General features: G+C 70.0%; 118 protein-coding genes, 6 tRNA genes and 1 riboswitch (1 of these 125 cut by a window edge). Of the genes, 64 read left to right on the top strand and 60 right to left on the bottom strand.

Features of this window, described 5'->3' with window-relative positions:
• The 7 genes from RIF65_RS07110 to RIF65_RS07080 all read left to right on the top strand — a co-directional run.
• Positions 1–611, top strand: partial view of a 2-hydroxy-3-oxopropionate reductase gene (locus tag RIF65_RS07110; protein ID WP_309065518.1) — the 3' portion only. Its footprint begins 307 nt before the window's first position; 611 of the gene's 918 nt are visible here — the last part of the coding sequence; the start codon falls outside the window, past its left edge; the stop codon is at positions 609–611.
• Between the two features lie 119 nt (positions 612–730).
• Positions 731–2,518: a glyoxylate carboligase gene (gene gcl / locus RIF65_RS07105; RefSeq protein ID WP_309065417.1), complete on the top strand. Its 1,788-nt coding sequence runs from the start codon at positions 731–733 to the stop codon at positions 2,516–2,518.
• Positions 2,519–2,534: 16 nt separating this feature from the next.
• On the top strand, positions 2,535–3,668 hold the full coding sequence (locus RIF65_RS07100; RefSeq protein WP_309065416.1) for a glycerate kinase: 1,134 nt from the start codon (positions 2,535–2,537) through the stop codon (positions 3,666–3,668).
• A 26-nt stretch (positions 3,669–3,694) separates the two neighbouring features.
• Entirely contained in the window at positions 3,695–5,083 is a 1,389-nt protein-coding gene (gene allB / locus RIF65_RS07095; protein ID WP_309065415.1) for an allantoinase AllB, read from the top strand.
• 244 nt (positions 5,084–5,327) lie between these two features.
• Positions 5,328–5,990, top strand: coding sequence for a thymidine kinase (locus RIF65_RS07090; protein WP_309065414.1), 663 nt, complete (start codon positions 5,328–5,330; stop codon positions 5,988–5,990).
• A gap of 84 nt (positions 5,991–6,074) precedes the next feature.
• Complete coding sequence (locus RIF65_RS07085; RefSeq protein WP_309065413.1) at positions 6,075–6,818, top strand: FadR/GntR family transcriptional regulator; 744 nt, start codon at positions 6,075–6,077, stop codon at positions 6,816–6,818.
• 17 nt (positions 6,819–6,835) lie between these two features.
• Positions 6,836–8,095 (top strand): alpha-hydroxy acid oxidase, encoded by a 1,260-nt coding sequence (locus RIF65_RS07080; RefSeq protein WP_309065412.1) that lies wholly within the window; start codon positions 6,836–6,838, stop codon positions 8,093–8,095.
• A gap of 34 nt (positions 8,096–8,129) precedes the next feature.
• Here the strand turns inward: RIF65_RS07080 and RIF65_RS07075 are convergent, their stop codons facing one another.
• The 5 genes from RIF65_RS07075 to RIF65_RS07055 form a co-directional block, all read right to left on the bottom strand.
• The gene (locus tag RIF65_RS07075; protein ID WP_309065411.1) at positions 8,130–8,903 is read right to left on the bottom strand and encodes an HAD-IIB family hydrolase; all 774 of its coding nucleotides are present in this window, start codon (positions 8,901–8,903) and stop codon (positions 8,130–8,132) included.
• Between the two features lie 135 nt (positions 8,904–9,038).
• Positions 9,039–9,115: transfer RNA gene (locus RIF65_RS07070), tRNA-Pro, on the bottom strand.
• A 52-nt stretch (positions 9,116–9,167) separates the two neighbouring features.
• Positions 9,168–9,569, bottom strand: a complete 402-nt coding sequence (locus RIF65_RS07065) for a DUF1801 domain-containing protein (RefSeq protein ID WP_309065410.1) — start codon at positions 9,567–9,569, stop codon at positions 9,168–9,170.
• 9 nt (positions 9,570–9,578) lie between these two features.
• Complete coding sequence (locus tag RIF65_RS07060) at positions 9,579–10,523, bottom strand: metallophosphoesterase (protein ID WP_309065408.1); 945 nt, start codon at positions 10,521–10,523, stop codon at positions 9,579–9,581.
• The gene (locus RIF65_RS07055) at positions 10,520–13,114 is read right to left on the bottom strand and encodes a transglycosylase domain-containing protein (RefSeq protein ID WP_309065406.1); all 2,595 of its coding nucleotides are present in this window, start codon (positions 13,112–13,114) and stop codon (positions 10,520–10,522) included. The genes RIF65_RS07060 and RIF65_RS07055 overlap by 4 nt, the downstream gene beginning before the upstream one ends.
• A gap of 83 nt (positions 13,115–13,197) precedes the next feature.
• Between RIF65_RS07055 and RIF65_RS07050 the strand changes: the two genes are divergently transcribed.
• On the top strand, positions 13,198–13,422 hold the full coding sequence (locus tag RIF65_RS07050) for a hypothetical protein (RefSeq protein ID WP_309065405.1): 225 nt from the start codon (positions 13,198–13,200) through the stop codon (positions 13,420–13,422).
• Positions 13,419–13,877, top strand: coding sequence for a RidA family protein (locus RIF65_RS07045; protein ID WP_309065404.1), 459 nt, complete (start codon positions 13,419–13,421; stop codon positions 13,875–13,877). The genes RIF65_RS07050 and RIF65_RS07045 overlap by 4 nt, the downstream gene beginning before the upstream one ends.
• Positions 13,878–13,953: 76 nt before the next feature.
• On the opposite strand, the gene acs is transcribed toward RIF65_RS07045, so the two are convergent.
• On the bottom strand, positions 13,954–15,921 hold the full coding sequence (gene acs / locus RIF65_RS07040) for an acetate--CoA ligase (RefSeq protein ID WP_309065403.1): 1,968 nt from the start codon (positions 15,919–15,921) through the stop codon (positions 13,954–13,956).
• 361 nt (positions 15,922–16,282) lie between these two features.
• Here acs and RIF65_RS07035 point away from each other — a divergent pair, with 361 nt between their 5' ends.
• The 10 genes from RIF65_RS07035 to RIF65_RS06990 all read left to right on the top strand — a co-directional run bounded on the left by RIF65_RS07035 (position 16,283) and on the right by RIF65_RS06990 (position 25,939).
• Complete coding sequence (locus tag RIF65_RS07035; protein WP_309065402.1) at positions 16,283–17,281, top strand: TadA family conjugal transfer-associated ATPase; 999 nt, start codon at positions 16,283–16,285, stop codon at positions 17,279–17,281.
• A gap of 56 nt (positions 17,282–17,337) precedes the next feature.
• A complete protein-coding gene (locus tag RIF65_RS07030; protein WP_309065401.1) occupies positions 17,338–18,177 on the top strand; it encodes a type II secretion system F family protein in 840 nt (279 codons plus the stop codon).
• A gap of 75 nt (positions 18,178–18,252) precedes the next feature.
• On the top strand, positions 18,253–18,456 hold the full coding sequence (locus RIF65_RS07025) for a DUF4244 domain-containing protein (RefSeq protein ID WP_309065400.1): 204 nt from the start codon (positions 18,253–18,255) through the stop codon (positions 18,454–18,456).
• Entirely contained in the window at positions 18,456–18,836 is a 381-nt protein-coding gene (locus RIF65_RS07020) for a TadE family type IV pilus minor pilin (protein WP_309065399.1), read from the top strand. The genes RIF65_RS07025 and RIF65_RS07020 overlap by 1 nt, the downstream gene beginning before the upstream one ends.
• An 89-nt stretch (positions 18,837–18,925) precedes the next feature.
• Positions 18,926–19,252 (top strand): Rv3654c family TadE-like protein, encoded by a 327-nt coding sequence (locus tag RIF65_RS07015; protein ID WP_309065397.1) that lies wholly within the window; start codon positions 18,926–18,928, stop codon positions 19,250–19,252.
• A 116-nt stretch (positions 19,253–19,368) separates the two neighbouring features.
• A complete protein-coding gene (topA, locus tag RIF65_RS07010) occupies positions 19,369–22,242 on the top strand; it encodes a type I DNA topoisomerase (protein WP_309065396.1) in 2,874 nt (957 codons plus the stop codon).
• Between the two features lie 23 nt (positions 22,243–22,265).
• Positions 22,266–22,898 (top strand): dTMP kinase, encoded by a 633-nt coding sequence (gene tmk / locus RIF65_RS07005; protein ID WP_309065395.1) that lies wholly within the window; start codon positions 22,266–22,268, stop codon positions 22,896–22,898.
• A 181-nt stretch (positions 22,899–23,079) separates the two neighbouring features.
• Positions 23,080–24,237 carry a DNA polymerase III subunit delta' gene (locus RIF65_RS07000; RefSeq protein ID WP_309065394.1) on the top strand — a complete coding sequence of 386 codons (1,158 nt, stop codon included), beginning with the start codon at positions 23,080–23,082 and terminating at the stop codon, positions 24,235–24,237.
• Positions 24,234–25,781 carry an alpha/beta hydrolase gene (locus RIF65_RS06995; protein WP_309065393.1) on the top strand — a complete coding sequence of 516 codons (1,548 nt, stop codon included), beginning with the start codon at positions 24,234–24,236 and terminating at the stop codon, positions 25,779–25,781. The genes RIF65_RS07000 and RIF65_RS06995 overlap by 4 nt, the downstream gene beginning before the upstream one ends.
• 85 nt (positions 25,782–25,866) lie before the next feature.
• A tRNA-Thr gene (locus tag RIF65_RS06990) sits at positions 25,867–25,939 on the top strand.
• A 46-nt stretch (positions 25,940–25,985) separates the two neighbouring features.
• Here the strand turns inward: RIF65_RS06990 and RIF65_RS06985 are convergent.
• Positions 25,986–26,423, bottom strand: a complete 438-nt coding sequence (locus tag RIF65_RS06985) for a VOC family protein (RefSeq protein ID WP_309065392.1) — start codon at positions 26,421–26,423, stop codon at positions 25,986–25,988.
• 71 nt (positions 26,424–26,494) lie between these two features.
• On the opposite strand from RIF65_RS06985, the gene RIF65_RS06980 reads away from it, so the two are divergent.
• Positions 26,495–27,115: an isochorismatase family protein gene (locus RIF65_RS06980; RefSeq protein WP_309065391.1), complete on the top strand. Its 621-nt coding sequence runs from the start codon at positions 26,495–26,497 to the stop codon at positions 27,113–27,115.
• A complete protein-coding gene (locus RIF65_RS06975; RefSeq protein ID WP_309065390.1) occupies positions 27,112–27,645 on the top strand; it encodes a DUF1697 domain-containing protein in 534 nt (177 codons plus the stop codon). Before RIF65_RS06980 ends, RIF65_RS06975 begins: the two co-directional genes overlap by 4 nt.
• 57 nt (positions 27,646–27,702) lie before the next feature.
• Here the strand turns inward: RIF65_RS06975 and RIF65_RS06970 are convergent, their stop codons facing one another.
• The 3 genes from RIF65_RS06970 to RIF65_RS06960 form a co-directional block, all read right to left on the bottom strand.
• Positions 27,703–28,605 carry a hypothetical protein gene (locus tag RIF65_RS06970; protein ID WP_309065389.1) on the bottom strand — a complete coding sequence of 301 codons (903 nt, stop codon included), beginning with the start codon at positions 28,603–28,605 and terminating at the stop codon, positions 27,703–27,705.
• 73 nt (positions 28,606–28,678) lie between these two features.
• Entirely contained in the window at positions 28,679–29,977 is a 1,299-nt protein-coding gene (locus tag RIF65_RS06965) for a sensor histidine kinase (RefSeq protein ID WP_309065388.1), read from the bottom strand.
• Positions 29,977–30,654, bottom strand: coding sequence for a response regulator transcription factor (locus tag RIF65_RS06960; RefSeq protein ID WP_309065387.1), 678 nt, complete (start codon positions 30,652–30,654; stop codon positions 29,977–29,979). The genes RIF65_RS06965 and RIF65_RS06960 overlap by 1 nt, the downstream gene beginning before the upstream one ends.
• A 60-nt stretch (positions 30,655–30,714) precedes the next feature.
• Here RIF65_RS06960 and RIF65_RS06955 point away from each other — a divergent pair, with 60 nt between their 5' ends.
• The 5 genes from RIF65_RS06955 to RIF65_RS06935 all read left to right on the top strand — a co-directional run bounded on the left by RIF65_RS06955 (position 30,715) and on the right by RIF65_RS06935 (position 33,779).
• Positions 30,715–31,380 carry an IMPACT family protein gene (locus tag RIF65_RS06955; RefSeq protein WP_309065386.1) on the top strand — a complete coding sequence of 222 codons (666 nt, stop codon included), beginning with the start codon at positions 30,715–30,717 and terminating at the stop codon, positions 31,378–31,380.
• A gap of 145 nt (positions 31,381–31,525) precedes the next feature.
• On the top strand, positions 31,526–31,936 hold the full coding sequence (locus RIF65_RS06950; protein WP_309065385.1) for a hypothetical protein: 411 nt from the start codon (positions 31,526–31,528) through the stop codon (positions 31,934–31,936).
• Positions 31,927–31,998 (top strand) — tRNA-Lys (locus tag RIF65_RS06945). The genes RIF65_RS06950 and RIF65_RS06945 overlap by 10 nt, the downstream gene beginning before the upstream one ends.
• Before the next feature lie 99 nt (positions 31,999–32,097).
• A complete protein-coding gene (locus tag RIF65_RS06940) occupies positions 32,098–32,727 on the top strand; it encodes a DNA-directed RNA polymerase subunit beta (protein ID WP_309065384.1) in 630 nt (209 codons plus the stop codon).
• 170 nt (positions 32,728–32,897) lie between these two features.
• On the top strand, positions 32,898–33,779 hold the full coding sequence (locus RIF65_RS06935; protein WP_309065383.1) for an aminodeoxychorismate lyase: 882 nt from the start codon (positions 32,898–32,900) through the stop codon (positions 33,777–33,779).
• 90 nt (positions 33,780–33,869) lie between these two features.
• On the opposite strand, the gene RIF65_RS06930 is transcribed toward RIF65_RS06935, so the two are convergent.
• The 8 genes from RIF65_RS06930 to RIF65_RS06895 form a co-directional block, all read right to left on the bottom strand.
• Complete coding sequence (locus RIF65_RS06930) at positions 33,870–34,709, bottom strand: type IV toxin-antitoxin system AbiEi family antitoxin domain-containing protein (protein WP_309065382.1); 840 nt, start codon at positions 34,707–34,709, stop codon at positions 33,870–33,872.
• A gap of 205 nt (positions 34,710–34,914) precedes the next feature.
• On the bottom strand, positions 34,915–35,694 hold the full coding sequence (gene pstB / locus RIF65_RS06925) for a phosphate ABC transporter ATP-binding protein PstB (RefSeq protein ID WP_309065381.1): 780 nt from the start codon (positions 35,692–35,694) through the stop codon (positions 34,915–34,917).
• A 28-nt stretch (positions 35,695–35,722) separates the two neighbouring features.
• Positions 35,723–36,808: a phosphate ABC transporter permease PstA gene (pstA, locus tag RIF65_RS06920; RefSeq protein WP_309065380.1), complete on the bottom strand. Its 1,086-nt coding sequence runs from the start codon at positions 36,806–36,808 to the stop codon at positions 35,723–35,725.
• Between the two features lies 1 nt (position 36,809).
• Entirely contained in the window at positions 36,810–37,811 is a 1,002-nt protein-coding gene (gene pstC, locus RIF65_RS06915) for a phosphate ABC transporter permease subunit PstC (RefSeq protein WP_309065379.1), read from the bottom strand.
• Positions 37,812–37,910: 99 nt separating this feature from the next.
• On the bottom strand, positions 37,911–39,014 hold the full coding sequence (locus tag RIF65_RS06910) for a phosphate ABC transporter substrate-binding protein PstS (RefSeq protein WP_309065378.1): 1,104 nt from the start codon (positions 39,012–39,014) through the stop codon (positions 37,911–37,913).
• A 155-nt stretch (positions 39,015–39,169) separates the two neighbouring features.
• Positions 39,170–40,108, bottom strand: coding sequence for an NUDIX hydrolase (locus tag RIF65_RS06905; RefSeq protein ID WP_309065377.1), 939 nt, complete (start codon positions 40,106–40,108; stop codon positions 39,170–39,172).
• Complete coding sequence (locus tag RIF65_RS06900; RefSeq protein ID WP_309065376.1) at positions 40,105–42,270, bottom strand: RNA degradosome polyphosphate kinase; 2,166 nt, start codon at positions 42,268–42,270, stop codon at positions 40,105–40,107. The genes RIF65_RS06905 and RIF65_RS06900 overlap by 4 nt, the downstream gene beginning before the upstream one ends.
• A 51-nt stretch (positions 42,271–42,321) precedes the next feature.
• Positions 42,322–42,999, bottom strand: coding sequence for a winged helix-turn-helix transcriptional regulator (locus tag RIF65_RS06895; protein ID WP_309065375.1), 678 nt, complete (start codon positions 42,997–42,999; stop codon positions 42,322–42,324).
• A gap of 97 nt (positions 43,000–43,096) precedes the next feature.
• On the opposite strand from RIF65_RS06895, the gene RIF65_RS06890 reads away from it, so the two are divergent.
• The 3 genes from RIF65_RS06890 (at position 43,097) to ygfZ (ending at position 45,248) form a co-directional block, all read left to right on the top strand.
• On the top strand, positions 43,097–43,390 hold the full coding sequence (locus RIF65_RS06890) for a hypothetical protein (protein WP_309065374.1): 294 nt from the start codon (positions 43,097–43,099) through the stop codon (positions 43,388–43,390).
• 170 nt (positions 43,391–43,560) lie between these two features.
• Complete coding sequence (locus RIF65_RS06885; protein ID WP_309065373.1) at positions 43,561–44,163, top strand: FABP family protein; 603 nt, start codon at positions 43,561–43,563, stop codon at positions 44,161–44,163.
• Positions 44,163–45,248, top strand: coding sequence for a CAF17-like 4Fe-4S cluster assembly/insertion protein YgfZ (gene ygfZ, locus RIF65_RS06880; RefSeq protein ID WP_309065372.1), 1,086 nt, complete (start codon positions 44,163–44,165; stop codon positions 45,246–45,248). Before RIF65_RS06885 ends, ygfZ begins: the two co-directional genes overlap by 1 nt.
• Positions 45,249–45,377: 129 nt before the next feature.
• On the opposite strand, the gene RIF65_RS06875 is transcribed toward ygfZ, so the two are convergent.
• A complete protein-coding gene (locus RIF65_RS06875; RefSeq protein WP_309065371.1) occupies positions 45,378–46,205 on the bottom strand; it encodes a class I SAM-dependent methyltransferase in 828 nt (275 codons plus the stop codon).
• A gap of 199 nt (positions 46,206–46,404) precedes the next feature.
• On the opposite strand from RIF65_RS06875, the gene RIF65_RS06870 reads away from it, so the two are divergent.
• Positions 46,405–47,148, top strand: coding sequence for a phosphoglyceromutase (locus RIF65_RS06870; protein WP_309065370.1), 744 nt, complete (start codon positions 46,405–46,407; stop codon positions 47,146–47,148).
• A 46-nt stretch (positions 47,149–47,194) separates the two neighbouring features.
• Here RIF65_RS06870 and RIF65_RS06865 read toward each other — a convergent pair whose 3' ends face one another.
• Positions 47,195–48,067, bottom strand: a complete 873-nt coding sequence (locus RIF65_RS06865; RefSeq protein WP_309065369.1) for an NAD(P)H-binding protein — start codon at positions 48,065–48,067, stop codon at positions 47,195–47,197.
• A 72-nt stretch (positions 48,068–48,139) separates the two neighbouring features.
• On the opposite strand from RIF65_RS06865, the gene RIF65_RS06860 reads away from it, so the two are divergent.
• The gene (locus tag RIF65_RS06860; RefSeq protein WP_309065368.1) at positions 48,140–48,856 is read left to right on the top strand and encodes a helix-turn-helix transcriptional regulator; all 717 of its coding nucleotides are present in this window, start codon (positions 48,140–48,142) and stop codon (positions 48,854–48,856) included.
• A 4-nt stretch (positions 48,857–48,860) separates the two neighbouring features.
• Here RIF65_RS06860 and phoU read toward each other — a convergent pair whose 3' ends face one another.
• Positions 48,861–49,568: a phosphate signaling complex protein PhoU gene (gene phoU / locus RIF65_RS06855; RefSeq protein WP_309065367.1), complete on the bottom strand. Its 708-nt coding sequence runs from the start codon at positions 49,566–49,568 to the stop codon at positions 48,861–48,863.
• Positions 49,569–49,754: 186 nt separating this feature from the next.
• Here phoU and RIF65_RS06850 point away from each other — a divergent pair, with 186 nt between their 5' ends.
• Both RIF65_RS06850 and RIF65_RS06845 read left to right on the top strand, forming a co-directional pair.
• Positions 49,755–50,969, top strand: a complete 1,215-nt coding sequence (locus RIF65_RS06850; RefSeq protein WP_309065366.1) for a sensor histidine kinase — start codon at positions 49,755–49,757, stop codon at positions 50,967–50,969.
• Positions 50,966–51,649, top strand: a complete 684-nt coding sequence (locus RIF65_RS06845; protein ID WP_309065365.1) for a response regulator transcription factor — start codon at positions 50,966–50,968, stop codon at positions 51,647–51,649. The genes RIF65_RS06850 and RIF65_RS06845 overlap by 4 nt, the downstream gene beginning before the upstream one ends.
• A 77-nt stretch (positions 51,650–51,726) precedes the next feature.
• On the opposite strand, the gene RIF65_RS06840 is transcribed toward RIF65_RS06845, so the two are convergent.
• Positions 51,727–52,251: a DNA modification methylase gene (locus RIF65_RS06840; RefSeq protein ID WP_309065364.1), complete on the bottom strand. Its 525-nt coding sequence runs from the start codon at positions 52,249–52,251 to the stop codon at positions 51,727–51,729.
• A gap of 134 nt (positions 52,252–52,385) precedes the next feature.
• Between RIF65_RS06840 and RIF65_RS06835 the strand changes: the two genes are divergently transcribed.
• The 5 genes from RIF65_RS06835 (at position 52,386) to RIF65_RS06815 (ending at position 57,491) form a co-directional block, all read left to right on the top strand.
• The gene (locus RIF65_RS06835; RefSeq protein ID WP_309065363.1) at positions 52,386–52,868 is read left to right on the top strand and encodes a CarD family transcriptional regulator; all 483 of its coding nucleotides are present in this window, start codon (positions 52,386–52,388) and stop codon (positions 52,866–52,868) included.
• Between the two features lie 73 nt (positions 52,869–52,941).
• Positions 52,942–54,132 carry a 2-C-methyl-D-erythritol 4-phosphate cytidylyltransferase gene (gene ispD, locus RIF65_RS06830; RefSeq protein ID WP_309065362.1) on the top strand — a complete coding sequence of 397 codons (1,191 nt, stop codon included), beginning with the start codon at positions 52,942–52,944 and terminating at the stop codon, positions 54,130–54,132.
• A 238-nt stretch (positions 54,133–54,370) separates the two neighbouring features.
• Positions 54,371–55,780: a cysteine--tRNA ligase gene (gene cysS / locus RIF65_RS06825; protein WP_309065361.1), complete on the top strand. Its 1,410-nt coding sequence runs from the start codon at positions 54,371–54,373 to the stop codon at positions 55,778–55,780.
• Positions 55,773–56,780 (top strand): 23S rRNA (guanosine(2251)-2'-O)-methyltransferase RlmB, encoded by a 1,008-nt coding sequence (gene rlmB, locus RIF65_RS06820; RefSeq protein ID WP_309065360.1) that lies wholly within the window; start codon positions 55,773–55,775, stop codon positions 56,778–56,780. The genes cysS and rlmB overlap by 8 nt, the downstream gene beginning before the upstream one ends.
• A 69-nt stretch (positions 56,781–56,849) precedes the next feature.
• On the top strand, positions 56,850–57,491 hold the full coding sequence (locus RIF65_RS06815; RefSeq protein ID WP_309065359.1) for an NAD(P)-dependent oxidoreductase: 642 nt from the start codon (positions 56,850–56,852) through the stop codon (positions 57,489–57,491).
• A gap of 6 nt (positions 57,492–57,497) precedes the next feature.
• Here RIF65_RS06815 and RIF65_RS06810 read toward each other — a convergent pair whose 3' ends face one another.
• Complete coding sequence (locus tag RIF65_RS06810; protein WP_309065358.1) at positions 57,498–58,802, bottom strand: DUF4032 domain-containing protein; 1,305 nt, start codon at positions 58,800–58,802, stop codon at positions 57,498–57,500.
• A 71-nt stretch (positions 58,803–58,873) separates the two neighbouring features.
• Positions 58,874–59,977, bottom strand: a complete 1,104-nt coding sequence (locus RIF65_RS06805) for an ABC transporter ATP-binding protein (protein ID WP_309065357.1) — start codon at positions 59,975–59,977, stop codon at positions 58,874–58,876.
• A gap of 213 nt (positions 59,978–60,190) precedes the next feature.
• Here RIF65_RS06805 and RIF65_RS06800 point away from each other — a divergent pair, with 213 nt between their 5' ends.
• Positions 60,191–61,141, top strand: a complete 951-nt coding sequence (locus tag RIF65_RS06800; protein WP_309065356.1) for a DsbA family protein — start codon at positions 60,191–60,193, stop codon at positions 61,139–61,141.
• A gap of 234 nt (positions 61,142–61,375) precedes the next feature.
• Here RIF65_RS06800 and RIF65_RS06795 read toward each other — a convergent pair whose 3' ends face one another.
• The 13 genes from RIF65_RS06795 to RIF65_RS06735 form a co-directional block, all read right to left on the bottom strand.
• A complete protein-coding gene (locus RIF65_RS06795; protein WP_309065355.1) occupies positions 61,376–61,675 on the bottom strand; it encodes a hypothetical protein in 300 nt (99 codons plus the stop codon).
• A 103-nt stretch (positions 61,676–61,778) separates the two neighbouring features.
• Positions 61,779–62,324 (bottom strand): hypothetical protein, encoded by a 546-nt coding sequence (locus tag RIF65_RS06790; RefSeq protein WP_309065354.1) that lies wholly within the window; start codon positions 62,322–62,324, stop codon positions 61,779–61,781.
• A 19-nt stretch (positions 62,325–62,343) separates the two neighbouring features.
• Positions 62,344–62,970: a hypothetical protein gene (locus RIF65_RS06785; RefSeq protein ID WP_309065353.1), complete on the bottom strand. Its 627-nt coding sequence runs from the start codon at positions 62,968–62,970 to the stop codon at positions 62,344–62,346.
• A 466-nt stretch (positions 62,971–63,436) separates the two neighbouring features.
• Positions 63,437–64,297 (bottom strand): phage major capsid protein, encoded by an 861-nt coding sequence (locus RIF65_RS06780; protein WP_309065352.1) that lies wholly within the window; start codon positions 64,295–64,297, stop codon positions 63,437–63,439.
• A gap of 194 nt (positions 64,298–64,491) precedes the next feature.
• Positions 64,492–65,025 (bottom strand): hypothetical protein, encoded by a 534-nt coding sequence (locus RIF65_RS06775; protein ID WP_309065351.1) that lies wholly within the window; start codon positions 65,023–65,025, stop codon positions 64,492–64,494.
• Positions 65,022–65,255 carry a hypothetical protein gene (locus RIF65_RS06770; RefSeq protein WP_309065350.1) on the bottom strand — a complete coding sequence of 78 codons (234 nt, stop codon included), beginning with the start codon at positions 65,253–65,255 and terminating at the stop codon, positions 65,022–65,024. Before RIF65_RS06770 ends, RIF65_RS06775 begins: the two co-directional genes overlap by 4 nt.
• Entirely contained in the window at positions 65,255–65,506 is a 252-nt protein-coding gene (locus RIF65_RS06765; RefSeq protein ID WP_309065349.1) for a hypothetical protein, read from the bottom strand. Before RIF65_RS06765 ends, RIF65_RS06770 begins: the two co-directional genes overlap by 1 nt.
• A 166-nt stretch (positions 65,507–65,672) precedes the next feature.
• Positions 65,673–66,341 (bottom strand): hypothetical protein, encoded by a 669-nt coding sequence (locus tag RIF65_RS06760; protein WP_309065348.1) that lies wholly within the window; start codon positions 66,339–66,341, stop codon positions 65,673–65,675.
• On the bottom strand, positions 66,335–66,964 hold the full coding sequence (locus RIF65_RS06755; RefSeq protein ID WP_309065347.1) for an AAA family ATPase: 630 nt from the start codon (positions 66,962–66,964) through the stop codon (positions 66,335–66,337). The genes RIF65_RS06760 and RIF65_RS06755 overlap by 7 nt, the downstream gene beginning before the upstream one ends.
• A 20-nt stretch (positions 66,965–66,984) precedes the next feature.
• Positions 66,985–67,266, bottom strand: coding sequence for a hypothetical protein (locus tag RIF65_RS06750; protein WP_309065346.1), 282 nt, complete (start codon positions 67,264–67,266; stop codon positions 66,985–66,987).
• 140 nt (positions 67,267–67,406) lie between these two features.
• Positions 67,407–67,706 carry a hypothetical protein gene (locus RIF65_RS06745; protein ID WP_309065345.1) on the bottom strand — a complete coding sequence of 100 codons (300 nt, stop codon included), beginning with the start codon at positions 67,704–67,706 and terminating at the stop codon, positions 67,407–67,409.
• Positions 67,703–68,140 carry a hypothetical protein gene (locus RIF65_RS06740; protein ID WP_309065344.1) on the bottom strand — a complete coding sequence of 146 codons (438 nt, stop codon included), beginning with the start codon at positions 68,138–68,140 and terminating at the stop codon, positions 67,703–67,705. Before RIF65_RS06740 ends, RIF65_RS06745 begins: the two co-directional genes overlap by 4 nt.
• A gap of 92 nt (positions 68,141–68,232) precedes the next feature.
• Positions 68,233–68,436, bottom strand: coding sequence for a helix-turn-helix transcriptional regulator (locus RIF65_RS06735; protein ID WP_309065343.1), 204 nt, complete (start codon positions 68,434–68,436; stop codon positions 68,233–68,235).
• Positions 68,437–68,547: 111 nt separating this feature from the next.
• Between RIF65_RS06735 and RIF65_RS06730 the strand changes: the two genes are divergently transcribed.
• The 3 genes from RIF65_RS06730 to RIF65_RS06720 all read left to right on the top strand — a co-directional run bounded on the left by RIF65_RS06730 (position 68,548) and on the right by RIF65_RS06720 (position 70,387).
• Complete coding sequence (locus tag RIF65_RS06730; protein WP_309065342.1) at positions 68,548–69,159, top strand: helix-turn-helix domain-containing protein; 612 nt, start codon at positions 68,548–68,550, stop codon at positions 69,157–69,159.
• The gene (locus RIF65_RS06725; protein ID WP_309065341.1) at positions 69,131–70,237 is read left to right on the top strand and encodes a site-specific integrase; all 1,107 of its coding nucleotides are present in this window, start codon (positions 69,131–69,133) and stop codon (positions 70,235–70,237) included. Before RIF65_RS06730 ends, RIF65_RS06725 begins: the two co-directional genes overlap by 29 nt.
• A 77-nt stretch (positions 70,238–70,314) precedes the next feature.
• Positions 70,315–70,387: transfer RNA gene (locus tag RIF65_RS06720), tRNA-Thr, on the top strand.
• Positions 70,388–70,399: 12 nt separating this feature from the next.
• Here the strand turns inward: RIF65_RS06720 and RIF65_RS06715 are convergent.
• Positions 70,400–70,660, bottom strand: coding sequence for a hypothetical protein (locus RIF65_RS06715; RefSeq protein WP_309065340.1), 261 nt, complete (start codon positions 70,658–70,660; stop codon positions 70,400–70,402).
• Between the two features lie 115 nt (positions 70,661–70,775).
• Here RIF65_RS06715 and RIF65_RS06710 point away from each other — a divergent pair, with 115 nt between their 5' ends.
• Complete coding sequence (locus RIF65_RS06710; protein ID WP_309065339.1) at positions 70,776–71,102, top strand: DUF7882 family protein; 327 nt, start codon at positions 70,776–70,778, stop codon at positions 71,100–71,102.
• A gap of 128 nt (positions 71,103–71,230) precedes the next feature.
• The gene (locus tag RIF65_RS06705) at positions 71,231–71,740 is read left to right on the top strand and encodes an SRPBCC family protein (RefSeq protein WP_309065338.1); all 510 of its coding nucleotides are present in this window, start codon (positions 71,231–71,233) and stop codon (positions 71,738–71,740) included.
• On the opposite strand, the gene RIF65_RS06700 is transcribed toward RIF65_RS06705, so the two are convergent.
• Positions 71,725–72,378: an SOS response-associated peptidase family protein gene (locus tag RIF65_RS06700; RefSeq protein WP_309065337.1), complete on the bottom strand. Its 654-nt coding sequence runs from the start codon at positions 72,376–72,378 to the stop codon at positions 71,725–71,727. The two genes, RIF65_RS06705 and RIF65_RS06700, sit on opposite strands and share 16 nt — an antisense overlap.
• Before the next feature lie 97 nt (positions 72,379–72,475).
• On the opposite strand from RIF65_RS06700, the gene RIF65_RS06695 reads away from it, so the two are divergent.
• Positions 72,476–73,414, top strand: coding sequence for a DMT family transporter (locus tag RIF65_RS06695; RefSeq protein WP_309065336.1), 939 nt, complete (start codon positions 72,476–72,478; stop codon positions 73,412–73,414).
• A gap of 1 nt (position 73,415) precedes the next feature.
• Here the strand turns inward: RIF65_RS06695 and RIF65_RS06690 are convergent, their stop codons facing one another.
• Both RIF65_RS06690 and msrB read right to left on the bottom strand, forming a co-directional pair.
• Positions 73,416–73,961, bottom strand: a complete 546-nt coding sequence (locus RIF65_RS06690) for a nitroreductase family protein (RefSeq protein WP_309065335.1) — start codon at positions 73,959–73,961, stop codon at positions 73,416–73,418.
• Positions 73,958–74,362 (bottom strand): peptide-methionine (R)-S-oxide reductase MsrB, encoded by a 405-nt coding sequence (gene msrB / locus RIF65_RS06685; RefSeq protein ID WP_309065334.1) that lies wholly within the window; start codon positions 74,360–74,362, stop codon positions 73,958–73,960. The genes RIF65_RS06690 and msrB overlap by 4 nt, the downstream gene beginning before the upstream one ends.
• Between msrB and RIF65_RS06680 the strand changes: the two genes are divergently transcribed.
• From RIF65_RS06680 to groL, 4 genes are all read left to right on the top strand, one after another.
• Entirely contained in the window at positions 74,361–75,422 is a 1,062-nt protein-coding gene (locus RIF65_RS06680; RefSeq protein WP_309082500.1) for a DUF2332 domain-containing protein, read from the top strand. The genes msrB and RIF65_RS06680 overlap by 2 nt on opposite strands.
• Before the next feature lie 9 nt (positions 75,423–75,431).
• Positions 75,432–75,689 (top strand): DUF3263 domain-containing protein, encoded by a 258-nt coding sequence (locus RIF65_RS06675; protein WP_309065332.1) that lies wholly within the window; start codon positions 75,432–75,434, stop codon positions 75,687–75,689.
• A 56-nt stretch (positions 75,690–75,745) separates the two neighbouring features.
• Complete coding sequence (locus tag RIF65_RS06670) at positions 75,746–76,309, top strand: LytR C-terminal domain-containing protein (protein WP_309065331.1); 564 nt, start codon at positions 75,746–75,748, stop codon at positions 76,307–76,309.
• Between the two features lie 115 nt (positions 76,310–76,424).
• A complete protein-coding gene (groL, locus tag RIF65_RS06665) occupies positions 76,425–78,044 on the top strand; it encodes a chaperonin GroEL (RefSeq protein ID WP_309065330.1) in 1,620 nt (539 codons plus the stop codon).
• An 86-nt stretch (positions 78,045–78,130) separates the two neighbouring features.
• On the opposite strand, the gene RIF65_RS06660 is transcribed toward groL, so the two are convergent.
• From RIF65_RS06660 to RIF65_RS06645, 4 genes are all read right to left on the bottom strand, one after another.
• Positions 78,131–78,418, bottom strand: coding sequence for a WXG100 family type VII secretion target (locus RIF65_RS06660; protein ID WP_309065329.1), 288 nt, complete (start codon positions 78,416–78,418; stop codon positions 78,131–78,133).
• A gap of 135 nt (positions 78,419–78,553) precedes the next feature.
• Positions 78,554–80,263: a sensor histidine kinase gene (locus RIF65_RS06655; protein ID WP_309065328.1), complete on the bottom strand. Its 1,710-nt coding sequence runs from the start codon at positions 80,261–80,263 to the stop codon at positions 78,554–78,556.
• 17 nt (positions 80,264–80,280) lie between these two features.
• Positions 80,281–80,973, bottom strand: a complete 693-nt coding sequence (locus RIF65_RS06650) for a response regulator transcription factor (RefSeq protein ID WP_309065327.1) — start codon at positions 80,971–80,973, stop codon at positions 80,281–80,283.
• Between the two features lie 56 nt (positions 80,974–81,029).
• Complete coding sequence (locus RIF65_RS06645; RefSeq protein WP_309065326.1) at positions 81,030–81,581, bottom strand: TetR/AcrR family transcriptional regulator; 552 nt, start codon at positions 81,579–81,581, stop codon at positions 81,030–81,032.
• Positions 81,582–81,678: 97 nt separating this feature from the next.
• On the opposite strand from RIF65_RS06645, the gene RIF65_RS06640 reads away from it, so the two are divergent.
• The gene (locus tag RIF65_RS06640; RefSeq protein ID WP_309065325.1) at positions 81,679–82,578 is read left to right on the top strand and encodes an alpha/beta fold hydrolase; all 900 of its coding nucleotides are present in this window, start codon (positions 81,679–81,681) and stop codon (positions 82,576–82,578) included.
• Positions 82,579–82,601: 23 nt separating this feature from the next.
• On the top strand, positions 82,602–82,742 hold the full coding sequence (locus tag RIF65_RS06635; RefSeq protein WP_309065324.1) for a hypothetical protein: 141 nt from the start codon (positions 82,602–82,604) through the stop codon (positions 82,740–82,742).
• Positions 82,743–82,763: 21 nt separating this feature from the next.
• Here RIF65_RS06635 and RIF65_RS06630 read toward each other — a convergent pair whose 3' ends face one another.
• From RIF65_RS06630 to RIF65_RS06620, 3 genes are read right to left on the bottom strand one after another with little or no spacing between them, the layout of a single operon-like run.
• A complete protein-coding gene (locus tag RIF65_RS06630; RefSeq protein ID WP_309065323.1) occupies positions 82,764–84,410 on the bottom strand; it encodes a DNA repair helicase XPB in 1,647 nt (548 codons plus the stop codon).
• Between the two features lie 56 nt (positions 84,411–84,466).
• Complete coding sequence (locus RIF65_RS06625; RefSeq protein ID WP_309065322.1) at positions 84,467–86,164, bottom strand: helicase-associated domain-containing protein; 1,698 nt, start codon at positions 86,162–86,164, stop codon at positions 84,467–84,469.
• A 5-nt stretch (positions 86,165–86,169) separates the two neighbouring features.
• Positions 86,170–86,445 (bottom strand): multidrug ABC transporter ATPase, encoded by a 276-nt coding sequence (locus tag RIF65_RS06620; protein WP_309065321.1) that lies wholly within the window; start codon positions 86,443–86,445, stop codon positions 86,170–86,172.
• Between the two features lie 102 nt (positions 86,446–86,547).
• On the opposite strand from RIF65_RS06620, the gene RIF65_RS06615 reads away from it, so the two are divergent.
• Together RIF65_RS06615 and RIF65_RS06610 are read left to right on the top strand one after the other, a co-directional pair.
• Positions 86,548–86,928, top strand: coding sequence for a cold-shock protein (locus RIF65_RS06615; RefSeq protein ID WP_309065320.1), 381 nt, complete (start codon positions 86,548–86,550; stop codon positions 86,926–86,928).
• A complete protein-coding gene (locus RIF65_RS06610; RefSeq protein WP_309065319.1) occupies positions 86,912–87,451 on the top strand; it encodes a DUF3027 domain-containing protein in 540 nt (179 codons plus the stop codon). The genes RIF65_RS06615 and RIF65_RS06610 overlap by 17 nt, the downstream gene beginning before the upstream one ends.
• Before the next feature lie 81 nt (positions 87,452–87,532).
• On the opposite strand, the gene serC is transcribed toward RIF65_RS06610, so the two are convergent.
• Complete coding sequence (gene serC, locus RIF65_RS06605) at positions 87,533–88,645, bottom strand: phosphoserine transaminase (protein WP_309065318.1); 1,113 nt, start codon at positions 88,643–88,645, stop codon at positions 87,533–87,535.
• 101 nt (positions 88,646–88,746) lie between these two features.
• Between serC and RIF65_RS06600 the strand changes: the two genes are divergently transcribed.
• The 3 genes from RIF65_RS06600 to RIF65_RS06590 all read left to right on the top strand — a co-directional run bounded on the left by RIF65_RS06600 (position 88,747) and on the right by RIF65_RS06590 (position 91,330).
• Complete coding sequence (locus tag RIF65_RS06600; protein ID WP_309065317.1) at positions 88,747–89,451, top strand: metal-dependent transcriptional regulator; 705 nt, start codon at positions 88,747–88,749, stop codon at positions 89,449–89,451.
• A 347-nt stretch (positions 89,452–89,798) separates the two neighbouring features.
• The gene (locus RIF65_RS06595) at positions 89,799–90,524 is read left to right on the top strand and encodes a M23 family metallopeptidase (RefSeq protein ID WP_309065316.1); all 726 of its coding nucleotides are present in this window, start codon (positions 89,799–89,801) and stop codon (positions 90,522–90,524) included.
• A gap of 308 nt (positions 90,525–90,832) precedes the next feature.
• Entirely contained in the window at positions 90,833–91,330 is a 498-nt protein-coding gene (locus RIF65_RS06590) for an HNH endonuclease (protein ID WP_309065315.1), read from the top strand.
• A gap of 174 nt (positions 91,331–91,504) precedes the next feature.
• On the opposite strand, the gene RIF65_RS06585 is transcribed toward RIF65_RS06590, so the two are convergent.
• The 4 genes from RIF65_RS06585 to RIF65_RS06570 form a co-directional block, all read right to left on the bottom strand.
• A tRNA-Arg gene (locus RIF65_RS06585) sits at positions 91,505–91,578 on the bottom strand.
• Positions 91,579–91,645: 67 nt separating this feature from the next.
• The gene (locus tag RIF65_RS06580) at positions 91,646–91,990 is read right to left on the bottom strand and encodes a histone-like nucleoid-structuring protein Lsr2 (protein WP_309065314.1); all 345 of its coding nucleotides are present in this window, start codon (positions 91,988–91,990) and stop codon (positions 91,646–91,648) included.
• Positions 91,991–92,037: 47 nt separating this feature from the next.
• Positions 92,038–92,364, bottom strand: a complete 327-nt coding sequence (locus RIF65_RS06575; protein ID WP_309065313.1) for a DMT family transporter — start codon at positions 92,362–92,364, stop codon at positions 92,038–92,040.
• A gap of 12 nt (positions 92,365–92,376) precedes the next feature.
• Positions 92,377–92,444, bottom strand: a riboswitch (guanidine-III (ykkC-III) riboswitch).
• Positions 92,445–92,471: 27 nt separating this feature from the next.
• The gene (locus tag RIF65_RS06570) at positions 92,472–93,314 is read right to left on the bottom strand and encodes a LuxR C-terminal-related transcriptional regulator (RefSeq protein ID WP_309065312.1); all 843 of its coding nucleotides are present in this window, start codon (positions 93,312–93,314) and stop codon (positions 92,472–92,474) included.
• A 121-nt stretch (positions 93,315–93,435) separates the two neighbouring features.
• Here RIF65_RS06570 and RIF65_RS06565 point away from each other — a divergent pair, with 121 nt between their 5' ends.
• A complete protein-coding gene (locus RIF65_RS06565; protein ID WP_309065311.1) occupies positions 93,436–93,780 on the top strand; it encodes a DUF485 domain-containing protein in 345 nt (114 codons plus the stop codon).
• Positions 93,777–95,396, top strand: coding sequence for a solute symporter family protein (locus tag RIF65_RS06560; protein ID WP_309065310.1), 1,620 nt, complete (start codon positions 93,777–93,779; stop codon positions 95,394–95,396). Before RIF65_RS06565 ends, RIF65_RS06560 begins: the two co-directional genes overlap by 4 nt.
• Before the next feature lie 67 nt (positions 95,397–95,463).
• Here the strand turns inward: RIF65_RS06560 and RIF65_RS06555 are convergent, their stop codons facing one another.
• On the bottom strand, positions 95,464–95,991 hold the full coding sequence (locus RIF65_RS06555) for a methylated-DNA--[protein]-cysteine S-methyltransferase (protein ID WP_309065309.1): 528 nt from the start codon (positions 95,989–95,991) through the stop codon (positions 95,464–95,466).
• Between the two features lie 224 nt (positions 95,992–96,215).
• Here RIF65_RS06555 and RIF65_RS06550 point away from each other — a divergent pair, with 224 nt between their 5' ends.
• On the top strand, positions 96,216–99,872 hold the full coding sequence (locus RIF65_RS06550; RefSeq protein WP_309065308.1) for an AAA family ATPase: 3,657 nt from the start codon (positions 96,216–96,218) through the stop codon (positions 99,870–99,872).
• A gap of 274 nt (positions 99,873–100,146) precedes the next feature.
• Here RIF65_RS06550 and mscL read toward each other — a convergent pair whose 3' ends face one another.
• Genes mscL through RIF65_RS06535 form a run of 3 tightly spaced genes read right to left on the bottom strand, consistent with a single transcriptional unit; the run spans position 100,147 to position 101,466 of the window.
• Complete coding sequence (gene mscL, locus RIF65_RS06545; protein WP_309065307.1) at positions 100,147–100,554, bottom strand: large conductance mechanosensitive channel protein MscL; 408 nt, start codon at positions 100,552–100,554, stop codon at positions 100,147–100,149.
• 25 nt (positions 100,555–100,579) lie between these two features.
• The gene (locus RIF65_RS06540) at positions 100,580–100,852 is read right to left on the bottom strand and encodes an FmdB family zinc ribbon protein (RefSeq protein ID WP_309065306.1); all 273 of its coding nucleotides are present in this window, start codon (positions 100,850–100,852) and stop codon (positions 100,580–100,582) included.
• Between the two features lie 17 nt (positions 100,853–100,869).
• Positions 100,870–101,466: a 5-formyltetrahydrofolate cyclo-ligase gene (locus RIF65_RS06535; RefSeq protein ID WP_309065305.1), complete on the bottom strand. Its 597-nt coding sequence runs from the start codon at positions 101,464–101,466 to the stop codon at positions 100,870–100,872.
• A 77-nt stretch (positions 101,467–101,543) separates the two neighbouring features.
• Between RIF65_RS06535 and galU the strand changes: the two genes are divergently transcribed.
• From galU to RIF65_RS06515, 4 genes are all read left to right on the top strand, one after another.
• Complete coding sequence (gene galU / locus RIF65_RS06530) at positions 101,544–102,416, top strand: UTP--glucose-1-phosphate uridylyltransferase GalU (protein ID WP_309065517.1); 873 nt, start codon at positions 101,544–101,546, stop codon at positions 102,414–102,416.
• Positions 102,417–102,430: 14 nt separating this feature from the next.
• Complete coding sequence (locus RIF65_RS06525; protein ID WP_309065304.1) at positions 102,431–103,066, top strand: GNAT family N-acetyltransferase; 636 nt, start codon at positions 102,431–102,433, stop codon at positions 103,064–103,066.
• A gap of 85 nt (positions 103,067–103,151) precedes the next feature.
• Entirely contained in the window at positions 103,152–104,030 is an 879-nt protein-coding gene (locus RIF65_RS06520) for a hypothetical protein (RefSeq protein WP_309065303.1), read from the top strand.
• Between the two features lie 26 nt (positions 104,031–104,056).
• Positions 104,057–104,129, top strand: a tRNA-Ala gene (locus RIF65_RS06515).
• Between the two features lie 114 nt (positions 104,130–104,243).
• Here RIF65_RS06515 and RIF65_RS06510 read toward each other — a convergent pair.
• The 3 genes from RIF65_RS06510 to RIF65_RS06500 form a co-directional block, all read right to left on the bottom strand.
• Positions 104,244–105,428 (bottom strand): MarP family serine protease, encoded by a 1,185-nt coding sequence (locus RIF65_RS06510; protein WP_309065302.1) that lies wholly within the window; start codon positions 105,426–105,428, stop codon positions 104,244–104,246.
• An 87-nt stretch (positions 105,429–105,515) separates the two neighbouring features.
• Positions 105,516–107,243: an amidase gene (locus tag RIF65_RS06505; RefSeq protein WP_309065301.1), complete on the bottom strand. Its 1,728-nt coding sequence runs from the start codon at positions 107,241–107,243 to the stop codon at positions 105,516–105,518.
• Positions 107,244–107,254: 11 nt separating this feature from the next.
• Positions 107,255–108,298, bottom strand: a complete 1,044-nt coding sequence (locus RIF65_RS06500; RefSeq protein ID WP_309065300.1) for an agmatine deiminase family protein — start codon at positions 108,296–108,298, stop codon at positions 107,255–107,257.
• Positions 108,299–108,462: 164 nt separating this feature from the next.
• Here RIF65_RS06500 and RIF65_RS06495 point away from each other — a divergent pair, with 164 nt between their 5' ends.
• Positions 108,463–109,134 carry a TetR/AcrR family transcriptional regulator gene (locus RIF65_RS06495; protein ID WP_309065299.1) on the top strand — a complete coding sequence of 224 codons (672 nt, stop codon included), beginning with the start codon at positions 108,463–108,465 and terminating at the stop codon, positions 109,132–109,134.
• Positions 109,135–109,537: the final 403 nt, after the last annotated feature.

Here is a 109,537-nt window from a genome sequence, read left to right as displayed (position 1 = left end):
TGTGGATCGACAACTCGTCGATCCGCCCCGACGTCGCCAAGGAGCTCGCCGAGGAGGCCGTCGCGGCCGGTTTCGGCGCCGTGGACGCTCCCGTGTCCGGCGGCGAGCAGGGCGCCATCGACGGCGTCCTGTCGATCATGGTCGGCGGCAGCCCGGACGACTTCGCGAAGGCGGAGCCGGTGCTGAACGCCATCGGAAAGACCATCGTCCACGTCGGCCCCGCCGGTGCCGGGCAGACCGTCAAGGCGGCCAACCAGCTCATCGTCGCCGTGAACATCCAGGCCCTCAGCGAGGCGATCGTCTTCCTCGAGGCGTTCGGGGTCGACACCGCCGCAGCGCTCACCGTGCTCGGCGGAGGCCTCGCCGGGTCGAAGGTCCTCGACCAGAAGGGGCAGAAGATGCTCGACCGCAGCTTCGACCCCGGTTTCCGTCTCGCCCTCCACAACAAGGATCTGGGCATCGTCACCTCCGCCGCGCGCTCCGTCGGGGTCACCGTCCCCCTCGGCTCCGCTGTCGCTCAGCTCGTGAACGCCCTCGTCGCCCGCGGCGACGGCGGCCTCGACCACTCCGGGCTGTTCAAGCTCACCTCCGAACTCTCCGGCCGCGACTGACGCGGACCGGATCCCACCTCCCGGTCGTCGAGCGAGCGGAGCGAGACGAGACGGCGCCAGCGCGTTTCGTCTCGTCGCTCCGCTCCTCGCTCAACGACCGAAAGAACAAAGGACTTCCCATGACTCGCATGCGCGCAGTGGACGCCATCGTCCAGATCCTCGTGAAGGAGGGCGCCACGGAGGCGTTCGGCCTTCCCGGCGCCGCCATCAACCCGCTCTACGACGCGATGCGTCAGAACGGCGGCATCCGCCACACCCTCGCCCGTCACGTCGAGGGCGCCTCGCACATGGCCGACGGCTACAGCCGCACCGGCGACGGCCGCATCGGCGTGTGCATCGGCACCTCCGGCCCCGCCGGCACCGACATGATCACCGGCCTGTACGCCGCGATCGCCGACTCCATCCCGATGCTGTGCATCACCGGCCAGGCGCCGGTGGCCAAGCTCGACAAGGAGGACTTCCAGGCGGTCGACATCGCCTCGATCGCGAAGCCCGTGACGAAGTTCTCCAAGACGGTGCTCGAGGGCGCCCAGGTGCCCGGCGTCTTCCAGACCGCCTTCCAGATCATGCGTTCCGGCCGCCCCGGCCCGGTGCTGATCGACCTGCCGTTCGACGTGCAGATGACCGAGATCGAGTTCGACATCGACACGTACGAGCCGCTGCCGGTGGCCAAGCCCGTCGCCACGCGCGCGCAGGCCGAGAAGGTGCTCGACATGCTGATCGCCTCGAAGCACCCGGCGATCATCGCCGGTGGCGGCGTCGTGAACTCCGGTGCCTCCGCCAAGCTCGTCGAGCTTGCCGAGACGCTCGGCGTGCCCGTCTTCCCGACCCTGATGGGCTGGGGTGCGATCGCCGACGACCACCCGCTCGCCGCCGGCCTGGTCGGCATCCAGACCTCGCAGCGCTACGGCAACGCCAGCTTCCTGGAGTCGGACTTCGTGCTCGGCATCGGCAACCGCTGGGCGAACCGCCACACCGGGGGACTGGATACCTACCGCAACGGCCGCACCTTCGTGCACGTCGACATCGAGCCCACCCAGATCGGCCGCGTGTTCGCGCCCGACTACGGCGTGGTCTCCGACGCGGGCGCGTTCATCGACGCGCTGCTCGAGGTCGCCCGCGAGCGCGTGACGACCCTGCCCGACTACTTCGCCTGGGCCGAGGAATGCCGCGGGCGCAAGGCGCGCCTGCTGCGCAAGACCAACTTCGACAACGTCCCGATGAAGCCGCACCGCGTCTACCAGGAGATGCTGTCGGCGTTCGGCCACGACACCACCTACGTCACCACGATCGGCCTGTCGCAGATCGCCGGCGCGCAGCTGCTGCACGTGTACGGCCCTCGCCAGTGGATCAACGCCGGCCAGGCCGGCCCGCTGGGCTGGACGCTGCCGGCCGCGCTCGGTGTCGTCCGCGGCAAGCCGGGCGAGCAGGTCGTCGCGCTGAGCGGCGACTACGACTTCCAGTTCATGATCGAGGAGCTCGCCGTCGGCGCGCAGCACAAGCTGCCGTACATCCACGTCGTGGTGAACAACAGCTACCTCGGCCTGATCCGCCAGTCGCAGCGCGCCTTCGAGATGGACTACGAGGTCTCGCTGGCCTTCGACAACATCAACACCCCGCAGGACTCCTCCAGTGTTGCCACCGGCTACGGCGTCGACCACGTGAAGGTCGCCGAGGGCCTGGGCTGCAAGGCGCTACGGGTGGAGCGTCCCGAGGACCTCGCCGCCGGCTTCGCCGAGGCGGAGCGCCTGCGTGACGAGTACCAGGTGCCGGTGGTCGTCGAGGTCATCCTGGAGCGCGTCACCAACATCGCCATGGGTGCGGATCTCGACACCATGAACGAGTTCGAGGATCTCGCCGTGACGCCGGAGGACGCGCCCGAGGCCGTCTACGCGCTGCTCGACTGACGCGCGGAGGTCACTCGTGCGCATCGTCATCGCCCCCGACAAGTTCAAGGGGTCGCTGTCCGCCGAGGAGGTCGCGCAGGCCGTCGCCGACGGTCTGCGCGACGCCCTCCCGGATGCCGAGATCGAGCTCGCTCCCGCCGCCGACGGCGGAGAGGGCACGGTCGACGCGGCCGTCGCGAACGGGTTCGCCCGGCACGTCGCCATGGTCTCAGGGCCGCTGGGTGCGCCCGTGGCCGCCGCGTGGGCGCAGCGGGACGACGTCGCCGTCATCGAGATGGCGGCGGCATCCGGCCTGGAGCTGCTGCCACCGGCGGAGCGGGACGCGCTGCGCGCGTCGTCGCGCGGCACGGGCGAGCTGATCGCCGCCGCCCTCGCTCACGGCGCCCGGCGTATCGTGCTCGCCGTGGGCGGCTCTGCGAGCACCGACGGCGGCGCCGGGATGCTGGCGGCGCTGGGTGCACGTCTGCTCGACGCGCACGGCAACGACGTGCCGGATGGTGGGGGAGCGCTCGGCAGCGTGCGCCGAGTCGACCTGACCGGCCTCGACCCGCGGCTCGCGGATGCCGAGATCGTGCTCGCCAGCGACGTGGACCACCCGCTGCTGGGGGCGCACGGTGCCGCGCGAGTCTTCGGCCCGCAGAAGGGCGCCTCGCCGGAGGACGTCGAGCTGCTCGACGCCGCACTGGCCGTCTTCGCGGACGCGCTGGAGGCGGCATCCGGTGTCGCGGCGCGGGATCTCGCCGGTGCTGGGGCGGCGGGAGGCGTCGGTTTCGGTGCGCTGGCGGCGCTGGGCGCCAGCCGCCGAGCCGGCGTGGATGTCGTCCTCGAGCTCACCCGTCTCGCCGAGCGTCTGCGGGGGGCGGACCTCGTCGTGACAGGGGAGGGCTCGCTGGACGAACAGAGCCTCGGTGGGAAGACACCCATCGGGGTGGCGCGCACGGCGGCGACCGCGGGGGTGCGGGTCGTCGCCGTGTGCGGCCGCACTCTGCTCGATGAGCAGCGCTGGCGGCAGGCCGGCTTCGCCGACTGCCTCGCCACCAGCGACCGCGCCGTGGACACCGCATCCAGCATCCGCGACGCCGCGCTGCATCTCCGGGCCATCGGCCGCGACATCGCGGCGCGACATCTCGCGGTGAGTCCGCGACACTGATCAGAGACCATTCGAAAGGAGCGACCGTGTCGTCGCAGACCGAACAGGACCAGGACCGCGTCTCCGTCCTCCCCCAGGAGCGCTACGACCTCGTCATCCGCGGGCAGCGGGTGCTCACCACCTCCGGCATCCGCCCGCGCGAGGTCGGAGTGCGCGACGGCGTGATCGTCGCGCTGCAGCCGCTCGGCAACAACCTCGAGGGCGACGAGGTCGTCGAACTCGCCGACGACGAGACCCTCATCCCTGGCCTCGTCGACACCCACGTGCACGTGAACGAACCGGGCCGCACCGAGTGGGAGGGCTTCGCGTCCGCCACCCGCGCGGCCGCCGCCGGTGGCGTCACCACGATCGTGGACATGCCGCTGAACAGCATCCCGCCGACGATCGACGTCCCCGCGCTGGAGGAGAAGCGCGCCGTCGCCCGCGAGCAGGTGCACGTCGACGTCGGGTTCTGGGGCGGCGCGGTGCCCGGCAACACCGCCGAGCTGCGCAGCCTTCACGACGACGGCGTGTTCGGGTTCAAGTGCTTCCTGCTGCACTCGGGCGTCGACGAGTTCCCGCCGCTCGACGCGGACGAGATGGAGCACGACATGCGCGAGCTGGCGTCCTTCGACTCCGTCATGCTCGTGCACGCCGAGGACTCCAGGGCCATCGACCGCGCGCCGTCGCCGGAGGGCGACGACTACGCCAAGTTCCTCGCCTCCCGCCCGCGCGGCGCCGAGAACATCGCGATCGCCGAGGTCATCGAGCGCGCCCGCTGGACCGGTGCCAGGGCGCACATCCTGCACCTGTCGTCGTCCGACGCGCTGGCGATGATCCGCAGCGCGAAGAACGACGGCGTCCGCCTCACCGTGGAGACCTGCCCGCACTACCTCACGCTCACGGCGGAGGAGATCCCGGTCGGCGGCACGCAGTACAAGTGCTGCCCGCCGATCCGCGAGGCCGGCAACCGCGAGCTGCTGTGGGAAGGGCTCATCGACGGCACGATCGATTTCGTGGTGTCGGACCACTCGCCCTCCACGCTCGACCTCAAGGACCTCGAGAACGGCGACTTCGCCGTGGCCTGGGGTGGCGTCTCCTCGCTGCAGCTGGGGCTGTCGCTGATGTGGACCGAGGCGCGCCACCGCGGACTGGACCTCGAGACGGTCGTCTCGTGGATGAGCGAGCGGCCTGCCCAGTTCGCCGGGCTCACCGGCAAGGGGCGCATCGCGCCCGGCTACGACGCCGACCTGGCCGTGTTCGCCGCCGACGACGCGTTCGTCGTGGACGTGTCGAAGCTGCATCACCGCAACCCGATCACGCCCTACGCCGGGCGGGCACTCGCCGGTGTGGTCCGCCGCACGTACCTGCACGGCGAGGTCGTCGACGGCGTCACGCCCCGGGGCCGCCTGCTCCGTCGCGGCATGATCGACTGACCGGGGCACTCTCTCCCTCACTCCCTCCCCTTTTCAGGCCCGTTTGGGGCGGATTCTCGCGTTTGGGGCGGTTGACAACCGCCCCAAACGCGAAATCCCGCCCCAAACCCGTCGAGGTGGGCCCAAACCCGTCGAGGTGGCCCCAAACCCGTCGAGGTGGGCCCAAACCCGTCGAGGGGCCACGTCGAGGGGGCCACGTCGAGGGGCCGAAACTCCGACGCGAGGAGCGCACTACACTCGACCGGTGGCCAAACTGTACTTCCGCTACGGCGCGATGAACTCCGGCAAGTCGACCGCGCTGCTGCAGGCCGCCTACAACTACGAGGAGCGCGGTCAGCGGGTGCTGCTGGCGAAGCCCGCCATCGACACCAAGGGTGCCGGGCAGATCGAGAGCCGGCTGGGCGTCACCCGCCAGGTCGACTTCCTCATCGGCCCTGACGACGCCGCCCGCGGACTGTTCCAGGCCGAGCGCGACCGTGTCCTGCGCGAGGGGGAGAGCGCGCTGCTGCCCGGTGACCCGATCGACGTCGCCTGCCTGCTCGTCGACGAGGCGCAGTTCCTGACACCGGAGCAGATCGACGACCTGTTCCGCATCGCCGTGCTGGACGGCATCCCGGTGATGGCGTACGGCATCCGCAATGATTTCCGCACCCACGCGTTCCCCGGCTCGGCGCGGCTGCTGGCGATCGCGCACAGTCTCGAAGAGCTGAAGACGATCTGCCGCTGCGGGCGCAAAGCGGTGTTCAACGGCCGCATCGTGGGCGGCCGTTTCGTGTTCGCCGGCGACCAGGTCGCGATCGACGGAGCCGGGGAACCCGACGGCGTCGCCGGCACGCCCAGCGTGGTGACATACGAATCGCTGTGCGGTCACTGCTATCTCGACGAGTCCGGCGGTCGGCTCGGCTGATGCTCTCGCGTTCCGCACCGGGCCAGCGCGGTTGCGTGGTCTGACCACATCGCGCTACCCTGTGGTCGGACCACAGGAGGACGGATGCCGCAGAGCAGCCCCGCACGCGCGTCGCAGCGCGCCTGGCGCACTGTGCTGGAGCGGGTCGAACGCGACCTGCTCGACGGCGTGCTCGGCCCCGGCGACCGGCTGCCCTCGGAGCGCGACCTCGCCGCCGACCTCGGCGTCGGCCGCTCCAGCGTGCGCGAGGCGCTCCGGGTGCTCGAAGTGATGGGCCTGATCCGCACCGCCACCGGATCGGGGCCGCAGGCGGGCGCCATCGTCATCGCCACACCGACCGGCGGGATGTCGGCGCTGCTGCGCCTCCAGGTGGCCGCCCAGGGCTTCCCGCTCGGCGATGTGGTGCGGACCCGCCTCGTCCTCGAGGACGCCGTCGCGGCCGACCTCGCCGGGAACCCGCAGAGCGACCTCGCCGCGGCGCATGACGTCCTGCACGCCATGGATGACGCCGCCCTCACGGCCGCCGAGTTCCTCGCCCTCGACGCCCAGCTGCACCTGTCGCTGTCGGAGGCCACCGGCAACACCGTCATCGCCGCGATGATGGCGGGGCTGCGCACCTCCATCGAGTCGTACGTGCTGGAGGGTGCCGCGCGCATCGAGGATTGGGCCGCCATGGCCGACCGGCTGCGCGCCGAGCACCGCGCGATCGTGGACGCGATCGGCCAGGGCAGGGCGGACGCCGCCCGCGACCTGGTCCGCCGGCACATCACCGGCTATTACACCGCCGCAGGCCTCGTGCCGGACACCCGTCCGGTCCGCACCGACTGACACACTGAGAGGACGCCATGGTCCAGCGCCAGCTGCCCCGCCCCGCCGAGCTGTTCGAGCTGATGAAGTTCAAGACCCCTGAGCTGAACGGCCGCAAGCGCCGTCTGCAGTCGGCGCTGACAATCGCCGACCTTCGCGCCGTCGCCAAGCGCCGCACCCCGAAGGCGGCGTTCGACTACACCGACGGCGCCGCCGAGGGGGAGTTGTCGCTCGCCCGTGCGCGTCAGGCGTTCGAGGATGTCGAGTTCCACCCCGGCATCCTCGCGCCCGCTCCCTCCGTCGACACCAGCACCGAGATTCTGGGCGGGCCGGCGGCCCTGCCGTTCGGCATCGCCCCCACCGGGTTCACCCGGCTGATGCAGACCGAGGGCGAGGTGGCGGGTGCCGGGGCCGCCGGCGCCGCAGGCATCCCGTTCACCCTGTCCACGCTCGGCACGACCTCGATCGAGGGTGTGAAGGCGGCGAACCCGTACGGGCGGAACTGGTTCCAGCTGTACGTGATGCGCGACCGTGAGATCTCGTACGAACTCACCCGGCGCGCCGCCGACGCGGGCTTCGACACGCTCATGTTCACGGTCGACACGCCGGTGGCCGGCGCCCGGCTGCGGGACAAGCGCAACGGCTTCTCCATCCCGCCGCAGCTGACGCTGGGGACGATCATCAACGCGATCCCGCGGCCGTGGTGGTGGTTCGACTTCCTCACCACCCCGAAGCTCGAGTTCGCGTCGCTGAGCTCGACCGGCGGCACCGTGGGTGAGCTGCTGGATGCCGCCATGGACCCCACCATCAGCTTCGACGACCTGGACGTGATCCGCGACCTGTGGCCGGGCAAGCTGGTCGTCAAGGGCGTGCAGAACGTCGAGGACTCCGTACGCCTCAAGGACGCCGGCGTGGACGGCATCGTGCTGTCCAACCACGGCGGCCGTCAGCTCGACCGCGCACCGATCCCGTTCCACCTGCTGCCGCAGGTGCGTCGCGCCGTCGGCGACGACTTCACCGTGATGATCGACACCGGCATCATGAACGGTGCCGACATCGTGGCATCCGTCGCCCTCGGCGCCGACTTCACGCTGATCGGCCGTGCCTACCTGTACGGGTTGATGGCGGGCGGTCGTCAGGGCGTGGACCGGGCCATCGAGATCCTGCGCACCGAGATCGAGCGCACCATGCGCCTGCTCGGGGTGTCGTCGCTGGCGGAACTGCAGCCGAAGCACGTCACGCAACTGGCGCGGCTCGTGCCGGTGTCCGGCGAGGCCACCCGCGTCGCGGCGGGCTGACGGCGGCTCACCGGTCGCCCGCCCCGGATGCCGGTCAGCGGGTGACCGGCTCCGGCAGCGTCTCGAGCAGCGCGTCGAGCTTGTCGGCGGTGTCCTCCCAGCCGTCGACGGCCACGCAGGGCACGCCGATCGCCAGCACCGGGTAGTCGTTGCCGCCTTCGTCGAGCCGGTCGCCGAAGAACAGCATCTCGGTGAGCGGAATGCCGGTGTGTGTCGCCAGCTGCTGCATGCCGTAGGCCTTGTCGATGCCGGCACGGGTGATGTCGATCGATGTCGAGCCGCCGGAGCGCACCTCGAGCCCAGGGAGGCGTGCGGCGACGGCATCCCGCAGCGCGGCGCGCTTCGCGCCGTCGGGGTCCCAGGCGTGCTTGGCCTCACGCGGCGCGCGCTGCCCCAGCGCCGAGAACGTCACCTGCGAACCGCGATCCTCGAGGATGTCGCCCCAGGGCTCCGCTTCCCACAGGCCGAGCCGGTTCGCTTCCTCGCGGAGCGCCGTCATGGCGGCCGTCTTCTCGTCGTCGGTGAGGTCGTGCGCGTAGACGGCGGTGAACCCTGTTCCGTCGTGGCGCAGGTAGCGGGTGCCGCACGTCGGCAGCAGGTGCAGGCGCCCGAGTTCGGCTGCCGGGGCGTCGGCGAGCCGGGCGACCACCTGCGTGCGGAACTGTTCCTCGTTGCCGCCGGAGATCACAGCCACCTCGACGCGCCGCAACAGGGCGCGCAGCAGGCCGGCGATGCGGGGGTCGATCTGCCCCTTCGAGGGGGCGAGCGTGTCATCCAGGTCGAAGGCGACGAGACGAGGAGAGGTCATGATCCTTCCAGACTAGACGGCGCGTCGAGGTCGGTGTGCGACGCGGGAGACCAGCGCGAGGAGCACGGGCCAGGGCTGTGGTGGCGCTGGGTGAACGACTGAGAGCCGATCCAAAGGATCGGCTCTCAGTCATTCTGGTCGGGGTGACAGGATTTGAACCTGCGGCCTCTTCGTCCCGAACGAAGCGCGCTACCAAGCTGCGCCACACCCCGTTTTGCAACCCTCCGAGTCTATCGGAAGAAGAGACGGATCGCCGAATCGGACTCAGCCGGCGGGCGGCGGCACCCGGTGCGTGATGGCGACCTCCAGCAGACGCCGCAGCTCGGGGCGCTCCAGGTCGGCCCCGGTGCGGATCTTGACGTGACGAAGCAGCCGTCCGGTGCCCTCGAGCAGGCCATCCGGGTCGGGCAGCTCCGCGCCGTAGAAGAAGCCGAACACCAGGTGCCGTTGGTATGGAGCCAGCCACGAGAAGTGCTCCGTCATCTTCTTCGGACCGGTGCCGTAGCCCGCTGTCCGCTGCCGGGGCCAGACGACCTCGACGGTCTGCGGAAGCACGTCGAAGATCAGTTCGCGGGAGGCGAGAGTGAGTGCGGGGATCGGATCCGGGAACGACTCCAGGACGCGGCGAAGCGCTGCATCGTCCGACGTGATGATGCCTTCAGCCATGCCGACCCCTCAGGTGCCGCTGCCGCGCGGGATGAGCGTGAGCAGTGTGGCCTCGGGTCGGCACGCGAACCGCACCGGAGCGTAGATCGAGTGACCGCAGCCGGCGCTGACGTTCAGGGGAGCGGAGCGCCCGCCGTGGGTCCACGTGCTGAGACCCTTCGCCTGCTTGAGCGGGATGTCGCAGTTCGCCACCAGAGCGCCGTACCCGGGCAGGCAGACCTGACCGCCGTGGGTGTGGCCGCCGAAGACGACATCCGCTCCGAGGTCGACGAACTCGTTCAGCACCCGTTGGTACGGCGCGTGCGTCACGCCGATGAGCGCCGTGCGGGCGTCCTTGTCTCCGAGTCCGTCCAGCGCGGATGGCAGCACGTCGAGCCGATCCCAGTCGCGGTGCGCGTCGTCGACGCCCACGAAGTCGATCGTCCGGTCGGCCACGTCGAGGCGCGCCGCGGCGTTGTTGAGCGGCTTCCAGCCCAGCTCGTCCGCGAAGTACGCGTCCATGGCATCCGTGTCGAGCAGCCGCGGCGCGGCCACCCTCTTCGACGGGCCGGTGAAGTACTTGAGCGGGTTGCGCGGCGAGGGCGCCTGCACGTCGTTGGAGCCGTGCACGAACACGCCGGGGATGCCGGTGAGCGGCGCGAACGCGCGGCGGATGCCCGAGAGACCGTCGGGGTGGCCGAGGTTGTCGCCGGTGTTGATGACGAGGTCCGGCTCCAACTCGGCCAGGGATGCCAGCCAGTTCTGCTTCCGCGTCTGCCAGGGTGCCATGTGCGCGTCGGAGAGGTGGAGCACCCGGATCGGCGCGCTCCCGGGGGGAAGCGCAGCCGCCGTCACCTCGCGGACGGCGAACAGGTAGCGCTCGACGCCGACGCCCCAGACCGCCGCCGCAGCGCCCGCGGCCCCCACCGCGCCGAGCGCGATGAGGGCCGGGTGCGCGGAACCGCGCCGGGTCAATCGTCTTCCTTGCAGACCAGTGTCACGTTCGTGCCGGGTGTCACCGGGGTGCCCGCGGCGGGGGTCTGCGACTCGATATCGCCCTTGCCGCTGCACCCGCTGTCCGTCACCGAGAAGCCGGCATCCTCGAGGGCCTTCTTGCCCTGCGGGAACTTCTGGCCCACCACGTTCGGGAGTGCGGTCGTCGGGGGCTGGCCGGTGCTGGGGCGCAGAGTCACCGTGGTGCCGCTGGCGACGCGGCCCGCACCCGGAGTCTGCTCGGCGACGAGACCGGCGCCGACAGTGCTGGCGATCGGCTCACCGACGGTGACCGAGAAGCCGGCCTCCTCGATGATCCGCGTGGCCTCGTCCACCGGCTTGCCGACCACGTCGGGCAGGTCCTTCAACGTGCGCCTGATCAGGTTGCTGGCCGGATCGGGGAACCGGTCGCCGCCGTACACGGCGTTGGCGGCACGCTGCATCTCGCGGGCGAGAGGGAACCTGATCCTGTTCATGCTCCAGCCGTTCCAGTAGGTCCGGCTCAGGCTGAAGTTCTCGCCGGACGCCTTGCCCACGTAAACGAACGTCGCCGCCTTCGTGCTGGAAACGGCCATCGCGGTGCCCCACTCCTGGTGGGTTCCGGTCTTGCCGATGAGAGGCGTCCCGTCACCGGTGTTCGCCGCGCTTCCGGTCGCGCTCATCACCCCGCGCAGGGCGTGGGCTGCGGTCGCCGCGACCTCGGGCGCGAGCACCTGCGAGCAGGACGACTTCGGCAGAGTCATCTCCTTGCCCGTGGGACCGATCACCTTGTCGATCGCCTTCGGAGTGCAGTAGATGCCCTTGTTGGCGATGGTGGCGTACACGCCGGCCATCTGGATGGGCGCGATGTACTTGGATCCCAGCGTCGACTCGTAGGGGTAGTTGCCCTTGTACGGTTCGCCATCGGTCGGAGTGCCCGTGACCGGCTTCATGTTGCCGAGGTGAACGCCCATGCGGGCGGCGACCTTGTTGATGTCGCACAGATCCAGTTGCTGCGCCATCGCCAGGTAGCCGGTGTTCAACGAAGTCGCGGTGAAGTCCATCACGGTCGAGACGCGTCCACGGTTGCGTCCGAAGTTGGCGATCGGCTCGGCGTTGACGAACCGCTCGCCGCACACCGTGAACTCCTTGAAGGTGCGCATCCGTCCGTCGAGCACCTCGTTGACGGAGTGGCCCTTTTCCAACCAGTCGAGCAACGTGAAGACCTTGTACGCGGATCCCGGGGGGAACCCCTCGCCTCCACCGTGAGCCTTGTCGGCGGCGTACACCTGGCCGATCTCGCCCTTGGTCTTGTCGGCGCTGGCGGTCTCGTTGAAGTTCGTGTTCTGCACGATCGCGAGCACACGTCCGGTGTCCGCTTGGATCGTCACCGCGCTGGCGGCGAAGTCCCGGCCCTCGAGGTACACCGGAGCCCGTTCCGTCATCGTCTCGACACCGGCCTTCTGCACCCGCATGTCGAGCGAAGTGTGCACCTGCAGACCACCACGCCGCAGCGTGTCCAGGCGGTCCTGCCGCGAGCTGCCGAAGGCTTCGTCGGTCTCGATGATCGACTTCACGTACTGGCAGAAGTACGCCTGCTTTCCGGCGGCGGAGCACCCCTGCGTGGACGGATGGATGTTCGGCGTGATCGGCTCTGCGACGGCGGCGTCGTGCTGCTCCTGGGTGATCTTGCCGTCCTTGAGCATGCGGTCGAGCACGTAGTTGCGGCGCACCTTGGTGTCTTCGAAGCCGCTCTCGGCGGTGTTGCGCACCTTGCCGGTGCCATCCGTCCAGGTGCCGCCCGGCTTGTCGATGCGGTACCGGTTCGGGTTCTGCACGATGCCGGCGAGAGTGGCTGCCTGGCCCAGCGTGAGGTTCTTCGCGGTGGTGTTGAAGTAGTAGTTCGCCGCGGCCTCGATGCCGTACGTGGTGCCGCCGAAGTTCGCGATGTTGAGGTAGCCGAGCAGGATGTCGTTCTTCGAGTAGTCCTTCTCGATCTGGATCGCGTAGCGCATCTCCTGCAGCTTGCGCTCGATTCCCTTCGACCCCACCGCGTTGGTGGCGTCGGTCCAGCACTTCTGCAACTGCTCCTGGTAGTTCGGGTCGCTCGGCGATGCGTCCTTCTCGCACTCCTGGATCAGCACGTTCTTCACGAACTGCTGGCTGATCGTCGAGGCACCGCGCGACGACGTGCCGCGCACGTTGTCGACGACCGCCTTGATGGTGGCGCCGAGGTTCACCCCGCCGTGCGCGTAGAAGTTCTTGTCCTCGCTGGACAGGATCGCGTCGTACAGCAGCGGCGACACCTGCTCGAACGTCACCGGAACGCGGTTCTGGTCGTAGAACTTCGCCAGCTGGAACTGCTTGCCGTCCTCGCCGGTCGCGTAGAACACCGTCGGCTCCATCGGTGTGCCGACCTTCAGCGAGTTCGGCAGCTCTTCGAAGATCGACAGCGCCTGCGAGCCGGTCACCCCGGCGACGGCGATGGCGGGCGTCACGGCTGCGGTGACCAGCACCCCGGCGACGGCGCTCAGGCCGACCAGGCCGAGCAGCCCGCCGAGCACACCGTTCACCGTGCGTTTCGTTTGAGGCATACGCTTGATCGTAGGGGAGTTCCCTGAATAAGAGCCTCGACGGGAGCCTCCGGATCCGCCCGTCGCCGACGCACAGGAGTGCCATGACCACGTGGGAGTATCTGACCACCCCGCTGCTGATCCACAACACCGCGGCGATCCTCAACAACTGGGGAAAGCAGGGCTGGGAGCTCGTCCAGGTGGTGCAGGGACCCGAGGGCGGACTGGTCGCCTACTTCAAGCGCCCGGTGTCGGAGCAGGGCTCCACGAACGCCGGCCTCGCTGCGGCGGCGGAGGCCGCCCGCCAGTTCGAGGGCGGCCAGCAGTGAGCGTCGCGGTGCGGCTGCAGGAGCTCGGCATCGAGCTGCCGCCGGTGAGCGCGCCGGTGGCCGCCTACGTCCCTGCTGTCGTGCACGACGGACTGGTCTACACCTCGGGGCAGCTGCCCTTCGTCGCCGGCGCCCTGCCGGAGACCGGCAAAGTCGGCGCCGATGTCGACGCCGACGCCGCCAAGGGCTACGCGCGCACCTGCGCGCTGAATGCGCTGGCGGCGGCGGCCGATGCCGCGGGCGGCATCGACCGGATCGCCGGAGTGCTGCGGGTGGGCGGCTTCGTGGCATCCGACCCGTCCTTCACCGGCCAGCCCGGCGTGATCAACGGGGCCAGCGAGGTGCTGGGCGAGATCTTCGGCGAGGCGGGTGCGCATGCGCGCGCCGCCGTCGGCGTGCCAGTGCTGCCGCTGGACAGTCCCGTCGAGGTCGAGGTCACTTTCATCCTCGCCTGACACCTCGAGCGCGTTCCTGACATGAACAAGGAGGCCGGCTCCCCGTGGGGGAAACCGGCCTCCTCTCCTGTGCGGACTACTTCACCTGCGCGGAGATGATGCTCATCACGGCGGTGTCGGCGAGCGTCGTGGTGTCGCCGACCTCGCGTCCTTCGGCCACGTCGCGCAGCAGACGCCGCATGATCTTGCCGGAGCGGGTCTTCGGCAGTTCCCCGACGATGTAGACGTCCCGCGGCCGCGCGATCGGGCCGATCTGCTCGCCGACCCACTGCCGCAACTGCGTGGCCAGGCCCTCGGGGGAGTGCTCGTCGAGGTAGCTCTGCTTGATGATGACGAAGGCGACGACGGCCTGACCGGTGGTCTCGTCCGACGCACCCACGACCGCGGCTTCGGCGGTCGCCTCGTGCGCGACGAGCGCCGACTCGATCTCTGTGGTCGACAGCCGGTGCCCCGAGACGTTCATCACGTCGTCGACGCGGCCGAGCAGCCACAGGTCGCCGTCCTCGTCCAGTCGGGCGCCGTCGCCGGCGAAGTAGTAGCCCTGGTCCGCGAACTTCTCCCAGTACGTCTCCTTGAAGCGATCCGGGTCGCCCCAGATGCCGCGCAGCATCGAGGGCCAGGGTTCGGTGATGACGAGCAGTCCGCCGTTGCCGTTGCCCACCTGAGCGCCGCTGTCGTCGACCACGTCGATCGAGATGCCGGGCAGCGGAACCTGCGCCGACCCCGGCTTGGTGGCGGTGATGCCGGGCAACGGGGAGACCATGATCGCCCCGGTCTCGGTCTGCCACCACGTGTCCACGATCGGAGTGCGCTCGCCGCCGATCACCTCGCGGTACCACATCCACGCCTCCGGGTTGATCGGCTCGCCCACCGAGCCGAGCAGGCGCAGGCTGGACAGGTCGAACTTCTGCGGCACCTGGCGGCCGATCTTCATGAACGAGCGGATGGCGGTCGGAGCGGTGTAGAAGATCGACACCTTGTACTTCTCGATCAGCTCCCACCAGCGGCCGGGGTGCGGCGCATCAGGGGTGCCCTCGTACAGCACCTGGGTGGTGCCGTTGGCGAGCGGGCCGTAGGTGACGTACGAGTGTCCGGTCACCCAGCCGATGTCGGCGGTGCACCAGAACACGTCGGTCTCGGGGTGCAGGTCGAAGACGTACTTGTGCGTGAACGCCGCCTGCGCGAGGTAGCCGCCTGACGTGTGCAGGATGCCCTTCGGCTTGCCGGTGGTGCCGGACGTGTACAGGATGAACAGCGGGTTCTCCGCCGGGAACGGCTGCGCCTCGTGCTCGGCGGACGCCTGCGGCACCACGTCGTGCCACCACAGGTCGCGCTCCTCGTCCCAGTCCACGTCGTTCTCGCAGCGCTTGACGACGAGCACGTGCTCGACGGTCTGCTGCTCGCCGTCGCCGCGGTCGCTCAGGGCCTGATCGACGGCGGGCTTCAGCGGTGACACCTTGCCCTTGCGGTAGCCGCCGTCGGCCGTGATGACCAGCTTCGCGCCGGCATCGTCGATGCGTGAGCGCAGGCTGTCGGCGCTGAAGCCGCCGAACACCACCGAGTGGATGGCGCCGAGTCGCGCCACGGCGAGCATGGAGATCACCGCCTCCGGGATCATCGGCAGGTAGATGGCGACGCGGTCGCCCTCGCCGACGCCGAGGTCCTGCAGCACGTTCGCTGTGCGCTTGACCTCCTCGGTCAGCTCGGCGTAGGTGATGCGGCGCTCATCGCCCGGCTCGCCCTCCCACAGGATGGCGACGCGGTCGCCGTTGCCGGCCTCGACGTGGCGGTCCAGGCAGTTGTAGGCCACGTTCAACCGGCCGTCGTCGAACCACTTCGCGAACGGCGGGTTCGACCAGTCCAGCACGCGGGTGAACGGGGTGTGCCAGTGCAGCAGCTCGCGGGCCTGCTCGCCCCAGAATCCTTCACGATCGGCTGCCGCGCGTTCGTACAGGGCGGGGTCGTCGATCGTCTGGGCGACGAACTCGGGCGAGGGCGGGAACTGCCGGGACTCGTCGAGGAGATGATCGATCTGGCTGCTCATGACTTCTCGCTCCTTTGCGCAGAGGGGTCGCGAAGAACGCGACCGGGACATCTGGAATCTAATCCTGGCGCGCCGGCGGGCCTACTGTCGAAAGTCGGTAGTGCGTGGCGGTTTGGCGTCGACGCCGTGCATGCATACACTGACGTCAGCCGAATCCGGCTTGTGCCCACCCGATCCTCCCCCCGGACACGGGTGCGCGCCTGGGCGGCATCTCATTCCCCCCGTGAGATGCCGCCCATCTCCGTCTTGGGGCGGGGAACGATCACGCTTCGCTCTGCACCGCGAGCCGATCCCGCGGGTTGTGCACAGTGACTGTGTTCCAGCCCCGTCGGCGTCGTCCGGCGCGTCTAGCGTCGTCGGCATGGCTGATCCGTTCGTGCTCCGGCCCCGTACCGCACCCGTCGGCGCCGGGCTGCATGCCGGGCCCACGCTCGACCCGGCGTTCGGTCCGCTCGCCCCATACGCGGCCGACGCGCAGGTCACCGATCTGTTCGTCAACGGCTCGTCCGGCCTGTTCGTCGATCGCGGCCGAGGGGCGGAGCGGATGCCGGACTGGCGCGCATCCGAACGGGAGGTGCGTGACCTGGCCGTCGCGCTGGTCGCCGCAGGCGGCAGGCACCTCGACGACCAGTCGCCGTGCGTGGACGTGCGGCTGGACTCCGGCATCCGGGTGCATGCCGTGCTGGCACCGGTGTCGACGTCGGGAACGGCGCTGTCGATCCGCATCCCGCGCGTCCTCGGCGCAGACCTCGCCGCGCTCGCCGCGACCGGCACGTTCGAGGCGGCGCAGCAGGAGTGGTTGCAGGGGCTGGTCGCGGAGCGCGCGAACGTGCTGATCACCGGCGGCACCGGCACCGGCAAGACCACCCTGCTCTCCGCGCTGCTGGCCGCCGTCCCCAGCACGGAGCGGATCGTGACGATCGAGGATGTCGCCGAGCTGCGGCCCCGGCATCCGCACCACGTCTCGCTCGAGGCGCGGCAGGCGAACCTGGAGGGAGCGGGTCGGATCAGCCTTGCGATGCTGGTGCGCGAGTCGCTCCGGATGCGTCCCGACCGGCTGGTGGTGGGGGAGTGTCGGGGCGAGGAGGTGCGTGAGCTGCTCACGGCGCTGAACACCGGTCACGACGGGGGTGCGGGCACCCTGCACGCCAGCGGTCTCGCCGACGTCCCGGCCCGCATGGAGGCGTTGGGTGCGCTCGCCGGCATGGATGCCACGGCGCTCGCGCGCCAGACGGTGAGCGCGTTCACCGTCGTGCTGCACCTCGCCCGGTCGCCCGACGGTCGGCGCCGCATCGCCCAGACAGGGCGATTCACGCTCGTCGGCGACCGGCTCGGCATCGAGGAGGTGATGCCGTGGTGAGCCGCCGGCGTCGGCGCGATGCGGCGCGGCCGGGGCCCGCGGATGCGGCTGTCACGGTGCGCACCCTCGCCGTGCTGCTGCAGGCGGGGGCCCGGCCGCTCGCCGCATGGCGTCACGTCGCTGAAGCCGGAGACGCGGTGGCGTCCCGGGTCATCGGGCGTGTCGAAGCGGGGGCCGAACTGGTCGGCGCGATCGAGGCGGAGGGCGGCACCTGGCGCGACGTCGCCGCGGCGTGGGAGGTCGCCACGGTCGTCGGCGCACCGCTCGCCGACGTCCTGCGCTCGCTCGCCGAGGCGCTGCACGACGCCGCCACCGCCGACGACGACGTGCGGATCGCGCTCGCCGAGCCGGTCGGCACCGCCCGTCTGCTGCTGTGGCTGCCCTTCGCGGGACTGCTGCTGGGCTTAGCGCTGGGGTTCGACACCATCGGCGTGCTGACGACCACCCCGTTCGGGATCGGTTGCGTCGTCGCGGGCGTCGCGCTGGTCATGGTGGCGCGCTGGTGGACGAGCCGGCTGGTGCGCCGCGCGCAGCCGGATCCCGGCACTCCCGGCATCCACGCGGAGCTGGTCGCGGTGGCGTTGGCCGGTGGGGTGGCGATCCCGCGCGCACTGCGGCTGGTCGATCACAGCCCCGCCGTACTCGAGTCGGACCGACGGCGAACGGATGCCGTTCTCGCGCTCTCCCGCGCCGCGGGCGTACCCGCGGGCGAACTGCTTCGCGCGGCGGCCGCTCAGCAGCGGCACGAGGCACGTGTCCAGGGCCGTATCCGGGCCGCGCGGCTGTCCTCGTCACTGCTGCTGCCGCTCGGCGCGTGCACGCTGCCCGCGTTCCTGCTGCTCGGCGTCGCACCGCTCATGCTCAGCGTCATCTCGTCCACACCGTTGCCGCTGTGACCACCCTGACACCCGAAGAGACCATCCGTACACCCGAGAAACGGGGCGGTCGCCCCAGAGAGAAAGAAGGAAGCCATGTCCGAGAACTCCTTGCCCACGCTCACCCGCCGACGCGCCGCGGCGCTGTTCACCGACGAGTCCGGCGCCGCGACGGCCGAGTACGCCATCACCACCATGGCGGCGGTCGCGTTCGCGGGGCTGCTCGTGGTGATCATGCGCTCCGATGAGGTGCGCGGGATCCTCACCGACCTCGTCCGGCGCGCGCTGACGGTGTCGTGATGCGCTCGCGCGAGCGGCCCGGCGCCGTCGCGCGGAGGGCACATCGGCTCGGCGGGGATGGAGGGTCCGTCGCCGCCGAGCTGGCCGTCGCACTGCCGGCGGTGCTGCTGGCGCTGCTGCTGGGGGCGGGCGCGCTGAGCGCGGCTGCCCGGCAGGTCGCCCTGCAGGATGCCGCCGCTGACGCGGCGCGCCTGCTCGGACGCGGCGAGTCCTCCTCGCGCGCGGCCGGCGTGGTCTCGCACGCCGTCGACGGAGCGCGCCTCGCGTCGCGGGAACAGGGCGAGCTGGTGTGCGTGACCGCATCAGCCGAGCTGCGGGTCGGGCGACTGATCTCCGTGCCCTTGCGCGCCGACAGCTGCGCGCTCAGCGGAGGGTTGTGAGCCTGCCGGCATCCCGAACCACGACGACCGCATGGCGGGCGGAGAAGACCGACCACGTACAGGAACCCCTATAAGAAAGAGGAACGCCCATGGCCGGGACCGCCCTCGCGGCCGGCATCCTGACCGTCGCGGCCACGCTGTCGCTGGGCCTGGCGGGGGTCGGGGGAGCGGCCGCGACCGCACAGCGCGCGGCCGGAGCCGCCGACGCCGCAGCACTGGCCGCCGCCGATGCGGCGTCCGGCGCGGTCCCCACCGACGACGCCCCGTGCGCGCTCGCCGCGCGCGTCGCGTCGGCCGCCGGGGCCACGCTGAGCGGATGCCGGATCGACGGACACGTGGCGACCGTGCAGGTCGAGGCCGCGTACGCTGGGATGAGTGCCGTCTCCCGAGCCCGTGCAGGGCCGCCCGAGGGGTGACGAGCGCGATTCCCCCGCCACCGCTGTGCCCCCACCCGAAGGCGCCGGGTCGCCCAGACTCTGCGTCCACACCAGACAGCGGTGTGTATGGTGTGCTTCGAAGAAAGGACGCACCCTTGGCTGAAGGCAAGAAGCTCGTCATCGTCGAGTCACCGACGAAGATGAGGTCGATTCAGGGGTACCTCGGCGACGACTACGAGGTGCTCAGCTCCGTCGGCCACATCCGCGACCTCGCGGACAAGAAGGACATCCCGGCGAAGGACAAGCCGGCCTACGGCAAGTACTCCATCGACGTCGAGAACGACTTCGACCCGTACTACGTGGTGTCCGACCGCAAGACGAAGACCGTCGCCGAGCTCAAGCGCGCCCTGAAGTCCGCGTCCGAAGTCCTGCTCGCCACTGATGAAGATCGCGAGGGCGAGGCGATCGCCTGGCACCTGCTGGAGACTCTCAAGCCGAAGGTGCCCGTCAAGCGGATGGTGTTCCACGAGATCACCAAGGACGCCATCAGGGCCGCGGTGCAGCACACCCGCGACCTCGACCTCGCGCTCGTCGACGCGCAGGAGACCCGCCGCATCCTCGACCGACTCTACGGCTGGGATGTGTCTCCCGTCCTCTGGTACAAGGTCAAGACCGGTCTGTCCGCCGGACGCGTGCAGTCCGCCGCGACCCGCATGATCGTCGACCGGGAGCGCGAGCGCATGGCGTTCGTCTCTGCCGAGTACTGGGATGTCGAGGCCACGGCGCGCGCCGCCGGTCAGGGCTTCCGGGTCCGCCTGGTGCGCGTGGACGGCGGCCAGTTGGCTCGCGGCACCGACTTCGACGACGCCGGAAAGCTCAAGAAGGCCGTCGTCGTCCTCACGGAGGAGGAGGCCGCCGCGCTGGCCGCTGCGGTGGAGTCCGCCGGCACCGCCACGGTCACCAAGGTCGAGGCCAAGCCGGGAACGCGCAGCCCGTACGCCCCGTTCACCACCTCGACCATGCAGCAGGAGGCCGGACGCAAACTCTCCATGAGCGCGAAGCAGGCGATGAGCGTCGCCCAGCGCCTGTACGAGAAGGGGTACATCACCTATATGCGTACCGACTCGACGGCGCTGAGCACGCAGGCCGTCCAGGCCGCGCGCAGCCAGGCCGTCGCGCTCTATGGCGATGCGGCCGTGCCGCTCAAGCCACGCGTGTACAAGTCGAAGAGCAAGAACGCGCAGGAGGCGCACGAGGCCATCCGCCCCTCGGGCGACACCTTCCGCACCCCGGCATCCGTCTCCTCCGAGCTCGACCGCGACGAGCAGCGGCTCTACGACCTGATCTGGAAGCGCACGGTCGCCAGCCAGATGGCGGACGCGAAGTACGAGACGACGACGGTCACGCTCGAGACGGATGCCGGGGGTCGGCGCGCCGAGTTCACGGCATCCGGCACCGTCTACACGTTCAAGGGATTCCTCGAGGCGTACGAGGAGGGCCGCGACGAGAAGCGCGGCGACGCCGACGCCGCCGAGAACCAGTCGCTGCCCGCGGTCGCCGTCGGCGATGAGCTGGGCGTGGCGGATGCCGTCGCCAAGGGCCACCGCACCACCCCGAAGCCCCGCTACACCGAGGCGTCGCTGGTGAAGGCGCTGGAGGAGCACGGCATCGGCAGGCCCTCCACGTTCGCGAGCATCATCGGCACCGTCATCGACCGCGGCTACGCCACCAAGCGCGGGCAGGCGCTGGTTCCCACCTGGCTGGCGTTCAGCGTGGTGCGACTCCTGGAGCAGCATTTCGCCGACCTGATCGACTACGACTTCACCGCCGCCCTCGAGGACGACCTCGACGCCATCGCGCGCGGCGAGCAGAACCGGGTGGAGTGGTTGCGCTCCTTCTACTACGGCTCGAAGGACCACGTCGGACTGCGGCAGGTCGTCGACAACCTCGGCGAGATCGACGCCCGCGCGCTGAACTCCACGCGGATCACCGACACCGCGACCCTCCGCTTCGGCAAGTACGGACCGTATCTCGAGGTCGTCGACCCCGCCGACCCCGACGCCAAGCCGCGCATCGTGAATGTCCCGGAGGATCTGGCGCCGGACGAACTGACCGCCGAGAAGGCGCAGGAGCTCATCGACGCGCCCGTCGCGGGTGACCGTGTGCTGGGCGAGAACCCCGAGAACGGCAAGATCGTCGTCGTGAAGGACGGCCGGTTCGGTCCGTACGTGCAGGAGAACGACCCCGTCGACGAGTCGGCCGAGGTCGACGACGCCACCGGAGAAGTGGTCGACGCGCCCAAGCCGAAGGGACGCGGCGCGAAGAAGGAGGCGGCGCCCAAGCCGCGCACCGCGTCGCTCTTCCGGTCGATGTCGGTGGACACCATCGACCTCGACACGGCGCTGAAGCTGCTGAGCCTGCCGCGCGTGGTGGGCGCCGACCCGTCGACGGGTGAGGAGATCACCGCGCAGAACGGTCGATTCGGCCCATACCTGAAGAAGGGCGCCGACTCGCGGTCGCTGGAGAGCGAGCAGCAGATCTTCGACATCACGCTCGAGCAGGCGCTCGAGATCTACGCGCAGCCCAAGTACGGTGCCCGCCGTGCATCGAGCGCGCTCGCCGAGTTCGACGCCGACCCGGTCAGCGGCAAGCCGATCCGCATTCGCGACGGCCGGTTCGGCGCGTACGTCACCGACGGCGAGACGAACGTGACCATCCCGCGTGGGCAGCAGCCCGCCGACATCACGTACGAGATCGCGGTGCAGATGCTGGCGGACAAGCGCGCCAAGGGCCCGGCGCCCAAGCGCGGTGCGCGTGGCGCTGCCGTGAAGAAGACCACGGCGAAGGCCGCGGCACCGAAGAAGGCCCCGGCGAAGAAGGCCCCGGCGAAGAAGACTCCGGCGAAGAAGACCGCGACGAAGGCTCCCGCGACCGACGCCGCGAAGTCGGCGGCGCGCTCGGCCGCGGCGAAGAAGGCGGCGGCCACGCGCGCCGCCAACGCGAAGCGCCGTGCCGAGTCAGCGGAGTGAGCCGACGTGAAGAAAGCGGACTCGTGACCGCGGGTCGCGGCCTCTGGATCACCCTGGAGGGCGGGGACGGCTCGGGCAAGACCACGCAGGCGCGTCTGCTCGCCGAATGGCTCGGCGCCGAGGGGCGTACGGTGCTGCACACCCGCGAGCCCGGCGGCTCGGAGGTGGGCCGGCTCATCCGCGACATCGTGTTGCATCACCGCGGTGACATCGCCCCTCGCGCCGAGGCGCTGCTGTACGCCGCCGACCGCGCCCACCACGTGGCGACGGTCGTGCGCCCGGCGCTGGAGCGCGGCGAGGTCGTCATCCAGGACCGCTACCTGGATTCGTCGGTCGCCTACCAGGGCGCGGGACGGGTGCTGGATGCCGGGCAGGTGCGCGAGCTGTCGATCTGGGCCGCCGAGGGGGCGTTGCCCGACCTCACCGTGCTGCTCGACATCGACCCCGAGGCGGCGCGACGTCGGCTGGACGCCGACGACAAGCCTTTCGACCGGCTCGAGGCCGAGAAGGACGACTTCCACCGCCGAGTGCGCGACGCCTACCTGCGACTCGCGGATGCCGAACTCGAGCGCTTTCTCGTGATCGACGGCGCCCTCGCCCCCGACCTGATCGCCGACCGGATCCGCGCGCGCGTGCGCGCTCTGCTCGAGCACTGAGCCCGGGCGGGCGGGGGCTCGCCTTCCGGCATCCGCTCGTCGAGTGGGTCGCGGGCGTCGTCGTCACGGGTGTGCGCCAGTTTGCGGCATCCGCGCCATCGATCGATGCAGCGGATGCCGGTTTGTGCAGCGGACGTGGTGCGCCGCTGCGGCGTCCCCGGCCCCGGTTAGGCTGGAGCGTATGACCACCCTCGCGACCGCACCCTTCCCGTGGTCGGACGTGTGGGGGCAGGATGCCGCAGTCGAGACGCTGCGTGCGGCGGCATCCAATCCGGCGTCGCTGGCGCACGCCTGGTTGATCACGGGCCCACCCGGCTCGGGGCGCTCCACGCTCGCCTACGCGTTCGCTGCGGCGCTCATCGCCGAGGGACCCGACGACGAGGCGACGATGCGACAGGTGCTCGCCGGCACCCATCCGGATGTGACGGCGCTGCGCACGGACAAGGTGATCATCACGATCGCCGAGGCGCGCGCCCTCGTCGAGCGGTCCTACTTCGCACCGTCCGCCGGCCGCTACCGCGTCATCGTCGTCGAGGACGCCGACCGCATGGTCGAACGCACTTCCAACGTGCTGCTCAAGGCTCTCGAGGAGCCACCGGAGAACACCGTGTGGGTGCTGTGCGCGCCCAGTGAGGCCGACCTGCTGCCCACTATCCGCTCCCGCGTGCGGCCGCTGCGGCTCCGCGAGCCGGACGTCGCCGACGTGGCGCGGTTGATCACCCTGCGCACAGGCGCGGACGAGACCACCGCCGAGCAGGCCGCGCGGCACGCCCAGCGGCACATCGGCATGGCGCAGCGACTCGCCACCGACGACGCCGCCCGGCGCCGCCGGGACGAGACGCTGCGCGCGGTCCTCGGCGTCAGAGGGGTGAACGACGCCGTGGAGGTCGCCGGCCGGATCATCCAGGCCGCCACGGACGACGCGAAGACCCTGACCGCGGAGCGCGACGAAGCCGAGCGAGCCGCCCTGCTGCGCACCGTCGGCGTCGCGGAAGGTCAGGCGGTTCCACCCGCGCTGCGCGCCCAGGTGTCGGCGCTGGAGGACGAACAGCGCAAGCGCGCCACCCGCAGCCTCCGCGACGGCATCGACCGGGTGCTGACCGACCTGCAATCGATGTTCCGCGATGTCGTGATGCTGCAGTACGGCCAGCGCGACGACCTCATCAACAGAGAACTCGAGCGCGAACTGGACGCACTGGCCACCGCCTGGCCGGTCGCCCGCACGCTCGTCGTGCTCGACGCCATCGCCGACACTCGCGAGTCGCTGGAGCGTAACGTCGCCCCGTTGCTCGCCCTGGAGAGCCTCCTCGTGACGGTCACCAGCGGAAGGACACCGTGAACAACCGCCCCGCCTCCCGTCTGCGCCGCCTCACGGCGGTCGTCGCCGGCCTCGCGGTCGCCGCCGTCGCACTCTCGGGCTGTCTGTACGCGCAGATCCCCGAGATCAAGCCCTCGGTCACACGCGAGCCCGACACCTCTGGCGTGCCGGCGGACCTGCTGCCGTACTACTCGCAGGAACTGGTGTGGGACGAGTGCGGCGCCGGCTTCGACTGCACCGACGTCACCGCACCGCTGGACTGGGAGAACCCGTCCGCCGGGGAGATCTCCCTCGCGGTCGTGCGTCACCAGGCGACCAGGGAGTACACCGGGTCGCTGCTGATCAACCCCGGCGGGCCCGGCGCCAGCGGCTTCGATTTCGTCGCCGACAGCCTCGGCTTCGCGGTCGGCGCCGACCTGGTCGAGCAGTTCGACGTCATCGGGTTCGACCCGCGGGGCGTGGGCCGCTCGACCGCGGTGCGATGCTTCGACCCCGCAGAGATGGACGCCTACCTGTACGACATCCCGGCGGCCGAGCGCGGCACCCCGGAATGGGAGGCGGAGCTCACCGAGCGGCACCGTCAGTTCGCCGAAGCCTGCGAGGAAGGCAGCGACGGCATCCTGCCGCACATCACCACCGTCAACGCCGCGCGCGACCTCGACCTGCTGCGCGGCGTGCTGGGGGACACCGAGCTGAACTACCTCGGCTATTCGTACGGCACCTTCCTCGGCGCCACGTACGCCAAGCTGTACCCGGATCGCGCCACGAGGCTCGTGCTCGACGGCGCCATCGACCCGTCCATCCCCGGCATCGACGTCGGCGTCACTCAGGCGCTCGGTTTCGAGTCCGCGCTGCGCGCCTACCTCGAGGACTGCCTCGCCTCGTCGGGCTGTCCGTTCAACGGCACCCTGGAGGAGGCCCTCGCCGACTTCCAGGCGCTGCTCGCGAGCGTCGAGCAGCGTCCGCTGCCGAACGGGGACGGTCGGATGCTGGGCGCGGACACGCTCGTCACCGGCGTGATCCAGGCCCTGTACAGCAAGGATTTCTGGCCGACGCTCAGCGACGGACTCGAGGCGGTGCTGCAGGGCGACCCGTCGACGATGTTCTTCATCGCGGACAACTACAACGGCCGCTCGGAGGACGGCGAGTACCTGGACAACTCCACCGAGGCGTTCCGGGCCTACAACTGCATGGACTACCCGGTCGAGGACGACCCGGCCGCCGAGGCGGCGGCGATGGAGAAGATCCGCAGGGGTGCGCCCACCTTCGCCCCGTACTGGGAGGGCCCCGACCCGTGCGAGGTCTGGCCGTACCCGCCCACCGGCACTCGCGGGCCGATCGCAGCGGAGGGCTCCGGGCCGATCGTGGTTGTCGGCACGACCAACGACCCGGCCACCCCGTACGAGTGGTCGGAGTCGCTCGCCGCGCAGCTCGACAACGGCGTGCTGGTCACCCGTGAGGGCGAAGGGCACACCGGCTACAACAAGGGCAACCGCTGCGTGAACGAGGCTGTCGAAGGGTTCCTGCTCGACGGCACGGTGCCCAAGGACGGGCTGCGCTGCTGAGCGCCGCCCCGCGCGATCGCGCCGGTTTCGCAGTGACCGCCGCGACAGGGTAAGATCGTTCATCGTGCCGCGGTGCGCCGCGCACGCCGCCTTAGCTCAGACGGCAGAGCGATTCACTCGTAATGAATAGGTCAAGGGTTCGATTCCCTTAGGCGGCTCAGACAAACCCCCGGAATCCCTTGTGATTCCGGGGGCTTCGTCGTGTCAGCGCTTGCGCAGATCCTCGGCGAGCATCACCAGGATGCCGCTCGGGCCGCGCAGGTACGTGAGCCGGTAGAGGTCCTCGTAGGTCGCCACGCCACGCAGTGGATGGCATCCGTGCCGCGCGGCGATCGCGAGCGCCTCGTCGAGGTCGTCGACCGAGAACGCGACCCGGTGCATCCCGATCTCGTTCGGCAGCGTCGGCTCGGTCTCGATCGCGTCGGGATGGATGTACTCGAACAGCTCAAGACGGCCGTTCCCGTCCGGCGTCTGCAGCATCGCGATTCTGGCGTGATTGCCGTCGAGGCCCACAGCCGTGTCGGCCCATGCGCCGCTCACCGTGTCCCGACCGAGGACGCTGAGCCCGAGGTCGGTGAAGAAGGCGATGGCCGCCTCGATGTCGCGTACCGCGATTCCCACGTTCTCCAGCGTGATCGGCATGGCAGGATGCTACTCCCGCACGGTCTCGGACGGAGCGCCACCCCCACGCCGACGCGGCGTACCCTCGAAGCATGAGCAAGGCACTTCTCATCGTCGACGTGCAGAACGACTTCACGGAGGGCGGCGCTCTCGCCGTCACCGGCGGCGACGCGGTGGCATCCGCCGTGTCGCGCCTGCTCGCTGAGCACGCCGACGACTATCGGGTCATCGTCGCCTCCCGGGACTGGCACGACGCAGACGGCGACAACGGCGGGCACTTCGCCGCAGACCCCGACTTCGTCGACACCTGGCCGGTGCACTGCGTCGCCGGCACCGACGGGGCCGAGTACGACCCGCTGCTCGACACAGCCGCCGTCACCCACCATGTGCGCAAGGGGCAGGGCAGACCGGCGTACTCGATGTTCGAGGGCACCACCGAGGACGGCGCCACCGTGGCGGAGATCCTGTCCGCGCACGGCGTGATCGAGGCGGACATCGTCGGGATCGCGACCGATCACTGCGTGCGCGCCTCGGCACTGGATGCCATCGAGCACGGCGTCCATGTGCGGATCCTCACTGGTCTCGTCGCGGGCGTGGGCGAGGAGTCCAGCGCCGCCGCCCTCGCCGAGCTCGCCCACGCCGGCGCCGAGCTCGTGGACGGCGGTGGGCGGACCGGCGACGGCTCCGCGGACCCGACCGCATCGAACCCGTGACCGTGAAGTGTGCGCTGCTGCTGCGCGCCGTGAACGTCTCAGGGCGCAACCGCGTCCCGATGCCGGAGCTGCGGGCGCTGCTGGAGGAGCGCACCAGCCTGTCGGACGTGTCGACGTACATCGCCAGCGGGAACATCCTGTGCCGTGCGCCCGGCGACCTCGCAGCCGCGTGCGCGGAGGTGCGGGCGCTCGTCGCGGAGGCGTTCGGCGTGGACACCCCGGTGATCGGCCGGACCCACCGCGAACTGGTCCGGGTCCTCGACTCTCTCCCGTTCCCCGACGCGTCGGAGCGGATGCTGCACGTGATGTTCCTGGAGGGCGATCCCGCGCCGGACGCGCAGCGGGCCCTCGAGCCGCGGCTGCACGCGAAGGAGCGGATCGCCCTGATCGGCCGCGAACTGTGGATCGACTATGCCGACGGCGCCGGAACCAGCAAGCTCACGCCCGGCGTGCTGGACCGGGCGCTCGGCGTGGCCGGCACGGCGAGGAACCTGCGGACCGTGCGCGTCCTCGCGGAACGGACGGCCTGACCTCCGCTCCGCGAGGACCCCGCTCCGCGAGGACCCCGCGACGCGAGGACCCCGCGATCAGTCGTCGACGTCCACCCGCACCGCGGCCAGGTCGGCGTCCAGATCGATCTCGGCGTCGCTGCGGCCGAACCGCACGGTGACCTCGTAGGCGACGCCCGCGTCGTCGCTGGCGGCCACGGAGTGCACCACCCCTGTGCCGTCGACCTCCGCCTCCGCCGCGTCCAGGGCGGCCGTCACCACGGCGTCCAGCTTCGCCAGGTCGAGGACCGGATCGGCATCCGCCTCGGTGTCGTCCTCGTCGCGCACCTCGGTCGAGCCGTCTCCGGCGACGAAGACGTCGGGCTCGGTGCCGTCGGCCAGGCGGACCTCCACGTCGTACCCGCCGCGCTCCACGTCGATCGCCACCGCGCCCTCGGCGTCGGCGGCAGTGATGGCCTTCTCGGCCGCGTCGCGCAGCGAGGCGGCGTCGGATGCCGGCACCGGCGCCCCTGGCCCCACGTCTCCGCGGCGGTCGTCATCGGCGTCATCTCCGCGACCGTCATCCCCGCGACCGTCATCGCCGGGGCGGTCGTCGCCGCCGGGCTGGCCCCCTCGGGCGGATCCGTCATGCTCGGCATGCATGCCGGGGCGGTCGTCCTCGTCGTCGTCGGCGATCTCGGCGCCGATGGCGAACGCGCCGCCTCCCACGACGAGCAGCGCCACCGCGGCGCCCGCGCCGATCAGGATGTTCCGGCGGCGTCGCGAACCGCCGTCCGATGCGGCGCCGGCCGGCGAGGCGCCGGAGTCGGCGCCGGTCGCGGGCGCGGGTTCCGCGGGGAAGGCGCGGGTGTCGGCATCCGGGTCGACCCCGGAGGTGGGCGACGCGGGCGCCGGCGAGGTGGGAGGCGCGGGCGGCGCCGCGTCCCCGGCGGGGACCGCGTCAGGGCGAGGGGTCTCGGGGGTGTTCTTCTCGTTGTCCATGCGTCCAGCCTCGCGGGGAGGCGGTGAACGCCCCCTGAAGCGACCTGAAGCCGTCTTCAGGAACCGGACGCCGTCAGGAACCGGCCGGAAGCGACAGGGTGAATCGTGCGCCGCCCGCCGGGCCCGCGTCCACACCGACCGTGCCGTGATGCGCGGCCGCGATCTCGCGGACGATGGCGAGACCGAGGCCGCTCCCGCCGGCATCCCGCGCGCGGGCTTCGTCGAGTCGGGTGAACCGGTCGAACACGTGCTCGCGCTCCGCCTCCGGGATGCCGGCGCCGTCGTCCTCCACCTGGAGGTGCACGTGTCCGGCATCCGTCCACACCCGCACGCTCACGAGCGACGCAGCGTGCCGTGCGGCGTTGTCGACCAGGTTGCGCAAGGCCCGAGCGAGCAGCGTCGGGCTGCCGTTCACCCGCCCCGGGCCGATCCCGCGCCCGTCGACGGCGACGCCCATGCCGCGCAGCCGGCGCACCTCGGCCAGTGCGAGGTCGTCCAGGTCCACGGGTTCGCCGGGGCCCGGCCGGCGCTCGTCGAGCCGGGCGAGCAGCAGCAGGCCCTCGACAAGATCCTGCATGCGGGCGCCCTCCTCGCGCACCACGCGGCTCAGCATCTCGACCGTCATCGACTCCGGATGCGTGGCGGCGAGCTCGGCATGCTGCCGGATCGTCGCCAGCGGCGAGCGCAGCTCGTGCGAGGCGTCGCTCACGAACCGGCGCTGCGTGATCTGGGACTGCTCGATGCGATCCAGCATCCGGTTCATCGTCAGGGCGAGGCTGCCGAGCTCGTCGTCGCCGCCCGCGTCCACGCGCCGGTGCAGCCCGGTGGCGTCGATCTCGTCCACCTGACGACGCAGCCGCTCCACCGGCGCGAGGGCACGGCTGGTGACGGTCCACACCACCACGCCGATGAGTGCGAGCACCAGCGGCACGGCCACGACCAGCAGACCGGTGGCGGTGCCGACGGCATCCCGGACGTGTTCGAGTGAGCGGGCGACGGTGAGGCGGCGGTCGCCGTCCGCGTCCTCGGAGGCGGCGAGGTACTCCTCGCCGTCGACGGTCACCCGGTGCGGCTCACCCTCCGGTACGCGCGGCAACCGGTCGGCGTCCTCGTCGTTCACGGTTGGGCGCGGACCGTCGACGCGCACCAGCACGTCGTCGTCGATGTCGTCGATGCGCGGGTCACGGCCGCCCATGCGGTCGCCGATTCTGTCCAGGTCCTGCTCGAGCGCGACCTCCACGCCCTCCGTCAGCGAGCGCTCCAGCAGCTGCACGGTCGCCACGGCGCCCAGGCCGAGCACCAGCGCCACGACGATCAGGGCGCCGGCGGTGATCCGGGTGCGCAGCGAGCGCAGCATCCGCGGGCGTGCCATCAGCCGCCGCCCGCCGCGAGCCGGTACCCCGTGCCGCGCACCGTCTGGATCGCGTCCCGCCCGAACGGGCGGTCGATCTTGCTGCGCAGGTGTCCGATGTACACCTCGACGATGTTGGAATCGCCCTCGAAGTCGTCGCCCCAGACGTTGGCGATCACCTCGCGCTTGGTGACCACCTCCCCGCGGCGGCGCATCAGGAAGTCGAGCACAGCCAGCTCGCGGGCGGTGAGCTGAACCTCGGTGTCCCCGCGGAACACTCGGCGCGCGGCGGGATCCAGCCGCAGGTCGCCGGCTTCCAGGGTGGCGGGGCGTTCGCGTCCGCCCCGCCGCACCAGCGCCCGCAGGCGGGCGAGCAGCACGGGGTACGAGAACGGCTTGGTCAGCCAGTCGTCGGCGCCGGTGTCGAGGCCCTCCACCTCGTCCCATTCGCCGTCCTTCGCGGTGAGGAACAGCACGGGGGTCCACACGCCGTCGGCGCGCAGCGCCTGGCACACCCGGTAGCCGCTCATGCCCGGCATCATCACGTCGAGCACGATCGCGTCGTAGTCGCCGTCGGTGCCCATCGCCAGCCCGTCGGGGCCGTTGTGGGCGACGTCGACGACCATGCCTTCCGCTTCCAGCCCGCGACGGATGCCGTCGGCGAGGCGCACCTCGTCGTCCACGAGCAGTATCCGCATCCTGCCAGTCTGGCCGGTCGTGCCTGAAGCGCAACTGAAGCGGTCGCATAGCCTGGACGGGTGCCAGAGTCGCAGCCCAGCCATCCCGCGACCATCGCGCGGCCCGTCGAGCACGAGCTGGTCATCCGCAAGTCGCGCTTCATCGCTCACGTCGCGCCGGTGACGTCACCGGAGGAGGCGGACGGGATCATCGTCGACGTGAAACGGCGGCACTGGGACGCTCGGCACAACTGCAGCGCGCAGGTCACAGGGCTGCACGGAGATCGTGCGCGCTCGTCCGACGACGGAGAGCCGTCGGGCACGGCGGGGATGCCGATGCTGGAGGTGCTCCGTCGGCGCGGGCTGACCGACGTGGTGGCGATCGTCACGCGGTACTTCGGCGGCGTGAAGCTGGGGGCCGGAGGTCTGGTGCGGGCGTACTCCTCGGCGGTGTCGGAAGCCCTGGATCTGGCATCCCTCGTCGACCGTCGGATGCTGGCCGAGGCGGTGATCGTCGCGTCGCACGCGGATGCCGGTCGGCTCGACAACCTGTTGCGGGAGTGGGCGTCCGGGAACGACGCGGCGCTGGGTGAGCCCGAGTACGGAGCGCAGGCGACCTTCGCGGTGTGGACGCCGCCCGCCCGGCTCGGTGCGCTCGCCGCCGAGGTGTCCGCCGCGAGCGCGGGGGAGGTGACGGCGACGCCCACCGGCCGGGAGCGCGTCGTGGACGTGCCCCGCGGCCGGTGAGGTCGTTGACACAGGCGGCGCCGACGTTGCAGAGGGCTGGCAGCATGGCGAGGCCGTGATATCGAGCGCGTTAGAGGTCGCCGATCCCCTCCTGAGCGACGTGCGAACGCCAGTTAGTCCCCATCCGCTTGTACGTGGCGATGGCATGGCAGTTGCGGCAACGAACGTCGCACTTCTCGATCTCGGCGACGATCACGCGGATGCTGAAACCGTTTCGTACCAGCTGCATGACACCGTCCCTCTTCTCACACCCGAGTCGATGATCGAAGTCGAGCACTCGGATGTCACTAGCTCCGCAGTCCACACAGGGATGGTCGGCGAGGTACGACGCGATGAATTCCCGGCTCTTCGCGCGCTGCGCGCGAGTACGCGCCCGGATGACTGCAAGGTGATGTTCCCGGTTGCGCTGGTAGTACTGTCGGGAGGACTCGCGGTTGCATTCTTTGCAAACCTCCTGGAGTCCGTCAGCGCGGGATGCCTTCCGGTTGAAATCGGACAGTGGTTTAAACTGCTGGCAGGTGCCGCATCGTTTCTCTGCCGGCATCTGCCCCCGTAGCTCAGAGGCAGAGCAACCGGCTTTTAACCGGTGGGTCGGGATGTCGGAATTCCCCGGGGGCACTTCGTGGTCCAACGCGCCTCCTCTTCAAGGTGCTCTCGAGCACGGTATCCGCCACCACCGACATCGTCGTGATGTCGCGGCGGGCGTAGCCTTGATGGATGCCCGAGCAGTTCCATCGCCCCGTTCGCCGGCCCTCCGAGTCGTTCGACAACCTCGTCGGAGCGGCGGATCCTGCCGAGGAATCCCGGGTGGCGCATGCGACGGCATCCGCTCTTCTCGAGCGCACCCGCAGTGATGAGACCGGCGAGAGCACCGAGCGGCTGATCGCGTTCGCCGCCGAGCACGGCATCGACGAGATCGCGGAGCTGTGGTCCAAGGCGCCCGCGCGTTCGCTTCCGGGGTCGCTCTGGCGGCTGTACCTGCTGCAGATCTCGATCCGATCGGATGCCGCCGCCACGGCGATGCTGTACGAGCGCGGCCGCGTCGAGCTGGGGTCGGCGGATGCCGTGGTCGCGGGCGCACCCGTGCCGGCGAGTCCCGACGAGCTGGTGGCGCTGGTCGACACGATCCTGCGCGGAGTCTTCCGCGGAGACTTCGCGGTCGCGCTGGACCGTGCTGCGGCCTACTGTCGGGTGCAGGCCTCCGGTGCCACGCACACCGCCGATGACTACGAGGCGACGGAGCCCGGGCGGGCGAGCGACCTGACGCGGCGTGCCCTGCGGCTCAGCACCTACGCCGACGACCTCGCCGCATCCGCCGCCGCATGGCGGCGCGGGGCGCTGAACTGAGCGGGCGCGGCTGCGACCAGGCCGGACATGGAAAGACCGGGCCGCAAGAACGCCTCTCGGCGGAAGGCCGCTCGCAGCGGCAGAAGTTGGAGCCCGGGGTTATGCGGCCCGGCCGATCAAGTGTAACAAGCGCCGCGCGGGGATATTCCCCTGAGCTCTAAGCTCATTCCATGTCTCCGCGTTTCGCCCTCATGATCGTGCCGGCCGACGTCGCCGATGACCGCACCGACTTCTCCGACACCTTCACCGCGGTGGACCCGTCGGCGCCGGCGCTCAGCGTGGGCGAGCTCAGCACACAGCGCGGTGACGGGGTCTTCGAGTCGATCGGCGTCATCGACGGGCACGCTCAGGAGACCGAGCCGCACCTGCAGCGGCTCGCGCATTCCGCGAAGCTGTGCGACCTCCCCGCCCCCAACCTGGAGCAGTGGCGCCAGGCCGTGGAGCGGGCAGCCGGGGAATGCGGGCCCGGCGAGTCCGTCATCAAGCTCATCCTGAGCCGGGGCGTCGAGCACGGCCCGGCCCCCACGGCGTGGGCGACCGCGGCAGGAGCGCCCGATTTCACGGCGGTGCGGCGCGACGGCATCCGCGTCGTCACCCTGGACCGGGGGTACGACCTGGGCGCGGGGGAGCGTGCCCCGTGGCTGCTGCTCGGCGCGAAGACGCTGTCGTACGCCGTGAACATGGCCGCGCTCCGCGAGGCGAGGCGCCGCGGCGCGGACGACGCCATCTTCGTCACCAGCGACGGGTACGTGCTGGAGGCGCCGACGGCATCCCTCATCATCCGCTCCGGCGACCGATTCCTCACGCCGGCGCCCTCGGGCGGCATCCTGCACGGCACGACCCAGTTGAGCGTGTACGAACACCTCGAGAAGCAGGGCTTCGACGCCGAGTACACCACCCTGTCGGCATCCGATCTGGCGAAGGCGGATGCCGCCTGGCTGGTGTCCAGCGTCCGCCTGGCGGCGCCCATCACGGCCGTGGACGGCGTACCGTTGCCGACCGACCCCGACTTCACCGCGTCGCTGAACGACTACCTGCTGTCGCCCCGCTGAGTCGGTGGTGACGAATCCCGGATCGGATGCAATGCCTCCGGCGTGTCCGGGTGCGGCACGCCCTGCGGGGAACGAGCGGTCCGGGATCCATCACGCCGGTGTGCGGAGGTGGGCGCCTTCGGCGATCTTGGCGAGGATCGCGGCCTCCACACGGGGCCAGTCGTGCACGATCATCGCGTAGTCGAAGCGCAGCGTCTCGTAACCGAGGGCGGCGGCCGCGGCATCCCGCCAGAGGTCCCGGTGGCGCCGGGCCTCGCCCTCATGGTTCTCCCGCCCGTCGCAGTGGATGAGCAGGCGGTCGCCGATCATGATGTCGACCTCGCCGACGCCGGGGATGCCGACCTGCGTCCGTACCGTGATACCGAGCCGGTGCAGACGGAGCCGGACGATCGACTCCAGCCCGCTGTCGGCGTCGGAACGGGCGATGCCCATCAGGCGGCGCAGGGATTCGGGTACCCGGCTCCACAGCCACGCGATGCCGCCGGGCGAGATCTTCGACCAGCGCAGTGCCGACTCGTAGGCGGCGAAGAACGTCTCCTCGTCCTCGCACGTGGCGATCTGGAGCAGGACGTTCTGCACAGGTGGGAGCCGTCCGAACACCGCCGTGCCGCGATCCCAGTGGATACGGCAGTCCTGGCATCCGTCGCCCGGCTGACCTGCCCGGCCCAGCCAGACGCAATGGCCCGAGCTGCGGAGGATCCACAGGCCCATGGCCGCCCCCGCGTCGGTACACGCCGGCACGCCGCCGTGGAAGGCCGCGTGCTTCACCAGGTCGGGCGCCTCGGGGATGGCGTACACGCCTCGGCGCACCTGCACGATCTTGCCGTCTGCGAGGGCCGACGCGAGCTGCCGGGCGGTGATTCCGCGCTCTTTCAAGGTGCCCGTACGTGCCACGCCGCCGAGCAGGGCTAGAGCGGCGGCGACGGACATGCCACCAACCTTGGCCGAGCGGCGGATGCCGCGGGCCCGTCATCCCGGCTTCTGTGAAGAGGTGGTTCCAACACCGGATCTGTGCAGGACGAATGCCGTGTGACGGATCCCGGACGACGGACGACCGGGGCGGCGTGTCACTTCGCGACACGCCGCCCCCGCATCACCCCATCCGGGATCCGTCACACGGCCCGGGAACCCCAGGTCACCCGAAGCGGCCGGAGACGTAGTCCTCGGTGGCCTGCACGTTCGGGGTCGTGAAGATCGTGGTGGTGTCGTCGTACTCGATGAGCTTGCCGGGCTTGCCGGTGCCGGCGATGTTGAAGAACGCCGTCTTATCGGACACGCGGCTGGCCTGCTGCATGTTGTGCGTGACGATCACGATCGTGTACTCGTTCTTCAGCTCGCCGATCAGCTCCTCGATCGCATAGGTCGAGATCGGGTCGAGGGCGGAGCACGGCTCGTCCATCAGCAGCACCTCGGGCGACACGGCGATCGCGCGGGCGATGCACAGACGCTGCTGTTGACCGCCGGAGAGGCCGGAGCCGGGCTTGTCGAGCCGGTCCTTCACCTCGTTCCACAGGTTCGCGCCCATCAGCGACCTCTCTACCAGCGCGTCCTGGTCGCTCTTGGACATCTTGCCGTTGTTCAGCTTCACACCGGCCAGCACGTTCTCGCGGATCGACATGGTCGGGAACGGGTTCGGACGCTGGAACACCATGCCCACCTGGCGGCGCACCAGCACCGGGTCGACGCCGGGGCCGTACAGGTCCTTGCCGTCGAGCAGCACCTCGCCCTCGACGCGGGCGCCGGGGATGACCTCGTGCATGCGGTTCAGGGTGCGCAGGAAGGTGGACTTGCCGCAGCCGGACGGGCCGATGAACGCGGTGACGCTGCGGGGCTGGATGTCGAGCGAGACGCCCTCGACGGCCAGGAAGTCGCCGTAGTAGACGTTCAGGTCGTTGACTTCGATGCTCTTGGACATGTTCGGGTTCCTTCGGGTCGGGTGCGGCTCAACGGCCGGCGGTCTTCGGCGCGAACCACTTCGCGATCAGGCGGGCCACCAGGTTGAGCACCATGACGATGAGGATCAGCGTCAGCGCCGCGGCCCACGCGCGCGCGACGGAGGCGTCGGCGTTCGTGCCCTGGTTCATGTACTGGTTGTAGGCGAACACCGGCAGCGTCATCATCTGCCCGTTCGCCAGGTTCGTGTTCAGGCTCATCGTGAAGCCGGCGGTGAGCAGCAGGGGAGCGGTCTCGCCGATCACGCGCGAGATGGCGAGCATCACCGAGGTGGTGATGCCGGCGATCGATGTCGGCAGCACGACCTTCAGGATGGTCAGCCACTTCGGCACCCCCAGCGCGTACGCCGCCTCGCGCAGCTCGTTCGGCACGATCCGCAGCAGCTCCTCGCTGCCGCGCACCACCACCGGCACCATCAGCACGGCGAGGGCCAGCGCGCCCATGAACCCCATCGAGATGCCGGGGCGGATGAACAGCGCGAACACCGAGTAGATGAACAGACCCGCCACGATCGACGGGATGCCGGTCATCACGTCCACCAGGAAGGTGATGCCCTTCGCGATGCGGCCGCGGCCGTACTCGACCAGGTAGATCGAGGTCATCAGGCCGATCGGCACCGAGATCACCGTCGCGGTGAGCGTCACCAGCACCGTGCCCCAGATGGCGTGCACGATGCCGCCCCCGTCGCCGACGATGTTGCGCATCGAGAAGGTGAAGAACTCGACGTCGAACCGCTGGATGCCGTTCGCGACCACGGTCCACAGCAGCGAGACCAGCGGGAGCAGTGCGATCGTGAAGGCGGTCGCCACCAGCGCGGTCATCAACCGGTCGACGGCGTTGCGGCGGCTCTCGGCGATCGACGAGATCACGGTGATCAGCACCATGTACAGCAGGACGCCCACGATGGTGGCGCCGGCGATGTTGAAGTCGGCGAGATCCCCGCCGACGGCGGTCAGCCCGAAGACGGTGAACGAGACGAGGAGGGATGCCGCCAGCAGCGCCCAGGGCGCCCAGCGCGCGAGGCGCCCGGAGGTGAGGGCGGCGCTGCGCGTCGCGGTGGGGGTGAGCGTGGTCATGTCAGTTCGCTCCAGAGAACTCGGCGCGGCGTGCGACGATCCAGCGGGCCACCGCGTTGACGGCGAAGGTCACCACGAACAGGATCAGACCGGTCGCGATCAGGGTGTTGACGCCGGTTCCGTGCGCCTCGGGGAATGCGAGCGCGATGTTCGCGGGGATCGGGGTGGGGTTGGTGGCGGTGAGCACCAGGAAGCTGTAGACGAACGAGGGCGAGAGCACCATCGTCACGGCCATCGTCTCGCCGAGCGCGCGACCGAGGGCGAGCATCACGGCCGAGACCATGCCGCCGCGGGCGAAGGGCAGCACCGCCATGCGCACCATCTCCCAGCGGGTCGCGCCGAGGGCGAGGGCGGCCTCCTCGTGCAGCTTCGGGGTCTGCAGGAACACCTCGCGGCAGATGGCGGTCATGATCGGGATGACCATGACCGCGAGCACCAGCGCCGCCGTCATGATGGTCTTGCCGGTCGAGGAGACCTGACCGCCGAACAGCGGGAACCACGAAGCGTTGGCGTTCAGCCAGGCGTAGACCGGCTGCAGGAGCGGCGCCAGCACCAGGCCGCCCCAAAGGCCGAACACCACCGACGGCACGGCGGCGAGCAGATCGATCACGTAGCCGAGCACGCCGGCGAGCCGGCGGGGTGCGTAGTGCGAGATGAACAGGGCGATGCCGATGGAGATCGGTGTCGCGATCACCAGGGCGATGAACGACGCCCAGATGGTGCCGAACGCGAGCGGCCCGACGTACGACCAGAACGAGCGGCCCTCAAGGATGTGGTTGTCGCTGGTGTCCGGCGCGAACGCGGGCAGGCTCTGGATGATCAGGAAGGTCGCGACGGCGGCGAGCACGACGAGGATGATGAGGCCGGCGCCGAGAGCGGTGCCGGAGAACACGCGGTCACCCAGACGCTGCTTGGCCTTGATCGGGGCAGGCGGGGCAGGCCGCGAGGCGGGGGCAGGCGGTGCAGACGGGGCGGACTCCGGCTGCCGTGTCGTCGTGCTCATGGTCTCCTGTTTCGGGATTCAGGCGGGGTGGTGGCTGACCCTCCGATGCCCCCGCGCCCGGATGGACGCGGGGGCATCGGAATCAGTCGGGTGTGCGGATCAGCCGACCTTGATGGTGTCGATGGCGGCGAGGGCCTTCTCGCGCAGGCCCTCCGAGATCGGGGCGCTGCCCGCGTTGTCGGCGGCGGCCTGCTGGCCCTCCTCGCTGGCGATGTACTCGAGGTACGCCTTCACGACCTCGGCGGTGTTCGGGTCCTCGTACTCCTCGCAGGCGATGAGGTAGCTGACCAGGGCGATCGGGTACGCGCCGGCCGGAGCGGCGGCCGGGTCGACGTCGAAGACCAGGTCGCCCTCGCCGCGGCCCTCGACCAGCGGCGAGTTCTCCACCAGCGCGGCGGCGGCCTCGGCCGAGTAGGCGACGTACTCGTCGCCGACACCGACGTGCACCTGACCGAGACCCTCGGTCTGCGAGGCGTCGGCGAAGCCGATCGCACCGTTGCCGGCCTTGATGGCCTGCACGACACCGGAGGTGCCCTGCGCGGCCTCGCCGCCCTGGATCGGCCACTCGTCGGCGGGCTCGTGGGTCCACACGTCGCCGGCGGTGGCGCTGAGGTACTTGGTGAAGGTCTCCTGCGTGCCGGACGGGTCGGAGCGGTGCACCGGCGAGATCGCCAGGTCGGGCAGCTCCACGCCCTCGTTCTGCGACGCGATGGCCGGGTCGTTCCAGTTGGTGATGGTGCCGGCGAAGATGCCCGCGATGGTCTTCGCGTCGAGGTTGAGCGAGTCGACGCCCTCGAGGTTGAACGCCACGGCGACGGGCGAGATGTAAAGCGGCACCTCGACGATGGCATCCGATGCGCAGGTCTGGAAGCCACCCGCGGCCATCTCCTCGTCGTCGAACGCACGGTCGGAGCCGATGAAGTCGCTGGCGCCGGCGAGGAAGTTCTCGCGGCCGGTGCCGGAACCGGTGGGTTCGTAGTTGATGGTGACGCCCGGGTTGGCCTGCTGGAACGCGGCCACCCACGCCTCCTGAGCGGACCCCTGCGACGAGGCGCCGGTGGCCTTCAGCGTGCCCTCGAGGTCGGAGCCGGCGGCGGGCTGGTCGGAGCCTCCGGCCGGGGCCTCGTTCGCGGCGCAGCCGGCGAGGGCGAGAGCAGCGACGGCGCCGATGGCGCCGATGCGGGCGATTCGGGTGATCTTCACTGTGGATCCGTTCGATCGGGGATGGTTTCTGGCCCGGTGCAGGGCACACAGTGACGCTAGGAGCGACGGTTAACGAGACTCTCCCGGGTGGGTGAACGGAAGGTGAACGGATCGGGGACAGCGCGCTTCGCGCTGCTGCGGGAAGACTGAGAGATTCAGACCCGCGGCTCGTGGGTCTCGATCGCGATGATCCCCGATCCGGGGTTCGTCGCCGACAGGTGGATGACCGAGAACCCGGCGACCTCCAGCGCGCTCGCGCTGTTGACGTACGAGCCGCGGAGGCTGCCGGTGGCGAGCGCGATCTCCGACACGATGGTGGGCAGCACCGGGTTGTGGCTGCAGATCACCGCCGGCTTCCTGGCGCGCACGCGCCGCCCGATGACCGCGCGCACGTCGGCGGAGCCGTCCTCCCACGCCTCCTGGCTGATGTCGTGGGTCCGCCGCGCCGTCCGGCGCAGCCTCTTCTCCAGCGGGGCGACCGTCTCCACGCAGCGCACCGCGTCGCTCGTGACGATCCGCTTCACACCGAACGCGCGCAGCGGGCCGACGATCGCCTTGGCCTGCCGCTGTCCCCGTTCGGTCAGCGGCCGGGCGGCATCGGCTCCGCGCCATTCCGATCGCGGCACCGCCTTCGCGTGCCGCAGCGCGATGAGCGGGAACGTGTGCAGCACGCCGTCGTCGACGAGCGCCGCGAACGCGTCGAGGATCTCCACGTCGACCGGGTAGCTGAGCCGGGAGCGGGCCTTCTTCAGACTCACCCACTCCACGCCGGAGATCTCGCCGTTCGGGATGAACGTGGAGGCGCGGATCGCATCCTCCGTCGCCTCCGCCGCCCAGTAGTGCACCACCTTCTGCCGCTTGGGGCGCATCCAGTAGCGGCTGACGCCCACCGGCACTCCCAGCGACACCCGGATGCCGGTCTCCTCGTGCACCTCGCGCACCGCGGTCTCGGCGAGCATCTCGCCGGGATCCACCTTCCCCTTCGGGAGGGTGACGTCGCGGTACTTCGTGCGGTGGATCAGCAGCACCCGCAACCTGCCCTCGACCAGGCGCCAGACCACCGCGCCCGCGGCGTAGACGGCGGTGTCGGTCATCGGACCGTTCGCTTGCGGCGGCGGCGCTGCACGTCCGACATGGTCCGGTCCTGCAGATCGGTCAGCGGCTCACCGGCCGCGTCGACGGCGTGCCGCGTCCACTCGCCGCCGGGGCCGAGGTGCCACGACACGGTGTGCTCGTCCATCGCCAGGTCGAACAGCTCGATCAGCTCCTGCACGTGCGCGGGATCCGCCACCCGCACCAGCGCCTCCACTCTGCGGTCGAGGTTGCGGTGCATCATGTCGGCGCTGCCGATGAACACCTGCGGGTCGCCGTCGTTGTGGAACGCGAAGATCCGGGAGTGCTCGAGGTAGCGGCCCAGGATGCTGCGCACCGTGATGTTGTCGCTCACACCGGGCAGATCCACCCGCAGGCTGCAGATGCCGCGCACCCAGACGTCCACGCGCACGCCCGCCTGGCTCGCCCGGTACAGGGCGTCGATGATCTGCTCGTCGACCATCGAGTTCACCTTGATGCGGATGTGCGCGGGCCTGCCGGCATCCGCGTTCTTGCGCTCGCGGTCGATGTGCCGCAGCAGTCCCTTGCGCAGGTGCAGCGGTGCGACGAGGAGGCGCTTGAACTTCTTCTCGATCGCGTAACCGCTGAGTTCGTTGAACAGCCGGGTGAGGTCCTTGCCGACCTGCGGGTCGGCGGTGAACAGTCCGAAGTCCTCGTAGATGCGGCTGGTCTTCGGGTTGTAGTTCCCGGTGCCGACGTGCGAGTAGTGGCGGAGCACGCCCTCCTCCTCGCGGATCACGAGGGCGAGCTTGCAGTGCGTCTTCAGCCCGACCAGGCCGTACACCACGTGCACGCCTGCCTTCTCGAGCTTGCGGGCCCACACGATGTTGTTGGCCTCGTCGAAGCGCGCCTTGACCTCGACCAGGGCGAGCACCTGCTTGCCGGCCTCGGCGGCGTCGATCAGGGCCTGCACGATGGGGCTGTCGCCCGAGGTGCGGTAGAGGGTCTGCTTGATGGCGAGCACCTGCGGGTCGCGGGCCGCCTGTTCCAGGAACGCCTGCACGCTGGTCGCGAACGACTCGTACGGGTGGTGCACCAGCACATCCGCCTTGCCGATCGATTTGAAGATGTCCGGCCGCTCGTTGCTGTCGCCGGGCTGGAAGGCGACGGCGGTGGTCGGCAGGTGCGGCGGGTAGCGCAGGTCGGGGCGGTCGATGCGCGACAGGTCGAACAGCCCTCGAAGATCCAGTGGGCCGGGGAGGCGGTAGACCTCCTTCTCGGTGATGTCGAGCTCCTTGATCAGCAGCTCGAGCGTCAGGTCATCCATGTCGTCGGTGATCTCGAGGCGGATCGGCGGGCCGAATCGACGCCGGAGCAGCTCGGCCTCCAGCGCCTGGATGAGGTTCTCGCTCTCGTCCTCCTCGATCTCGACGTCCTCGTTGCGGGTGAGGCGGAACGCATGGTGGTCGAGGACCTCCATGCCGGGGAAGAGATCCTCCAGATGGTTGGCGATGAGCTCCTCGAGCCGGATGAAGCGCATGATCTCGCCGGAGCGCGGCACCTCCACGAACCGGGGGAGCATCGGCGGCACCTTGAGCCGGGCGAAGTCCTGGCGGCCGGTGCGGGCGTTGCGGATGCGGATAGCCAGGTTCAGTGACAGGCCGGAGATGTACGGGAACGGGTGCGCAGGGTCGACCGCGAGCGGCATCAGCACGGGGAACACCTGCGCCTGGAAGTAGTCGCTCAGGGCCGCGCGTTCGGCGTCGGTGAGGTCCTCCCACTCGGTGATCTCGATCCCGGCATCCGCCAGCGCCGGCTTGACCTGCTCGGTCCAGACGTCCGCGTGCCGTAGCTGCAGGCGGTGCGCCTCGCGCGAGATGTCGGCGAGCACGTCGGTGGGCGCCCTGCCCACGTTCGTCGGCACGGCGAGACCGGTGACGATGCGGCGCTTGAGCCCCGCCACGCGCACCATGAAGAACTCGTCGAGGTTGCTGGCGAAGATCGCCAGAAAGTTCGCGCGCTCCAGTTCCGGCAGCGAGGGGTCCTCCGCCAGCTCCAGCACCCGCTGGTTGAACGCCAGCCAGCTCAGCTCGCGGTCGTGGTAGCGGTGATCGGGCAGCAGCAGATCGGGCGATTCCAGGGCGTCGAAGTCGTCGTCTTCGGCGTCACCGAGGCCGGCGTCGGAGAGTGCGCGTTCGATCATGGGGTACATCCTTGCACCGCGAGCCGTCCGGCGGGTGAACTCGCTGCCGGGTCATTCCTCGGCTCGGCTGTCGTCGTCGTAGAGGTTGAACCGGTAGCCGACGTTGCGCACGGTGCCGATGATCTGCTCGGCGTCGCCGAGCTTGGCGCGCAGCCGCCGCACGTGCACGTCGACCGTGCGGGTGCCACCGAAGTAGTCGTAGCCCCACACGTCGCTGAGCAGCTGCTCTCGCGTGAACACCCGGGATGGGTGGGTGGCGAGGAAGTGCAGCAGCTGGAACTCCTTGTAGGTGAGGTCCAGCGGCTTGCCGTGCAGCTTCGCCGAGTACGACTGCTCGTCGATCGTGATGCCGGACGCCTGCACGCGCACCGGCTCGGACGCCTGCGCGCGGGACAGGATGAGCCGGATGCGGGCGTCGACCTCGGCGGGCCCTGCGGTGTTGAGGATGACATCGGCGAACGCCCAGTCGGCCGAGACGGCGCTGAGGCCCCCTTCGGTCACGACGAGCAGGACGGGTGCGTCGCTGCCGGCGGTCTGCAGCAGCCGGCACACGGCCTTCGCGCCGATCAGGTCGGTGCGCCCGTCGACCACGATGGCGTCGGCCTCGGGCAGCGACAGCAGGTGGCTCGGGTCGGAGGGGTGGTGGCGGATGCTGTGGGACAGCAGGCTCAGCGCAGGAAGCACCTGCTCCGCGTCGGGAGAGGAGGTGAGAGCCAGCAGCACGACCACGCGCTAATGCTAACGGCGGCGGCACCGTGCACGCGGTGCGTGACGGGACGCGGCGCACCGGCATCCGGCTGCCGCGGCGGGGAACTACGATGGCAGCATGTCGGAACCCGCTCTCGCTCCGCGCAACGCCTTCCACGGCGTGGTGGCCGTGTGGATCGTGTCGGTCGTCGTGGCGATCACCCTCGGGATCGTGCTGCCCGAGCAGGTGCGCATGGGCTGGCTGCTGATCGCGTTCGGCGGCATCGTGCTGCTGACCTTCGCCGTGCAGCTCTGGTACGGGCTTGCCCAGGGCTTCATCGTCCGCGTCGCGGGGAGCGTCGTCGGCGCTCTTCTGCTGATGGGACTGATCTCCGTCGCGTTCGGTCTCGCGGCGCTCGTCCCCACCGTCTGAACCACCGGCCTCGGCCGCCGTCGGAGCGACTAGAGTAGGGGCCATGGACCTCGTCGCGCTCGAATTCTTCTTCCTCGGCCTGCTCGGCCTTGCGAGCCTCGCGATCGCCTTCGTCTCCGGCGTCGTGCTCGTCAACCTGTTCCGCGGCCAGCGCTGATCCGCACCGCGCCGTGATCGATCTGCCGACCGATCTTCCCGCCGACCTCGCACCGCTGTCCTGGCTGCTGGGTGTGTGGGAGGGCACCGGTGTCATCGAGTACTCGACCGGCGAGACGCGCTACGAGGGCGAGTTCTCCCATCGCGTGAGCTTCAGCCACGACGGCGGTCCGTTCCTGAACTACGCGGCGACGGCATCCTTCCTCGGCGCCGACGGTCAGGACGTGCCCGTGCCGCTCGTCGCCGAAACCGGGTTCTGGCGCCTCACCCGCGATCACACCGCGGCCGACCCCGGACCGGCCCTGCTGCCGCCGACGGAGTCCGCGCCGCCCCGCACCGTCGACGACGTCGAGTCGCTGCGCACGCCCGACGGGTTCCCGATCGAGGCGTCGATCGCGCACTCCGATGGAACCCTGGAGCTGTACCTCGGCCGCATCGCCGGTCCGCGCATCGACATCGCGACGGATGCCGTCGTGCGGATGGCCGGCACCAAGCCCTACTCGGGCGCGACCCGCATGTACGGCCTCGTCGAGGGCCATCTGCTGTGGGCGTGGGACATCACCGCCTTCGGCGAGCAACTGAAGTCGCACGCCTCGGCACGGCTGGCGAGGGTGTGATGGACGTCTTCCAGACGCTCCCCGGTGCCGTCCGCGACGGCGACGTCATCGCGCATTTCGGCAACCCGTTCGTGGAGCAGCGCCTGCTGGCATCCGGTGAGGCGCTGTCGCCGCTGACCGACCGGGCGCTCATCGAGGTCGCCGGCGAGGACCGGCTCACCTGGCTCGACTCGATCACGTCGCAGGCCCTCGCGGGTCTCGCCCCCGCAGACAGCACCGAGCTGCTCGTGCTCGACCCGCACGGACACGTCGAGCACGCCGCCGGCGTCTTCGAGGACGGCGCGTCGACCTGGCTGATCGCGGATGCCGGTGACGCCGAGGGCCTCACCACCTGGCTGCAGCGGATGGTGTTCCGTTCCCGGGTGACGGTGACGCTGCGCACGGATGCCACCCTCGCCGGGTTCTTCGCCGGCGGGGCGGCGGAGTCGCGCCTGCGGGTGGCCGCGCCTCACGGCGTGCCTGTCGTGTGGCGTGACCCGTGGGCGCGCGTGCAGCCCGGCGGGCACCAGTACGCGCAGGTCGCCGAGCACCCGGCGGAGGAGTACGGCTGGAGCGTCGCTCTGCTCGACGGATCTGCGGTGCCGGACGGCCCGTTCGCCGGGGCGCTCGCCGCGGAGGCGCTGCGCATCGCCGCCTGGCGGCCGCGCTGGTCGCACGAGGTCGACGAGAAGTCCATCCCGCACGAGGCTGACTGGATCCGCAGCGCCGTGCACCTGAGCAAGGGCTGCTACCGCGGCCAGGAGACCGTGGCGAAGGTGCACAACCTCGGACATCCGCCGCGGCGGCTCGCCGCCCTCCAGCTGGACGGCAGCGAGTCGGTGCTGCCTGCCCCCGGTGCACCGGTGCTCGCCGGCGACACGGAGGTCGGCACCATCACCTCCTCGGCCCTGCACTACGAGGATGGACCGATCGCGCTCGCGATGCTGTCGCGTCGGGCGCCCGCCGGTGACCTCGTGGTCCGTGCGGAGGGTGCGGATGTCGCCGCCTCCCAGCAGGTGATCGTCCCCGCCGACGCGGGTGCGACCGCCGACGTGCCGCGCTTGACCCGGCTCTCCCGCCGCCCGGTCGCCCAGGATCCCCGCTGACCCGGTCGGCTGCGCCGCGCGGCTCTCCTTGCGCCGAGTGCACGTGAAGTCGCCGAGTGCACGGCTTGTTCGCGTGGACTGCCCGTGCACTCGGCGAGATCCCGTGCTCTCGACGGCCGAGAGGCGGGGTCAGGATGCCGGGGCGACGGCGTCCCACGGGACGGTGAGCTCGCCGAGACGCCAGCGGCGCCGATCGCCGTGCACCGGCATCCCTCCGTCGCGCAGTGCCGCCACAGCGGCGGTGAAGCGCTGGGCGGGACCGAACGTCGACAGTGGTGCGGCGCGTTCCCACTCGCGATCGAGTGCGGTCAGCAGCGCGTGCACGCGCTCGCCTGCGACGTTGCGGTGGATGAGCGTCTTCGGCAGGCGCTCGGCCACGATGCCCGGACGCTCCAGCCCGGCCAGGCGGAGGGAGATCGTGAACTTGAGCGGATGCCCGTCGGCGGAGACGTCCACCCACGAGCAGATCCGCCCGATCTCGTCGCACGTGCCCTCGACCAGCATCCCGCCCGGCGCGAGCCGCGACGCCATCAGGCGCCAGGCGTCGGCGACCTGCGGCTCGTCGTACTGCCGCAGCACGTTCATCGCGCGGATCACGGCGGGTCGCCGGTCGCGGGGGAGCGGCACCTCGAAACCGCCGCGCTGGAAGGACACGTTCAGGTCCGCCGGGAACGGCGTCCGCCCTGCGCGCACCTCGGCGAGCTGCGCGCGTGCCCGCTCGACCCGTGCCGGGTCGAGCTCGAGGCCGAGCACCTCGGCATCCGCTCTGGTGCGTCGCAGCCGGTCGGCGAGCTCGAAAGCGGTCACCCCGCTCGCGCCGTAGCCGAGGTCGACGACGAGCGGATCGGATGCCGTGCGGAACGCCGCACTCGCCGCGATCCACCGGTCGTTGCGTCGCAGCCGGTTCGTCCCCGTCGTCCCCCGCGTGCTCTGCCCAACCGGCGAGGTGCCTCCCATACCCCTAATCCTCTCTCACACTGTGCGTCCTGCGCTCCCCACCGGAGAGCGCCACGTGACATTCCCGGAGCGAGCATCGGGGGTGCCGCCCAAGGCGGCGGGGCCCCCGCTCTGCGAGCGAAGGGAATCTCGCGGCGCCCGCCCGCAACAAACGTCACCCAACCAGGCCCCGAACCCACGTGTAGCTAAGCTGGGAGCCATGACGCGCACCCTGATCCTCCTCCGTCACGGCCAGAGCGAATGGAACGAGCTCAACCTCTTCACCGGGTGGGTGGACGTCCGCCTCACCGAGCAGGGCAAGAACGAGGCGCGGCGCGGCGGCGAGCTGATGGCGGAGTCCGGCATCCTCCCCGACGTGCTGCACACCTCGCTGCTGAGCCGGGCCATCCAGACCGCGAACATCGCGCTCGACGCGGCCGACCGGCTGTGGATCCCGGTGACGCGCTCGTGGCGCCTCAACGAGCGCCACTACGGCGCCCTGCAGGGCAAGGACAAGGCGCAGACCCTCGAGGAGTTCGGCCCTGAGCAGTTCCAGCTGTGGCGCCGCTCGTTCGACGTGCCGCCGCCCGTGCTCGACGACCACAGCGAGTTCAGCCAGGTGAACGACCCCCGCTACGCCGGTATCGACGGCGAGGTGCCGCGCACCGAGTCGCTGAAGCTCGTCATCGACCGGCTCCTGCCGTACTGGGAGTCGGCGATCGTCCCCGACCTCGAGGCGGGCAAGACGGTGCTCGTCACCGCACACGGCAACTCGCTGCGCGGTCTGGTCAAGCACCTCGAGAACATCAGCGACGACGACATCGCCGGACTGAACATCCCCACCGGCATCCCGCTGGTGTACGAGCTCGACGACGACAACGTCCCCACCGGCCCCGGCCGCTACCTCGACCCCGAGGCCGCCGCCGCGGGCGCCGCCGCGGTCGCCGCGCAGGGCAAGAAGTAGCCAGGTGGGAGAGGGGGACGGATGCCAGGGCATCCTTCCCCCTCTCTCATGCCCGCAGTGACTCCCGCTCGTCGCGCACCCACGACCGCAGCGTGGTCGGGGTGGTGGAGGCGACGGTGCGCTGCTGCTCGGGCACGAAGCCCTCGCGCAGACCCGTCGACATCCCGAGCATCGCATCCGCCCACGCGGGCGACATGCCCATCCCCAGGTAGGCGGCGCGCATCTCGTCGTCCGCGATCCGCCTCGCCGCCACCGGGCGTCCGAGCTCGTCGGTCAGGATGGCGGCGACCTCGTTCCAGCTGAGGTCGGCTGGTCCGTGCACCGCCTGCACCCGCCGCCCTGACCAGCCGGTGTGAAGGATGAGGCCGGCGGCGACCTCGGCGATGTCCCGCGGCGCGACCCAGCTCATCCGGGCGTCGAGCGGAAGCAGCACCGGGATCACCCCGTCGTGGATCGCATCCGCCTGGAACGCCAGGTTCGTGAAGAAGTATCCGCAGCGCAGGTGCGCCACGTCGATCTCCAGCGCGTCCAGGGCGCTCTCCGTCGCGGCCAGCCCGTCGATCTCGCCCGCGCCGTGCCGCTTCTCCGCCCCGACGCTGCTCTGGAACACGACACGGCGGATTCCGTTCGCCGTGACGGCACGCACGACGGCATCCGTCGCGCGCGCGTGGTCGGCCAGGGGGTCCTCGCCCATCGTCGGCGGGTTCACCCAGTACACCGCGTCCACGCCGCGCGTGGCGGCGACGACCTGCGCCGCGATGCGCGAGTCGGCCGCGGCGACGTCCACGACGTCGCGCAGCTCGGGGTCCAGCCTCGCGAGGTCGCGCATCAGCAGCAGGGGGCGCACCCCCGCCCTGACCAGCGAGCGCACGAGGTGGCGTCCGACATGTCCGTTCGGGGTGGTGACGGCGATCCGCATGGATCCTCTCCTCTCGATCGATGCGGCCACGGTACGCACGGATCCCGCCGGTTCCTGTCGTCGACTGCTGGCATGCTGAGGGACATGGCCACCACCTCGACTGAGCGCACCCTGCGGCTGCTCGCCCTGCTGCAGGGCGGCGGCGAGCTGTCTGGCGCGCTGCTGGCCCGGCGGCTGGGCGTGAGCGAGCGCACCGTGCAGCGCGACGCGGCACGGCTGCGCGAACTCGGGTACGACGTGCGTGCGCGCCCCGGTCCCGGAGCGGGATACCGTCTCCGGCCGGGTGTGCGCGTGCCGCCGCTGCTCCTCGGCGCCGACGAGGCGGGCGCCGTGGCAGCCGGTCTCGCGGTGCTGTCGGCGTGGATGCCGGACGACGAGGCTGTCGCGACGGCCGCCGTGAAGCTGGCGCAGGTGCTGCCGCCGGGCCTTGCCCGTCGCGCCCGTGCGGTCGCGCTGTCGTTCGGGATGCTGGAGCGGGAGCGCCCCGCCGTGAGCATGGCCGCGATCGGGACGCTGGCGGATGCCGTCGCGGACGGCGCGCGGGTGCGCTTCGCCTACACCGATGCCGCGGGGCGGCCCTCCCGGCGGCTGGTGGAGCCGTACCGCACGGTGCTGCGCGAGGCGGTGTGGTACCTGGTCGGCTACGACGTCGACCGGGACGCGTGGCGGCTGTTCCGGCTGGACAGGCTGCGCGACGTCGAGCCGGTACCCTCGACCGGCCGGCCGCGCGAGTTCCCGGCCGAGAGTGTGGAGGAATGGCTCGCCACCGACTTCGGCCGGGCGCCGTGACGCGTCAGTCCTTCTCCTCGTCGAGCTGCTGCTGCGCGACGGCAGCGGCGATGGCGATGTCCGACTCCTCGACCGCCCAGTCGCCGGTGGCGAGGTAGACGACCTTCTTCGCGACGGCGACGGCGTGGTCGGCGAAACGCTCGTGGTAGCGGCTGGCCAGGGTCGCGTCGACCGTCGCGGTCGCCTCGCCCTTCCAGTTGTCGCTGAGCACCTTCTCGAACACGCTGGCGTGCAGCTCGTCGACGTCGTCGTCCGCGTTGCGGATGGCGTCGGCGTAGCGCAGGTCCTGGGTGCGCAGCAGGTCGCCCAGCGTGCGGGAGATCTCCACGTCGAGCTCGCCCATGCGCCGGAAGGTGCCTTTCAGCCCACGCGGCACGGCGCGCTCGGGGAAGCGCAGGCGGGCGAGCTGCGCGATGTGCTCGGCCATGTCGCCCATCCGCTCCAGCGAGGCACTCACCCGCAGGGCGGTGATCACGATGCGCAGGTCGCGCGCGACGGGCTGCTGGCGGGCCAGGATCTCGATCGCCTGCTCGTCGAGCGAGATGGCGAGCTCGTCGATCTTGGCGTCGTCGGCGATGACCTCCTCGGCCAGGGCGACATCGCTGTGTGCGAAGGCGTTCGTCGCCTTCTCGATCGCGATCGTGACCAGGTCGGAGATCTCGGCGAGGCGCGCCTGGAGCTCCTCGAGGGACTGGTGGAAGACTTCGCGCATGTCGGCGCAACCTTTCGTCGTGGGCTCGGCGTGCCGAGCCGTTCGGGCACACTGACGCGGGCCAGGGCCGATTGTGTTCGCCGAAGGTTAACGAACGGTGCCCGGAACGTGAATACTAGTCGCCGCCGCCCCTGGGCGGCCGTCGGCGCCACGGGGCACCGGGTAAACGACCCCTAATCTGTAGTCATGCCCTCTCCGCAGCTCGCGTTGATCGCCCTCGCCGTCGGTGTGGTGATCGGCGTCGGGGTCACCCTCCTCATCGTGTGGGCGTACCGCGCCAAGGCCCGATTCGCGGACGAGGCGTCGACGAACATCCCGCCGGGCATCACCGATGTCCTCGCCGGCATGGACGACGCCGCGTGTGTGCTGAACGCCTCCGGTCTGGTCGTCGCGACATCGAAGGCGGCCGAGCGGTTCGGCATCCTCGTCGGCTCCGTGCTCGAGAACAGCGAGCTGCGTCAACTGGTGCGCTCCGTGCGCGCGAGCGGCGTCAGCGCGACCGAGACGCTGCGTCTCACCGGCGGCGGGTTCCTCGACCCGCGCCTCGTCTCGGCGCGGGCGAGCGCCGTGGGCGCCCGACTCACACTGCTGGTCATCCGCGACGTCACCGAGCGCGAACGGCTCGACCAGATGCGGAACGACTTCGTCGCGAACACCAGCCACGAGCTGAAGACGCCGGTCGGCGCGGTCAGCCTGCTGGCCGAGGCGATCGAGTCGGCCGCCGACGACCCCGCACAGGTGCGCATCTTCGCAGCGCGCATCTCCGCCGAGGCCGCCCGGCTCGGCCAGCTCACCGGACGCATCATGAGCCTGTCCCGCCTGCAGGCGGCGGAGAGCCTGTCCGACGTCGCACCGGTCGCGATCGACGAGGTCGTGGCGGCATCCATCGAGGCGCACGCGGTGCAGGCGGACTCGGCCGGCGTCGAACTCACCCGCGGCGGCGACCGCGGGGTGTGGGTGCGAGGGGACGCGCAGATCCTCATCGAGGCGGTCGGGAACCTCATCGCCAACGCGATCGCCTACTCGTCGCGCGGTTCGCGCGTCGGCATCGGGGTCAAAGCCGACGGCGACGTGGTCGAGATCGCTGTCACAGATCAGGGGATCGGCATCTCGGAGGCCGACCGTGAGCGGATCTTCGAACGGTTCTACCGTGCCGACGAGGCGCGCTCCCGCCGCACCGGAGGCACCGGCCTCGGGCTGTCGATCGTGAAGCACGCCACCCAGCGGCACGGCGGTGAGGTGCGGCTCTGGTCGCGACCCGGCCGCGGGTCCACGTTCACCATCCGCCTGCCGCGCATCGACCCGCCGAACGTCGACGACGTCGACCCCAAGACCAGGAAGAAGCGCGCCCGCAAAGCGGCGAAGGCCCTCGGGCGCACCCGGAACGGAGAGTTCGCATGACCCGCATTCTGCTCGTCGAGGATGAGCCCGACCTCGCCGACCCGCTGGCGTACCTGCTGCGGCGGGAGGGGTACGAGGTCGAGATCGCCGAGGACGGTCCCGGTGCGCTGAGCGCCTTCCGTGAGCGCGGTGCCGACATCGTGCTGCTCGACCTGATGCTCCCCGGAATGCCGGGCACCGAGGTGTGCCGACAGATCCGGCAGTCCTCCTCGGTGCCGATCATCATGCTCACCGCGAAGGACTCCGAGGTGGACATCGTGGTGGGGCTCGAGCTCGGCGCCGACGACTACATCACCAAGCCGTACTCCTCCCGCGAACTGCTCGCTCGCATGCGGGCCGTGCTGCGCCGCGTCGTGCAGGCCGAGGCGGAGCTCGACGAGCGCGTCCTCGAGGGCGGGCGCGTGGTGCTGGACATCGACCGCCACACCGTCGCCGTCGACGGCAAGGAGATCAACATGCCGCTCAAGGAGTTCGAGCTCCTCGAGGTGCTGATGCGCAACGCGGGGCGGGTGCTGACCCGCGGGCAGCTGATCGACCGGGTGTGGGGCAGCGACTACTTCGGCGACACCAAGACGCTCGACGTGCACATCAAGCGCATCCGCTCGCGCATCGAGGAGAACCCCGGCGAGCCGGTCATGCTCGTCACCGTGCGCGGCCTCGGGTACCGGTTCGAGGGCTGAGCGTCACCCGCACGGAAGAGGCCGGCCCCCGCGGGGGCCGGCCTCTTCCGTGCGTGCGGAGCAGTTTCTCCGCCGGGTCAGCCCGCGGCGCCGGCCGTCTCGGACGGGGACGGCTCGGGGGTGAGGTCGGAGTAGTAGGGCAGCGTGCCATCCAGCACGGGAACCTGGGCGGGCACGGCCTTGGCGTCGTCGCCGGAACTGAACAGCACCTCGACGGTCGCACCCGGCGTCACACCGAGGTCGCTGATCGGCAGCGGGTCCTCCTCGCCGCCGAGGTTGTAGCTCTCGCCGGCCGGGACGCGGATGCTGAGCTGCTCGCCGGCCACGTCGATCGACAGGGTGGTGCTCTTGTCGCCGGTGTTCACCAGGGCGGCGACCAGGTTGCCGGTCTCGCCGTCCTCGTCCGCGACGATGAACGCGTTGCGGACTTCGATCGGGCCGCCCGTCGAGTCGACGTTCACGCCGTCCGAGGCGGAGTACGGGATCGTGGTCGCCTGATGGGTCAGGTAGCTGCATCCGGTGGTGCCGAGCACCACGGCGGCGCCGAGCGCGGCGACGGCTGCAAGGCGGGGAGCGACGGACGCAGCAAGGCGCGAGTTCACGGATCCTCCTGAGGTGCGACGGGTGTCGGGGATCAGTCTAGTGGGTCGCCGATGCGCGGCCGGGACGGACTCGGCGCGAACCTTAGTGCATACGGGCTGTGGTATTCTGGAGATTGCCGAAAGGACACGTTTTTATGCTTTTTGAGGTTGGCGAAACCGTCGTCTATCCGCACCACGGAGCCGCAACGATCATCGAGGTCAAGGACCGCGTGATCAAGGGCGAGACGAAGAAGTACCTGAAGCTCAACGTCACCCAGGGCGATCTGATCATCGAGGTTCCCGCTGAGAACGTCGACCTGGTCGGCGTGCGCGACGTGATCGGCAAGGAGGGTCTCGACCACGTGTTCGAGGTCCTGCGCGCCCCCTTCACCGAGGAGCCGACCAACTGGTCGCGCCGCTACAAGGCGAACCTCGAGAAGCTCGCGTCGGGTGACGTCATCAAGGTGAGCGAGGTCGTGCGCGACCTGTGGCGCCGCGACCAGGATCGCGGCCTGTCGGCCGGTGAGAAGCGGATGCTGGCCAAGGCTCGCCAGATCCTCGTCTCCGAGCTGGCCCTCGCCGAGAAGATCGAAGAGGAGAAGGCCGGAGAGCTCCTCGACGAGGTGCTCGCGTCTTGAGTTCGGAGTGAGGGCGGATGCTGCGGCATCCGCCCTCACTGCATGCCCGGCACCGGGTCGGTAACGTGAGAGCGTGACTCTGCTTCCCGTTCCCCGCACCGCGATCATCGTCGTCGCCGCAGGATCCGGCACACGTCTGCGAGGCGGGGCGCCGAAGGCGCTGGTCGGCATCGACAGCCGCTCCATCCTGCGTCACGCACTGGACGGGGTGTTCGCGGCGCGGCCCATGCAGGTGGTGGTCGTCGCACCCGCCGGGTTCGAGGGCGTCGCCGAGACCGAGACCCGCGCGGCAGCGGGGGAGCGCGCTGATCTGGCATCCGTCGTCACCGGCGGAGACAGCCGCCAGCAGTCCGTCGCGGCAGGACTCGCCGCCCTGTGGGGCGACATCGACACCGTCCTGGTGCACGACGCCGCCCGCGCGCTCACCCCCGCTGCGCAGATCGACGCCGTGGCGGATGCCGTCGGCGCGGGCGCCGGGGTGATCCCGGCACTGCCGGTGGTCGACACGCTCAAGAGGATCGACGGGGAGCGGATCGTCGGGGGTGTGGACCGGTCCGAGCTGGCCGCCGCGCAGACGCCGCAGGGCTTCCCGCGCCGCGCCCTGGAGGAGGCGTACCATGCCGCCGAGGCCGCCGGCGTCGAGTACACCGACGACGCCGCGCTGTTCGCGGCCGCCGGTCATCCTGTGACGCGCATCGACGGTTCCGAGCGCGCGTTCAAGATCACCACCCCGGCAGACCTCGAACGGGCCAGATACCTGCTCGCCGGGGAGCGCCCAGCCGCCGCAGCGATGCCGCGCATCGGTGTCGGCACCGACGTGCACGCGTACGGCGGCGACGGCGACCTGTGGCTGGCGGGCCTGCACTGGCCGGGTGAGCAGGCGCTCGCCGGTCACTCCGACGGGGATGCCGTGGCTCACGCGATGGTGGATGCGCTGCTGTCGGCTGCCGGGCTCGGCGACATCGGCACCCACTTCGGCACGGCGCACCCCGAGTACGCCGGGGCACACGCGGACGTCTTCCTGCGTCGTACAGCGCAACTGCTGGCGGAGGCCGGGTTCGACATCGGCAGCGTGTCGGTGCAGTTCCAGTCGAATCGCCCGCGGTTCAGCGCCCGCCGCGCCGAGGCGCAGCAGGTGCTCTCCGCCGCGCTCGGCGGTGCACCGGTGTCGGTGACCGCCACCACCACCGACGGGCTCGGCTTCGCGGGACGCGGCGAGGGCGTGTCGGTCACCGCCGTCGCGCTGGTGATCCCCGCCCGCTGAGCGGCCGCTGCGCGATCACGCGGACGTCGGGAGCCCGGGGTGTCGTCGCCCGCGCCGCCGACACCCCGGGATACGTTCGACACCCCGGCGTAGCGACGCACGCACCCCGGGGTGTCGTCGCGAACCCGGGGTGTCGACGTGACGGGCGTCGGGAACCCGGGGTGTCCGCGACGCGGCAGCCCGCACCAGCGACGTCACCGCCCGGCGCGTGCACAGCGGCCCCCGGTAGTCTTGTGCGGTGACTCTCCGCCTGTACGACACCCGCGCCCAGCAGCTGCGCGACTTCGCTCCGCTCGACTCCTCGAACGTGACGATGTACGTCTGCGGGCCGACCGTGCAGTCCGGCCCCCACATCGGGCACGTGCGCGCCGCGCTGAGCTTCGATCTGCTGCGCCGCTGGCTGACGCACCGGTACGGACGCGTCACCTTCGTGCGCAACGTCACCGACATCGACGACAAGGTCCTCGCGAACGGCACAGAGGCCGAACCCTGGTGGGCCCTCGCCTACCGCATGGAGCAGGAGTTCTCGCAGGCATATGCCGCGGTCGGCATCCTTCCGCCGACGTACGAGCCGCGGGCGACCGCGTCGATCCCGCAGATGCAGGAGATCATCGCCGCGCTCATCGAACGCGGACACGCCTACCCGGCCCCCGACGGTTCCGGCGACGTGTACTTCGACGTGCACTCGTGGCCTGCCTACGGCGAACTGACCAACCAGTCCGTCGACGCCATGGAGGCCGCCGCCGACGCGGACCCGCGCGGCAAGCGCGCCCCGCAGGACTTCGCGCTGTGGAAGGGTGCCAAGCCCGACGAACCGGCGGATGCCGTGTGGGCATCGCCCTGGGGAGCCGGACGGCCCGGCTGGCACATCGAGTGCTCGGCGATGGCGAAGCGCTACCTGGGTGCCGAGTTCGACATCCACGGCGGCGGGCTGGACCTGCGCTTCCCTCACCACGAGAACGAACTCGCCCAGTCCACCGCCGCCGGCGACGGCTTCGCACGGTACTGGGTGCACAACGGCCTGGTCACCGTCGACGGACAGAAGATGTCGAAGTCGCTCGGAAACTTCACGCTCGCCGCCGACGTGCTCGCCAGGCACGACCCGATCGTGGTGCGCTACGCGCTCGCGGCCGCGCACTACCGCTCCAGCCTCGACCTCACCGACTCGTCGTGGGCCGAGGCGGATGCCGCACTCGGGCGGATCCGCTCGTTCCTGGACCGCGCCGTGCGCGCGGCGGGAGGACCGGCGAACGCGGCCGCATCCGACGTTCCCGACGCCTTCGCCGCGGCGATGGATGACGACCTCGGCGTGCCGCAGGCGCTGGCCGCGCTGCACGAGACGGTGCGCGCGGGCAACGCCGCCCTCGACCGCGGCGACAGCGCCGAGGCGAACGCCGCGCACGGCGTCGTCACCGCCATGACCGAGTTGCTCGGGATCAACCCGCATTCCGCGGAATGGCGTCGCGGGGACACCGGGGCGACGGCATCCGCTCTCGACACGCTGGTGCAGACGCTCATCCAGCAGCGCGCCCAGGCGCGCGCCGACAAGGACTGGCCCGCCGCCGACCGCATCCGCGATGCGATCGGTGCGGCGGGCATCACTCTGGAGGACACTCCGGACGGAACACATTGGAGTATCGATGGCTAAGCCAGGTCGCCCCGGAGCGGGCAACAGCAAGAAGAAGGGCGCCACGAAGGGCACCGGCGGCCACGGCCGCAAGTCCCTCGAGGGCCGCGGGCCGACCCCCAAGGCGGAGGACCGCAGCTGGCACGTCGCCGGCAAGCGCAAGGCCGCCCAAGAGCGCTACGCCGCCGCCGGCGGCAAGGGCAAGCCAGGGCAGCGCACTCAGACCTCCAGCGCCAACCGGTCCACGCGCTCCTCGAAGGACACCGCGAACGACACAGAGACCGTCACCGGACGCAACTCCGTGCTCGAGGCGCTGCGCACCAAGATCCCCGCGACCGCGTTCTACATCGCCCAGCGCGTGGAGATGGACGACCGCGTCAAGGAGATGCTCGCGATCACTCGGCACCGAGACATCCCCGTGCTCGAGGTCACCCGCCAGGAGCTCGACCGCATGGCCGGCTTCGACGGCGTGCACCAGGGGGTGGCGCTCAAGGTGCCGCCGTACGAGTACGCCCACCCGCAGGACCTGCTGGAGCAGGTCATCGACCGGGGTCAGACGCCGCTGTTCGTCGCCCTCGACGGCATCACCGACCCGCGCAACCTGGGTGCGATCATCCGTTCCACGGCCGCGTTCGGCGGGCACGGCGTGATCCTGCCGCAGCGCCGTTCGGCGAGCGTGAACTCCGCCGCCTGGAAGACCAGCGCCGGAGCCGCCGCGCGCATCCCGGTCGCGCTCGCCTCGAACCTCACCAGCCAGCTGAAGGAGTTCAAGAAGCAAGGCGTGTTCGTGCTCGGCCTGGACGGCGGCGGAGACGTCTCCCTGCCCGAGCTGCAGCTCGCCGACCGCCCGGTCGTGATCGTCGTCGGCTCGGAGGGCAAGGGACTGTCCCGCCTGGTCACCGAGACCTGCGACCAGATCGTGTCCATCCCGATCGAAGCCGCCACAGAATCCCTGAACGCCGGTATCGCGGCATCCGTCGCGCTGTACCAGGTCTCGACGCTGCGCGCCTCCGCGGAATAGCCTGCTGCCCGGGGCGTTTGTGTCTCGTGGAGTGCTCCCGAGGGGGAGCCGCTGAACGGAAGGAACGCCATGGCCCGCATCGTCGTCGTCGGAGGAACCGGGTACGCCGGATCGCACATCGTCCGTGAGGCGGTGAGTCGCGGCCATGAGGTGGTCTCGATCTCCCGCACGACGCCCGACGAGCCGGTCGACGGCGTCGCGTACGTGCAGGGTTCGGTGCTCGACATCGACGCACTCGGCGACGTCTTCGACGGAGCGGATGCCGTGATCTCGGCGGTCTCGCCGCGCGGCGACATGGCGGACAAGGGCCTCGACGTGGTGCGGGTCCTGGCGCACCGGCTCGCCGGGACGTCGACGCGCCTCGGTGTCGTGGGTGGCGCCATGGGCAGCCTCGCGGAGCCGGGCGGCCCCCGGCTGTGGGATCTCGGCGTGCCCGAGGAGTACCGTCACGAGGCGCAGGTCGGCATCGACACGCTCGAGCTGCTGCAGAACTCCGGTGAAGACCTGGACTGGTTCCTCATCCACCCGCCGATGGTGTTCGGGGCGTGGGAGCCTGGGGAGAGCACCGGCTCGTACCGCATCGGCGGCGAGGTCGTCGTGAAGGGGGAGGACGGCACGTCGTACATCTCGGGCTCCGACTTCGCGATCGCCGTCCTGGACGAGATCGAGCGCGGCGACCACCGCCGCGCACGCTTCACCGTCGGCTACTGACGCCCATCAGACCAGGTCGCGCCAGTCGACGGCGCCGGTGTCGTCCGACACGTCGAGCGATCCGGTGATCACCGGAAGGCTCATGGTCTCGGTCGGCGGGCCCATGATGGTGGCCTCGTCACGTCGGTGACGCAGCACGTCGTTGATGTAGCTGGTCAGCACCTCGGCCAGGGGCACCGAGCGCCCCTGCGCCTGCGACAGATACCAGCGGTGCTCGAGCACCTGGTGGTACACCTCGGCGGGTTCCAGCTTCGCGCGCAGGTCGTACGGGATCGCCCGGACGACCGGCTCGAAGACGCGGGTGAGCCATTCGTGGGCGTACATCTCCTCGTCCGCCCACTGCTTGGACGAGCGCACCCGGAACTCGTCGAGGTCGTTGAGCAGCCGCCTGGCCTGGTTCTCCTCGACGTCCAGCCCGGTGAGGCGGATGAGACGGCGCTGGTGGTGCCCGGCATCCACCACCTTCGGCTGGATGCGCACGACGGTGCCGTCCGAGGTCGTCTCCATCGACATCTCGTCGATGTCGAATCCGAGCGCGTTGAGCTTCTCGACGCGTTCGGTGATGCGCCACGTCTCATCGGCGGAGAAGGACTCCTCGTCGGTGAGCGCCGCCCACAGGGCGCGGTACGAGGAGACGATGCCGTCAGCGATCTCGACGGCGTCGACGCCGCGCTCCAGACGCCCGCCGGCGGCGAGGTCCATGATCTCCCCGGCGATGTTGGTGCGCGCGATGTCGAGGTCGTACGCGCGCTGTCCGTCGGTCAGGCCCTCCTCGTGCAGTTCACCGGTCTCGGCATCCACCAGGTAAGCGGCGAACGCCCCCGCGTCTCGACGGAACAGCGTGTTCGACAGCGACACGTCGCCCCAATAGAAGCCGACGTTGTGCAGTCGCACCAGCAACAGCGCGAGCGCGTCGACCAGTCGGGTGGCGGTGTCGGGGCGCAGCACCCGGGTGAACAGCGCCCGATACGGCATCGAGAAGCGCAGGTGCGAGGTCACCAGCGCGGCCGGGAGGTGCTTGCCGTCGGCATCCGACCGCCCGGCGATCACCGCGACCCGGCTCACGCACGGGACGTCGAGGCGGGCCAGGCTGCCCAGCATGTCGTACTCGCGACGCGCCATCTCGTCGGTGGTCTCCTTGACGGCGACCACCTTGCCGGAGAGGTCCGCGAAGCGGACCAGGTGACGCGACAGGCCCTTCGGTAGAGACACGATGTGCTCCGAGGGCCACTTGCCCAGCGGCGTGGACCACGGCAGCGACAGCAGGCCGGGATCGATCGAGCTGGCGGTGATGCGCAGCGACTCCTGCATGGCGGACTCCTCCGGAAACGCCGCGGCGCGGGCGACCGAAGAGGTCAGCCCGCGCCGCGTGGTTCGAGATGTCAGGCCGAGACGATCGGCTTGTCGTTGAGGCGTTCACCGCTCTCGAGGTCGAACGCGTGCACGTGCCCGGGGTTCGCCGCGAGCGTGACGGTCTCACCCGCGTTGGGGTGGTTACGGCCGTCGACGCGCGCCACGATGTCGGTGCGCTTGCCGTTGATCTCGGTGTGGCCGTAGAGGTAGCCGTCCGCGCCGAGCTCCTCGACGAGGTCGACCACGACCGGCAGGCCCTTGCCGTCGGCCGGACCGACCGTGATGTCCTCGGGGCGGACGCCGACCGTGACCTGGCTGCCGTGCGCGCGGCCCACGGTGTCGCGCTCGAGCGGCACGACCTCGCTGCCGAACCGCACGCCGCCCTCGGCGAGGTCCGCGGGGAACAGGTTCATCGCGGGCGAGCCGATGAAGCCGGCCACGAAGACGTTGTTCGGCTTCTCGTACAGATCGCGCGGCGAGCCGACCTGCTGCAGGATGCCGTCCTTGAGCACCGCGATGCGGTCGCCCATGGTCAGCGCCTCGGTCTGGTCGTGCGTGACGTAGACCGTGGTGACGCCGAGGCGGCGCTGCAGCGACGCGATCTGGGTACGGGTCTGCACGCGCAGCTTGGCGTCGAGGTTCGACAGCGGCTCGTCCATGAGGAACACCTGCGGCTGGCGGACGATGGCGCGGCCCATCGCGACACGCTGACGCTGACCACCCGAGAGGGCCTTGGGCTTGCGGTTGAGGTACTGCTCCAGGTCGAGGAGCTTGGCGGCCTCGAGAACGCGCGCAGCGCGCTCCTCCTTGCCGACACCGGCGATCTTGAGTGCGAAGCCCATGTTCTCGGCGACGGTCATGTGCGGGTACAGCGCGTAGTTCTGGAACACCATCGCGATGTCGCGGTCCTTCGGCGGCACGTCGGTGACGTCGCGGTCGCCGATCAGGATGCGGCCTGCGTTGACCTCTTCGAGGCCGGCGAGCATGCGGAGGGAGGTGGACTTTCCGCAACCGGAGGGACCGACGAGGACGAGGAACTCGCCGTCTCCGACCTCGAGGTTGAGCTTGTCGACTGCGGGACGCGTGCCACCGGGGTAGAGCCGGGTGGCTTCATCGAAGGTCACAGAGGCCATTGCATTTCTCCTTCACCGGCAGGTACGTGCCGGACGATCCGTAGTGATGGAAGCGGCGGTCGCCCGCCGTGACCCGCCATCGGGTCCCGATCAGTATGGCATGCCCGGCCCCGTCTGGGTATTTCCCAGAATGTCTCGTTAACATCGAACACGTTGCCGCTTCTCACGCGGCTCGTGGGAGAACCCGCCCCCACCACGATCTCAAGAGGAACGATGTCGAGCGACGAGACGCCGAACATCCCCGCCGCTCGCAACACGCGTGAAGCGGTGCGGGAGAAGGCCCAGCAGGTCCACGCCAGGCAGTCGAGGGCGCGCCTCATGCGGCGCATCATCATCGGCGTCGTGGCCATCGTCGCCATCGGCTCCATCGGCGTCGCGGTCGCCTTCGCGGTCAGGTCGTCCATCTCCAAGCCGGCGCTGAACCCGGCCGGGATGCAGGACGACGGCGTCACGGTGCGCGAGATCACCGTCGAGAGCGGCGCGGCCGAGACGCCGTCGACCGCCTCGCCGACGCCGAGCGACACCGGCGCCACCGCGTCACCGTCGCCCACCCCCACCGAGGGAGCGGCGGAGCCGACCGACATCCACATCTACATCGACTACCTGTCGGCGGGCGCGGCCGAGTTCGAGCGCGCGAACGCGCGGCAGCTGGCGAGCTGGATCGACGAGGGCGCCGTGACGGTGACCTACCACCCGGTCGCGCTGCTCACGGCGAACTCGAACGGCACGAAGTACTCGTTGCGCGCGGCATCTGCGGCGGCGTGCGTGGCGACCCACTCGCCGGCGCAGTTCTACGACTACAACCACGAGCTGCTCACCGACCAGCCCGAACTGAACAGCGACGGGCGCACCGATGTAGAGCTGGCCGACCTCGCCGTGGCCGTCGGTGCCGAGAACGTCAAGAAGGTGCGCTCGTGCATCGAGAACCAGGACTTCGTCTCCTGGGCGAAGGACGCCACCGCGCGAGCACTGGAGGGACCGCTGCCCGGTTCGAAGGACCTCAAGCTCAACAACGAGGCGCTCGTCGTCGTCGAGGGCAACGCCTACGTCGGGGCGATGGATGACCCTGCCGAGTTCTCGCAGTTCGTGCTCACCACGGCGAGCGACCAGTACTACGGCGAGAAGACCCCGACGCCCACTCCGACGCCGACGCCGTCCTCCTGAGCGGCGGTCACCCGCCGCTTCTGCCGTCGCTATGCTGGTGACGGTTCGCCGACTTAGCTCAGCTGGTAGAGCACCTGTCTTGTAATTCTGTTCGGGGCAGAATCAGAGGTTATCGCGGGGTCTCATAGCAGTCGACCTCCCTACTCTCGACTGGTCACGCACAATCCCGGGAACTCACGCCGGATCAGTGAATCTGCGGGGTAAATGCGGGGTTCCGGGTTGTGTTCGTGTTGGCTAGCGCAGGGGAACGGCGCCACCGAACAACTGGTGCGCGAGTTCGTCGAATGTCACCATGGAACCGTGCCCGACCTGGCCGCTGTGCGAGTCGAACTCGTAGTCAACGATACGGTCGGCACCATCGTAGCCGGCATCCACGACGAGCGCGCTGAACCCCTGCGGCCAAGTGATCAGCCATGCGCGCCCCGGCACAGATTCGGCGGGCGTGATCGTGACAATCTGACGCGCGATTCTGACTCGTTCAGGCACGGTGGGGAACTCGTTATAAGCAGTGATGGTTCGGACTTCGTCGGTCACGTTCTCTCCTTCGATCTGGGGCGCTGACTGGTGCAGTACCTCCTCTGTCCACGGTAGGTGCGAATTGGGGGCTTATTCTCGGCGCCCCCTCCACATGCGCGGACTATACGGGCAGAGTGTCTAACAGCGCCCGGCGGGCTTTCACGGCGTCCCGGATGCGTCGGGCGGTGTCATCCCGCCACTTGAGCAGTTCAACGGTCTGGTGGGCGCGGTTCGCGTCGACGTGACGACGGATGCGCGCGGTTGCCGTGGCGACCCGTTCCGCGGTGGTCTGGTTGCCGGTGAGAACGATCGTCACGTGCCCGCTGGTGATGCCGAACCTCTCGGGAGGGTTACCGATCTGCCGTTCACCCGGAACCCACGTCAGTGGAGTTCTGTCGCCGGTGACGGAGTAGGAGAGGACCGTGATGCGCTGCTGATCCGGGGTGATGCCGTCGACGCGGCTCGGGCTGTCCCAGTCGATGACGGGCAAGGTCAGGTCGATCGCGGCCATGATCGACGCTGCCGGATCAAGGTTGGGGCCGAACGCGGTCGGCTCAAGCCGGTACACGGCCGCGATACCGGCGAGATATCTGCGCTCGAGTTCGTCGGCCATGAGCGGGCCGGAGAACAGCCGCTGCAGGTTCGGGGCGGTCAGGTTCACCGTCATGATTCGTCTCGTCTCTCTCTCAGTACGGCAGGGGCACCATCGCGTTGCCGCCAGCGGTATCGGTCAGGGGATAGGCGCCGTCATCGTCCGCCTCAAGAATGCAGATCGTCTCGACCTCGGTCGGCTCGTAGTACCCCTCCCAGAACTCGATGTAGCTGGAAACCGTCGGGCGCTGCCCGATCAGGTGCATCCGCTCGGACTGCGACATAGACGCGTACCGGGAATCCCACGCAGGTGCAGGCGGTTCCGCTTCAGGCTCAGCAAGACGCTCCCGGCGCCGATCATCGATGGGCCGAGCGCCCGGTGTGGCGTATCGCGCGCCAGGGTCGTGACTCATCGGCTGCCCGTTGAACTTCATCGCATCCCACAGGCTCGGCTTCGCCTTCACCTCGACAAGCCGACCGGCACGTGACGGCATGGGCTCTTCCTCAGCAGGAGATGCGGTGAAGGTCGGTTGTGGGCGTAGCGACCATGTGAACGTGTTCCCCTCCCTCGTCTTTACTACCGTGCGATCCGCGACCCTGCGGACGGTCGATGCCGCATAGCCCTCGCCGACCGCATGGGCGGTCACGTCACCGGCCGACGCGGACCCGCCATGCGCGCGCAGGTAGTCCTTGATGCACTGCTCAACGTCATGGGCACTCATCGGCACTGCTCACTCTCGATCGAAGGGGAAACCGGCGCACTGCTCACCGAACCGCGACGGCTGTGCGCAGCGGGAACCGCGGAATCATGCGGATCTCGGCGCTGCTTGGTCGCACTGCTCACCCCTCACGTTTTGCATAGACCGCGAGCAGCAGAACGTTAGCGGTCAAGCGGCGGAGGGGGCAGGGGGGTCCCGGCCCCGGGTGCTCGGCGACGCGCCGCGCGGTCGGCTCGGGGTCGGCTCGGGGTGTCAGGTCGGTTGACAGTGGGGGTGTCGGGTGAGGACGGTGGACCGCTCCGACTGTCCCGCCTCAAGGTGACAGTCGGAGCGGGCGGTGCCGTGACGGTGGATCACTGTCCCGGCGGGGCACTGGTCTCAGCAGTGAGGTCGTAACCCTGTCCAAGGAGTGGACGCTTCCCCCCCGGCCTCACGGCGTGGGGAACCTCACCAGGTCGAGCCAGCGGGTTTAGGCGACGTCCTCGATGCGGACGATGCCGCGGGCGTGGGGGAAGCCGAAGCCGATGCGGCACACGGCGCGGATCGCCGTCTGGTCGTACTCGAACCGTGCAGATCGGTCGATGACGACTTCGGTGTCTCGGCGCAGGACGACGAAGGTGCGAGCGGCCGGGATGCCCCATGCGGTGCCCGACGGGACGTAGGGGCTCGTGCGGACGGGAATGCCGAGGATCGTGCGGGAAGCGCCGTTCTCCGCGCCACCGCCGAGCAGCAGGACATTGGAGCCGGTACCGGTCTTCACCTTCGCGAGCGCGGCCGCGTCGGTGGGGTTGAGTACCCATGACGTGAGGTCGACGCCTTCGGCTTCTGCCGCGGCGAGTGCGTCGATGTACGGGTCGAGCCCGGTGGTCGGCGCGGCGTCGATGTTGTTCAGCGCGGCGCCGGTGATGGAATCGAGACCGACGGGGCGGACGGCGTTGTAGTCGGGGTCAAGGTCGTCGGTGATGACGGGCCCGAAGAATGCCCGGTCGATGCGGCGGGCGATGTCGACGGCGAGCCGCTGCCCGATGATGCCGGCGGCCTGAGGGTCGGAGTCGTTGGCGAGCTCGTTGGCGATGTAACTGATCCCCGCGACCTTCGCGGGCGTGATGGTGAGGTCAGCGCCGGTTGCTTCGGATGCTTCGATCTCGGTGTTCGGTGCGAGCCAGTCGGCGGACGGGTCGGCGGTGATCCGGGGAATCCGGTAGGCGGCCTGATCCGTGTTCACGACGGTGGACGCGGAGAGGGCGACAGATTCGCGGGTGAGGGGTTCAACGATGAGCGGGGCGACCTGCTCGCCGGTGAGAACGCTGAGGGTGCTGGAGTTAGCCATGGTGGGCGACCTTTCGTGATGCGCAGACCTGACAGAAGCGGATGCCCTGGTGTTCGCGAGCGCGATTCGTCAGGGGGTTGTGTCGTGGTCTGCGGCCCGGTGCGGTGGCGTTGTCGCGGTTACTGTCCGCGGAGCCCGTGCCCGGTAGCCCGTCCGGTTCCTATTCTAGCCGGTCGGGCTACCGGGATGAGTGATCAACTCGGGTTCTGCGGCGCCTTCTGCCATGCCGCGCCGGGGTCGGTGCTCGCCGGTGGCTGTGGCATGCTCTGTCGGCTCATCGCTTCGAACAGTGGGTAGCCGGTGACGGGGCGCGTGCCGAACAGGTAGGGGCGTTCGCCCTGCAGCGTGGTGAGCGCGTCGGCGAGCTTGCTCGGGTCGATGTTCCCGGCGTCGTCGGTGAGGTCAGCGACGTCCACGCCACCGATTTCGAACAGGTCGGCGGGGCGGTGCATCCACGGGAGGGCATCCGTGTTGGCGATCAGCTGTTCGGTGAGTTGCCGTTGCAGCGTGGCTACGGTGCCGTGCAGGGTGTCCCGTTCGGCTTGGACGGCTCGGAGTTCCTTGCGCCGGGTTGCAGCCTCATGGCGGGCTGCTCTGAGGTCATCCGGAGTGTCATCGGCGGGGTCGGGCTGCTCGTCTGCGGGCGTTTCGGGAGTCTCGGTGCCCTCCGGGGCGTCCGAGTCGGTGTCGGGCGCCTCAGGCGCGTTCTCGGTGGTGTCGGTGGTCATGCTTTCTCGATCCTCTGTGTCAGGGCGATGTCGGCGATCTGGTTTGCGAGTCGGACAGCGTCGGCGGTGGGAATGACAAGGCGCACGTTCTGCCCGGCGTGCACCATGACCCCCGGCTCGGGGTCGCCGCTCGGTTGGTTCAGGACCGCGGCGACGGCGCGCACGGTCTCACCGTCTGCGGTGTTCAAGGCGTATCGGTGCGCCGGGGCTACGAAGGGTCGTTCGGGCATCAGAGGCCTCCTTCTGTGAATCGGGCTTCTGTGAATCGGGCAGCGCCGTAAGCGATCGCCTCGGGGGTCAGGCTGGGGTGCGGTCGGGCCGGGATCTCGACGAGCACTTTGTACGCGTCGAGGATGTAGCGGACAGCATCGACCCGGGCGGGGTCGAGCAGCCCGTCATCGCCGATCAGCGCTTCGATCGGTGTGTGCCGCAGCGCGTCACGGTTAACGCGTGCGAGCTCGGCGGGGTTCGGGGTCCTCATCGGTTGTTCTCCTTCGTGGTGCGGTTCTGGTGGGCCAACCATGGGCAGGTGTCGTCGTGCATGATTTGGGCGACGGTGACTCGCGGGGAGATCTCCACCGTGCGGAGCTCGGCGTCACAGTCAGGGCAGAGACCGGACGCGAGTCGGCCGAATGCGTCTCGGGTGATCATCGGGTGACCGCCATCGCGTCCGAACGGTGGTTGGCGTGGGCGGTGTCGGTCGTGTCGCAATAGCCGGGGTGAAGCATGCCGACCGGTTCCTCACAGACCGGGCAGCGCATGTCGGCCCGGGCGACTATCTCGGGTCGGTGGTCGATGTAGGACACTGGGGCAGCCTCCTTGTCGTCGGCGGGTTCACCGGGCGAAGGTGTCACGAAGGTGTCGAAGGTGTCAGGGTTTCGGGAAGTGACACCTTGGACACCTTCGGTGACACCTTCGGTGCTGATCGCCCAGACCCATCCGGCTCCGAACCCGGACTTCTGCGACTCGATGCGCGGGTCGCGGCATCGCTTTCGGGCGTTCTTGAGATCGGTGTCGCTGAACCCGGCAGCGCGACCTGCCTTGATGACTTCACCGGCCGGGGCTTCATACCCGTCCCGGTCTCGGAGGTAGTCGAGGAGGAACGCCTGTGCGGCATTGCGATCGTCGACGGTTTCGGCGTCACCGTTCGCACGGTTAATGATGTCGCTGACCGTCACGTCGGTGTCACCGAGATATTGCACCCTGCCGACGTCGGTGCACGCGCCGTCGTCGGTGTAGATGGGGGTGCTGACGAGGTTGAATGCGAATGATGCGCCGCGTTCCCGGGAGTAGTTGGACTTGTCGACGGTCACCACGCGTTGCCCGCTCTCGTCGTCGCGAACAGCAGAACCGATCGCACTGCGTCGCGGAACCCATGAGACCCCGAGAGTTTGTCTGAGGCGTTGCCGGTGCCCTTGTTGAAGTGCATGATGCCGATGACGGCAAGCTCAAGATCCTGCGCAAGCTGAGTGAGCGGATCGAGTGACCGGCGCACGTCGGTGACCTTGTGGAGGTCGCCGCTAATGGTCGAAGTGATCGGGTCGACAATGATGAGCTTCGCCCCGGTCTGCTCGACCGCGTCGCGGCTCAGCTGCAGGTCGAGCGGGAAGGCCGGCACGGTCTCCGAGGTGATCTCGTCCACGGTCATCCGCACGCGCACCTGATAGACGTGATCGAGGTTCGCGCCCGCGCTGATCAGGCGGGGATTCATCACCGTCGACCAGTCGTCTTCGTGGCTGATGATCAGCACGGGGTAGGCAGTGCCGTGCAGGTCGCCGTCAAGTTCGCCCTTGTTGATGAGCGCAGCGAGATACAGAGCGAACGTGGACTTTCCTTCACCGCCTCGACCCGCGAAAATCGTCGTCGTACCAAGCGGGATGCGTCCCGCCCACAGCCATGCTTGGCGGCGAGTCGGGATCTGGGATGCGGGGGTGAGCAACAGGTCACGCTGATCAGACATCAGGCGGCCTTCCTTCCGTGTTCAGTTGATGTGAGCCGCACTGGCTTACGAAGGTTGTTCAAGCTGGCGACGTACAGCCGCCATGCCTCATCGAGAACGTCGTCGACGTCGGGTCGGTTCGCGAGCCGTGCGGCTTCGTCCAGCCGGTCGAGCAGGTAGCTGCGCCGGTCATCCTCAGGCAGGGCAAGCAGCCAATGGCGATCGCGGTCGACGCGCAGGTTGTGCACCTCTTCGTCACGCGATGCTGAGCCGTGCTGGTATCCGAGCCAGTAGAGCGACACGACAGCGTCGGGAAGCTGCCATAGGCGCAGTTGGCCGGACGCCAGCCCCTCGACCCAGCCGCCTAGCGTCTTCGACGCCTCAGGGCTGATCCGGTGGCGTGGGAGGGCTACACCTGTTGTCGGCGTCGCCCTCCGCCCGCTCACATGTCCTCCAGCGCCCGCTGCCGGTCATCAACTTCTGGAGCGCGGCGGAGCGTACGCCACTCATCGTGCGCCGCATCACCGTGCAGAGCACGCACGACCTCATTGACGTCGGTGGCCAGGTACTCGGCCGCGGCGAACGCGTCGACAAGCGTCCACGGCGCGTACCCGGCGAGGAGGCGGGCGGCCCGGAACGGGCTTATGCCGATCGCCGCCGCGAGGTCAGCGGGCGTGCCGCCCTGGCGCTCGAGCGACTTAGCGAACACGGCGGCAATAGCCGTGTTGAGGTCCCGGCTCACTGGGTCACCTCTGCGACGAACAGTTCGAAAGCGGCCTTGCCTACGATGATGGAGGCCGCGAGCGTGTTGAGCTCGTAGAGGGTCGCCGGTGTGAACTCCTCGTCGAACGAGTCGCACCATGAGAGGTAGACGGGGTTGTCGTCGTCGAGGTCGTCGACGAAGAAGTCGAAGCGAACCGCGCCGCGCTCGAACGTCTTCCGGTGCAGGCCCGGGGTGTTCGCCGGGTCGGCATGGTTGATGTCGCACCAGTCATGCTCGGGGCATTGGACGGGCGCCGCGTCTGCTTCCGCCACGGGGACAGCGCCGGCCTCACGGAGCGTGCGTCGGAGGCTGTCGACGCCTGCCAGGTTCTGTGACAGGTCGATCGTGCCGCGGCGTCCTGACGGCATGATCCACGTCTCGATGTTGTCTGTGGTTTCTGAGACACTGGACATGGCTGGTTCTCCTCCGTGATGGTTGGTGTTCCGGTTCTCGCCCTCGGCGTCCGTTGCAGCGGACTCGGGGGCATTCTTCGTTTCGGTGAGCATCAGGCTTCACCGCTCGCGAGCGAGTCGAGCCACGCGAGAACGTCCTCGCGCCGGTAACGAACCGAACGGCCGATCCGAATGAACCTGGGGCCGGTGCCGTCAGCTCGGTAACGCGCGAGCGTAGGCAGGCTCACCTTCGTGAACGCCGAGACGTCTCGCACAGTGGCGAGCGGCGGCAACTCGGGGCTCTCAACAAGGCTCATCATGGCTCCTATCAGGGGGATCAAAGCGAGGACTTCGATAACGCTGATAGTAGAACACATATCAGGAGAGCGCAAGTGACACGATCAGATAATTCCAAGTAGGATCGTGCCATGACCTCAGCAGACGAGCGGATCGGGGCAAACCTAGCCAAACTTCGTGGCGACATGTCGCAGACCGCGCTAGCAGCGGAGATGCGCAGTAGAGGCTTCAAGTGGTCTCAGCCCACCGTGGTCGCCATAGAGAGAGGCGAGCGAGCGATAAAACTCGCTGAGGCCGAGGTGCTTGTCGATGTTCTCGGCATGAACCGTATCGAAGAACTCACCACGCGCCCGCTTGAGGCGATTTGGTGGGCGCGCATGGGAACTCTGTCGCGTGCGCATGATCGATTGGTTGGGTCGACGGCCGGATTTCTCAATGCTCGACTGGCGCTCGCACAAGCGGCCGACGACCTGGTTGCGGCGGGCGAGAAAGTGCCAGAAGGGGCAGAGGAATCCGAGTTCTGGATCGCGTTGTCGGTAGACGAGACTGTGCGGCGCGCGATTCCTACCCCTCCCTTGCTGCCAAGCGAGAACGACGGACATTTCATGCGGACGCTGCATGCATCCGACTTCGCGGACTACGCGACAAGAGCGCGAGAACGTTGGGGGCGAGGCGACGAGTTGACGGGTTACCTTCTGGACAAGGAGCGTTCGGATGGCACGGCCGCGGACTCCGCTGAATAGCTACGGCCGGATCACGACGGTTGAGGTCGAACCGGGGAAGTGGCGCGCCCGCACGCGCTACCGGTTCCCGTCGGGCAGCCTCAAGCAGGTGGAGCGGTTCGCCCCGTCGCGCGCGAAGGCAGAGACGGCTCTCAAGTCCGCGCTGACGACGATCCAGGAGGGCGCGCAGACGGACGTGAAGCGTGAGACGCGAATGCAGGACCTCGGCGTGAAGTTCCTCGCGTCGAAGGCGAACCGTGCGCCCCGCACCGTCGAGGGATACCGGGACCTGGTGCAGCGGATCATCAACCCGCGCATCGGGCAACTCGCTATCTCGGAGATCACGCCGGAGCGACTGCAGCGGTTCCTCGACGTGGTCGTCGAGGAATACGGCGTCGGCACGGCGAAGAACACCAGGGCCGTCCTGTCGGGCATCATGGGGCTCGCCGTCCGCAACGACGCGCTCGAGCGCAACCCGGTGCGGGACCTCGCGCCCATCGAGGGCAAGCGCGTCGGGGCGAAGGCGGTCCCGCTCGACGTCCTCCCCGGCCTCATCGAAGCGGTCCGCGGCGACGCGCAGCTGAGAGCACTCGACTTGGCCGACCTGGTGGAGTTCATCGCCGGCACCGGCGTGCGGATCAGCGAGGCGATCAGCCTCGACGGGACGGACGTGATGATCATCGCGCCCGGGGGAGTCCCTCGGATCGGGGCGGTCGTGACGGTGCGGAAGTCGAAGACTGACGCCGGCGTGAGGCGCCTCACCGTGCCGCCGAGCGTGGCGGTGATGCTCGCCGGTCGAGCACTCGGCGCAGGGCCGCTGTTCCCCACACCACTGGGCAAGCGTCGTGACCGGACGAACACGTCCGCCGACTGGCAGGATGCGCGGGAGCGTTTGGGGCTCAGTGACTACACATTCCACAGCTTCCGGAAGACCGTGGCGACGGCGCTCGATCAGGCGGGGCTGTCGGCGCGCGACATCGCGGAGTACCTCGGACACACCGATCCCCACGTCACGATGCGGACGTACATGTCGAAGACCGTGGGCGGCAGCAGGGCAGCCGACGCTCTAGACTTGGCGATGCACGTTCCGCAGGATTGAAATGTGCGGGGTTTGTGCGGGGTCGGCTACCACCTTGCTCGCGCAGACCGCCAGAGAAGCCCGGTATTCCGGGCCTCGCCGACTTAGCTCAGCTGGTAGAGCACCTGTCTTGTAAACAGGCGGTCGCGGGTTCGAGTCCCGCAGTCGGCTCAGTCATCCTCCTCAGAGATCAGGGAAGCCGAACGCCGGCTCCTCGATGTCGCGATCGTACGGCGCCTCGTCACTGCCCGTGGAGATGGTGACGTCGGCCCCAGGCGAGACCAGGACGCTCATCCCGCAGGTCTCGCTCATGAAGTCGACGAACTTCCCCCCGGTGTGCACGGCGTCCTCGATCCGCCGTTTCAGGTCGTCCACATCCTCGCCGCGCGCGAGTGAGTAGCGCGCCCCGTTGACGGCGATCAGCGTGCGTGTCGTTGTCTGCATGTCGCCCATGGTTTGGACCGTACCGTCTTCCCCCGGCCGCGGAAGATGGGGTTGCGGCAGATGGCTTGAGGTGCCAGCGCTCGGTTTTCGGTCTGTGGAGGTCTAGTGTTCACGCATGGGCAGAATGAAGTACGACGGCTCCGGGGACGAGATCGTCATCGATGATGTGGCGCTCGCGCATCTCAAGATCGTGATCACCACGAAGCTCCGGCGCCAGGAGAGCTTCATGATGACCTGGTTTCCGGTGAACGACAGTGTCAACCGTAAGCGGACCATCTGGATCCATCCGGCGATCCCCCTGCAGTTCGGGTTCGACACGGCGGACAGTCCGCCGATCGATTCGCGGCGCATCCACGCGCTCATGGAGCGGCTGAACGCCACCGGTGAGCTGCTGCTCGACGGGCAGGCCGTCGCGACGACCACCGAGCCCGCACTCGCCTGAGCGGGCGCCGCGGCGGTTCGTAGCAATGCGGATGCCCCCGCGCAAGTGCTGGTCGCCCTGCCCGCGATGAGGGCAGGATGGCCGAGTCGGCCCGCCGGATCGGTGGACGCGCGAATCGAGGAGGTCCCGTGGTCGCCCACAACGTGCGCTTTCTGCAGTGCAGTCCCGAGGCCGTGTTCGCGGTGCTGCGCGACGGATGGCTCTACCCCTCCTGGGTGGTCGGCGCGTCCCGCATGCGGCAGGTCGACCACGGCTGGCCGGCAGTGGGCACGCGTCTGCACCACTCCGTCGGCGTGTGGCCGGTGCTCATCGACGACACCACCGTCTCGCTGGAGTGGCAACCGCCCGAGCGGGTCGTGCTGCAGGCCCGCGGTTGGCCGATCGGCGAGGCGAAGATCCTCATCGAGGTGCGCGCGAAGGGCGACGGATGCCTGGTGCGCATTCACGAGACTCCCGTGAAGGGGCCGGCCACCCTCATCCCCGACCTCGTCGCCGACGCACTCGTGCGCTGGCGCAACGCCGAGACCCTGCGCCGGCTCGGCTACCTCGCCGAGAACGGGGCGGGTCGGGAGGCCGAACCGGGTCGGCCCGATGGCAGCGATCCTGACGGCACCGCGGCCGCTCAAAACAGTGTCTGAGGGCCCTTGTCGTCGGGGCGGGGGACCGCCGCCACCCGCTCGTCGAGCCGGGACGCCTCCGCCAGCGCCTGGTCGATGAGTTCGCGGGAGGGATCCGCGCCGAGCCAGTCGTCCGCGAATGCGGACGGGACGAGCACCGGCATCCGATCGTGGATGCCGGCCAGGTGCTCCGGGGCCGGCCGCATCACGATCGAGTAGCAGGTCACCCAGTCGCCGTCGGGGGTGCGGCCGCGTTGCGTCACCGCCGCCATGCCGAACAGGATGCCGGACCCGAGCCCGAACTCGTGCCACACCCGGCTCGGCTTCTGCATCTCGAACCAGCCCGTGGTCGGGACGATCGCCCGGCCGCGTGCCTTCCCGGGCTGTTCCTGCAGCCGCTCGGACCGCGTGTTGATGGACGGGAACCGGGCCGGCTTACCATCGACCAGGAAACCCCACCAGGCGTGTTCGAGGGTCGGCGCGCCCTCGTCGAAGCGCACCACCGGGTTCAGATTGCGCAGGTTCCGCCCGGTGGGGCGCAGCGTCTCGCCGGCATTGCCGGCGGCCCAGGAACGCAGCCCCTCCAGCACCGCCTCGTCGGCCTCCGCCAGCAGTTCGGCGTCGGTGAAACGGGGGTCAAGTCCGTAGCTCGCGCACATGCGCACAGCGTAGCCCTCACACCCGACAGCGTCGCCCGGGCATCCGGCATCCCCGCCGGTTCCGATCACGAGACACGACTCGGGTAGGGTGGCGCCGATGACCGACGCGCGCCCCCTCCCCGCCTGGCTGGCACTGGGCGGCGCCGTCTCCATCGGGGCGATGACGGCGATCCAGGCCCGCATCAACGGCGTGCTCGGCGTCCGCATCGAGGACGGGATCGTCGCCGGGCTGATCTCATTCGCCGTCGGACTGATCGCACTCCTCCTGGTGATCCCGTGCCTCCCGTCGGCGCGCGCAGGGGTGGGCAGGCTGGTGCACGGCATCCGCCGCCGCACGATTCCGTTCTGGATGCTGCTCGGCGGCGCGTGCGGTGCGCTGACGGTCTCCACACAGGGGCTGGTCGCCGGCGTCCTCGGCGTCTCGCTCTTCACCGTCGGCGTGGTGGCGGGGCAGACCCTGCACGGGCTCATCCTCGACCGGGTCGGCTTCGGCCCCGCCGGGGTGGTCGCGGTGACCCTCGGCCGGGTGGTCGGAGGGGCGCTCGCGCTCGCCGCGGTCGCATTCTCGCTGGGCGGCGACGTGCTGGCATCCGCCCCGCTGTGGCTGCTCCTGCTCCCGTTCCTCACCGGTGCGGGCATCGCCTGGCAGGCGGGCGCCAACGGACGCCTCGCAAAGCGGGTGGGGTCGCCGATCAGCGCCACCCTGATGAGCTTCATCGCCGGCACCGTCGTGCTGGTCGCCGCCGCGTCGATCAGCGTCGCGGCCCGCGGCCTGCCCGCCGCGCTCCCGGCCGAGCCGTGGCTGTATCTGGGTGGGCTGCTCGGCTTCGCGTACATCCTGCTCGGCGCGTTCCTCGTGGCCCACACCGGCGTGCTGCTGATGGGGCTCGGCAGTGTGCTCGGCCAGCTCGTCACCTCGGTGCTGATCGACCTGCTGTGGCCGGTCGATCAGGGGCCGGAGCTGTGGCAGCTCATCGGCATGGTGGTGCTCGCCGGGGCCTCCGTCGTGGTCGCTCTGCCGCGCCGAGGGCGCTGACTCACTTCGTCCGCGACGGTATCCGGCTGATCATCGACTCCGGGTCGACGGTCTTGCGCCGCCCCGGCCCCTTGCCCGCCGGCTTGCCGCCCACGTACAGCCAGCCCAGCAGCTCCTCGTTCTTCTTCAACCCGTGCGCCTTCTTGACCGCCTTCGAACGGGTGAACCCGCCGGTGCGCCAGATCACGCCCCACCCGGCATCGTCGAGCAGCAGACTCAGCATGTGCGCCACGCCCGAGGCGACCGCATCCTGCTCCCACCGCGGCACCTTCCCGCTCTTGCGGTAGCTCACCACGACCGCGATCAGCAGGGGTGCCCGCAAGGGCTTGGTCGACGGCTTGCGGTCGTGCTCGGCCTTGGCGATGGCCTTGCCCAACACCACCCGGTCGTCACCGCGCAGCTCGATCAGCCGCCATGGTCGCAGCGACGAGTGATCGGCGACGCGGCCCGCGGCCGCGATCATGGGCAGCAGCTCGTCGTGCGAGGGCGCCTCCTCGGTGACCTTCGACCACGAGGTGCGTCCGCGCACCGCCTCGATTACGCTCACGACTCCTCGGGGGTGAAGGTCAGCGCCAGCGAGTTCATGCAGTAGCGGTCGCCGGTGGGGGTGCCGAAGCCGTCCGGGAAGACGTGCCCCAGGTGCGATCCGCAGTTCGCGCAGCGCACCTCGGTGCGCACCATGCCGAGGCTGCGGTCCTCGATCAGTTCTACCGCCTCCGGCCGCACGGACTCGTAGAAGCTCGGCCAACCGCAGCCCGAGTCGAACTTCGTGCCGCTTTTGAACAGCTCCGCGCCGCACGCGCCGCAACGGTAGAGACCGTCCCGCTTCTCGTCGAGGAGCTCGCCGGTCCACGGCCGTTCGGTGGCGGCCTCGCGCAGCACCGCGTACTGCTCGTCGCCGAGCTCGGCGCGCCATTCGGCTTCGGACTTGTTCACGCTGTACGACATGTGTACCTCCAGGGTCTCCTCCATTCTCGCGCGTCCGACGCCGGGCGGCATCGGCGACAATGAACGGATGACGGATGCCGTGCGCCAGCGTTACGCGCGCTTCGCGCGCGACGAGACGCCGGGGCGCAGCATCCGCTACACCGAGTGGGCGCAGGGGGTGGCCGCCGACGCCGAGATGTGTGCGGTGCTGGCGCGGCTGGACGAGCAGCACCGGCAGCCGCCGCTGGTGTTCGCGGTGGCCCGGATGCTGGGCGCGCCCGTCGCCGGCTACGACCGCTGGCGCTCGTTCGTCCTCGAGCACGCGGATGCCGTCGTCGCCGAGTGCGCCCAGCGCAGCGTGCAGACCAACGAGCCGCTGCGGCTGAGCGCGCTGCTGCCCGCGCTCGGCGCCGTCGACGGGCCGATCGCGCTGCTCGAGATCGGCGCGGCGGCCGGTCTGTGCCTGTACCCGGATCGGTACTCGTACCGCCTGGTGGGGCCGGACGGCGAGCTGCGCCGGGCGCTCGACCCGCGCGGCGGTCCGTCGCCGGTCGTGCTGACCAGCAGGGTCTGCGGGCCGCTGCCGCCCCTGCGAATGCCGGAGGTGGTGTGGCGCGCCGGCATCGACCTCGCACCGCTGGACGCCAGGGATCCTGACGATGCGGCGTGGCTGTCGGCGCTGGTGTGGCCGGGGGAGACCGAACGCGCCGCGCGCATCTCCGCCGCTCTGCGCATCGCCGCGGATGACCCGCCGCTGCTGCGTGCCGGAGAGGCGGCCGATCTGCTGCACGACACCGCCGCCCTCGCCCCGGCCGACGCGACACTCGTGGTGACCACCCCGGGTGTGCTCGTGTACCTGCCGCGTCCGCGACGGCTCGCGCTCATCGACGGCATCCGCGCGCTCGACGCCCGCTGGGTGACGATCGACGCACCGGGGTTGCATGACGGGTGGCGACCGCCGCTCGATCCTGATGACGGCGAGGGGTTCGCGGTGGCGCTGGACGGACGGGTGATCGCGCGAGCCGACCCGCTCGGACGGTGGTGGGAGTGGCATCCCGACGAAACGCCGCGACGCTCGTAGCCTGGTGACATGCTCGGAGACCTCACCGATCGCGACCGCGCGATCCTGACGCTGGAAGCGGCCTGGCCGCGGCACGGCGGCATGAAGGAGGAGACGATCCGCGCACAGCTGGGGATGAGCCCGGCCCGCTACTACCAGCTGCTCGGACGGTTGATCGACACGGAGGCGGCGTTGCAGTTCGACCCGCTACTGGTGCGACGGCTGCGTCGCATCCGCGACCAGCGGGCCGACCGGCGCGCCGCGCGGATGCGCGGCTTCGTCGGCTGACCGCGCCAGGCGGTGTTCCGCGCGGACTCACGGGCACCTCCCGCTAGCATCGGATGGTGCCCCACCCCGCTCACGACCGATTCGACGACGTTCCGCGTGCCGACGGCAGGGTCGGCGCTCACCGGGCCGAGAACCCGGGCATGAGCGGTCTGGTGCTGCTGCTGTGGTCCGCCGCCGCGGCACTCGTGCTCATCGTCGTCGGAATCTTCGTGGCGCTGGTGATGATGGACCGCATCTCGCTGTTCCCCGAGGCCGAGCCCACGCAGGTGCAGACGCCGGGAGTGGCGGCCGAGGTCGACACCTCGTACCGCGTCATGATCCTCAACGCCACCCCCGAAGAGGGCCTCGTCGGTGAGGTGCGCGAGCTGCTGCTGGCCGAGGGCTGGAACGAGGAACTGCTGTTCGGCAGTGACGGGGCCAGCGCCGAGTTCGAGCGGACCACCGTGTTCTACGTGGACGACGCCGACCAGTCGGCGGCGCTTGGACTCGCGGAGCTGCTCGGCGCCGAAGTGCAGCAGAGCGACTTCTACGCCGACCTGAACGACTCCGAGACCCCGCAACTGACGGTCGTCATCGGGCTGGATCGGACGGATGCCGGCACGGGGACGCCCACCGGCTGATCGCGACCGCCCGCGCGGCTTGCACTCTCATGGGTCGAGTGCCAGACTGGGTTTAGCACTCGCTCACCCTGAGTGCTAAATCGCAACGCCTACGTCCGGGAGGGACGAAAGACTCATGGCAAAGATCATCGCTTTCGATGAGGAGGCCCGCCGCGGCCTCGAGCGTGGCCTGAACATCCTGGCCGACGCCGTCAAGGTGACCCTCGGCCCCCGCGGTCGCAACGTCGTGCTCGAGAAGAAGTGGGGCGCTCCCACCATCACGAACGACGGTGTGTCGATCGCGAAGGAGATCGAGCTCGACGACCCGTACGAGAAGATCGGTGCGGAGCTCGTCAAGGAGGTCGCGAAGAAGACCGACGACGTCGCCGGTGACGGCACCACCACGGCCACCGTGCTGGCGCAGGCGCTGGTCCGCGAGGGGCTGCGCAACGTCGCAGCCGGCGCCGACCCCATCTCGCTCAAGCGCGGCATCGAGAAGGCCGTCGCCGCGATCACCGAGGAGCTGCTGAACAGCGCCAAGGAGATCGAGTCCAAGGAGCAGATCGCGGCCACCGCTTCGATCTCCGCCGCTGACACCGCGATCGGCGAGCTCATCGCCGAAGCGATCGACAAGGTCGGCAAGGAGGGCGTGGTCACCGTCGAGGAGTCGCAGACCTTCGGCACCGAGCTCGAGCTCACCGAGGGCATGCGCTTCGACAAGGGCTACCTGAACCCGTACTTCGTCACGGACCCGGAGCGCCAGGAGGCGGTCTTCGAGGACCCGTACATCCTCATCGCGAACCAGAAGATCGGCAACATCAAGGACCTGCTGCCGGTCGTCGACAAGGTGATCCAGGACGGCAAGGAGCTCGTCATCATCGCCGAGGACGTCGAGGGCGAGGCTCTCGCGACCCTCGTGCTCAACAAGATCCGCGGCATCTTCAAGTCCGTCGCCGTCAAGGCTCCGGGCTTCGGCGACCGTCGCAAGGCGCAGCTGCAGGACATCGCGATCCTCACCGGTGGTCAGGTCATCACCGAGGAGGTCGGCCTCAAGCTCGAGAACACCACGCTCGACCTGCTCGGCCGCGCCCGCAAGGTGATCGTCACCAAGGACGAGACCACCATCGTCGAGGGTGCCGGTGAGGCCTCGCAGATCGAGGGTCGCGTGACCCAGATCCGCCGGGAGATCGAGAACACCGACAGCGACTACGACCGCGAGAAGCTGCAGGAGCGCCTCGCCAAGCTCGCCGGCGGCGTGGCCGTCATCAAGGCGGGCGCGGCCACCGAGGTCGAGCTCAAGGAGCGCAAGCACCGCATCGAGGACGCCGTCCGCAACGCGAAGGCGGCCGTTGAGGAGGGCATCGTCCCCGGTGGTGGCGTCGCCCTCATCCAGGCGGGTACCCGTGCGCTCGCCGGTCTCGAGCTGACCGGTGACGAGGCCACCGGTGCCAACATCGTGCGTGTCGCGATCGAGGCTCCGCTGAAGCAGATCGCCCAGAACGCCGGCCTCGAGCCGGGCGTCGTGGCCAACAAGGTCTCCGAGCTCGAGAACGGTCACGGCCTCAACGCCGCGACCGGCGAGTACGGCGACATGTTCGCACAGGGCATCATCGACCCGGCCAAGGTCACCCGCTCGGCGCTGCAGAACGCCGCGTCGATCGCCGGTCTGTTCCTCACCACCGAGGCGGTCGTGGCGGACAAGCCCGAGAAGGCTTCCGCTGCTCCGGCCGACCCGTCCGGCGGAATGGACTTTTGAGTCGAACCCACGAGGTGACGGTCTGACGATCTGATCCGACAGCAAGACGCCCCCGGCAGCAGTTCACAGCCGGGGGCGTCTCTGCGTCACCGGAACAGGCTCGCGGAGTACTGGTCCGCGTCGGCGTACTGCGCGGCGGCGGACGCGAGCGCGCCGCTGATCGACGCGAGCACCTGCTCGACGTGCATCTGGGCGCCGCGCCACTGCTCGCTGCACTCCTGGAACGCGGCAGCCGCGGCGCCTGTCCACGACGACTGCAGCTGACCGAGCTGCGCCATCAGCGATGTGGACTCGCCCTGCAGTCGTTCCATGGTCGCGCGGGCCGCGCCGTGCGCGGCATGGACCGCGTCGGTGTCGACGGTGAAGACGGACATGGGATCTCCTCTCGACGGGCTTCCGACACTAGGTCGGCGGCCGGCACGGGGGAGCGCCGTTTCCCGGCATCCGTGGAGAATCTCCGGTGCCGACGGCGATGTGCAGAGCGAACGGCATCCGGCCGTCGCCGGCGGTCAGAGCTCGAGGCGGTCCAGCGGCTGCGTCTCCTCGAGGAGGTGCTCGGGCGTCGCCTGCGCGGGCGCGAGCGGCAGCGAGACGACGAAGGTGGCGCCGCCTCCCGGGGTCTCGTCCACGCGCACCGACCCCCGCAACGACTCGACGATGGATGCCACGATGGCCAGGCCCAGGCCGGCCCCACCGGTCTCCCGCGCGCGGGAGGTGTCCGCTCGCCAGAACCGTTCGAAGATGTGCTCGCGGATCTGCGGAGGCACGCCTTCACCGTGGTCGACGACGGCGATCGTGCCGACGCCCAGCCGCCGATCGGCTCCCACGACGATCTCGATCGGGCTCTCCTCCGGCGAGAACCGGCGCGCATTGCCGAGCAGGTTGGTCACCACCTGGCGCACCTTGTTGTCCTCGCCGAGCACGATCGGTGGGGTGCGCACCGGAGCGTCGGTCGCCTCGGTGAAGTCGATGGACGGCACTTCTGTCGTCGTCCGCGCGCGTCGGCGCAGGCGGGCGATGGTCGCCCCGGCGCGTCCACGGGCAGCCGGCGCGGGTCCGGGCGGGGCGGGCTGCGGGTCGGTCGAGGTGTCCGGTCGTTCCGGCGCGGCGTCCTCCGCGGTCGTGTCGATCACCGTCACGGTGCGGCCCGGCGACGCGACCCGCACGTCCAGGGCGGCGTCGCGGGCGATCGGGCGCAGATCGAGCGGCACGATCTGCAGTTCGCGTTCGCGCTCCTCGTCCAGGCGGGCGAGAGCGAGGAGGTCCTCGACGAGCACGCCCATCCGGATCGCCTCCTTCTCGATGCGCTCCATCGCCCTGGCGGTGTCCTCCTCGCCGCGGATGGCGCCCATGCGGTACAGCTCGGCGTAGCCGCGCACGCTCACCAGAGGCGTGCGCAACTCATGGCTTGCATCGCCGATGAAGCGACGCATGTTCTGCACCGTCCGATCGCGCTGAGCCAGCGAACGGTCCACCCGGTCGAGCATCGTGTTGATCGCGGCGTTCAGCCGCCCCACCTCGGTGGTCGGTTCCAGATCCGTCAACCGCTGGCTGAAGTCGCCCGCCGCGATCGCCATCGCCGTGGATTCCACGTGCCCCAACCGGCGGAACGTGAGCGTGACGAGCCCGCGGATGAGCAGCGCTGCGAGCAGGATCGTCACCAGCGCGACCGTCGTGTAGACCGCGAAGTAGGTGCCGACGATCTTGTCGGCCTCGTCGAGCGGCAGCGCCACCAGCTGGACGTAGCTCAGGCCCTCGGCGCTCTTCGTCGACACGGCGGCGTGGAAGCCCGCGCCCTGCGAGGAGGCCAGCGGGATCACCTGATCCTCCTGGGCCTGTGCGGCCTGCAGGGTGAAGGAGTCCGGGAAGATCGGTCGGTCTGCGTTCGTCTGGCCGCCGGCCTGCGCGAGCGGTGTGCCGTCCGTGTCGTAGAACGCCACCACGTGGTCGGTCGCCCTGCCCGTGTTCCCGCGCTCGGTGAACACCAGCCGCCCGTTCTGTGCGCTGACGGTGAAGAAGCGGTCGGCCTGCGAGGTGGTCGCCAGGGCCGGCAGCTGCGCGTCGATGTTGCTGATCATCGCGCCGCGGAGGATGGGGACGGTGCCGATCCCGGCGACGACCAGTCCGAGTGCGAGGACTGCGACGGTGACCCCGGTGACTTTGGCGCGCAGGCTGATCCGCCGCCACCAGAGGGTGACGGAGTCGGATCCGTTCGCCACGTCCGCCGCCCGGCCGGTCAGGCGGTCTTGCCGACCTTGAGCATGTACCCGAAGCCGCGCTTGGTCTGGATGACGGACTCCTCGGTGTGCGGGTCGATCTTGCGCCGCAGGTAGGAGATATAACTCTCCACGATCCCGGCGTCGCCGTTGAAGTCGTACTCCCACACGTGGTCGAGGATCTGCGCCTTGGACAGCACCCGGTTCGGGTTGAGCATCAGGTAGCGCAGCAGCTTGAACTCGGTGGGGCTGAGCTCGATCGGCACCTTGCCGACGAACACGTCGTGGGTGTCCTGGTCCATCGACAGCTCGCCGGCGCGGATCAGGGACTCCTCGTCGGCCTGCATGGTGCGGCGGAGGATGGCCTGTGCGCGCGCGACGATCTCGTCGAGCGCGAAGGGCTTGGTGACGTAGTCGTCGCCCCCGGCGTTCAGGCCCTCGATCTTGTCCTGCGTGTCGTCCTTGGCGGTGAGGAACAGGATGGGCGCCGTGAACCCGGCACCTCGGAGACGCTTGGTCACGCTGAAGCCGTTCATGTCGGGCAGCATGACGTCGAGGATGATGAGGTCGGGCTCCTCCTCGAGGACGGCGGAGATGGTGGCCGCACCGTTCGCGACCGTCTTCACCTGGAACCCGGCGAAGCTGAGACCCGTGGACAGCAGGTCGCGGATGTTCGGTTCGTCGTCGACGACCAGGATGCGCGCATCAGTCATGTCCCCATTATGGTGATCCCACCCATGCCGCGGCTGATTGGATGCGGATCGGCGGCTCAGGCTGCGGGGCCGTGCACAGCCGCGGCGACGGCGAGGGCGACGGATGCCGCGAGCGGTGCGTCCGGATCGACGGTGATCCGGTGCAGGAGCAGACCGTCGCACGCGGCCATGAGCATCGGGGCGCGCTCGGCCGCCGCCGGTCCGCCGATGGCCTCGAGAAGCGACCGGGTCCACTCCTCGAAGATGCGCCGCTGATGGCGCAGCGGGGTCACGGCCTCGTCATCGACGGCTTCGAGGAACAGGGCATAGCGTGCGCGCGTGCGGGCGGCTCGCGGGCCGGACTCGATCTCCATCGCCGTGACGAGCATGTCGACGAGGCCCTGTTCCGTTTCGATCGGAGCCGGGAAGCCTCCTTCCGCACGCTCGCTCTCGGCGATCCAGTCGATCACGCCCGCCAGCAGCGCCGCGCGGGTGCGGAAGTGGTTCGAGGTGGACCCCGGGGGGAGTCCGGCGGCGGCGTCCACCCGGGCGTGGGTGAGGGCGCGGACGCCCTCGGTACCGACGAGGTCGACGGCGGCATCCAGGGCGCGGTCGCGGGTGGTGCTCATGACGTCATACTACAGACGTAGTGACAAACTACTATGAAAGTAGTACAGTTGGGCGCATGGCTGGGGCGGCCTGCTCGCATCGAGGGAGAGGCTCATCATGGACACGCCCGCATCGCACACCGCCGGCACGACGACGTGGTCGCCGCCGCTACCGGATGCCCCGGGCTTCGAGCATCGGATGGTGGACACACCCGGTCTACGGACCCACGTCGCGACGATCGGCACCGGTGACCCGGTGCTGATGCTGCACGGCTTCCCGCAGCACTGGTGGCAGTGGCGGCGGATCGGGCCGCGGCTTGCCGGCGCGGGGTACCGCGTGATCTGCCCGGACCTGCGCGGCTCCGGATGGACCGAGGCCGACGAGCCGGGCTACCGACGCGAGACGATGCTGCACGACGTCGTCGCCCTGCTCGACGGGCTCGGCCTTCCGCGCGTCCGAGTGGTCAGTCACGACCTGGGGTCCGTGGTCGCGGGGCAGCTCTCGTACGCGCATCCGGAGCGGGTGCGCTCGGCGGTGCAGCTGTCGGTGCCGCCGGGCTTCATGATCTTCACCCCGAGGCTGCTGCCCGCCTTCCGTCACATGCCGCGGATGCTGCGGCACCGCGAGGGCGCGTCGCTGCGTTGGGTGTTCGGATACCCATGGGTCGCGACGCCTATGACCGACGAGACGCTCGACGGGTACCTCCGGGTGCACAGCCGGTCCGAGGTCAGCCGCGCCGTGAGAGCGCTGTACCGCGGAATGGTCATCCCGGAGGTCATGCGCCTCTCCCGCGGCGACTACAAGCGGATGCGGCTGCATCCACCCACTCTCGCCGCCTTCGGTCGTGAAGACGGGCCGTTCCGGGAAGAGATCGTCCGACGGATCTGCCGCGATGCCGACCGTCGTGCCGACCGCTTCGAGCTGGCCTTCGTTGAGGGAGCCGCGCACTTCATGACCGACGACGCCCCCGACGAGGTGGCCGAACTGATCCTGGACTGGTTCCGTCGTGAGGGCTGACCCGGCGGAGTAGCATCCGGTGCATGAACGAGACCGAGGGCGGCGACAGCGCGTGCTGGCTCTCGAAGGTGTGCCCGGAGTGCGGCGCGCTGCTCGACGATCCCGCGGCGCCCTGCTGGCGCTGTGGGGTCAGACCCGGTGAGGAACGCCCGGCCGACGCGTGACTCCGCAGGGGCTCAAGTCGGCTACGCCGCCGTGAGCCGGTCCGCGTCAAGGATCGTGTAGCTGTAGCCCTGCTCGGCGAGGAAGCGCTGGCGGTTCTGCGCGTAGTCCTGGTCCACGGTGTCGCGCGCGATGAGGGTGTAGAAGCTCGCGGTGTGGTCCGACTGCTTGGGGCGCAGCAGGCGCCCGAGGCGCTGTGCCTCCTCCTGCCGTGAGCCGAACGAGCCGGACACTTGGATGGCGACGGACGCTTCGGGGAGGTCGATCGAGAAGTTCGCGACCTTCGACACCACCAGCAGTGAGATCTCGCCCTCGCGGAACTGCCGGTACAGCTCCTCGCGCTCGTCCACCGGTGTGGCACCCGTGATCTGCGGAGCGCCCAGCGCGTCGGACAGCGTCTCGAGCTGGTCGAGGTACTGGCCGATGACCAGGATCTGTTCGCCGGGGTGCTTGGCGATGAGCTCGCGGACGGCCTTGATCTTCGCCGGGGCGGATGCCGCCAGTCGGTAGCGCTCGTCGTCGGTCGCGGCCGCGTACTCGAGCCGGTCTCCCGGGGGCAGATCGACGCGCACTTCGTAGCAGGCGGCGGGGGAGATGAACCCCTGGGCCTCGATCTGCTTCCACGGAGCGTCGAACCGCTTCGGGCCGATCAGGCTGAACACGTCGCCCTCGCGGCCGTCCTCGCGCACCAGCGTCGCGGTGAGCCCGATGCGGCGACGCGCCTGCAGGTCGGCGGTCAGTTTGAAGACCGGGGCGGGCAGCAGGTGCACCTCGTCGTAGACGATGAGGCCCCAGTCCATCTCGTCGAGCAGCGAGAGGTGGGCGTACTCGCCCTTCCGCTTCGCAGTGAGGATCTGGTACGTGGCGATCGTGACGGGCCGGACCTCCTTGGCCTGGCCGGAGTACTCGCCGATCTCCTCCGGCGTGAGGGTGGTGCGCTTGAGCAGTTCATCGCGCCACTGCCGGGCCGAGACCGTGTTCGTCACCAGGATGAGCGTCGTGGTCTTGGTCGCTGCCATCGCGCCGGCGCCGACGATCGTCTTGCCGGCACCGCACGGGAGCACCACCACGCCGGAGCCGTCCTTCGAGAACGCCTCGACCGCCTCGCGCTGGTACGGCCGCATCTGCCAGCCGCCGCTCTCGTCCAGGTCGATCTCGTGCGGGGTCCCGGGGGTGTAGCCGGCGAGGTCCTCCGCAGGCCAGCCGATCTTCAGCAGTTCCTGCTTGATCTGCCCGCGCGCCCACGCGTCCACCGCGAACGTGTCGGGGGTGGGCTTGCCGATCAGCAGCGGCTGGATGCGCTTGTTGTTCGCCACCTGCGCGAGCACCGCGGGGTCGGTGGACCGCAGAATGAGCACACCCTCGTCGTCGCGTTCGATCACCAGCCGGCCGTAGCGCTCCACGGTCTCGCGCAGGTCGACGGACACCGACGGTGGCACCGGGAACCGCGACCACCGGTCGAGGGTCTCCAGCATGTCGTCGGCGGTGTGCCCCGCCGCGCGGGCGTTCCACAGACCGAGGCGGGTGATCCGGTACGTGTGGATGTGCTCCGGGGCCCGCTCGAGCTCGGCGAAGATCGCCAGTTCGTGCCGCGCCGACTCGGCGTCGGGGTGCGCGACCTCGAGCAGCACCGTGCGGTCGCTCTGGACGATGAGAGGGCCATCAGACATAGCTGACCAGTCTACCCGGCCGGCATGAGGCACGGCTCGGGCGGGCGTCCCACGGTTCAGTGTTCGAGGAGCGTCACCGAGCGGATGCTGCGCACCGGCAGCGTCCGCTCGACATCGGCCGCCTTGTCACGCCCGCGCAGGCGGCCGCCGCCGAGCCCGGTGGCCTCGAGCGTGAGCTCGCGGCTGGTGCCGTCGGGCATGGCCACCGTGACGCGCACCAGTGCCCTGGCGCGGACCGCGGCATCGAGCTCACGATCGAGCCAGGCGGCGTCGGCATCCGGCCCCTGCCGTGCCCGCAGGCGTGCGATCAGCGCCGCGTACGACACGCGCTCCACCGGCGCAGCATCGGCGACCCGCCGACGGCGCGCCGGCACGGGCCGTCCGTCGCGGTCGACCAGCGTCGCCGGGTAGTGCGCATCCGCCAGCGCCCACGACACGGTCTCCGCAGCGACCCTGGAGACCAGCTCGGCACCCTCGCGCACCAGGCCGAGTGGCCGAAGCGCTCGGTCCACCTCGATGGCCTGCAGCAGGTGCCGGTCGCTGCTGGAGACCACGGTGCCCGCGCTTTCGTCCGCGCGGACCCGCACCAGGCCGTGCCGCGCCGCCGCCTGCATCACGAGGTACTCCAGCGGTTGCGGGACGCCGGTCAGCGAGATGCTCGAGAGGAACTCCAGGATGCCGTTCTGCGTCTCCCCGTCGACGAGCGCACGCGCGACGGACTCCGCGGTGAAGCGGTACGACGACGCCTGCGCCGCCGACTCGTGCTCGGTCATCGCCCTGAGCCTGTTGTCGAGAGCGGGCTGCAGCGGTCCCGGTGCGATCGCGGTGAGATCGTTCTGCAGGAAGACCCGGTCGACCTCGGTCGGCAGCAGCGCGGACAGGCTCGACGTGTCGGCGGGGGCGCCGCTGCGCAGCATCCGTGCCCACTCCGGCTCGGTGCCGTCGTCGCACACCAGCCCCAGCAGCCCTGCCAACCGCCGCAGCCGCTGATGTGCGGCGGGCCACGCCGGATCCCACGGGTGCGCGTCCCCCCACTCCGTCATCGGTGCCCAGCCGTCGCCGCGGCGGATGCCGTGCGGCAGCGCAACCCGGAAGGCCTCGGCGAGCACGGCCCACCGGGGCGCGAAGGGCGCCGAGAGCCACCCCTCCGCGGCGGAGGTGACCTGCAGTTCCCGGCCGCGCGCGACCACCAGCCCGGCCTCCTCCGCGAGCTCGCGGAGGTCGTCCACGATCCCCGCGTCCGTGCCAGCCTCGGCGAGACGGCGCTTCTCGCCCGCACCCAGCGCCCCGGTCGCCACCAGTGACAGCGGTGAGCTGCGTGCCGCCAGCAGCAGGTCGGCGACCGCCCCGACGGTCGTCAGGGCCCGCTCAGCCGCCCGCGCGGCCGAGCCGTCGGGTGCTGGCGAAGGCGTTGCGGGCGTGTTCCGCTCCGGCAGGGAGCGGTCGGCGAGAAGAGCGGATACGGGCGGGGGGACTGCTCCTTCCGCGTCGAGCAGCCCGAGGGCCGCCAGCGTGCCGGCGGACGCGCCAGGATCCTCGTCGCGGGCCGCTCGGAGCAGCGCGATCGCCTCGTCGCGGCTGAGGTGCGACAGGGCGCGCTCGACGGATGCCGGTTCGAGCAGCGCCTCCGCTGCGTCGAAGAAGTCCTCCCAGTCGACATCAGGGCGCACCCGGCGGGCGCGCAGCAGCGCCTCGAGCTCGTCATCGCTCGCCGCAGCGAGACGTGTCGCGAGCGGGCGTGCGTGAGCTGTCATCGTGGTCAGGACCGCCTGGCCGCGCGTCCCTTGCGCGTGAAGCTCATGACCAGCAGGGTGATGATCATCAGGAAGGCGAGGGGCAGTCCGAACATGGGCAGGGCGGCCACGAACGGCCACACCCCGACACCGAACGACTTCTGGTCCATGCCGGCAGCGGTGCCGATGATGATCGCGAAGAAGCACAGCACGGATGCCGCGGCCAGCGCCAGCGCCGTGTACGCGAGGAACCTGTCGATCGAGCGCACGGGGGCATCGGGACGGTTCGGTTCAGTGCTCATCCGTCTCAGCGTATCGTCTGCCGGCACGGTCGAGACCGGTAGGCTGGAAGGGTCGCGCCGCCGCGCGACGCTTTTCCATACGGTTCACAGCGAGGTTCTCCCATGCCCACCGGCAAGGTCAGGTTCTACGACGACGAGAAGGGGTTCGGCTTCATCGCGTCCGATGACGGCCAGGATGTCTTCCTGCACGCCTCTGCCCTTCCTGCAGGCGCGACGGTCAAGAAGAACACCCGCGTGGAGTTCGGGCTGGCCGACGGCCGCCGCGGACCGCAGGCGTTGTCCGTGCGCGTGCTGGATGCGCCGCCCAGCCTCGCCAAGGCGCAGCGCAAGCCCGCCGACGACATGGCGATCATCGTCGAAGACCTGGTGAAGCTCCTCGACGATATCGGCGGCGATCTGCGCCGCGGCCGTTACCCCTCGTCGAGCCACGGCCGCAAGGTCGCGGCGGTGCTGCGCAAGGTGGCTGATGACCTCGACGCCTGAGGAACTCGCCGAGGCCACGCGCGAGCTCGCGCTCGCCGCGCTGCACGAGATCACGCCCGCGACCACGGTCGGTCCGTTCGCGGGCCACGTGGTGGAGGACAGCGGGGCCGTCTCGCTGCGCTTCCAGAACCGGCTGCCCGGCTACCCGGGCTGGTTCTGGACCGTCACCGTCGCCCAGGTCGACGACGCCGAGCCCACCGTGCTCGAAGCGGAGCTCATGCCTGGCGACGGCGCGTTGCTCGCGCCGGAGTGGGTGCCGTGGGTGGAGCGTCTGGCCGAGTACCGCGCGCACCAGGCCGAACTCGCGGAGCAGTCCGCCGCGGAGGGCGCCGAGGGTGCCGATGACGTGGCCGTTGACGAGCTCGACGCCGACGAACTCGACGTCGACGAGCTCGATGTCGACGACGACGAGGACGGCGAGCCCGACCTGCTGCACGCCGGCGACCTGGACGGCGTGGACATCGACGAACTGGACGAGTCGTCGCACGACGACTCCGACGGAGACACCTCCGAAGAGGAGTAGGTCATCCGGTCAGCTCTGTCGCTCCCTTTGGGTCGCTGAGCCTGTCGAAGCGACGGGATACTCCGACAGGCTCCGCGTCCGTCAGCCGGCGGTGCGCTCGAGCACGTAGTCGATCGACTGGATGAGCCGGCGCACGTCGTCGGGCTCGATCGACACGAACGTCGCGATCCGCAGCTGGTTGCGACCGAGCTTCCGGTAGGGCTCGGTGTCGACGATGCCGTTGGCACGCAACTCCTTCGCCAGTGCGGCGGCATCCACTCGCTCGTCGAAGTCGATCGTCACGACCACGGGCGAGCGGTGGGCGGCCTCTGCGACGAACGGCGTGGCCACCTTCGATGCCTCGGCCCAGTCGTACAGCAGACCGGAGGACTCCGCCGTCCTGCCGGCCGCCCATTCCAGGCCGCCGTTGTCCAGCATCCAGCCGAGCTGGGTGTCGAGCAGGTGCAGCGTGGTCAGCGCGGGCGTGTTCAGGGTCTGGTTGAGCCGGGAGTTGTCGACGGCGTTCTTCAGGCTCAGGAACTCCGGGATGTACCGGTCGGACGCGGCGATCCGCTCGATCCGCTCGATCGCGGCGGGAGAAGCGGCCGCGAACCACAGACCGCCGTCGGAGCCGAGGTTCTTCTGCGGTGCGAAGTAGTAGAGGTCGGCCTGCGTGATGTCGAAGTCGATCCCGCCCGCGGCGCTGGTGGCGTCGATGACGGTCAGGGCGCCGTCAGCATCCACACGAGAGACCGGGGAGGAGACACCCGTGGAGGTCTCGTTGTGCGGCCAGGCGTAGACGTCCACCCCGTCGACGACCTCGGCGTCCGTGCGGGACCCCGGCTCCGCCTTGCGGACATCCGGCGCCTCGAGCCACGGGGCGGCGGCGGCGGTGGCGAACTTGCCGCCGAACTCACCGAACACGAGGTTCTGGCTGCGCCGCTCGATGAGACCGAACGCGGCGGCATCCCAGAAGGCGGTGGAACCGCCGTTGCCCAGCAGGATCTCGTAGCCGTCGGGGAGGCGGAACAGCTGGGCCAGCCGCTCGCGAACGCTCCCGACGAGGTTCTTCACGGGAGCCTGGCGATGAGACGTGCCCAGCAGGCTCGAGCCGACCGCGGCGAGCGCCTCGATCTGCGCCGGGCGCACTTTGGAGGGACCGCAGCCGAAGCGTCCGTCGACGGGCAGGAGTTCACGGGGGATCTCGATCTCCATGGGTCGATTCTAGGGTGCGCGCCGGTCGCCGCCGTGCCCAATGACACACCCCGTGCATCGCCAGGAAGGTAGGCTTGCCTAACGACCTGCGGAGGGCCTGAATGACCGATCTGATCGACACCACCGAGATGTATCTGCGCACCATCCTCGAACTCGAGGAGGAGAACATCGTGCCGTTGCGCGCGCGCATCTCGGAGCGGCTGGGGCACTCCGGCCCGACCGTGTCGCAGACCGTCGGACGCATGGAGCGCGACGGTCTCGTCGTCGTCTCCGAGGACCGCCGCCTGGAGCTGACGGATGCCGGGCGCCGCAAAGCGGTCGACGTGATGCGCAAGCACCGGCTCGCCGAGCGGCTGCTGTCGGATGTCATCGGGCTGGACTGGGCGTACGTGCACGAGGAGGCGTGCCGCTGGGAGCACGTCATGAGCGAGCAGGTCGAGCGCCGCCTCGTGGAGCTGCTCGGGCACCCGACGGAGTCGCCGTACGGCAACCCCATCCCCGGACTTGATCAGCTCGGCGATCTGCCGGCGCGCACGTTCGACGAAGGGGTGATCGGCCTGGTCCAGAAGCTGAACGCCGCGGACGGGCAGCCCATCGAGGGTACGGTGCGGCGCCTCGCCGAGCCGGCGCAGGTGGACCCGGAACTGTTGCAGCAGCTGCGTGAGGCCGGCGTCGTGCCAGGGGCCCGCGGCGACTACCGCTACAACGAGGGTTACGTCCTGATCAACATGGAGGGCAGCGAGGAAGGACTCGAGTTGCCCGTCGAACTCGCGTCCCACATCTTCCTCGTCGGAGAGAACGCCTGATCAGCTTCGCTTTGTTCGTGCGTCCGGGGAATTGCCAGGTTCGCAGGGTGACAGAATCGTTATATTCCGGTAACGTCGGACGGGTCCTCGGCGAAGAAGCCCGCTGAGGATGCGACGCGAAGATTGCCTCCCTGGCTCGTCGTCTTCGCGAAAGTTCGCAAGTGCCCGCTGGGGGCGCGCCCGAGAAACCGACATCGCTGACGAGCCAGCGCTCACCCGAGAGTGCCGAGGCGCAGGAGGACTCCCTTTTGGCCGCAGAGATCGACACGACCGAGACAGCTGAACACACGAAGTCCCCGCGCAAGCGAGGCATCCGCCGGACCTCCAAGCGCTCGAGCGTGAAGCCCATGCGGACCGTGGCGATCTTCGCCGCAGTCGGTGCGCTGGTCGCCGCAGTCGCGCTCCCGGCGTACGCGGTCAGCAAGCCGTCGGCTGCCGAGGCCACCACGCTGCAGCAGATGGCTGTCGACGAGGCGCAGTCCCTCGTCGTCGCCTCCGAGGCGACCGCCGCCCCCATGGCTCGTGGCAGCTACTCGGCGACCACGCCCGAGGAGATCGCGAAGAAGAAGGCAGAGGCCGCCGCGAAGGCGCGCGCCGCAGCGGCCGCCCGCGTCGCCGCAGCGACCCGCAGCGGCAGCGGCCCGAGCGACGCTGACCTCCGCCTGGCGGCATCCGGCTCGGGCGCCGTCCGCTACCCGCTGCCCCAGGGCTCCTACTACGTCAGCCGCACGCTCGGCAGCGGCCACAACGGTGCGGACATGGTCGCCCCGGCCGGAACCCCGATCTTCGCCACAGCGAGTGGCGTGGTGCGCACGTCCAGCGAGAGCTACTTCGGCTACGGCGTCGCCATCATCATCGATCACGTAGTCGGCGGCCAGCGGGTGTCTACGCTGTACGGCCACATGATCAACGGCTCGCGCGCGGTGCAGTCCGGACAGGTGGTGCAGGCCGGCCAGTTCATCGGCAAGGTCGGCAACACCGGTCGTTCCTACGGTGCGCACCTGCATTACGAGGTCAAGGTCAACGGGTCGCTCGTGGAGCCGATCAGCTGGCTGCGCGCCAACGCAGGCTGAACCGCGACACGACACCGGTCGTTCACTCCCGCGCCTCGCGCTGTGCAACCCGATGGGTTAGCCTGAACGCGTCGTCGTACGGACGGGAGAAGCCGATGGAACCGATACCGAGCATCCGCACCATGGATGCACTCGGTCGTCTGGTCCTCAGGCATCGCCCGCAGGGATGCCTCGGTGCGGCCGAGCGTGGAAGGCGCTGTCTTTAGGCGGCGCCTTCTTTCATACCTGCGTGCGTCTGCCTCCGCGCGGCGTCGTGTGAGTCGAGAGAGCCGGGAAGCCATCCCGGCCGGATCGAGAGGATGACGACGATGCGCACACTGGTCCTGAACGCCGGATACGAACCCCTCACGGTGGTCTCGTTCAAGAGAGCCATGGTTCTGGTCATGAACGAGAAGGCGAACGTCATCGAGCACGTCGAGGACGACCCGGTCTGGGCGGGGAGCGACGCCTACGAGCGCCCGGTCGTCATCATCCTGACCAGATACGTGCGGCTGCCCGCGGCACGGCGCCTGCCGGTCACGCGCCGGGGCGTGCTGCGCCGCGACGACCACCGTTGCGGCTACTGCGGCAAGGCGGCCGCGACGATCGATCACATCCTGCCCCGGTCTCGCGGCGGAGCGGACACCTGGGAGAACCTGGTCGCGTGCTGCCTGCGCTGCAACAATCTCAAGAGCGACCGCACTCCGCAGGAGATGGGATGGCGGTTGCGCATCACCCCGCGTCCTCCACACGGCACCGCCTGGACCGTCCGCGGCGCGGAGCGCAGCGACCCGCGATGGGAGCCGTATCTCGCACTGGCGGCGTGAGTCGCCTCCTTCATCGTGCCCTCGAATCCCCATCGGCCACTCCACGCGCCGCAGCCGGACGGGCGGGTTGCGGTTGGGAGAAGGGGCGGCGCGTTGAGCCCCCGGCCGATGGGGCCCATTGTCGACGGGTGTAGACGAAGGAGGAGCCGCCCTCGGGCGGCTCCTCCTTCATCGTGCCCTCGACAGGATTCGAACCTGCGACCTGCCCTTTAGGAGAGGGCTGCTCTATCCGACTGAGCTACGAAGGCGCGCGACAAGTCTATCCGGACACCCGTGAGGCGCCGGCCGCTGCTGCGGCCGGCGCCTCATGTCCGGTCAGTTCGCTTCGCGGTACGCGGACACCACGTCGGCGGGGACGCGGCCGCGCTCGGACACCTTGTAGCCGTTCGACTTCGCCCATTCGCGGATCGCCGCCGTGTCGGAGTTGCGCGAACCGCGGCGGGCCGAAGAGGGGGTTCGTCCGCCGCCGGCGGTGGTCGCCCGCCGTCCGGCCTTGATGTAAGGAGCGAGCGCCGCGCGCAATTCCTCCGCGTGCTCGTTGTTCAGATCGATCTCGTACGCCGCGCCGTTGAGCGAGAAATGCACGGTCTCGCCTTCGCCGCTTTCGAGAAGGGATCCATCGAGGTCGTCAACCAGCTGATGCACAATACGTCGGGCCATGGAATAAACCTATTTCACGACTCCCTGCATTCGCAATCGAATTCCATTCATTCGTGACCCGGGTCGATGAGCTTCAAACCCACGATGCATCCGACGAGCCCCATCAGCAGCAGAATACGCAGCCACGAGATCTCCATATCGCCGGTGATCATCGCCCAGACGACGGTGAGAGATGCACCGATTCCGACCCACACGGCATAGGCGGTACCGGTCGGAATGTCCCGCATCGCCCAGGCGAGACCCAGCATCGAAAGAATCAGACCGGCGAAGAAGATCACCGACGGCCACAGCTTGGACAGGCCGTCGGATTTCCCCAGCGCTGTCGCCCAGACCGCCTCGAGGATGCCGGAGACGATGAGAACGATCCACGACATGTGCATGTCCTTTCGGACCAGTCTTGTCGCTGTCCGGGTACTGGCCTGCCTCGTCCGGGGTCGGTGTCCGCGACCGCGTCCCAGATTACCCCCGCGCCTTCAGCGGGTCACGGCAGCAGGCCGGCACGACGCGCCCGCGCGACCGCAGCGTGGCGGGTGGAGGCGTCGAGTTTCGACATGGCGGATCCCAGATACGCCTTGACGGTTCCCTCCCGCAGTCCCAGTTGCGCGGCGATCTCGGCGTTCGTCGCGCCCATCGCTGCGCAGGCCAGGACGTCCGTCTCGCGGGGCGACAGCCGCACCGTGCCCACCGGAGCCGTCGCCGCGGGCGCCGGCTCGCCGGCGAGGCCCAGCAGCCGGCGCTCCACACTCGCCAGCCGGGCGCGGAGGTCCTGATCGGCGACGCTCGCCGCGATGCTGCGCAGCTCCGCGAAACTCTCCCTCAACTCCTCGCGCTGTGCGGCGGGGAGGGTCTGCTCCGGCGCCGCGGCGCGCAGCCGCCGCTCCACCTCATCGCGGATGCGCAACTCGTTGGCGAGGTTCTGAGCGACGCTCATCGCCGGTGCCGTGGTCACGCCGCCGACCGGCGACTCCGCCCACGCGCCCGCGTACAGCACACCCCGGGGCCGTCCCTCGACGACCACGGGGATGGCGAGCAGCGTCCGAAGCCCTTCGCCCAGCACGAAGGTGTCGTAGTCGTGGGTGATCTGCTGAGAGGTGCCGTAGTCGGCCGTCATCCGCGGTCGCAACTCGATCATCGCGCGTCCGCCGAGGCCGCGTTCCGGCCGCACACGCAGGCCGTCCAGCCGGCGGGTGCGGTTGCCGACGATCGACGTGACCGACACCACGCCGCCCTCGAACAGCCCGCCGAAGGCGACCGGGAAATGCGTGCGTCGAGACAGCTCGCGCACCGCTTCTGCGACGAGCTGGTCCTCGGATTCCGTCTGCATCTGGCTGGGCAACGAATACCAACTTTCGGGGGTGACGCCGCCGTCCGCCCCTTCGTAGCGTCGACCCTATCACCGCGCGGCGCACGCCGTGCGACCACCGGACATGCGGCAAGGAGGCCTCATGACAGAGCGGATCAACGGTGATCCCGGCGGCATCGACTACGTCGCCGTCGAGGAATCACAGGGATTTCAGAACCTGAAGCGGATGCAGCGATCGTTCATCTTCCCGCTGGCCGCCTTCTTCCTTCTCTGGTACTTCGCGTACGTGCTGCTCGCGGCATTCGCGACGGAATTCATGAGTCAGAAGGTGTGGGGAGACATCACCGTCGGACTGCTGTTCGGACTGGGGCAGTTCGTGACCACATTCGCCATCACGATGGCATATGTGTCGTTCGCCAATAGGCGACTCGATCCGGCCGCGACCGAGATTCGTCGCGAACTCGAGCGGGCGGAGGCGTCCTCGTGAACTTCCTGCCCGCAGCCGTCAGCTCGGCGGACAACAACCCCGTCCTCAACATCTCCATCTTCGGAGCCTTCGTCGCGGTGACGCTGTTCATCGTCATCCGCGCGAGCCGGAACAACAAGACCGCTGCCGACTATTACGCCGCCGGGCGCTCTTTCAGCGGCCCCCAGAACGGGTTCGCGATCGCCGGGGACTATCTCTCGGCGGCATCCTTCCTCGGCATCTGCGGCGCCATCGCGCTCAACGGCTACGACGGATTCCTCTACTCCATCGGATTCCTGGTCGCCTGGCTGGTCGCGCTGCTGCTGGTGGCCGAGCTCATGCGCAACACCGGCAAGTTCACGATGGCAGACGTGCTGGCGTTCCGCCTGCAGCAGCGTCCGGTGCGGATGGCCGCAGCCCTGACGACACTCGCGGTGTGCTTCTTCTACCTGCTCGCGCAGATGTCGGGGGCCGGCGGCCTGGTGTCTCTGCTGCTGGGCATCGACAACGAGATCGGGCAGTCGCTGGTCATCGCGATCGTCGGCGTGCTGATGATCCTCTATGTGCTGATCGGCGGCATGAAGGGTACGACCTGGGTGCAGATCGTCAAGGCGGTGCTGCTGATCGCCGGCGCCATCGCCATGACGCTGTGGGTGCTCGCGCTGCACGGCTTCAGCCTCAACGCGCTGCTCGAGGCGGCGGTCGACAAGTCCCCGGTGGGCGAGCGGATCCTCGGCCCCGGGCTGCAGTACGGCGCGAACCCGCTCGACTTCCTCTCGCTCGGCATGGCCCTCGTCCTCGGCACGGCAGGGCTGCCGCACGTGCTGATGCGCTTCTACACGGTGCCGACCGCGAAGGAGGCGCGCCGCTCGGTGGTCTGGGCGATCTGGTTGATCGGCCTGTTCTACCTGCTCACGCTGGTGTTGGGCTACGGCGCGGGGGCGCTGGTGGGGCCGGAGGTCATCGAGAGCGCGCCGGGCGGTGTGAACTCGGCGGCACCGCTGCTCGCCCAGGCGCTCGGCGGGCCGATCCTGATGGGCTTCATCTCCGCGGTGGCGTTCGCGACGATCCTGGCGGTCGTCGCGGGTCTGACCATCACGGCGGCGGCCTCGTTCGCGCACGACATCTACGCGAACGTCATCCGCCGCGGCAAGGACGGCACCGGCACCGCCGACCCCAACGGAGAGGTCCGCGTCGCACGCCGCACAGTGGTCGTGATCGGCATCCTCGCCATCGTCGGCGGCATCGGCGCGCAGGGGCAGAACATCGCGTTCCTCGTCGCGCTGGCGTTCGCCGTCGCGGCATCCGCGAACCTGCCGACGATCCTGTACTCGCTGTTCTGGCGTCGGTTCAACACCCGGGGCGCGGTGTGGAGCATGTACGGCGGACTCGCGACCGCGATCGTGCTGATCATCTTCTCGCCGGTCATCTCGGGTGGGGAGAAGTCGATGTTCCCCGACGTGGACTTCGCGCTCTTCCCGCTCAACAACCCGGGAATCGTCTCGATCCCGCTGGGCTTCCTGCTCGGCTGGCTCGGCACGGTCACGTCACGGACGCCCGAGTCGCCCGCGCTGGCGGCCGAGATGGACGTGCGCTCGCTCACCGGGTTCGGGGCGGAGAAGGCCGTGGAGCACTGACCGGCCGCGCCGCAGCCCACTCTCGACAGGCGGACCCCGGCGGCCTACACGCCGGGGTCCGCCCTCGTCACGTCCTCGAACCGGCTTCGCGTTCGAGGGCGAGCAGGAAGCGCTTCCGCTCCGGATGCGCGCCGTAGTGTCCGGGAGAGCCGTCGGATCGGATCACCCGGTGCACCGGGACCACGACCGACAGGGGCGTGAGCCGGCACGCGGTTCCCACCGCCCGCGCCGCGCCGGGGCTGCCAGCGGAGATCGCGACCTCGCCGTAGGTCATGGTCTCGCCCCACGGGATCTCACAGATCGCCTGCAGCGCGGCACGATGGAACCCCTCCACCAGGCGCCAGTCGAAACGGACCGCGGTGTCGAAACGCACCGGCTTGCCGTCGAAGTACTCCGCGAGCAGGTGCGCGAGCTCGTCTGCCGCCCCGGGGGCGTACTCCGGGGTCTCGCCCAGGCGCCGGCTCACCCCCTCCAGGAGCCAGGGGACGTTCGGATCGTCGGACTCGGACAGGTCGAAGCCCACCAGTCCGTCGTCGGAGAACACCGCGAGCGCGTCACCGAAAGGGGTGGGCGCGAAGTCGTACCGGAATCGCATGCCTCCCATACTGGCCCGGCCGCCGGTGCGGGAGGGCGGCGATCCCGGCATCCGGGGACAACCCGCCGAAGAGGACGAGATGTGCAGGACGATCCTGGATCGGTCCCGGCCGGATCCCGGCGAAACGGGCCGGGGATACCGCTCCTCACGGCTGGCGCGCCTAGGCTCTACGTGTGTGGCGACGACAGGCTAGGGACGCCGGGGGAGCGGGAGAGGATGCCGTGATGGACCTCGGTGAACTCAGCGACACCTCGTCCGGCTTCGAGATCGCGCATGCCGCCGAGGCGCAGCGCACGACGCTGCGCGCCCAAGCGGCCGACCTCGGCGGTCCGTCACCGCTGATCGCGTTCGAAGACGTCCCCGAAGCGGGTATCGACATCTCCAAGGCGCACCCGGGCAGCCTGCCGCAGTTCATCACCGGACGCTCCACCCTGCTGTCCAACCTGTTCCGCGACGAGGTGGGGCTGCGCACCGCGCGGCTCGCCGCCGAGCGCATCACCAGCCGCAACACCGAGCTGCGCACCGTGCGCGGCATCGACGCGGTGCGCCTCTCGGTCGGCATCGCGCGCTGGCGGCTCGGCGGCGCCGACTTCGCCGCCCCCGTCCTGCTGCGTCCCCTCGCGATCCGACGGCACCACTCCGACTTCGAGCTGAAACTGCACGGCACCTTCGAGGTCAACCCCGAGCTGGTGCGGATCGCCCGCGATCACTTCGGGCTCACGCTCGACCCGGTCGGGCTGGCGGCGCTCGCTTACGACGGCGGCGTGTTCAAGCCGCAGCCCGTGATCGACCAGCTGCGCGCACTCACCCGCCACATCGACACGTTCGCCGTGCACCCCCGGCTCGTGGTCTCCACGTTCGCGGACGTCGCGGATGCGATGGTGCGCGACATGGTCGACCTCGACCACCCCGTGCTGAACGCCCTCGCCGGTCACGTCGCCGACCGCGAACAGGTGACCGCTCCTCGTCCGGTGCCCGCCGTCACCGATCCCGACGAGCGCGCGCCGGCATCCGAGAGCCTGCTGCTCGACGCGGACTCCGAGCAGGAGGAGGTGCTCGCGCGCATCGCGGCCGGTCACTCCCTCGTCGTGTCGACGCTTCCCGGCACCGGCGGCACCCAGACGGTGATCAACGCGCTCGGCGGCCTGGTGCGCGCCGGCAAGAGGGTGCTGGTGGTGTCCGCCCGGCGCTCCACGCTCGACGGCGTCCGCCACCGCCTCGCCGGGATCGGCCTGGACGGGCTGGCGGTGTCGCCGGCGAGCACCCGCCGCGACCTGATCCGCGCGATCGCGCGCAGCGAGAAGGCCATCCAGCCCAAGGCGACCGAGGTGGACGACGCGCTCGTGCGGCTGCGCACCGTGCTGCGCGACTACCGCAGGGCGCTGTGCGAACCGGTGGGCCGCACCGGCGCGTCGGTGCTCGACGCCACCCGGCAGCTCGCGCGGCTGGCATCCCTGCCCGTCCCGCCGTCGACCGGCGCGCGGCTGTCGATGCAGACTCTCGAGCAGCTCGCCGGCGACCGCAGTGCGGCCGCAGAGGCACTCACCACCGCCGCGCGGCTGGGCGAGTTCCGGTTCGGCCCCGACGACTCGCCCTGGTACGGGGTCAGCTTCGAATCCACGGATGCCGCCCGCGAGGCTCACGCGCTCGCCGAACGTCTGCACAGCACCGAGGTGCCCGCGCTGCTGGAACGCGGGTACGAACTGATCGCGCAGACCAGCATGCGGCCGTTCGCCACAGTGGACGAGCTGGGCGAGTATCTGGAGCTGCTCCGCGGCATCCGCGACTCCCTCGACCGCTTCAGCCCCACCGTCTTCGAGCGTCCGCTGGGCGAGCTCATCCTGGCGCACGGGTCGCGGCGCGACGCGCCCGGCATGTCGTCAGCGAATCGACGCCGGCTCAAGCGTCTCGCCAAGGAGTACGTCCGGCCGGGTGTCCACGTGCTGGAGATGCACGAGGCGTTGCTGCGCATTCAGCAGCAGCGCACGCAGTGGCAGCGCTACGTCGACGCCGGCGTGGCGCCGCAGGTGCCGCTCGGGCTGGGCGAGGTGCACGCGTCGTGGCAGCGGGTGTCGGCCGAACTGGCGCAGCTGGATGCCGCATTGGGACGCCGCGAGCCGCTGGCGACACTGCCGGTGGCGCGGCTGGTGCGCACTCTGTCCGGTCTTGCTGCGCGCTCCGCCGTCTTCGACAACCTCGTGGAGCGGACCCGGATCCGCGACACCCTCACCGCGCAGGGTCTGCGGCCGCTGCTCGCCGACCTCTCGGTGCGGCACGTCCCGGAGGAGCGCGTCGCCGACGAGCTCGAGTTCGCCTGGTGGCAGTCGCTGCTCGAACGGGCGCTGCAGGACGACCGCTCGCTGCTGGGCGCCAACACGTCGGTGGTGGATCGTCTGGAGCGCGACTTCCGTCTGGTCGACGAGGCGCACACCGCGATGGCGGGTCCGCTGCTGGCGTGGAACCTCGCCAGCCAGTGGAAGATCGCGATCGTCGATGAGCCGGCCCAGGCCGACCACCTGCGGCGAGCCCTCAAGCACCCGGCGACCACGACCGCCGAGATCGTCGCCGCGGCACCGGATCTGACCCGCGTGCTCGCGCCGGTGTGGATCGCCTCCCCGTACCAGGTGCCCGACATCCCCGACGCGGTCGAGTTCGACGCCGTGCTGCTTGTGGACGCCGCGGCGGTGAACCTCGCCGAAACCGCACCGGCGATCCGCCGCGCCCGGCAGATCGTCGCCTTCGGCGACCCCGTCACGCAGCGCCCCACCCCGTTCACGGTCGCGACGCACCCGGCCCCTGATTGGGAGCCCGAGGTGCCGTTCGACGACGTGTCGGTGTTCGAGCGCCTCGCCGAGCTGTTCCCCGTGATGACGCTCACTCGCAGCTACCGGGCGGGCGGCGAGGACCTCGCCGAGCTCATCAACGACGCGTTCTACGGCGGTGAGATCGTCTCGCTGCCGTGGGCCGGGTCCTATCTCGGCCGTGGCAGCCTGACCGTCGACTACGTCGAAGGCGGCGTGGGGGCCCCGGACCCGGTCACGGGTGCGGTGGAGAGCCCGGATGCCGAAGTCGCGCGCGTCGTCACGCTGGTCGTCGAGCACGCCGTGCACCGCCCGACCGAATCGCTGATGGTGATCACGGCCAGCCGGCGCCACGCCGCCCGGGTTCGTGCGGCCGTGGCATCCGCTTTCGCGGGCCGGCCGGACGTCGCCGAGTTCGTGGGACGCGACACCGCCGAGCCGTTCGCTGTGCTGACCCTCGAGGAATCCGTGGCCGAGAGCCGGGACCGGGTGATCTTCTCGCTCGGCTACGGTCTGACCAAGCACGGCCGCGTGCTCAGCGACTTCGGCGACCTGTCGCAGGAGGACGGTGAGCGGCTGCTCACCGTCGGCATGACGCGGGCCCGGCGCGCGATGGTGATCGTGTCGTGCATCCGGCCGTCCTCGTTCGACGAGGGCCGCCTCTCGCACGGCGCGTCGACGCTGATGTCCATCCTCAGCAGCCTCGCCGCGCGTGGACGCGAGGCGCGTCTCGAGGACCTCGCCGATCCGTTGACGCTGGCGCTCGCGCGCGAGCTGCGCCGGCTCGGAGCATCCGTCGACGTCGACTACCGCGGGCTGCTCCCGCTCGTGGCGCAGCACGACGGTCGCGCCGTCGTCATCGAGTCCGACCCGGAGACGCGCGGCGAGTCGCTGCGCGAGAGCCTGCGGCTGCGCCCGCAGGTGCTGCGCCGGCTCGGCTGGCACTACGTGCGCGTGCACGCCTTCGATCTGTACAGCGACCCGGCCGCGGTGGCGCGGCGGATCGCGACCGTGCTCGGTATCGGCGAGGACGCAGTGCCCGTCGAGCACGACACGCAGCCGCTCGAGATCGATGAGTGACGAACCGATTGCCAGCGACGAGCGCCAGCGGGTCGTGCGCGTGCCCGGATCCCGGCGTGCGCGCCTGACACCGGCCCCGGGCGCCTCCACGGAGCCGGACGCGCCGTCCTTGGACGAGCCCGCCGACCCGCCTGTCGCGGACCGCGGCCCGAACGACGAACGGATGCGGCGCGAGGTCCCTCCGCACTACTGACCGGGCGGCACCTCGCCGGATGCACAGCAGAACGCCCCGCCACCGGCGAGCGGAGCGGGGCGTTCCGGAACCGGTCGAGGTTCAGTTCACGGCGTTGCGGCGCAGCTGGTCGCGGATCTCGATCAGCAGCTCCTGCTCGGTCGGAAGCGTCTCCTCCTCGACGGCAGGGTTCTTCGCCGCCTGGCGCTCCTTGTACTTGTTCATGGGCACGACGAACACGAAGTAGACCACCAGGGCCACGGCGAGGAAGCTGATGATCGCGGAGATCAGGTCGCCGAGCGGGAAGGTCACCTCCTGGCCGTAGATACCCGTGATGGTCGGGCCGAACTTGCCGGTGGCGTCCGCCTCGAAGAACAGGGCGACCAGCGGGTTGATCACGCTGGACACGACGGCGTTGACGATCGCGGTGAACGCGCCGCCGATGACGACGGCGACCGCGAGGTCGATGACGTTGCCCTTCGTGATGAACTCTTTGAACCCCTTGAGCATGTGCTCCCCCTTTTTGTCGGCGGCTTCAGGACGAAGCCGTGGACTTCGCGGGCGCCGGTGCGGCACTCGTCGAAGAATCCGCCTTCGATGATGCCGAATCCTTCTTCGCCGTGCCAGAGGACCCGCGGGAGTCGGTCCGATAGAAGCCGGACCCGTTGAAGGTGACTCCGATCGATCCGTACTGCTTGCGCAGGGCGCCGCCGCATTCGGGGCAGAGGGTCAGGGCGTCGTCGGTGAAGCTCTGCACGGCATCGAAGCGGTGGTCGCACGAAGTGCAGGCGTAGGCGTAGGTGGGCATGCGAATGTGGCTCCGTATCAGTTCCGCGCGGGTGCGAGCACGATCGTGCGGGTGGGCGTGACGATGCCGTCCACCGGCTGGTCGTGCACCTCGCGCGGCAGCGAATCGAGTACCTCGGAATCATAGATGACGGCGTACACCGGTGGGCGCCGCTGCATCGACCCGATGGTCTTGTCGAAGTATCCGCGTCCCCACCCCAGCCGCGTACCGGTACGGTCGACGGCGGCGGCGGGGATGATCATCAGGTCCACTTCGTCGACCGCGATCGGGCCGAGCAGTTCCCCCGCGGGCTCCGGCAGGCCGAACAGTCCTTCAGCGACCTCGCCGGAGTCGTCGGCGACCGCCCAGTCGAGCAGGCCGTCGGCGCGCGTGATCGGCAGCAGCACGCGGATGCCGTCGGCGACGGCATCCTTCACGAACTGCCGCGTGCCCGGTTCGGTGGTGGTGGACAGGAAGCACGAGACCGAGCGCGCCCCGAGCGACTCGACCAGCGCGCGCAGCTGCGAGGCGACGCCCGCCGCCGTCGCCTCGCGCTGGGCGTCCGAGAGAAGCTGACGCCGCTCCCGCAGTTCGGCGCGCAGCGCCCGCTTCTGCTGTTCCGGTTCGCTCGGCACCCCTCGATCATAGGTGCACCGAACCTGGCGCCGCGGGGCGGTGTCGAGCCCGCGGCTAAGCTGGGCGCATGAAGAAGATGAAAGCGGTCATCCCTGCGGCGGGACTGGGCACACGGTTCCTGCCGGCCACGAAGGCGATGCCGAAGGAGATGCTTCCGGTCGTCGACAAGCCCGCGATCCAGTACGTGGTCGAAGAAGCGGTGAGCGCCGGCATCGACGACATCCTCGTCATCATCGGCCGCAACAAGAACGCGATCTCGGACCACTTCGACTCCGTCCCCGAGCTGGAGGTCAAGCTCCAGCAGAAGGGCGACCACGGTCGTCTCGAACGCGTCATGAAGTCCAGCGATCTCGCCGACATCCACTTCGTCCGTCAGGGCGAGCCCAAGGGCCTCGGCCACGCCGTGCTGCGCGCTCGCACGCACGTCGGCGACAGCTCGTTCGCGGTGCTGCTCGGCGACGACCTGATCGATGAGCGCGACTCGCTGCTGATCGAGATGATCGCCGCGCACGAGGCCACCGGCGCCGCCGTCATCGCGCTGATGGAGGTCGACCCCGCGCACATCCATATGTACGGCGCCGCCGCCGTCGAACCGACCGACACCGACGGTGTCGTGAAGGTCACCGGACTCGTCGAGAAGCCGGCCGCCGAGGACGCACCCTCGAACCTCGCCGTGATCGGCCGCTACGTCCTGCCCTCGTCGGTGTTCGAGATCCTCGAGCGCACCGAGCCCGGCAAGGGCGGGGAGATCCAGCTCACCGATGCGCTGCAGGAGCTGGCCGCCGACCCCGACGGGCCCGGCGTCGTCGGCGTCACGTTCCGCGGACGCCGCTACGACACCGGCGATCGCGTCGACTACATCAAGGCGATCGTCCAGCTCGCCGCCGACCGTGAGGACCTCGGACCGGGCCTGCGCCCGTGGCTCAAGGAATTCGCTGAGCGGCTCTGACACCCACGACGACCATGCAGCTCGAGATCCCCGCACCGCTGCAGCACGGGCCGGTGAGCCTGCGCCTCGTGCGTGCGCGTGACGCGCGCACGCTGCAGCGGGAGCTGCTGTCGAACCGCGCGTGGCTGCAACCGTGGGAGGCGACCATCCCCGGTGGCGTGGCGTCGTTCGACATGAAGGTCAGCATCCGCCGCCTGCTGCAGCAGCACCGCGACGGCGTCGGCTATCCGTTCGTCATGGAGTACGACGGAGAGATCGCCGGGCAGTTGAACATCTGGGGCGTCGCACGCGGCTCGCTGTGCTCAGCCACGATCGGCTACTGGGTGAGCGAGCGTTTCGCCGGTCGGGGGATCACCCCGACCGCCGTCGCGCTCGCCACCGACGCCGCGTTCGAGCAGTACGGACTGCACCGGATGGAGATCTGCATCCGCCCCGAGAACCAGGCGAGCCTGCGGGTCGTGCAGAAGCTCGGCTTCCGGTACGAGGGGCTGCGCCGACGGTACATCCACATCGACGGGGACTGGCGCGACCACTTCGCGTTCGCACTGATCAAGGAGGACGTCCCGGAGGGCGTGCTCGAGCGGTGGTTGCGCGGGAGGGCCCCGCAGGATGCCGCCGACATCCCGCCCGCGGACCTGCAGCGGCCGTAGCGGGTGTCGCTCCCGCCGCCGCGGATGTGCGACACGCGTCCCCACCGGCGGGCGCGTCCCGGTCGTGTCCCTTACCGTTGACGCTATGGATGGGCCGGTGCTGAGTGGGGGAGTGATCGTCCTCGTCGCCGTGCTGCTGTGGGCGCTGTACCTGCTGCCCAGCTGGCGCGGCCGACACCAGTACTACGCGGCGGAGCGCAACGCGGTCCGCCTCAATCAAGCCCTTCGTGTGCTCGCCGAGACCAGCGAGACGCCCGCCGAGGTCCGTCTCGAGCTCACGGCCCGTACCGCTCTGGCGCAGCAGCGGCTGGCGAAGCGGGTGCAGGCCGAGCGGGAGAACGCGGAACTCGAGCGGCTCCGGCAGGAACTTGCCGCGACCCGCAACGACCCGCTGGTGCGACAGGCGCGAGCCCGCCGGCAGGTGCGGTTCACCGCGACCACCGTGGCCGTGATTGGCGTGGCGCTCATGGCGGTGGGTGCGTGGCAGTTCGCGACGACCGGCGCGTGGGTGCTGGCCGCGTCGGGCGCGCCGCTGACTGTGCTCGGCGTCTCCGTGCTGACCAGGATGGCGAAGGTCGCGCGCCGATCGGCACAGCGCACCGCGCCCGCGACGGTGGAGCAGCCGCGCGAGGAGCGCGTCGCGCCGCCGCTGCACGACCAGGGACCCGCGTCGTGGACGCCACGGCCGCTGCCGCAGCCCATGGTGTCGATGGCGGGTTCGCGTGCACAGACGGCTCGCGCGCAGCTCGACGCGCAGGAGGAGCGCCGCCGAGCGGCGCGCCTGGAGGAACTGCGTCGCCGCGCCGAGGAGCTCGCTCCGCCCGCGCCGGTGTCGCTGCCCGCCGCGGCGTCCCGGCAGGCCGCGGAGGAGATCGAGTCGCCCTACGCGCGCATGGGCTTCGTCGACGATGCGGAGATCGAAGCGCACGTCCGCGAGCTGCTCGCGCGACGAGCGGCGGGCTGAGCGCATGGTAATCTAGCTGAGTCCACGGGCCCATGGCGCAGTTGGTAGCGCGTCTCGTTCGCAATGAGAAGGTCGGGGGTTCGAATCCCCCTGGGTCCACCGTCAGAAGTGAGGGCCCCGGCGCACGCCGGGGCCCTCACTCGTTCCGGGGAACGAGCTGCTCAGCTGGACGCGCTCAGCACGTGGCAGCGCTCGCCGGCCCGGCAGCGGATGTCAGTGCACGCAGCGGCCCGTGGAGACCGCGTCGCCGACGGAACCGAGCGCGTCGACGACCGGCGCGAGCTCGGCCGTCGTCATCGCGTAGCCGACGTCCTCCCTTACCTCGTCGCGGGCGAACACGACGCCGGCGACCTCGCCGGCCGGGGTGAGCAGTGGACCGCCCGAATTGCCCGGCTCGATGCGCGCCTGCAACGCGTACACCGCGCGCTGCGCGGAGGACTCGCCGTAGATGTCGGGCACCACCATGGGTCCGGTGGCCGCGACGCCCGCGGGGGAAGTGCGGAACGGTCCGCCGTGCGGGTACCCCTGCACGACACCGCCGTCACCGGGCGCCAGTTCGGCGGCGAGGCGCAGCGGCTGCGCATCGAGGTCCACGGCGATCACGGCGAGATCGTCCACGGGATCGAAGTACACCACGCGGCCGTCCCGGGCCGGCTCACCGGCAACCTCCACCCGCGGCGTCCCGACACCCGCGACGACGTGGGCGTTCGTCACGACGCGGTCGTCCGCGACGACGAAACCGCTGCCGGTCAGCTGCGCCTGACATTCGTGCGCGGTGCCCGAGATCCGCGCCACCGATTCCGCCGCCTTCGCCAGCCTCGGGTCGTCGGTGCTGATGGCATCCGGGTCGGGGGCGACCGCGAGGTCGTCGTCGTCGAGGAGGCCGTCGATCGTGGGCAGCACGGTGTCGCCGAGGACGGCCGCATGCAGGCGCGCCATGGCGTCGGTGAGGACGTCCGGCGTCAACCGATCGATCGTGCGCAGCACCGTGGACGACGCCACCGCCGAGGAGACCACAGGGATGCCGGCGGACACGACACCCGCCCCGACGAGGGAGACCGCGAGCACGCCCGCCACCAGGCTCAGGATGCCGCCCAGCAGCCGCTCCAGCACCCGCAGCCTGAGCCGATCGGCGCCGCGCCGCAGCAGCGCCCCGAGGGCAACGCCTACGCTCGCTCCTGCCGCCAGCAGCAGCACGGCACCTGCGATCACGGCGGGGCCGCGCCACCCGGCATCCGGGATCAGGCCGGCGAGAAGAGGCAGCACCCAGGGGGCGGCCAGCCCGCCAGCGACGAGCCCGACCAGCATCCCCAGGGCGGCGAACAGTCCGGTCCGCAACCCCACCACCAGCGCCGCCACCAGCAGGACGACGATCACGATGTCGGTCACGGGCGGCATCCGGCTCTCCTCGCTGTCGTCCCCGCACGACTCGGCGGGTGCGGCCAGGATATGTCGCGACCCTGTGCACGCACCCGCCGCGGCGGGTCAGAGCCGCGGCGTGCGCGGCGGCGGCGTCCGGCGCGTTCCCGGCGCGCCGATCGCCTCGAACGCCGCGCCGAGGCGCAGCAGGGCCGCGTCGTCGTAGGCGCGGCCGATCCAGGTCAGCCCGATCGGCATCCGGATGTCCTCCAGCAGACCCATCGGCACGGTCACGCTGGGAATCCCGAGGTGCCGCATGGCGAGGTTGCCGTTCGCGATCCACGTGCCGTTCCGCCAGCCCAGGTCGGCGGACGCCTCGTTCACGTCCATGTCGGCCGGGCCCACGTCGGCGACGGCCGGGAACACGACCGCGTCCAGGCCGAGGTCGTCCATCCACTGCTCCAGGTCGACGCGACGGGTCTCCTCGAGTCCGCGCAGACCGTCGGCCAGCTCCGGCATGTCGTCCAGTCCCGCGCCGGCGTGCGTGCGCACCCAGTCGGGATACTCGGCGATGTCGTCGTCGAAGCCGGTGTAGCGGTCAGGCAGGGCGCCCTCGGGGTGCGGGAAGATGGTCGCTCCGTCGACGTCGGCGAGGGTGCGCAGCTCCGGGTCGCCGTTCGCCTGCAGGAAGTCCTCCCAGCCCCACGCGGACAGGTCCACGATCTCCCGCTTGAGATACTCCGGGGTCACCAGGCCCCGGGTGGCGATGGTCGGGGCTCCCGGGCGATCACCCTCGTAGTTCGACACCACCGGGAAGTCGACCTCGACGACCTCCGCGCCGGCCGCCTCCAGGTCCTTCCGCGCCGCCTGCCAGCGGTCGATCACCGACGGGCGCGTCTCGATGCGCTGACCCGTCGGGCCGCCGATGCCGGGATTCTCCGCGGTGCCGGCATCCGGGTCGGCGTTGATGTACATGCGCGGAATGCCGATGCGCTTGCCGCGCAGCACAGCGGCGGCCTTCTCTGCGTCGGCGACCGCCAGCTCGACGTACGACGACGGCCGTACCTCCGAGGACCACGGGATCGGCACCCACTGCTGCACACGCCAGAAGTCGCCACGGGTCTCGCTGTCGTCCGCGACGACGACCTCCAGCACCTCCAGCAGGTCCGCCATGCTGCGGGTGTGCGGCACGACGACGTCCATCGTGGGCACCAGCGGCCAGTTGCCACGCACCGAGATGACGCCCCGAGACGGCGTGTACGCGCAGAGCGCGTTGTTCGTCGCCGGGCCGCGGCCGCTCGACCAGGTCTCCTCGCCCAGGCCGAACGCGCCGAAGCTCGCGGCGGTGGCCGTGCCGGAGCCGTTCGACGAGCCCGAGGCGAACGGAGCCGTGAGGAAGTCGGCGTTGTACGGGCTCTCGGCCCGACCGTACACACCGCGCTGCATTCCGCCGTTCGCCATCGGGGGCATGTTCGTCAGGCCGAGGCAGATCGCCCCGCCGGCGCGCAGCCGCTCGATCGTGAACGCGTCGCGCTGCGCCACGAGGTCCTTGAAGGCGGGGCTGCCTGACGCGGCGGTGAGTCCCTTGACCAGGTAGCTGTCCTTGGCGGTGTACGGAATGCCGTCCAGCGGCCCCAATACCTCGCCGCGGGCACGGCGGGCGTCGGACGCCTCAGCCTCGGCGCGCGCGTCCGGATTGCGCACCACGACGGCGTTCAGCGCCGTCTCGGTCCCGGGTGCGTCGTACGCGTCGATGCGGGCGAGGTAGGCCTCGACCAGTTCGACGGCGGTGGTCTCGCCGCTCTCGAGAGCGCGGCGCAGGTCGGCGATGGATCGTTCGTAGACGTCGAACATGCTCGGTCCTCTCAGCGGGCGGCGGTGGGGACGACGGGCTGCTGCTGGGTGATGCAGTGGATGCCGCCGCCGCGGTCGAACAGGGGGCGGGCGTCGACGGTCACCACGCGACGGCCGGGGTAGACGTCGGCGAGGATCGCGCGCGCCTCGGCATCCGCCTTCTCGTCGCCGAATCCGCACGCCACCACGCCGGCGTTCGTGACGAGGTGGTTGACGTAGCTCCAGTCGACGAAGCCCTCCTCGTCACGGAGCGTGGACGGGGCCGGGATGTCGATGATCTCGAAGGAGCGGCCCGCGGCATCCGTCTGACCGGCGAGGTGCGCGCGCAGGTCGTTCGTGACAGCGTGGTCGGGGTGCTCCGGGTCGTTCTGCGCGTGCAGCAGCAGCCGGCCGGGGGAGACCAGGGTCGCGACGATGTCGACGTGGCCGTTGGTGCCGAACTCGTCGTAGTCACGGGTGAGACCGCGGGGCAGCCACACGGCCTTGCTCGCACCGATGGTGCGCAGCATCTCGGCTTCGACCCGTGCCTTGTCCAGGTACGGGTTGCGTCGCGGATCGAGCTGCACCGTCTCGGTGAGCAGCACGGTGCCTTCGCCGTCGACGTGGATGCCGCCGCCCTCGTTCACGAGCGCCGAGCTGACCAGCTCCGCACCGGTGTGCGCGGCGATGATGCGGGCGTGCTCGGCCGACTTCCGCCATTGCGCCCAGGCGGGCGCGCCCCAACCGTTGAACACCCAGTCCACGGCGCCGAGCACGCCCGGGCGTTCCTCGTCGAGCACGAATGTCGGGCCGGAATCGCGCATCCAGAATTCGTCGACGGGTGCCTCGATGATCTCGATCTGCTCCGACAGCATCCGACGCGCGCGGGTCAGCTCGCTCGGGTCGACCAGCATCGTGACGGGCTCGAACTCGGCGACGGCGTGCGCGACCGCAGTCCAGGTCGCGTACCCCTCCTCACGCTCCGCGTCTGTCTCGCCGAGCGTGAAACCCTCGGCCGGGAACGCCATCCAGGTGCGTTCGTGAGGGGCGGTCTCGGATGGCATGCGCCAGGCCATGGTGATCTCCTTCGATTCGCCAGGATGCGCGGGTGCGCTCACAGCGATGGTAATGACAGGGGGTTCGGGGGAGAGCTGCGTTGCACGACGCTCCTCGCCGAATACCGTTCGGTTATTCTGCCGTACGACGACGCACAGGCGAAAGCCGAGAGGAGGGATGCCGGATGCCGCGACCGAGGCGAAGGATGCTGTCCGCGGAGTTGATCGCGGATGCCGCCATGCAACTGGCGGACTCCGGCCGCCCGTTCGGCGTGAACGCGACGGCTCGCGCACTCGGCGTCACCCCGTCGTCGTTGTACCACCACGTGTCGGGTCTGGACGAGATCATCGAGTTGATGCGGGGCCGGCTGATGGATCGGTACGCCGTCGACCCTCTTCCCGAGGCGTGGGAGGGGGCGGTGCGGGAGATCGTGCGGCGTCAGCGGCAGATGTACGGCGAGCACCCGTTCCTGGTTCCGTACATCGTGGGCAAGGCGGTCGCCGACCCGAGGACGCTGGACTGGTACGACCGGATCGCCGATGTGCTGTCATCCGCCGGCTTCCCCGATGATCAGGTGCTCGTCGCGCTCACGGCCATCGACGCCCTCGGGCTGGGCTTCGGCCTGGACCTGGCCGGCCCCGAGGCGGCCTGGGGAACGGCGGATGGCGTGGAGGACCTCGGCAGGGCGGTCGCCGCGGCGCCGGCGGGACGCGCGCGCAGCGAAGAGGCCTTCGAGTGGGCGCTCGCGATGCTCATCGACGGGCTGCGCACGCGCCTGAAGCAGGCCGGGCGGGCAGCGCCCCGCGCGGGTCGCACCGGCCCGGGAGAGGGCGACACGCCCGGCGGTGCGCCCTGATTTGCCGGGTCTGCGGGATCCGCGTAATGTTTTACCTGTTCGCCCCAAAGGGTTGAGCGAGAGGCCGGAAGGTCACCAGCTCCCCTCAAGCAGCGGACCACACCTCCCTCCTCATCCCGCATGAGAGACCTCGTGTCTGGGAGGTGACAGTCCCGCCCGGGAATCGTCGATTTGACACACGGGCCGAGACGGTTAGGATAGAGAAGTTGCCCCGCGAGCGGGACAGCGGATCCGATCCCCACCTCACGGCGTGTCGATTTGACAGCCTGGCCGGGACGGATAAGATTGTGAAGTTGCCCTGAGCGTCCTGCCTTGGTTGGTGGGTGTTCGGGTGCGTCCGATCCTTGAGAACTCAACAGCGTGCACTTGTCAAATGCCAAATTATCCTCGTCCGGTCTTTGGA

Origin of the sequence: Microbacterium sp. (assembly GCF_031180975.1) — a bacterium.
Taxonomy (GTDB): domain Bacteria; phylum Actinomycetota; class Actinomycetes; order Actinomycetales; family Microbacteriaceae; genus Microbacterium.
The sequence above is the reverse complement of the archived record's forward strand: the minus strand, read 5'-3'. Positions and strand labels throughout refer to the sequence as shown.

Bases quoted from the DNA above. Each gene is read 5' to 3' on its own strand.
- gcl (WP_309065417.1), top strand. From the start codon at position 731: ATGACTCGCATGCGCGCAGTGGACGCCATCGTCCAGATCCTCGTGAAG.
- RIF65_RS07085 (WP_309065413.1), top strand. From the start codon at position 6,075: ATGCCGCAGAGCAGCCCCGCACGCGCGTCGCAGCGCGCCTGGCGCACT.
- RIF65_RS07080 (WP_309065412.1), top strand. From the start codon at position 6,836: ATGGTCCAGCGCCAGCTGCCCCGCCCCGCCGAGCTGTTCGAGCTGATG.
- RIF65_RS07075 (WP_309065411.1), bottom strand. From the start codon at position 8,903: ATGACCTCTCCTCGTCTCGTCGCCTTCGACCTGGATGACACGCTCGCC.
- RIF65_RS07065 (WP_309065410.1), bottom strand. From the start codon at position 9,569: ATGGCTGAAGGCATCATCACGTCGGACGATGCAGCGCTTCGCCGCGTC.
- RIF65_RS07055 (WP_309065406.1), bottom strand. From the start codon at position 13,114: ATGCCTCAAACGAAACGCACGGTGAACGGTGTGCTCGGCGGGCTGCTC.
- RIF65_RS07050 (WP_309065405.1), top strand. From the start codon at position 13,198: ATGACCACGTGGGAGTATCTGACCACCCCGCTGCTGATCCACAACACC.
- acs (WP_309065403.1), bottom strand. From the start codon at position 15,921: ATGAGCAGCCAGATCGATCATCTCCTCGACGAGTCCCGGCAGTTCCCG.
- RIF65_RS07035 (WP_309065402.1), top strand. From the start codon at position 16,283: ATGGCTGATCCGTTCGTGCTCCGGCCCCGTACCGCACCCGTCGGCGCC.
- RIF65_RS07025 (WP_309065400.1), top strand. From the start codon at position 18,253: ATGTCCGAGAACTCCTTGCCCACGCTCACCCGCCGACGCGCCGCGGCG.
- RIF65_RS07020 (WP_309065399.1), top strand. From the start codon at position 18,456: ATGCGCTCGCGCGAGCGGCCCGGCGCCGTCGCGCGGAGGGCACATCGG.
- RIF65_RS07015 (WP_309065397.1), top strand. From the start codon at position 18,926: ATGGCCGGGACCGCCCTCGCGGCCGGCATCCTGACCGTCGCGGCCACG.
- RIF65_RS07000 (WP_309065394.1), top strand. From the start codon at position 23,080: ATGACCACCCTCGCGACCGCACCCTTCCCGTGGTCGGACGTGTGGGGG.
- RIF65_RS06985 (WP_309065392.1), bottom strand. From the start codon at position 26,423: ATGCCGATCACGCTGGAGAACGTGGGAATCGCGGTACGCGACATCGAG.
- RIF65_RS06980 (WP_309065391.1), top strand. From the start codon at position 26,495: ATGAGCAAGGCACTTCTCATCGTCGACGTGCAGAACGACTTCACGGAG.
- RIF65_RS06970 (WP_309065389.1), bottom strand. From the start codon at position 28,605: ATGGACAACGAGAAGAACACCCCCGAGACCCCTCGCCCTGACGCGGTC.
- RIF65_RS06965 (WP_309065388.1), bottom strand. From the start codon at position 29,977: ATGGCACGCCCGCGGATGCTGCGCTCGCTGCGCACCCGGATCACCGCC.
- RIF65_RS06960 (WP_309065387.1), bottom strand. From the start codon at position 30,654: ATGCGGATACTGCTCGTGGACGACGAGGTGCGCCTCGCCGACGGCATC.
- RIF65_RS06950 (WP_309065385.1), top strand. From the start codon at position 31,526: ATGGCAGTTGCGGCAACGAACGTCGCACTTCTCGATCTCGGCGACGAT.
- RIF65_RS06940 (WP_309065384.1), top strand. From the start codon at position 32,098: ATGCCCGAGCAGTTCCATCGCCCCGTTCGCCGGCCCTCCGAGTCGTTC.
- RIF65_RS06935 (WP_309065383.1), top strand. From the start codon at position 32,898: ATGTCTCCGCGTTTCGCCCTCATGATCGTGCCGGCCGACGTCGCCGAT.
- RIF65_RS06930 (WP_309065382.1), bottom strand. From the start codon at position 34,709: ATGTCCGTCGCCGCCGCTCTAGCCCTGCTCGGCGGCGTGGCACGTACG.
- pstB (WP_309065381.1), bottom strand. From the start codon at position 35,694: ATGTCCAAGAGCATCGAAGTCAACGACCTGAACGTCTACTACGGCGAC.
- pstA (WP_309065380.1), bottom strand. From the start codon at position 36,808: ATGACCACGCTCACCCCCACCGCGACGCGCAGCGCCGCCCTCACCTCC.
- pstC (WP_309065379.1), bottom strand. From the start codon at position 37,811: ATGAGCACGACGACACGGCAGCCGGAGTCCGCCCCGTCTGCACCGCCT.
- RIF65_RS06905 (WP_309065377.1), bottom strand. From the start codon at position 40,108: ATGACCGACACCGCCGTCTACGCCGCGGGCGCGGTGGTCTGGCGCCTG.
- RIF65_RS06900 (WP_309065376.1), bottom strand. From the start codon at position 42,270: ATGATCGAACGCGCACTCTCCGACGCCGGCCTCGGTGACGCCGAAGAC.
- RIF65_RS06890 (WP_309065374.1), top strand. From the start codon at position 43,097: ATGTCGGAACCCGCTCTCGCTCCGCGCAACGCCTTCCACGGCGTGGTG.
- ygfZ (WP_309065372.1), top strand. From the start codon at position 44,163: ATGGACGTCTTCCAGACGCTCCCCGGTGCCGTCCGCGACGGCGACGTC.
- RIF65_RS06875 (WP_309065371.1), bottom strand. From the start codon at position 46,205: ATGGGAGGCACCTCGCCGGTTGGGCAGAGCACGCGGGGGACGACGGGG.
- RIF65_RS06870 (WP_309065370.1), top strand. From the start codon at position 46,405: ATGACGCGCACCCTGATCCTCCTCCGTCACGGCCAGAGCGAATGGAAC.
- RIF65_RS06865 (WP_309065369.1), bottom strand. From the start codon at position 48,067: ATGCGGATCGCCGTCACCACCCCGAACGGACATGTCGGACGCCACCTC.
- RIF65_RS06860 (WP_309065368.1), top strand. From the start codon at position 48,140: ATGCTGAGGGACATGGCCACCACCTCGACTGAGCGCACCCTGCGGCTG.
- phoU (WP_309065367.1), bottom strand. From the start codon at position 49,568: ATGCGCGAAGTCTTCCACCAGTCCCTCGAGGAGCTCCAGGCGCGCCTC.
- RIF65_RS06850 (WP_309065366.1), top strand. From the start codon at position 49,755: ATGCCCTCTCCGCAGCTCGCGTTGATCGCCCTCGCCGTCGGTGTGGTG.
- RIF65_RS06845 (WP_309065365.1), top strand. From the start codon at position 50,966: ATGACCCGCATTCTGCTCGTCGAGGATGAGCCCGACCTCGCCGACCCG.
- RIF65_RS06835 (WP_309065363.1), top strand. From the start codon at position 52,386: ATGCTTTTTGAGGTTGGCGAAACCGTCGTCTATCCGCACCACGGAGCC.
- rlmB (WP_309065360.1), top strand. From the start codon at position 55,773: ATGGCTAAGCCAGGTCGCCCCGGAGCGGGCAACAGCAAGAAGAAGGGC.
- RIF65_RS06815 (WP_309065359.1), top strand. From the start codon at position 56,850: ATGGCCCGCATCGTCGTCGTCGGAGGAACCGGGTACGCCGGATCGCAC.
- RIF65_RS06810 (WP_309065358.1), bottom strand. From the start codon at position 58,802: ATGCAGGAGTCGCTGCGCATCACCGCCAGCTCGATCGATCCCGGCCTG.
- RIF65_RS06805 (WP_309065357.1), bottom strand. From the start codon at position 59,977: ATGGCCTCTGTGACCTTCGATGAAGCCACCCGGCTCTACCCCGGTGGC.
- RIF65_RS06800 (WP_309065356.1), top strand. From the start codon at position 60,191: ATGTCGAGCGACGAGACGCCGAACATCCCCGCCGCTCGCAACACGCGT.
- RIF65_RS06790 (WP_309065354.1), bottom strand. From the start codon at position 62,324: ATGACGGTGAACCTGACCGCCCCGAACCTGCAGCGGCTGTTCTCCGGC.
- RIF65_RS06785 (WP_309065353.1), bottom strand. From the start codon at position 62,970: ATGAGTGCCCATGACGTTGAGCAGTGCATCAAGGACTACCTGCGCGCG.
- RIF65_RS06780 (WP_309065352.1), bottom strand. From the start codon at position 64,297: ATGGCTAACTCCAGCACCCTCAGCGTTCTCACCGGCGAGCAGGTCGCC.
- RIF65_RS06775 (WP_309065351.1), bottom strand. From the start codon at position 65,025: ATGACCACCGACACCACCGAGAACGCGCCTGAGGCGCCCGACACCGAC.
- RIF65_RS06770 (WP_309065350.1), bottom strand. From the start codon at position 65,255: ATGCCCGAACGACCCTTCGTAGCCCCGGCGCACCGATACGCCTTGAAC.
- RIF65_RS06765 (WP_309065349.1), bottom strand. From the start codon at position 65,506: ATGAGGACCCCGAACCCCGCCGAGCTCGCACGCGTTAACCGTGACGCG.
- RIF65_RS06740 (WP_309065344.1), bottom strand. From the start codon at position 68,140: ATGTCCAGTGTCTCAGAAACCACAGACAACATCGAGACGTGGATCATG.
- RIF65_RS06735 (WP_309065343.1), bottom strand. From the start codon at position 68,436: ATGAGCCTTGTTGAGAGCCCCGAGTTGCCGCCGCTCGCCACTGTGCGA.
- RIF65_RS06730 (WP_309065342.1), top strand. From the start codon at position 68,548: ATGACCTCAGCAGACGAGCGGATCGGGGCAAACCTAGCCAAACTTCGT.
- RIF65_RS06725 (WP_309065341.1), top strand. From the start codon at position 69,131: ATGGCACGGCCGCGGACTCCGCTGAATAGCTACGGCCGGATCACGACG.
- RIF65_RS06715 (WP_309065340.1), bottom strand. From the start codon at position 70,660: ATGCAGACAACGACACGCACGCTGATCGCCGTCAACGGGGCGCGCTAC.
- RIF65_RS06710 (WP_309065339.1), top strand. From the start codon at position 70,776: ATGGGCAGAATGAAGTACGACGGCTCCGGGGACGAGATCGTCATCGAT.
- RIF65_RS06700 (WP_309065337.1), bottom strand. From the start codon at position 72,378: ATGTGCGCGAGCTACGGACTTGACCCCCGTTTCACCGACGCCGAACTG.
- RIF65_RS06695 (WP_309065336.1), top strand. From the start codon at position 72,476: ATGACCGACGCGCGCCCCCTCCCCGCCTGGCTGGCACTGGGCGGCGCC.
- RIF65_RS06680 (WP_309082500.1), top strand. From the start codon at position 74,361: ATGTGTACCTCCAGGGTCTCCTCCATTCTCGCGCGTCCGACGCCGGGC.
- msrB (WP_309065334.1), bottom strand. From the start codon at position 74,362: ATGTCGTACAGCGTGAACAAGTCCGAAGCCGAATGGCGCGCCGAGCTC.
- RIF65_RS06675 (WP_309065332.1), top strand. From the start codon at position 75,432: ATGCTCGGAGACCTCACCGATCGCGACCGCGCGATCCTGACGCTGGAA.
- groL (WP_309065330.1), top strand. From the start codon at position 76,425: ATGGCAAAGATCATCGCTTTCGATGAGGAGGCCCGCCGCGGCCTCGAG.
- RIF65_RS06660 (WP_309065329.1), bottom strand. From the start codon at position 78,418: ATGTCCGTCTTCACCGTCGACACCGACGCGGTCCATGCCGCGCACGGC.
- RIF65_RS06650 (WP_309065327.1), bottom strand. From the start codon at position 80,973: ATGACTGATGCGCGCATCCTGGTCGTCGACGACGAACCGAACATCCGC.
- RIF65_RS06645 (WP_309065326.1), bottom strand. From the start codon at position 81,581: ATGAGCACCACCCGCGACCGCGCCCTGGATGCCGCCGTCGACCTCGTC.
- RIF65_RS06640 (WP_309065325.1), top strand. From the start codon at position 81,679: ATGGACACGCCCGCATCGCACACCGCCGGCACGACGACGTGGTCGCCG.
- RIF65_RS06635 (WP_309065324.1), top strand. From the start codon at position 82,602: ATGAACGAGACCGAGGGCGGCGACAGCGCGTGCTGGCTCTCGAAGGTG.
- RIF65_RS06630 (WP_309065323.1), bottom strand. From the start codon at position 84,410: ATGTCTGATGGCCCTCTCATCGTCCAGAGCGACCGCACGGTGCTGCTC.
- RIF65_RS06625 (WP_309065322.1), bottom strand. From the start codon at position 86,164: ATGACAGCTCACGCACGCCCGCTCGCGACACGTCTCGCTGCGGCGAGC.
- RIF65_RS06620 (WP_309065321.1), bottom strand. From the start codon at position 86,445: ATGAGCACTGAACCGAACCGTCCCGATGCCCCCGTGCGCTCGATCGAC.
- RIF65_RS06615 (WP_309065320.1), top strand. From the start codon at position 86,548: ATGCCCACCGGCAAGGTCAGGTTCTACGACGACGAGAAGGGGTTCGGC.
- RIF65_RS06610 (WP_309065319.1), top strand. From the start codon at position 86,912: ATGACCTCGACGCCTGAGGAACTCGCCGAGGCCACGCGCGAGCTCGCG.
- serC (WP_309065318.1), bottom strand. From the start codon at position 88,645: ATGGAGATCGAGATCCCCCGTGAACTCCTGCCCGTCGACGGACGCTTC.
- RIF65_RS06600 (WP_309065317.1), top strand. From the start codon at position 88,747: ATGACCGATCTGATCGACACCACCGAGATGTATCTGCGCACCATCCTC.
- RIF65_RS06595 (WP_309065316.1), top strand. From the start codon at position 89,799: ATGCGGACCGTGGCGATCTTCGCCGCAGTCGGTGCGCTGGTCGCCGCA.
- RIF65_RS06590 (WP_309065315.1), top strand. From the start codon at position 90,833: ATGCGCACACTGGTCCTGAACGCCGGATACGAACCCCTCACGGTGGTC.
- RIF65_RS06580 (WP_309065314.1), bottom strand. From the start codon at position 91,990: ATGGCCCGACGTATTGTGCATCAGCTGGTTGACGACCTCGATGGATCC.
- RIF65_RS06575 (WP_309065313.1), bottom strand. From the start codon at position 92,364: ATGTCGTGGATCGTTCTCATCGTCTCCGGCATCCTCGAGGCGGTCTGG.
- RIF65_RS06570 (WP_309065312.1), bottom strand. From the start codon at position 93,314: ATGCAGACGGAATCCGAGGACCAGCTCGTCGCAGAAGCGGTGCGCGAG.
- RIF65_RS06565 (WP_309065311.1), top strand. From the start codon at position 93,436: ATGACAGAGCGGATCAACGGTGATCCCGGCGGCATCGACTACGTCGCC.
- RIF65_RS06555 (WP_309065309.1), bottom strand. From the start codon at position 95,991: ATGCGATTCCGGTACGACTTCGCGCCCACCCCTTTCGGTGACGCGCTC.
- RIF65_RS06550 (WP_309065308.1), top strand. From the start codon at position 96,216: ATGGACCTCGGTGAACTCAGCGACACCTCGTCCGGCTTCGAGATCGCG.
- mscL (WP_309065307.1), bottom strand. From the start codon at position 100,554: ATGCTCAAGGGGTTCAAAGAGTTCATCACGAAGGGCAACGTCATCGAC.
- RIF65_RS06540 (WP_309065306.1), bottom strand. From the start codon at position 100,852: ATGCCCACCTACGCCTACGCCTGCACTTCGTGCGACCACCGCTTCGAT.
- galU (WP_309065517.1), top strand. From the start codon at position 101,544: ATGAAAGCGGTCATCCCTGCGGCGGGACTGGGCACACGGTTCCTGCCG.
- RIF65_RS06525 (WP_309065304.1), top strand. From the start codon at position 102,431: ATGCAGCTCGAGATCCCCGCACCGCTGCAGCACGGGCCGGTGAGCCTG.
- RIF65_RS06520 (WP_309065303.1), top strand. From the start codon at position 103,152: ATGGATGGGCCGGTGCTGAGTGGGGGAGTGATCGTCCTCGTCGCCGTG.
- RIF65_RS06510 (WP_309065302.1), bottom strand. From the start codon at position 105,428: ATGCCGCCCGTGACCGACATCGTGATCGTCGTCCTGCTGGTGGCGGCG.
- RIF65_RS06505 (WP_309065301.1), bottom strand. From the start codon at position 107,243: ATGTTCGACGTCTACGAACGATCCATCGCCGACCTGCGCCGCGCTCTC.
- RIF65_RS06500 (WP_309065300.1), bottom strand. From the start codon at position 108,298: ATGGCCTGGCGCATGCCATCCGAGACCGCCCCTCACGAACGCACCTGG.
- RIF65_RS06495 (WP_309065299.1), top strand. From the start codon at position 108,463: ATGCCGCGACCGAGGCGAAGGATGCTGTCCGCGGAGTTGATCGCGGAT.